109 protein-coding genes, 1 tRNA gene, 2 rRNA genes, 1 pseudogene and 1 riboswitch (2 of these 114 only partly in view) are annotated in these 112,301 nt (G+C 64.4%); of the genes and pseudogenes, 56 read left to right on the plus strand and 57 right to left on the minus strand.

The window, feature by feature from the left end; translation table 11 throughout:
* The 6 genes from IG169_RS03560 to thiE all read left to right on the plus strand — a co-directional run.
* A 23S ribosomal RNA gene (locus IG169_RS03560) occupies window positions 1-110 on the plus strand (it extends 2,717 nt beyond the left edge of the window).
* Between the two features lie 71 nt (window positions 111-181).
* A 5S ribosomal RNA gene (gene rrf / locus IG169_RS03565) occupies window positions 182-296 on the plus strand.
* Between the two features lie 156 nt (window positions 297-452).
* Window positions 453-529: transfer RNA gene (locus IG169_RS03570), tRNA-Met, on the plus strand.
* A 775-nt stretch (window positions 530-1,304) separates the two neighbouring features.
* Window positions 1,305-1,427: riboswitch (TPP riboswitch) on the plus strand.
* Window positions 1,428-1,529: 102 nt separating this feature from the next.
* A complete protein-coding gene (gene thiC, locus IG169_RS03575; protein WP_193174794.1) occupies window positions 1,530-3,332 on the plus strand; it encodes a phosphomethylpyrimidine synthase ThiC in 1,803 nt (600 codons plus the stop codon).
* Window positions 3,329-4,138: a hydroxyethylthiazole kinase gene (gene thiM, locus IG169_RS03580; protein ID WP_193174795.1), complete on the plus strand. Its 810-nt coding sequence runs from the start codon at window positions 3,329-3,331 to the stop codon at window positions 4,136-4,138. The genes thiC and thiM overlap by 4 nt, the downstream gene beginning before the upstream one ends.
* Window positions 4,135-4,800: a thiamine phosphate synthase gene (gene thiE / locus IG169_RS03585; RefSeq protein ID WP_193174796.1), complete on the plus strand. Its 666-nt coding sequence runs from the start codon at window positions 4,135-4,137 to the stop codon at window positions 4,798-4,800. The genes thiM and thiE overlap by 4 nt, the downstream gene beginning before the upstream one ends.
* Here thiE and IG169_RS03590 read toward each other — a convergent pair.
* From IG169_RS03590 to IG169_RS03610, 5 genes are all read right to left on the minus strand, one after another.
* Window positions 4,774-5,226 carry an NUDIX domain-containing protein gene (locus IG169_RS03590; RefSeq protein WP_193174797.1) on the minus strand — a complete coding sequence of 151 codons (453 nt, stop codon included), beginning with the start codon at window positions 5,224-5,226 and terminating at the stop codon, window positions 4,774-4,776. The two genes, thiE and IG169_RS03590, sit on opposite strands and share 27 nt — an antisense overlap.
* A gap of 10 nt (window positions 5,227-5,236) precedes the next feature.
* Entirely contained in the window at window positions 5,237-6,055 is an 819-nt protein-coding gene (gene thiD, locus IG169_RS03595) for a bifunctional hydroxymethylpyrimidine kinase/phosphomethylpyrimidine kinase (protein WP_193174798.1), read from the minus strand.
* Window positions 6,052-6,519 (minus strand): NUDIX hydrolase, encoded by a 468-nt coding sequence (locus IG169_RS03600; protein ID WP_193174799.1) that lies wholly within the window; start codon window positions 6,517-6,519, stop codon window positions 6,052-6,054. Before IG169_RS03600 ends, thiD begins: the two co-directional genes overlap by 4 nt.
* A gap of 239 nt (window positions 6,520-6,758) precedes the next feature.
* Window positions 6,759-7,184, minus strand: coding sequence for a GlcG/HbpS family heme-binding protein (locus IG169_RS03605; RefSeq protein ID WP_193174800.1), 426 nt, complete (start codon window positions 7,182-7,184; stop codon window positions 6,759-6,761).
* Window positions 7,185-7,527: 343 nt separating this feature from the next.
* Window positions 7,528-8,445 carry a LysR substrate-binding domain-containing protein gene (locus IG169_RS03610; protein WP_210325845.1) on the minus strand — a complete coding sequence of 306 codons (918 nt, stop codon included), beginning with the start codon at window positions 8,443-8,445 and terminating at the stop codon, window positions 7,528-7,530.
* A gap of 114 nt (window positions 8,446-8,559) precedes the next feature.
* Here IG169_RS03610 and IG169_RS03615 point away from each other — a divergent pair, with 114 nt between their 5' ends.
* The 7 genes from IG169_RS03615 to IG169_RS03645 all read left to right on the plus strand — a co-directional run bounded on the left by IG169_RS03615 (window position 8,560) and on the right by IG169_RS03645 (window position 14,563).
* Window positions 8,560-9,300, plus strand: coding sequence for an RraA family protein (locus tag IG169_RS03615; protein ID WP_210325846.1), 741 nt, complete (start codon window positions 8,560-8,562; stop codon window positions 9,298-9,300).
* 47 nt (window positions 9,301-9,347) lie between these two features.
* On the plus strand, window positions 9,348-10,319 hold the full coding sequence (locus IG169_RS03620; protein ID WP_193174801.1) for a quinone oxidoreductase family protein: 972 nt from the start codon (window positions 9,348-9,350) through the stop codon (window positions 10,317-10,319).
* Between the two features lie 197 nt (window positions 10,320-10,516).
* Window positions 10,517-11,683 (plus strand): alpha-hydroxy acid oxidase, encoded by a 1,167-nt coding sequence (locus tag IG169_RS03625; RefSeq protein WP_193174802.1) that lies wholly within the window; start codon window positions 10,517-10,519, stop codon window positions 11,681-11,683.
* A gap of 48 nt (window positions 11,684-11,731) precedes the next feature.
* Window positions 11,732-12,295 carry a hypothetical protein gene (locus tag IG169_RS03630; protein WP_193174803.1) on the plus strand — a complete coding sequence of 188 codons (564 nt, stop codon included), beginning with the start codon at window positions 11,732-11,734 and terminating at the stop codon, window positions 12,293-12,295.
* Window positions 12,292-13,119 carry a helix-turn-helix transcriptional regulator gene (locus tag IG169_RS03635; protein WP_193174804.1) on the plus strand — a complete coding sequence of 276 codons (828 nt, stop codon included), beginning with the start codon at window positions 12,292-12,294 and terminating at the stop codon, window positions 13,117-13,119. Before IG169_RS03630 ends, IG169_RS03635 begins: the two co-directional genes overlap by 4 nt.
* A gap of 135 nt (window positions 13,120-13,254) precedes the next feature.
* A complete protein-coding gene (locus IG169_RS03640) occupies window positions 13,255-14,067 on the plus strand; it encodes a fumarylacetoacetate hydrolase family protein (protein ID WP_193174805.1) in 813 nt (270 codons plus the stop codon).
* A gap of 34 nt (window positions 14,068-14,101) precedes the next feature.
* A complete protein-coding gene (locus tag IG169_RS03645; protein ID WP_193174806.1) occupies window positions 14,102-14,563 on the plus strand; it encodes a YbaK/EbsC family protein in 462 nt (153 codons plus the stop codon).
* A 168-nt stretch (window positions 14,564-14,731) separates the two neighbouring features.
* Here IG169_RS03645 and hpaI read toward each other — a convergent pair whose 3' ends face one another.
* Genes hpaI through IG169_RS03685 form a run of 8 tightly spaced genes read right to left on the minus strand, consistent with a single transcriptional unit; the run spans window position 14,732 to window position 22,406 of the window.
* Window positions 14,732-15,499 (minus strand): 4-hydroxy-2-oxoheptanedioate aldolase, encoded by a 768-nt coding sequence (hpaI, locus tag IG169_RS03650; RefSeq protein ID WP_193174807.1) that lies wholly within the window; start codon window positions 15,497-15,499, stop codon window positions 14,732-14,734.
* A 9-nt stretch (window positions 15,500-15,508) separates the two neighbouring features.
* Window positions 15,509-16,315 carry a 2-oxo-hept-4-ene-1,7-dioate hydratase gene (gene hpaH / locus IG169_RS03655; RefSeq protein WP_193174808.1) on the minus strand — a complete coding sequence of 269 codons (807 nt, stop codon included), beginning with the start codon at window positions 16,313-16,315 and terminating at the stop codon, window positions 15,509-15,511.
* Window positions 16,312-17,175, minus strand: coding sequence for a fumarylacetoacetate hydrolase family protein (locus IG169_RS03660; protein WP_193174809.1), 864 nt, complete (start codon window positions 17,173-17,175; stop codon window positions 16,312-16,314). Before IG169_RS03660 ends, hpaH begins: the two co-directional genes overlap by 4 nt.
* Entirely contained in the window at window positions 17,168-18,589 is a 1,422-nt protein-coding gene (locus IG169_RS03665; protein ID WP_193174810.1) for a pyridoxal phosphate-dependent decarboxylase family protein, read from the minus strand. Before IG169_RS03665 ends, IG169_RS03660 begins: the two co-directional genes overlap by 8 nt.
* Window positions 18,590-18,598: 9 nt before the next feature.
* Window positions 18,599-19,579 (minus strand): 3,4-dihydroxyphenylacetate 2,3-dioxygenase, encoded by a 981-nt coding sequence (gene hpaD / locus IG169_RS03670; protein ID WP_193174811.1) that lies wholly within the window; start codon window positions 19,577-19,579, stop codon window positions 18,599-18,601.
* A gap of 24 nt (window positions 19,580-19,603) precedes the next feature.
* Entirely contained in the window at window positions 19,604-20,458 is an 855-nt protein-coding gene (hpaD, locus tag IG169_RS03675; protein ID WP_193174812.1) for a 3,4-dihydroxyphenylacetate 2,3-dioxygenase, read from the minus strand.
* Between the two features lie 45 nt (window positions 20,459-20,503).
* Window positions 20,504-22,015: a 5-carboxymethyl-2-hydroxymuconate semialdehyde dehydrogenase gene (gene hpaE / locus IG169_RS03680; RefSeq protein WP_193174813.1), complete on the minus strand. Its 1,512-nt coding sequence runs from the start codon at window positions 22,013-22,015 to the stop codon at window positions 20,504-20,506.
* 4 nt (window positions 22,016-22,019) lie between these two features.
* Window positions 22,020-22,406 carry a 5-carboxymethyl-2-hydroxymuconate Delta-isomerase gene (locus tag IG169_RS03685; protein ID WP_193174814.1) on the minus strand — a complete coding sequence of 129 codons (387 nt, stop codon included), beginning with the start codon at window positions 22,404-22,406 and terminating at the stop codon, window positions 22,020-22,022.
* A gap of 116 nt (window positions 22,407-22,522) precedes the next feature.
* On the opposite strand from IG169_RS03685, the gene hpaR reads away from it, so the two are divergent.
* Together hpaR and IG169_RS03695 are read left to right on the plus strand one after the other, a co-directional pair.
* Window positions 22,523-22,981 (plus strand): homoprotocatechuate degradation operon regulator HpaR, encoded by a 459-nt coding sequence (hpaR, locus tag IG169_RS03690; protein WP_193174815.1) that lies wholly within the window; start codon window positions 22,523-22,525, stop codon window positions 22,979-22,981.
* A 112-nt stretch (window positions 22,982-23,093) separates the two neighbouring features.
* Window positions 23,094-23,744, plus strand: coding sequence for a GntR family transcriptional regulator (locus tag IG169_RS03695; RefSeq protein ID WP_193174816.1), 651 nt, complete (start codon window positions 23,094-23,096; stop codon window positions 23,742-23,744).
* On the opposite strand, the gene IG169_RS03700 is transcribed toward IG169_RS03695, so the two are convergent.
* Complete coding sequence (locus tag IG169_RS03700; protein ID WP_193174817.1) at window positions 23,716-24,429, minus strand: type 1 glutamine amidotransferase; 714 nt, start codon at window positions 24,427-24,429, stop codon at window positions 23,716-23,718. The genes IG169_RS03695 and IG169_RS03700 overlap by 29 nt on opposite strands.
* A 96-nt stretch (window positions 24,430-24,525) precedes the next feature.
* Here IG169_RS03700 and IG169_RS03705 point away from each other — a divergent pair, with 96 nt between their 5' ends.
* Genes IG169_RS03705 through IG169_RS03715 form a run of 3 tightly spaced genes read left to right on the plus strand, consistent with a single transcriptional unit; the run spans window position 24,526 to window position 27,410 of the window.
* Window positions 24,526-25,785: a cytochrome P450 gene (locus tag IG169_RS03705; RefSeq protein WP_193174818.1), complete on the plus strand. Its 1,260-nt coding sequence runs from the start codon at window positions 24,526-24,528 to the stop codon at window positions 25,783-25,785.
* A gap of 11 nt (window positions 25,786-25,796) precedes the next feature.
* Window positions 25,797-27,086 carry a type I glutamate--ammonia ligase gene (locus IG169_RS03710; RefSeq protein WP_193174819.1) on the plus strand — a complete coding sequence of 430 codons (1,290 nt, stop codon included), beginning with the start codon at window positions 25,797-25,799 and terminating at the stop codon, window positions 27,084-27,086.
* A 6-nt stretch (window positions 27,087-27,092) separates the two neighbouring features.
* Window positions 27,093-27,410 (plus strand): 2Fe-2S iron-sulfur cluster-binding protein, encoded by a 318-nt coding sequence (locus IG169_RS03715; RefSeq protein WP_428982229.1) that lies wholly within the window; start codon window positions 27,093-27,095, stop codon window positions 27,408-27,410.
* A 16-nt stretch (window positions 27,411-27,426) separates the two neighbouring features.
* Here the strand turns inward: IG169_RS03715 and IG169_RS03720 are convergent, their stop codons facing one another.
* From IG169_RS03720 to IG169_RS03730, 3 genes are read right to left on the minus strand one after another with little or no spacing between them, the layout of a single operon-like run.
* The gene (locus IG169_RS03720; RefSeq protein WP_193174821.1) at window positions 27,427-28,779 is read right to left on the minus strand and encodes an aspartate aminotransferase family protein; all 1,353 of its coding nucleotides are present in this window, start codon (window positions 28,777-28,779) and stop codon (window positions 27,427-27,429) included.
* A complete protein-coding gene (locus tag IG169_RS03725) occupies window positions 28,776-29,438 on the minus strand; it encodes an HAD-IA family hydrolase (protein WP_193174822.1) in 663 nt (220 codons plus the stop codon). The genes IG169_RS03720 and IG169_RS03725 overlap by 4 nt, the downstream gene beginning before the upstream one ends.
* Entirely contained in the window at window positions 29,435-30,214 is a 780-nt protein-coding gene (locus IG169_RS03730) for an IclR family transcriptional regulator (RefSeq protein WP_193174823.1), read from the minus strand. The genes IG169_RS03725 and IG169_RS03730 overlap by 4 nt, the downstream gene beginning before the upstream one ends.
* 153 nt (window positions 30,215-30,367) lie before the next feature.
* Here IG169_RS03730 and IG169_RS03735 point away from each other — a divergent pair, with 153 nt between their 5' ends.
* Genes IG169_RS03735 through IG169_RS03755 form a run of 5 tightly spaced genes read left to right on the plus strand, consistent with a single transcriptional unit; the run spans window position 30,368 to window position 36,129 of the window.
* Window positions 30,368-31,312, plus strand: coding sequence for a tripartite tricarboxylate transporter substrate-binding protein (locus IG169_RS03735; RefSeq protein ID WP_210325847.1), 945 nt, complete (start codon window positions 30,368-30,370; stop codon window positions 31,310-31,312).
* Between the two features lie 52 nt (window positions 31,313-31,364).
* Window positions 31,365-31,895 carry a tripartite tricarboxylate transporter TctB family protein gene (locus IG169_RS03740; protein ID WP_193174824.1) on the plus strand — a complete coding sequence of 177 codons (531 nt, stop codon included), beginning with the start codon at window positions 31,365-31,367 and terminating at the stop codon, window positions 31,893-31,895.
* 7 nt (window positions 31,896-31,902) lie between these two features.
* Window positions 31,903-33,522, plus strand: a complete 1,620-nt coding sequence (locus IG169_RS23960) for a tripartite tricarboxylate transporter permease (RefSeq protein ID WP_193174825.1) — start codon at window positions 31,903-31,905, stop codon at window positions 33,520-33,522.
* Window positions 33,423-34,871, plus strand: a complete 1,449-nt coding sequence (locus IG169_RS03750) for an aldehyde dehydrogenase family protein (RefSeq protein ID WP_343225571.1) — start codon at window positions 33,423-33,425, stop codon at window positions 34,869-34,871. The genes IG169_RS23960 and IG169_RS03750 overlap by 100 nt, the downstream gene beginning before the upstream one ends.
* Window positions 34,872-34,881: 10 nt before the next feature.
* Window positions 34,882-36,129: a Tm-1-like ATP-binding domain-containing protein gene (locus tag IG169_RS03755; RefSeq protein ID WP_193174826.1), complete on the plus strand. Its 1,248-nt coding sequence runs from the start codon at window positions 34,882-34,884 to the stop codon at window positions 36,127-36,129.
* A 15-nt stretch (window positions 36,130-36,144) separates the two neighbouring features.
* Here the strand turns inward: IG169_RS03755 and IG169_RS03760 are convergent, their stop codons facing one another.
* The 10 genes from IG169_RS03760 to IG169_RS03805 form a co-directional block, all read right to left on the minus strand.
* The gene (locus IG169_RS03760) at window positions 36,145-36,690 is read right to left on the minus strand and encodes a VOC family protein (RefSeq protein ID WP_193174827.1); all 546 of its coding nucleotides are present in this window, start codon (window positions 36,688-36,690) and stop codon (window positions 36,145-36,147) included.
* 14 nt (window positions 36,691-36,704) lie between these two features.
* Entirely contained in the window at window positions 36,705-36,899 is a 195-nt protein-coding gene (locus tag IG169_RS03765) for a DUF2783 domain-containing protein (protein ID WP_193174828.1), read from the minus strand.
* 2 nt (window positions 36,900-36,901) lie between these two features.
* Entirely contained in the window at window positions 36,902-38,539 is a 1,638-nt protein-coding gene (locus IG169_RS03770; protein ID WP_193174829.1) for an FAD-dependent oxidoreductase, read from the minus strand.
* A gap of 33 nt (window positions 38,540-38,572) precedes the next feature.
* Window positions 38,573-39,532, minus strand: coding sequence for an MBL fold metallo-hydrolase (locus tag IG169_RS03775; protein WP_193174830.1), 960 nt, complete (start codon window positions 39,530-39,532; stop codon window positions 38,573-38,575).
* Window positions 39,532-40,554 carry a fumarylacetoacetate hydrolase family protein gene (locus IG169_RS03780; protein ID WP_193174831.1) on the minus strand — a complete coding sequence of 341 codons (1,023 nt, stop codon included), beginning with the start codon at window positions 40,552-40,554 and terminating at the stop codon, window positions 39,532-39,534. The genes IG169_RS03775 and IG169_RS03780 overlap by 1 nt, the downstream gene beginning before the upstream one ends.
* Before the next feature lie 209 nt (window positions 40,555-40,763).
* Window positions 40,764-41,954: a GGDEF domain-containing protein gene (locus IG169_RS03785; protein WP_193174832.1), complete on the minus strand. Its 1,191-nt coding sequence runs from the start codon at window positions 41,952-41,954 to the stop codon at window positions 40,764-40,766.
* A gap of 278 nt (window positions 41,955-42,232) precedes the next feature.
* On the minus strand, window positions 42,233-43,087 hold the full coding sequence (locus IG169_RS03790; RefSeq protein ID WP_246717107.1) for an urease accessory protein UreD: 855 nt from the start codon (window positions 43,085-43,087) through the stop codon (window positions 42,233-42,235).
* Window positions 43,084-44,004, minus strand: a complete 921-nt coding sequence (gene trhO / locus IG169_RS03795) for an oxygen-dependent tRNA uridine(34) hydroxylase TrhO (RefSeq protein ID WP_193174833.1) — start codon at window positions 44,002-44,004, stop codon at window positions 43,084-43,086. The genes IG169_RS03790 and trhO overlap by 4 nt, the downstream gene beginning before the upstream one ends.
* A gap of 9 nt (window positions 44,005-44,013) precedes the next feature.
* Entirely contained in the window at window positions 44,014-44,541 is a 528-nt protein-coding gene (locus tag IG169_RS03800) for a hypothetical protein (protein ID WP_193174834.1), read from the minus strand.
* A gap of 587 nt (window positions 44,542-45,128) precedes the next feature.
* Complete coding sequence (locus IG169_RS03805; protein ID WP_193174835.1) at window positions 45,129-46,235, minus strand: alpha/beta fold hydrolase; 1,107 nt, start codon at window positions 46,233-46,235, stop codon at window positions 45,129-45,131.
* 146 nt (window positions 46,236-46,381) lie between these two features.
* Between IG169_RS03805 and IG169_RS03810 the strand changes: the two genes are divergently transcribed.
* Complete coding sequence (locus IG169_RS03810; protein ID WP_193174901.1) at window positions 46,382-47,302, plus strand: N-acetylmuramidase domain-containing protein; 921 nt, start codon at window positions 46,382-46,384, stop codon at window positions 47,300-47,302.
* A 43-nt stretch (window positions 47,303-47,345) separates the two neighbouring features.
* Window positions 47,346-47,981, plus strand: coding sequence for a 2-dehydro-3-deoxy-phosphogluconate aldolase (locus IG169_RS03815; RefSeq protein ID WP_193174836.1), 636 nt, complete (start codon window positions 47,346-47,348; stop codon window positions 47,979-47,981).
* An 87-nt stretch (window positions 47,982-48,068) separates the two neighbouring features.
* On the opposite strand, the gene IG169_RS03820 is transcribed toward IG169_RS03815, so the two are convergent.
* Complete coding sequence (locus IG169_RS03820) at window positions 48,069-49,175, minus strand: TRAP transporter substrate-binding protein (protein ID WP_193174837.1); 1,107 nt, start codon at window positions 49,173-49,175, stop codon at window positions 48,069-48,071.
* A gap of 286 nt (window positions 49,176-49,461) precedes the next feature.
* On the opposite strand from IG169_RS03820, the gene IG169_RS03825 reads away from it, so the two are divergent.
* The 4 genes from IG169_RS03825 (at window position 49,462) to IG169_RS03840 (ending at window position 52,058) form a co-directional block, all read left to right on the plus strand.
* On the plus strand, window positions 49,462-50,220 hold the full coding sequence (locus tag IG169_RS03825) for a gamma-glutamyl-gamma-aminobutyrate hydrolase family protein (RefSeq protein ID WP_193174838.1): 759 nt from the start codon (window positions 49,462-49,464) through the stop codon (window positions 50,218-50,220).
* Between the two features lie 117 nt (window positions 50,221-50,337).
* A complete protein-coding gene (locus tag IG169_RS03830; RefSeq protein WP_193174839.1) occupies window positions 50,338-50,709 on the plus strand; it encodes a COG4315 family predicted lipoprotein in 372 nt (123 codons plus the stop codon).
* Window positions 50,710-50,775: 66 nt separating this feature from the next.
* Window positions 50,776-51,279: an RNA polymerase sigma factor gene (locus IG169_RS03835; protein WP_193174840.1), complete on the plus strand. Its 504-nt coding sequence runs from the start codon at window positions 50,776-50,778 to the stop codon at window positions 51,277-51,279.
* A complete protein-coding gene (locus tag IG169_RS03840) occupies window positions 51,276-52,058 on the plus strand; it encodes an anti-sigma factor family protein (protein ID WP_193174841.1) in 783 nt (260 codons plus the stop codon). Before IG169_RS03835 ends, IG169_RS03840 begins: the two co-directional genes overlap by 4 nt.
* Before the next feature lie 6 nt (window positions 52,059-52,064).
* Here IG169_RS03840 and IG169_RS03845 read toward each other — a convergent pair whose 3' ends face one another.
* The 7 genes from IG169_RS03845 to IG169_RS03875 form a co-directional block, all read right to left on the minus strand.
* Complete coding sequence (locus tag IG169_RS03845; protein WP_193174842.1) at window positions 52,065-52,478, minus strand: AprI/Inh family metalloprotease inhibitor; 414 nt, start codon at window positions 52,476-52,478, stop codon at window positions 52,065-52,067.
* A gap of 82 nt (window positions 52,479-52,560) precedes the next feature.
* Complete coding sequence (locus IG169_RS03850; RefSeq protein WP_193174843.1) at window positions 52,561-53,556, minus strand: DMT family transporter; 996 nt, start codon at window positions 53,554-53,556, stop codon at window positions 52,561-52,563.
* Window positions 53,557-53,641: 85 nt separating this feature from the next.
* Window positions 53,642-54,628: a 2-hydroxyacid dehydrogenase gene (locus IG169_RS03855; protein WP_193174844.1), complete on the minus strand. Its 987-nt coding sequence runs from the start codon at window positions 54,626-54,628 to the stop codon at window positions 53,642-53,644.
* Between the two features lie 2 nt (window positions 54,629-54,630).
* The gene (locus tag IG169_RS03860) at window positions 54,631-55,656 is read right to left on the minus strand and encodes a LacI family DNA-binding transcriptional regulator (RefSeq protein WP_193174845.1); all 1,026 of its coding nucleotides are present in this window, start codon (window positions 55,654-55,656) and stop codon (window positions 54,631-54,633) included.
* A gap of 104 nt (window positions 55,657-55,760) precedes the next feature.
* A complete protein-coding gene (locus tag IG169_RS03865; RefSeq protein ID WP_193174846.1) occupies window positions 55,761-56,261 on the minus strand; it encodes a MarR family winged helix-turn-helix transcriptional regulator in 501 nt (166 codons plus the stop codon).
* A gap of 76 nt (window positions 56,262-56,337) precedes the next feature.
* Window positions 56,338-56,967 (minus strand): hypothetical protein, encoded by a 630-nt coding sequence (locus tag IG169_RS03870; RefSeq protein ID WP_193174847.1) that lies wholly within the window; start codon window positions 56,965-56,967, stop codon window positions 56,338-56,340.
* Between the two features lie 101 nt (window positions 56,968-57,068).
* Window positions 57,069-57,932: a class I SAM-dependent methyltransferase gene (locus IG169_RS03875; RefSeq protein WP_210325849.1), complete on the minus strand. Its 864-nt coding sequence runs from the start codon at window positions 57,930-57,932 to the stop codon at window positions 57,069-57,071.
* A gap of 134 nt (window positions 57,933-58,066) precedes the next feature.
* Between IG169_RS03875 and IG169_RS03880 the strand changes: the two genes are divergently transcribed.
* From IG169_RS03880 to IG169_RS03895, 4 genes are all read left to right on the plus strand, one after another.
* Window positions 58,067-59,008 carry a LysR family transcriptional regulator gene (locus IG169_RS03880; RefSeq protein ID WP_193174848.1) on the plus strand — a complete coding sequence of 314 codons (942 nt, stop codon included), beginning with the start codon at window positions 58,067-58,069 and terminating at the stop codon, window positions 59,006-59,008.
* A gap of 73 nt (window positions 59,009-59,081) precedes the next feature.
* Complete coding sequence (locus IG169_RS03885; RefSeq protein WP_193174849.1) at window positions 59,082-60,437, plus strand: 8-oxoguanine deaminase; 1,356 nt, start codon at window positions 59,082-59,084, stop codon at window positions 60,435-60,437.
* A 29-nt stretch (window positions 60,438-60,466) separates the two neighbouring features.
* The gene (locus tag IG169_RS03890) at window positions 60,467-61,243 is read left to right on the plus strand and encodes a creatininase family protein (RefSeq protein ID WP_193174903.1); all 777 of its coding nucleotides are present in this window, start codon (window positions 60,467-60,469) and stop codon (window positions 61,241-61,243) included.
* A 174-nt stretch (window positions 61,244-61,417) separates the two neighbouring features.
* Entirely contained in the window at window positions 61,418-62,941 is a 1,524-nt protein-coding gene (locus IG169_RS03895; RefSeq protein WP_193174850.1) for a bifunctional metallophosphatase/5'-nucleotidase, read from the plus strand.
* A 100-nt stretch (window positions 62,942-63,041) separates the two neighbouring features.
* Here IG169_RS03895 and IG169_RS03900 read toward each other — a convergent pair whose 3' ends face one another.
* From IG169_RS03900 to IG169_RS03910, 3 genes are all read right to left on the minus strand, one after another.
* Window positions 63,042-63,473, minus strand: a complete 432-nt coding sequence (locus IG169_RS03900) for a hypothetical protein (protein ID WP_193174851.1) — start codon at window positions 63,471-63,473, stop codon at window positions 63,042-63,044.
* A complete protein-coding gene (locus IG169_RS03905; protein WP_193174852.1) occupies window positions 63,463-64,104 on the minus strand; it encodes a DUF5671 domain-containing protein in 642 nt (213 codons plus the stop codon). Before IG169_RS03905 ends, IG169_RS03900 begins: the two co-directional genes overlap by 11 nt.
* Window positions 64,105-64,381: 277 nt before the next feature.
* Window positions 64,382-64,753, minus strand: coding sequence for a hypothetical protein (locus IG169_RS03910; RefSeq protein WP_193174853.1), 372 nt, complete (start codon window positions 64,751-64,753; stop codon window positions 64,382-64,384).
* 194 nt (window positions 64,754-64,947) lie between these two features.
* Between IG169_RS03910 and IG169_RS03915 the strand changes: the two genes are divergently transcribed.
* The gene (locus tag IG169_RS03915; RefSeq protein ID WP_193174854.1) at window positions 64,948-66,018 is read left to right on the plus strand and encodes a CobW family GTP-binding protein; all 1,071 of its coding nucleotides are present in this window, start codon (window positions 64,948-64,950) and stop codon (window positions 66,016-66,018) included.
* A 26-nt stretch (window positions 66,019-66,044) separates the two neighbouring features.
* Here IG169_RS03915 and IG169_RS24415 read toward each other — a convergent pair whose 3' ends face one another.
* The gene (locus tag IG169_RS24415; RefSeq protein ID WP_193174855.1) at window positions 66,045-66,413 is read right to left on the minus strand and encodes a YegP family protein; all 369 of its coding nucleotides are present in this window, start codon (window positions 66,411-66,413) and stop codon (window positions 66,045-66,047) included.
* 163 nt (window positions 66,414-66,576) lie between these two features.
* On the opposite strand from IG169_RS24415, the gene IG169_RS03925 reads away from it, so the two are divergent.
* From IG169_RS03925 to IG169_RS03940, 4 genes are all read left to right on the plus strand, one after another.
* Window positions 66,577-67,551 (plus strand): WD40 repeat domain-containing protein, encoded by a 975-nt coding sequence (locus tag IG169_RS03925; RefSeq protein WP_193174856.1) that lies wholly within the window; start codon window positions 66,577-66,579, stop codon window positions 67,549-67,551.
* A gap of 404 nt (window positions 67,552-67,955) precedes the next feature.
* Window positions 67,956-68,558, plus strand: a complete 603-nt coding sequence (locus IG169_RS03930) for a UdgX family uracil-DNA binding protein (protein WP_193174857.1) — start codon at window positions 67,956-67,958, stop codon at window positions 68,556-68,558.
* Between the two features lie 116 nt (window positions 68,559-68,674).
* A complete protein-coding gene (locus tag IG169_RS03935) occupies window positions 68,675-69,235 on the plus strand; it encodes a Spy/CpxP family protein refolding chaperone (RefSeq protein ID WP_246717109.1) in 561 nt (186 codons plus the stop codon).
* Window positions 69,236-69,466: 231 nt separating this feature from the next.
* A complete protein-coding gene (locus IG169_RS03940; protein ID WP_193174858.1) occupies window positions 69,467-70,000 on the plus strand; it encodes a Spy/CpxP family protein refolding chaperone in 534 nt (177 codons plus the stop codon).
* Between the two features lie 143 nt (window positions 70,001-70,143).
* Here IG169_RS03940 and IG169_RS03945 read toward each other — a convergent pair whose 3' ends face one another.
* Window positions 70,144-70,725 (minus strand): GNAT family N-acetyltransferase, encoded by a 582-nt coding sequence (locus IG169_RS03945; RefSeq protein ID WP_193174859.1) that lies wholly within the window; start codon window positions 70,723-70,725, stop codon window positions 70,144-70,146.
* 27 nt (window positions 70,726-70,752) lie between these two features.
* Window positions 70,753-71,886, minus strand: a complete 1,134-nt coding sequence (odc2, locus tag IG169_RS03950) for an ornithine/lysine decarboxylase (protein ID WP_193174860.1) — start codon at window positions 71,884-71,886, stop codon at window positions 70,753-70,755.
* Window positions 71,887-72,368: 482 nt separating this feature from the next.
* On the opposite strand from odc2, the gene IG169_RS03955 reads away from it, so the two are divergent.
* From IG169_RS03955 to IG169_RS03970, 4 genes are read left to right on the plus strand one after another with little or no spacing between them, the layout of a single operon-like run.
* Window positions 72,369-73,559 (plus strand): amidase, encoded by a 1,191-nt coding sequence (locus IG169_RS03955; protein ID WP_193174861.1) that lies wholly within the window; start codon window positions 72,369-72,371, stop codon window positions 73,557-73,559.
* Window positions 73,560-74,465 (plus strand): LysR family transcriptional regulator, encoded by a 906-nt coding sequence (locus tag IG169_RS03960; protein WP_193174862.1) that lies wholly within the window; start codon window positions 73,560-73,562, stop codon window positions 74,463-74,465. It begins immediately after the preceding gene.
* Window positions 74,466-74,520: 55 nt separating this feature from the next.
* The gene (locus tag IG169_RS03965) at window positions 74,521-75,168 is read left to right on the plus strand and encodes a DUF1007 family protein (RefSeq protein WP_193174863.1); all 648 of its coding nucleotides are present in this window, start codon (window positions 74,521-74,523) and stop codon (window positions 75,166-75,168) included.
* Window positions 75,165-76,181 carry a nickel/cobalt transporter gene (locus IG169_RS03970; RefSeq protein ID WP_193174864.1) on the plus strand — a complete coding sequence of 339 codons (1,017 nt, stop codon included), beginning with the start codon at window positions 75,165-75,167 and terminating at the stop codon, window positions 76,179-76,181. The genes IG169_RS03965 and IG169_RS03970 overlap by 4 nt, the downstream gene beginning before the upstream one ends.
* A gap of 7 nt (window positions 76,182-76,188) precedes the next feature.
* Here IG169_RS03970 and denD read toward each other — a convergent pair whose 3' ends face one another.
* The 4 genes and pseudogenes from denD to IG169_RS23980 all read right to left on the minus strand — a co-directional run.
* Window positions 76,189-77,154 (minus strand): D-erythronate dehydrogenase, encoded by a 966-nt coding sequence (gene denD / locus IG169_RS03975; protein ID WP_193174865.1) that lies wholly within the window; start codon window positions 77,152-77,154, stop codon window positions 76,189-76,191.
* A gap of 1 nt (window position 77,155) precedes the next feature.
* The gene (locus tag IG169_RS03980; RefSeq protein ID WP_193174866.1) at window positions 77,156-77,368 is read right to left on the minus strand and encodes a hypothetical protein; all 213 of its coding nucleotides are present in this window, start codon (window positions 77,366-77,368) and stop codon (window positions 77,156-77,158) included.
* Between the two features lie 35 nt (window positions 77,369-77,403).
* Complete coding sequence (locus tag IG169_RS23975) at window positions 77,404-77,892, minus strand: GNAT family N-acetyltransferase (RefSeq protein ID WP_343225572.1); 489 nt, start codon at window positions 77,890-77,892, stop codon at window positions 77,404-77,406.
* Window positions 77,869-78,537, minus strand: a pseudogene (locus IG169_RS23980) (GNAT family N-acetyltransferase); the annotation flags it as partial. The pseudogene IG169_RS23980 and the gene IG169_RS23975, both read right to left, overlap by 24 nt.
* A 98-nt stretch (window positions 78,538-78,635) precedes the next feature.
* On the opposite strand from IG169_RS23980, the gene IG169_RS03990 reads away from it, so the two are divergent.
* The gene (locus IG169_RS03990; RefSeq protein WP_193174868.1) at window positions 78,636-79,805 is read left to right on the plus strand and encodes a pyridoxal phosphate-dependent aminotransferase; all 1,170 of its coding nucleotides are present in this window, start codon (window positions 78,636-78,638) and stop codon (window positions 79,803-79,805) included.
* Window positions 79,806-79,912: 107 nt separating this feature from the next.
* Window positions 79,913-80,539 carry a TetR-like C-terminal domain-containing protein gene (locus IG169_RS03995; protein WP_193174869.1) on the plus strand — a complete coding sequence of 209 codons (627 nt, stop codon included), beginning with the start codon at window positions 79,913-79,915 and terminating at the stop codon, window positions 80,537-80,539.
* Window positions 80,540-80,862: 323 nt separating this feature from the next.
* Here the strand turns inward: IG169_RS03995 and IG169_RS04000 are convergent, their stop codons facing one another.
* The 8 genes from IG169_RS04000 to IG169_RS04035 all read right to left on the minus strand — a co-directional run bounded on the left by IG169_RS04000 (window position 80,863) and on the right by IG169_RS04035 (window position 91,102).
* Complete coding sequence (locus tag IG169_RS04000; protein WP_193174870.1) at window positions 80,863-82,488, minus strand: TRAP transporter large permease; 1,626 nt, start codon at window positions 82,486-82,488, stop codon at window positions 80,863-80,865.
* Window positions 82,489-82,493: 5 nt separating this feature from the next.
* Window positions 82,494-83,189 carry a TRAP transporter small permease gene (locus tag IG169_RS04005; protein ID WP_193174871.1) on the minus strand — a complete coding sequence of 232 codons (696 nt, stop codon included), beginning with the start codon at window positions 83,187-83,189 and terminating at the stop codon, window positions 82,494-82,496.
* Between the two features lie 94 nt (window positions 83,190-83,283).
* Window positions 83,284-84,282: a DctP family TRAP transporter solute-binding subunit gene (locus IG169_RS04010; protein ID WP_193174872.1), complete on the minus strand. Its 999-nt coding sequence runs from the start codon at window positions 84,280-84,282 to the stop codon at window positions 83,284-83,286.
* Between the two features lie 247 nt (window positions 84,283-84,529).
* Window positions 84,530-85,888, minus strand: a complete 1,359-nt coding sequence (locus IG169_RS04015; protein ID WP_193174873.1) for a sigma-54-dependent transcriptional regulator — start codon at window positions 85,886-85,888, stop codon at window positions 84,530-84,532.
* Window positions 85,889-85,901: 13 nt separating this feature from the next.
* Complete coding sequence (locus IG169_RS04020) at window positions 85,902-87,701, minus strand: sensor histidine kinase (protein WP_193174874.1); 1,800 nt, start codon at window positions 87,699-87,701, stop codon at window positions 85,902-85,904.
* A 71-nt stretch (window positions 87,702-87,772) separates the two neighbouring features.
* Entirely contained in the window at window positions 87,773-88,480 is a 708-nt protein-coding gene (locus IG169_RS04025) for a tellurite resistance TerB family protein (RefSeq protein ID WP_193174875.1), read from the minus strand.
* Window positions 88,481-88,637: 157 nt separating this feature from the next.
* Window positions 88,638-90,515, minus strand: a complete 1,878-nt coding sequence (locus IG169_RS04030; RefSeq protein ID WP_193174876.1) for a TRAP transporter large permease — start codon at window positions 90,513-90,515, stop codon at window positions 88,638-88,640.
* The gene (locus IG169_RS04035) at window positions 90,512-91,102 is read right to left on the minus strand and encodes a TRAP transporter small permease subunit (protein ID WP_193174877.1); all 591 of its coding nucleotides are present in this window, start codon (window positions 91,100-91,102) and stop codon (window positions 90,512-90,514) included. Before IG169_RS04035 ends, IG169_RS04030 begins: the two co-directional genes overlap by 4 nt.
* A 334-nt stretch (window positions 91,103-91,436) precedes the next feature.
* Between IG169_RS04035 and IG169_RS04040 the strand changes: the two genes are divergently transcribed.
* The 6 genes from IG169_RS04040 (at window position 91,437) to IG169_RS04065 (ending at window position 101,307) form a co-directional block, all read left to right on the plus strand.
* A complete protein-coding gene (locus IG169_RS04040; RefSeq protein WP_246717110.1) occupies window positions 91,437-93,023 on the plus strand; it encodes an ABC transporter substrate-binding protein in 1,587 nt (528 codons plus the stop codon).
* A 146-nt stretch (window positions 93,024-93,169) separates the two neighbouring features.
* Window positions 93,170-93,913, plus strand: a complete 744-nt coding sequence (locus IG169_RS04045) for an SDR family NAD(P)-dependent oxidoreductase (protein WP_193174878.1) — start codon at window positions 93,170-93,172, stop codon at window positions 93,911-93,913.
* Window positions 93,914-94,079: 166 nt separating this feature from the next.
* Window positions 94,080-97,538 (plus strand): indolepyruvate ferredoxin oxidoreductase family protein, encoded by a 3,459-nt coding sequence (locus IG169_RS04050; protein ID WP_193174879.1) that lies wholly within the window; start codon window positions 94,080-94,082, stop codon window positions 97,536-97,538.
* A gap of 216 nt (window positions 97,539-97,754) precedes the next feature.
* On the plus strand, window positions 97,755-100,061 hold the full coding sequence (locus IG169_RS04055; RefSeq protein ID WP_193174880.1) for a putative bifunctional diguanylate cyclase/phosphodiesterase: 2,307 nt from the start codon (window positions 97,755-97,757) through the stop codon (window positions 100,059-100,061).
* A gap of 187 nt (window positions 100,062-100,248) precedes the next feature.
* On the plus strand, window positions 100,249-100,992 hold the full coding sequence (locus tag IG169_RS04060; protein WP_193174881.1) for an N-acyl amino acid synthase FeeM domain-containing protein: 744 nt from the start codon (window positions 100,249-100,251) through the stop codon (window positions 100,990-100,992).
* 90 nt (window positions 100,993-101,082) lie between these two features.
* Entirely contained in the window at window positions 101,083-101,307 is a 225-nt protein-coding gene (locus IG169_RS04065; RefSeq protein ID WP_193174882.1) for an aa3-type cytochrome c oxidase subunit IV, read from the plus strand.
* A gap of 154 nt (window positions 101,308-101,461) precedes the next feature.
* Here IG169_RS04065 and IG169_RS04070 read toward each other — a convergent pair whose 3' ends face one another.
* Window positions 101,462-102,349: a tetratricopeptide repeat protein gene (locus IG169_RS04070; RefSeq protein ID WP_246717111.1), complete on the minus strand. Its 888-nt coding sequence runs from the start codon at window positions 102,347-102,349 to the stop codon at window positions 101,462-101,464.
* 114 nt (window positions 102,350-102,463) lie between these two features.
* Entirely contained in the window at window positions 102,464-102,691 is a 228-nt protein-coding gene (rpsU, locus tag IG169_RS04075; protein WP_193174907.1) for a 30S ribosomal protein S21, read from the minus strand.
* A gap of 531 nt (window positions 102,692-103,222) precedes the next feature.
* On the opposite strand from rpsU, the gene IG169_RS04080 reads away from it, so the two are divergent.
* From IG169_RS04080 to IG169_RS04095, 4 genes are read left to right on the plus strand one after another with little or no spacing between them, the layout of a single operon-like run.
* Window positions 103,223-104,476 (plus strand): sarcosine oxidase subunit beta, encoded by a 1,254-nt coding sequence (locus IG169_RS04080; protein WP_193174883.1) that lies wholly within the window; start codon window positions 103,223-103,225, stop codon window positions 104,474-104,476.
* 10 nt (window positions 104,477-104,486) lie between these two features.
* Window positions 104,487-104,819 carry a sarcosine oxidase subunit delta gene (locus IG169_RS04085; RefSeq protein WP_193174884.1) on the plus strand — a complete coding sequence of 111 codons (333 nt, stop codon included), beginning with the start codon at window positions 104,487-104,489 and terminating at the stop codon, window positions 104,817-104,819.
* The gene (locus tag IG169_RS04090; protein ID WP_193174885.1) at window positions 104,816-107,818 is read left to right on the plus strand and encodes a sarcosine oxidase subunit alpha; all 3,003 of its coding nucleotides are present in this window, start codon (window positions 104,816-104,818) and stop codon (window positions 107,816-107,818) included. Before IG169_RS04085 ends, IG169_RS04090 begins: the two co-directional genes overlap by 4 nt.
* Complete coding sequence (locus IG169_RS04095) at window positions 107,811-108,353, plus strand: sarcosine oxidase subunit gamma (RefSeq protein WP_193174886.1); 543 nt, start codon at window positions 107,811-107,813, stop codon at window positions 108,351-108,353. Before IG169_RS04090 ends, IG169_RS04095 begins: the two co-directional genes overlap by 8 nt.
* Here the strand turns inward: IG169_RS04095 and IG169_RS04100 are convergent.
* Window positions 108,350-108,820 carry a MaoC family dehydratase gene (locus IG169_RS04100; protein ID WP_193174887.1) on the minus strand — a complete coding sequence of 157 codons (471 nt, stop codon included), beginning with the start codon at window positions 108,818-108,820 and terminating at the stop codon, window positions 108,350-108,352. The genes IG169_RS04095 and IG169_RS04100 overlap by 4 nt on opposite strands.
* Window positions 108,821-108,929: 109 nt before the next feature.
* Window positions 108,930-109,211: a GlsB/YeaQ/YmgE family stress response membrane protein gene (locus tag IG169_RS04105; RefSeq protein ID WP_193174888.1), complete on the minus strand. Its 282-nt coding sequence runs from the start codon at window positions 109,209-109,211 to the stop codon at window positions 108,930-108,932.
* Window positions 109,212-109,463: 252 nt separating this feature from the next.
* Between IG169_RS04105 and IG169_RS04110 the strand changes: the two genes are divergently transcribed.
* Window positions 109,464-111,968, plus strand: coding sequence for a hypothetical protein (locus IG169_RS04110; RefSeq protein ID WP_193174889.1), 2,505 nt, complete (start codon window positions 109,464-109,466; stop codon window positions 111,966-111,968).
* Window positions 111,965-112,301, plus strand: partial view of an EH signature domain-containing protein gene (locus IG169_RS04115; protein ID WP_193174890.1) — the beginning only. The gene runs 566 nt beyond the window's last position; 337 of the gene's 903 nt are visible here — the first part of the coding sequence; the start codon lies at window positions 111,965-111,967; its stop codon lies off the right edge, out of view. Before IG169_RS04110 ends, IG169_RS04115 begins: the two co-directional genes overlap by 4 nt.

Below are 112,301 nucleotides of genomic sequence, written 5' to 3' on the forward strand. Positions count from 1 at the left end.
CGAGTATTCCCTATCAGAGCCGTGGAAGACTACCACGTTGATAGGCCGGGTGTGGAAGCGCAGTAATGTGTGAAGCTTACCGGTACTAATAGCTCGATTGGCTTGATCGTTCTCATTGCTTGTGTTCACGACCATGTCGTGGCACTAAATTCCAGCTTCTTGTTTGTTTGTGCTTCGCCGACCTGGTGGTTATGGCGGGGTGGCTGCACCCGATCCCATTCCGAACTCGGCCGTGAAACACCCCAGCGCCGATGGTACTTCGTCTTAAGACGCGGGAGAGTAGGTCGCTGCCAGGTCTGCCAAGCACAAACCAGCTTCTTCTCTTTACGTGCGCCTCACTCAGCTTTTGCCTGTTGGGCGCCTGCAGTAGCGCTTTCCGGCGTGGCACTTTTCGGCATTTGCTTCGCAATTGCCTGTCAGTGCTGCGTCAAATGCTTCTTCGAAGCTTTTGACGCGGGGTGGAGCAGCCCGGTAGCTCGTCAGGCTCATAACCTGAAGGTCGCAGGTTCAAATCCTGCCCCCGCAACCAAGATCAACCCGTTGTCCGTTTGGGCGGCGGGTTTTTTTGTGCCCGAATTGCCATCATGCGCGTTCGGCCGGCAGTCGCGAATATGAAATCCCCGCCTTCCGGGGCAATTCGTCATCGGCCGGCTTGCCAGAACCTGAACCTCTCTCGGCGTTTGTCTCAAACGCCTGCCGCGGCAACGGGATCGCAGGTTCAAATCCTGCCCCCGCAACCAAGATCAACCCGTTGTCCGTTTGGGCGGCGGGTTTTTTTGTGCCCGAATTGCCATCATGCGCGTTCGGCCGGCAGTCGCGAATATGAAATCCCCGCCCTTCCGGGGCAATTCGTCATCGGCCGGCTTGCCATAACCTGAACCGCTCTCGGCGTTTGTTTCAAACGCCTGCCGCGGCAACGGGATCGCAGGTTCAAATCCTGTGCCCCAGCAACCGTTGAACCGCACCGGGTTTGCCGGAGGCTCCAACTCCTGAGCAGGATGGAGCATCATGAGCAAGACGATGAACAAACTTTCCTTGAAGCCCGAACCAGAGATGGGATGAAGTCCAATCCTCCGCTTTCCTAAACAAAACGGCGGACCACTTCATTGGGGGAGGATCAGATCCCGATGAAACCGATCGGAGCCGCAAAGTCATGACATGCCACTTTAGCGATCAGCGAAAAGTCCTGAGGTCGACAGACTTTAAAAAGCAAATGTTTTTGAACTCTGGCTTTTGAAATCCAGGCAAGTGCGAGATCGCCCGGCGGGGCGATTGACAAACTCCGTGTTGCCGCACAGTCTTCGCGCATTCACCCGGGGGGTCCCGACAAGGGGCTGAGATACTGATCGCGCAGGTTTGCGCAGCGCAGTGACCCGATGAACCTGATCCAGTTCATACTGGCGTAGGGATGGTGCATCGGCTGCGCGGCCTTGGCCGTAACGTTCTCCACGGCGTATTTCACGCGGCCACACTCCATTCGTTACCGCGAACTGGGTCTCCAACGCTTCGAGCTATGGAGGCTCTTACTGATGAAAGACTTTTCCCCAACCGTCACCACGGGTCCGCTGCCCGCCTCGCGCCGCGTCTGGCACGCGGGCGTTCTGCATCCCGAAATCCGTGTGCCCATGCGCGAGATCGACTTGCACCCCACGGCTGGCGAGCCGCCCGTCACTGTCTATGATAGCTCCGGCGCCTATACCGACCCGGCGGAGCAAATCGCCATCGATCAGGGTCTGCCGCGTCTGCGCGAGGACTGGATCCTCGCGCGCGGCGATGTCGAGCGCTACGCCGGCCGCCATGTATCCCCCGCAGATAACGGCTTTGCCGAGGGAACGCGGCTCACACCGGAATTCCCCGTCCGGCATGCGCCGCTGCGCGCCAAGGACGGCCGTTCCGTTACGCAGATGGCTTATGCCCGCGCGGGGATCGTGACGCCTGAAATGGAATTCGTCGCCATCCGCGAGAATCTCGGGCGGCAGGCGGCAAAGCAGGCACTTGAACGGGACGGCGAAGCTTTCGGCGCCGAGATCCCTGATTTCATCACGCCGGAGTTCGTGCGCGACGAGGTCGCGAAAGGCAGGGCGATCATCCCGTCGAACATCAACCATCCCGAGGCCGAGCCGATGGCGATCGGGCGCAACTTCCTCGTGAAGATCAACGCCAATATCGGCAATTCCGCGGTCACCTCCTCGATGGCCGAGGAGGTGGAAAAGATGGTCTGGGCCACCCGCTGGGGCGCCGACACGGTGATGGACCTGTCGACGGGCCGCAACATCCACAACATCCGCGACTGGATCATTCGCAATTCGCCTGTGCCCATCGGCACCGTGCCGCTCTACCAGGCGCTGGAGAAGGTCGGCGGCGTGGCCGAGGATCTGAGCTGGGAGGTCTATCGCGACACGCTGATCGAGCAGGCCGAGCAGGGGGTGGATTATTTCACCATCCATGCCGGGGTGCGGCTGTCCATGATCCCGATGACCGTGGACCGGGTAACGGGCATCGTCTCGCGCGGCGGCTCGATCATGGCCAAGTGGTGCCTGCACCACCACCGCGAGAGCTTTCTCTACGAGCATTTCGACGAAATCTGCGACATCGCGCAGGCCTATGACGTGAGCTTCAGCCTCGGCGACGGGCTGCGTCCCGGTTCCATCGCCGACGCGAACGATCAGGCGCAATTCGCCGAGCTGGAGACGCTGGGCGAACTGACGCAGATCGCCTGGGCGAAGGACTGCCAGGTGATGATCGAGGGCCCCGGTCACGTGCCCATGCACAAGATCAAGGCCAATATGGACAAGCAGCTCGAAGTCTGCGGCGAGGCGCCGTTCTACACGCTCGGGCCGCTCACAACCGACATTGCGCCGGGATACGACCATATCACCTCGGGCATCGGCGCGGCGATGATCGGGTGGTTCGGTACGGCGATGCTCTGTTATGTGACGCCGAAGGAGCACCTGGGTCTGCCCGACCGCGACGATGTGAAGACCGGCGTGATCACCTACAAGATCGCCGCCCATGCCGCCGATCTGGCCAAGGGCCATCCGGCGGCGCGGATCCGCGACGACGCGCTTTCGAGGGCGCGCTTCGAGTTCCGCTGGGAGGACCAGTTCAACCTTGCGCTCGACCCCGAAACGGCGCGGTCGATGCATGACGAGACCCTGCCGAAGGAGGCGCACAAGGTGGCGCATTTCTGCTCCATGTGCGGGCCGAAATTCTGTTCGATGCGCATTTCCCACGACATCCGTGCCGAGGCCCAAAAGGAGGGCATGGCGAAAATGGCTGAAAAATTCCGCGAGGGCGGCGAGCTCTACATGCCGCTGGAGGACGCGAAATGAGCCAGACACCCGGAACCTTGCTGGCGGCGCTCAGGGCCGAGCCCCCGCTGGTGCAATGCATCACCAACTATGTCGCCATGAATATCGCCGCCAATGTCCTGCTGGCGGCGGGAGCCAGTCCCGCCATGGTCTCCGACGCCGAGGAAGCGGGCGAATTCGCAGGTATTGCCGGGGCGCTGACGGTCAATATCGGCACGCTTTCGGCTCCTTTCGTCGATGGCATGCGTGCCGCCATTGCCGGTGCGCAGGCGGCTGGACGTCCCTGGGTGCTCGACCCGGTGGCCTGTCAGGCGACCGGCTATCGCCGCCGCGTCTCGGCCGAGCTCGCCGCGCAGCACCCGACGATCATTCGCGGCAACGCCTCCGAAATCCTGGCGCTCGCCGGCGAGGAAAACCGCGGGCAGGGGGTCGACGGCCGCGATGCTGTCGAGACGGCAGAGGATGGTGCGCGGCGGCTCGCGCTGCAAACAGGCGCCGTGGTCGCGGTGACGGGTGAGGTGGATTTCGTCACAGATGGGAACCGGCACGCCCGTGTCGAAGGCGGATCGTCCTTCATGCCGATCAACACGGCCATGGGCTGCTCGCTCACCTGCCTGTGCGGGGCCTATGCGGCGGTGGCGCAGGATCCGTTCGATGCGGCCATCGCGGCGCTTGCGCATTTCGCCGTGGCTGGCCGTCATGCGCATGAGGGCGCCACGGGACCGGGCAGCTTTGCGCCGCGCTTCCTCGATGCGCTTCACGCACTCACGCCCGAAATGCTCGATGCGCAAGTGCTGGTCCATGGTGTCGGCGAGGCTGTGGCGTGACGCCGTTCGACCTGTCGCTTTATCTCGTGCTCGATCCCGGCCTTTGCGCCGGGATCGGCATGGTCGAGACCGCGCGCGCCACCGTGGCCGGCGGCGTGACCATGGTGCAGCTTCGGGACAAGGCGGGCGGCACGGCGCAGATGATCGCGACGGGACGGGCGTTGAAGGCCGCGTTGGCAGGCACGGGGGCGAAGCTGATCGTCAATGACGATGTGGCGGCGGCCATCGCCATCGGCGCCGATGGTGTCCATATCGGGCAAGGCGACATGAGCGTCGCCGAGACGCGTGCCCGCATCGGCCCCGAGGCAATCCTCGGCCTCACCGTCGAAACGCCTGAACTGGCCGCGGCGGTGGACCCTGTGCTGGTGGACTACATCGGGGCCGGGCCGGTCTTTGCCACGTCGACCAAGCCGGATCACAAGCAGCCGGTGGGATTCGGCGGGCTGGTTGCCCAGATAGCGGCCAGCCCCATCCCCGCTGTCGCCATTGGCGGTCTCAAGGCGCAGCATGTGGTTCAGGCGCTCGCGGCGGGTGCCGCCGGCGTTGCCGTGGTCTCGGCCATTTGCGGTCAGCGCGACCCGGAAGCGGCGGCGCGGACGCTGGCGAATGAAATCGGCGCCTTCCGCTCGCGCGCCTCAGAAGATGGAGGTCATCAGAGGTAACCTGACTGGCGCCGGGAAACCTTCGCGCGACCGGCGCCAGAAATCATCACGCAGGACGGCAGGAAAGACATGGCCAGTCGGCAGGTCCGTCCGACCGAACCATCCGGCTTCAACGATCCGTTCGCCGGACGCGGGATTGGATCGAACGTCGATCTTGCCCGACAGGTAGCGCGCGAGAAACCAGAACTTCACCATCCGGCCATCGCTGTCGATCAACTCGTCGATATAGGCAATGCGCAGGGCCTCGATGCGGATGCCGGTTTCCTCGAAGGTCTCCCGTTCGGCCGTTGTCTCCAGCTCTTCAGCCTCATCCACGCCGCCACCGGGAGGGGCCCAGAAATCGTAGCGTCCGGGGCTATGGTGGCGGGCCAGAAGAAGCCGGTTCTCGTTCAGAACCAGTGCTCCGGCGGAAATGCGATGTAGCATGGCCTGCCTCTCAACGTTCGGGTTCGGCGGCGGGCCATAGACGGTGGAAATGATGCACCGGGCCGTGACCGCGCCCGACACTGAGCGCGTCGCTTGCCGCAAGCGCGCCGTGCAGGAACGCCTTGGCTCGCCGCACACTCTCCTCTACACCATGGGATGGCAGAAGCGCGGCGATGGCGGAGGACAGCGTGCAACCCGTGCCGTGATCGTTGCGGGTCACGATGCGCGGGGCGGGAAGAGCTGTCGTGCCGTTCGGCCCGATCAGCAGATCCGTACTCTCGGCACTATCCGGGAGATGCCCGCCCTTCAGGAGCACCCAATCGGACCCCAATGCCCGCAGATCAGGCAGCACCGCCCGCATATCGTCGGCCGTCCAGTCGACCCTCCGATCCAGCAGGACGGCGGCTTCGGAAAGGTTGGGCGTGATAATCGTCGACAGCGGCACTAGAAGATCGCGCACTGTGGCAACGGCATCCGCATCGAGTAGCGCGTGCCCGCTCGTGGCCACCATGACCGGATCCAAAACAATGTTGGGCGCCGCATGATGGCGCAGGCGCCCGGCGATCGCTTCGGCAATCCGCGCATTGGCGACCATGCCGATCTTGACCGCGTCGATGTGCACATCTTCAAGGACCGCATCGATCTGATCGGCGACGAACGAGGGCTCCAGCGCGACATAGGCACGAACGCCCTGGGTATTCTGCGCGACCACGGCGGTGATCGCCGAAGTGGCATAGGTTCCGAGGGCCGAGAACGTTTTGATGTCGGCCTGTATCCCGGCCCCGCCGGACGGGTCGGTGCCGGCTATGGTGAGGATATTTGCGATCATGACCGGACCTCGCCCATCAGGTCTGCCGCCTGCCGCGCCACGTCCGCGACGTCGAGGCTCAGTGCCAGGTCGGACCTGTCGAGATCGCCGAGCCGGACCCATCGCGCTTCCAACGCATCGTCGCCGGCGATCGCTTCGCCGGAAGTCCATCGGCACAGCACGGCGATCAATATGAAGTGCCGGCGCAGCCCTCGACTTTCGTCCCGGTCGAAAGCATCCACGGCGGTGAAGACGCGCAGCGCCTCGGCCGCCACGCCGGTCTCCTCCAGCAATTCACGCAACGCGGCAGCGGGAATCGTCTCACCCGGTTCGATCTTGCCGCCCGGAAAGCCCCACCGTCCGGCATCCGGCGGATTGGCCCTGCGGACCAGCAGCACCTGGCCGTTGCGTATCACGGCGGCGATTGTCGCTGCGATGGGTCGTGCAGGTGTGCCGGGAAAAGGGTCTGCGGTGGTTGTCGACATGGCGGCCTCATTTCTTAAGACCGGCAAAGACATGAGGCGGTCAAACCTGCCCTTCGCCGGCCTGATCCGGATCAGGTTCACAGGTCCACTGCGTTCGCCTGATGGTGCCAGTAACCTGTTTTTCCTTATCGGGCGCCGCCGATATAATTCCTACATTGCGGCGACACGCGCTTGCAACTCGGCACGACACGAATTGCAAGGCAAAGCGTCACGAAAGACGCAGACTGCTGAGGCTGACCTTAGGGGCCGACTTTAAAGCCGGCGGCCTTGACGGCGTGAATCGCGCACGCTTCGTCGTTGTCGGAAGTGTCTCCGGTGACACCCACGGCGCCTAAAAGCGTTCCGCCCGATGAAATCAAGATACCCCCCGGCAAGGGCACTATGCGGCCACCCGAGACGCCGGAGAGCCCGGCGAGCAGGTTGGGACGTTCGATAGCCATACTGGCGACCTGTCTCGAATCAATGCCAAGCGCAAGTGCCGCATAGGCCTTTCCCGTGGCAATCGCGGGCCGAAGCATCGACGCACCGTCGGCGCGCTGTAGCGAAAGCGTGTGTCCGCCCGGATCGAGAACGGCGATGCAAAGAGGGCTTAAATTCTGGTCCTTTGCATAGGCCAGAGCGGCTTCAACGATTACGTTTGCGTCTTTCAGGGGCAGGCTATTCATTGAGATTGCCATTCCTTGCTCTGTTGATCGCACGAAGGTTGGGATGGGCCCGCTTCGACTTCCAACGCATATTTCAAAACCGTGACTTCGCGTTCTCTTATGCTTTGCGCGGTTCGAGGCCGCAGGAACGCCGGGTGAGACTCCGGCCATCAATGACGGCCGCTCTCGCATCATGAAATCGCAATTGGATCGACGTATATGACACCCCGGATTGTGGCGATCATGCCCGACCTGTTGGCCAAATGACGGCGGGCAGGAACCGGGCGGCACGAAACGAGGCTCCCCGCCCATTGCAGGATGCGCGCTGCATTGTCATGACCAAAAACCCGCCGCGCGCAGCTTATCAGTGCGCGCCAGTTGCTTCGCCGGTTGCGCCGTCGGCAACCGACAGGGCGGCCAGATGCGCGCATGCCACGGTGCGAAGCGTGTCTGCCAAGGTCTGGCTTGCTGATGAGGAGCTCGTGTTCGTGAGCAGCCGCACCTCGATAGATGGCAGTGTGGGCAGTCCCAAATTGCTCGGAGCCACGCGCACCCCTTCGGGAAGCCCGTGCAGCGTCCGGAGCGATATTCCCTGACCGGCCCGCACCGCGGCCCAGATTCCTGGAAGGCTTGGCGTCGTCAGCGCAACGCGCCAATTGAAATCGCTCTTCTCAAGCGCCGCCAGGGCCGCCGACCGGAAGAGGCAGGGGTGATCGAAGAGGACGAGGGGCAGGCGGTCGCCGTCGAAACAGGAGCCGGGATCATCGCTGCATATCCAGTGCAATGGCAGTGTCGCAATCAAATCTCCATGCCCGCTGGATCCATCAGGAAAGAACGCGATGGCCGCATCCACGCGCCCGGCCTGGACGTCATCGGCCAGCATGTAATTACGCCCGGCGCGGACATCGACATGGACGCTTTCGTAGTGAGCCTCGAAGGCATTGATGGTGTCGGGCAGGATGATGTCGAAGAAATCCTGGGGCAGGCCAAGCTTGACGCTCGCTTCGGAACCGATGATTCCCAGCGCCACAGCCGCCTCGTCATTCAGGGCGACGATCTTGCGCGCGAAAGCGAGCAGAATCTCGCCGGCTTCGGTCGGAACAAGCCCGCGTCCCTTGCGCGCGAACAGTTGCACGCCCGAACGATCTTCCAGCTTCTTCAACTGCATGCTGATGGCTGATTGGGACCGGCCCAGTTTCGAAGCCGCAATGGTGAAACTACCAAGTTCGATGCCTTCGACCATTGTCCGCAGGGCATCAATATCGAAATTCCGGATCGACACTTCAATTCCTCTGATCTGTCGTATTGGATTTATTCGTTATTCGAATTGTTTTGCCCCGTCTATAGCCCCGTTATCGATCATCCGCACGTATTCGCCGTTTTCCGGATGCGATGGGTGGCGCTGTTCGACCAAGCAAGGGGAGAGATAGTCTTGGACACGACTCTGATCGCCGAATTGGCGAACCTGACGACTCCACACCTCGCCGACGGATGCCTCGTCACCGGAAATCCAATCCGGATCGCACCCGCAGGTCTTCGGCCGCTGGTCGACGGGATGACCTGTTATGGCAGAGCGGCGCCGGTGCAGCATCTTGGAAGCATAGACATCTTCTTCGAAGCTATCGAGCAGCTCCGCGAAGGTGAGGTCATTGTCATCGACAATGGCGGCCGCCTCGACGAGGCTTGTATTGGCGATATTGTCCTGCTCGAAGCGCAGGATGCCGGCGCGGCCGGATTTGTCGTATGGGGCTGCCATCGCGACAGCAAGGAACTTGCCGAGATCGGTTTTCCCGTCTTCAGCTTCGGCGCGTTGCCCACCGGTCCGCAACGGTCTTCGATCCGTCCCGACGATGTGTTGTCGCGGGCTTCCTTCGGGCGCAACAATGTGACCCGTAGCGACTTCGTGGTCGCAGACGCGAACGGCGTCCTGTTTATCGCCGATGACAAGATCGAAGAGGTCATTCATGCGGCGATCAAATACCGTGACACGGAAGCATCGCAGCTCAGCGCGATGCGCAGCGGCGTAAGCTATCGCACGCAAACGAAATTCGCCGATTATCTCGAAAAGCGAAAATCGACGCCATCATACGGGTTTCGCCAGCACCTGAAGGCGATCGCCGCTGCGGGGGAGGTTTAACCGACCTCTCGACACCCAAATCCAAACCAAGTTCAGAAAGAGAAAAAATGACCAAAGCTATCCGTATCAAAGAAACCGGTGCCGCCGATGTGTTGAGCTGGGAAGAAGTCGACCCGGGACAACCCGGTGAAAACGAGGTGCTCGTGCGGCAGACCGCCATCGGTGTCAATTTCATCGATATCTATCACCGTATCGGTCTCTATCCCATCGCGATGCCGGGCGGAATCGGTTCGGAAGCGGCCGGTGTAGTCGAAGCGGTAGGTCCAGGGGTTACCGGATTTGCCGCCGGCGACAAGGTCGCCTATGCCGGGCCGGTCGGCGCCTATGCCGAGGTGCGCGTTGTTCCCGCCAAGGTTCTGCTGAAGCTTCCCGAAGGGGTGTCTGATCAGGTTGCCGCTGCGGTTCTCCTCAAGGGCATGACGGCGGAGTTCCTGCTGCATCGTTGTTACGCGGTTAAGCCTGGCGACACTGTGCTCGTACACGCGGCGGCGGGGGGCGTGGGCCTCCTGATGTGCCAGTGGTTGCGCCATATCGGTGCAGTGACGATCGGAACCGTCAGTTCCGCTGAAAAGGCCGACCTCGCGAAGCAGAATGGTTGCACCCACACGATCAACTACAAGACCGAGGATGTCGTCAAGCGCGTACGCGAGCTTACGAATGGCGCCGGAGTCGCTGTGGTCTACGACTCGGTGGGCAAGGACACCTGGGACATTTCGCTGGACTGCCTGAAGCCGCGCGGGATGATGGTCAGCTTCGGCAATACGACGGGAGCGGTGCCGCCATTCTCCGTTGGAACGCTAGCCGCCAAGGGCTCGCTCTTCGTAACGCGGCCGGTGCTTGGGGCATATACCGCGACGCGCGCGGAACTGGAGGAAGTTTCCTCGCACCTGTTCCAGGCGATCGCCGATGGCATCCTTACTCCGAAAATCCAGCAGGTTTTTCCGCTAAAGGATGCAGCAGAGGCTCATCGGCAACTGGAGAGCGGCAAGACAGTCGGCTCGACGATTCTTGTCCCCTGACATTTCTTGCTGCCGCGGGGCTTCCGGCTCCGCGGCATTTTCAATTCCATGGGGCGTCTCCCAACGATGAGAGAAAACTTATTCAGTAATTTTGTGGATGGCGAATGGATTGACGGTGTTACTGCGCCTGCGAGCGAACAAACCATCCCGGCGCCGAGCGCCCGGTGAATGGTCGGCTTATTCTGGAGGAGCCTGCCATGCCCGTCATCACCTGCATTGACGACTTGAAACGTTTGCATCGCCGGCGCACGCCGAAGATGTTCTACGACTACTGCGAGAGCGGGTCATGGACCGGGCAAACTTTTCGCGACAATACCGAGGATTTTCGTCGCATTCGGCTTCGCCAGCGTGTGGCCGTAAATATCGAGAAACGGTCACTGACAACCGCAATGATCGGCCAGCCTGTCGCGATGCCAGTTGCGCTTGCGCCTGTTGGACTGACGGGAATGCAATGCGCTGATGGAGAGATAAAGGCTGCGCGGGCGGCGGAAACGTTCGGGGTGCCGTTCACCTTGTCGACCATGTCCGTATGTTCGATCGAGGACGTGGCGGAACATACGACAAAGCCGTTCTGGTTCCAGCTTTATGCGATGCGAGACGAAGACTTCATGTTCGACCTGATCCAGCGGGCCGAGGATGCCGGATGTTCGGCGCTTGTGATCACGCTCGATCTTCAGGTCATGGGCCAACGGCACAAGGATCTGAAGAACGGTCTTTCGACCCCGCCGCGACTAACGCCTGCGGTCATCGCCGATCTCATGACGAAATGGCGCTGGGGCATCGGCATGCTGCGGACATCGCGTCGCCAGTTCGGCAATATTGTCGGACATGCGAAGGACGTCGACGATGCAACCAGCCTTGGCCGATGGACGGCCGAGCAATTCGATCCGACTCTGGACTGGGAGAAAATCGAACGAATCCGGGATCGCTGGGGCGGGCCGTTGATCCTGAAGGGCATTCTGGACCCGGCGGACGCAAAGATGGCAACAAAGGTAGGCGCCGACGCCATCGTCGTGTCCAATCACGGCGGGCGGCAGCAGGACGGCGCGTTGTCTTCCATCCGGGCGTTCGAAGGGATCCGCCAGGCCGTGGGGGACGATATCGAACTGCATCTGGATGGCGGGATCCGCTCCGGGCAGGACGTGTTGAAGGCCATCGCCATGGGCGCGACCGGCACCTATGTCGGGCGGGCGTTCGTGCATGGCCTGGGCGCCATGGGGGAGACGGGCGTGCGTATGGCGCTGGAGGTGATCCGGAACGAGATGGATATAGCTATGGCTTTCGCAGGCAAGCGGGACGTCAGGGATGTGGACCGCTCCTGCATTCTGGTGCCGAAAGACTTTTCGGGCGATTGGCCCGCCTGAGGGGGAGGGCCGTATGGATCCTTCACTTGCTTAGGGGCGTCGCTGGCAATGATCGGCGGACCATGGTCACAGCAAGTAGAGGTTTCTCTGGCGGTGACCTCGCCGAAGAAACCCTTCGTTACCAGTCCGATCGTCACCGATAATTCTGTTCAGCTTTTCTGCGCCGCGTGGCTTGCTGCCGCCAGCCGCGCGCACGGGCAGGTCATGCAAATGACGGATGCGCGCGATCTCGCGTTGATCCTTGCTCATGAACACCTCCTTCGCCCCGGAATGGGGAACTTTTTGGAGATGTCCCGCGAGTACCGACATATCTACATTCCGAGCATACGACACAGGACAGAGAGCCGACCCCGTTCAAATGGGCGCGGCGGTCCACGTCTGTCGGCCTGCGTCGATCGCGCGGGCGAACTCGACGCTTCAAACCGGATGACGTTGCCCCATTTTTTCCCACAACCTTTGAACGGCGTTCTCTGGAGCGGGAGCGCGGGCATTGCGGAAATTGACAGCCGCTCCCTTCTCGGCACCATTGACGATTGCCGTTTGCTGTGGCGGTTTGATAGCTTGATGTATTCACTGGAGATGTTTGGAAATACCGGAACCGCGATGAAATGAGCGCAGAAATCGACAAGCATTCCGGCGACAGGGTTCACGCGCTCGATGACGGCAAGGCTGGCATCCGGCGGATGGAGGCGTTCTTCCATGGCGCGCCCTATTCGTTGCATCGCCATGACAGCTACGCGATCGGCGTGACGCTTGCCGGGCTTCAGTGCTTTTCCTATCAGGGCCGCCGGCATCGGGCCAGGCCGGGGCAAGTTCATGTTCTTTTCCCCGACGAGTTGCACGACGGAGCGGCAGGAACCGAAACGGGTTTTGGCTATCGCATCGCCTATATCGATCCCGGTTTCCTGCAGCAGGCTCTGGGTGGCCGCGCACTGCCTTTCGTACGCAACCCGGTGCTGACGGCGAACGCCGCCTGGACCTCACTGTTCGACAAGCTCTGGGATCCGGAATTTTGCAGTGACGAGGTCATACGGACCGAGTTTGCGGTCGAGGCGGTGGACTGCCTTGAAACTGCCGCCGGAAGCCGGTCGCCAGACCGCCCCGGCGCCATTGCCTTGAACCGTCTGTCCGAGGTTCGCGAAGCCATCGCGCAGGATCCGGTCCGGCGTCTCGACATGACCGAACTCGAACGCCTTGCCGATATGGACCGTTGGAGCCTGGCGCGCGGTTTTCGCGCGGCATTCGGGACCAGTCCGAGCCGGTTCCGCATGATGCGGCAACTAGAGCATGCGCGCGATCGTCTCGAGGCCGGCATGCCACTGGCCGAGGCCGCGCTGGATGCCGGCTTTGCCGATCAAAGCCACATGACCAGGCGGTTCCGCGACGCCTTCGGGATGTCGCCGCGTCAGTGGAAGCTGGCCAATCTGAACGCCTGATCCGGGCCGACCGCGCAAGCCGTCCCGAAACCTTTCGACGCACAATCGTTCAAGAACGCCCGCCACGCCTTTCCTAGCTTTCATGATCATCGCCGGATCGTCCGGCACGATCGATGTCAAAGGAAAGCTGAAGATATGGCGTCACAGACAGAAATCCAGAAATATGTCCGGTTCGAAACGAACGGGCGCACCGCCTATGGCCGTTGGAAGGATGGCGTGATCGAGGAGCTCGAAGGCTCGATCTACGAGGGAGCCACGCCTACGGGCGCGACTTTCCGCTCCGAGGATGTGCAACTGCTGGTTCCCTGCGAACCTTCCAAGGTCATCGCGGTCGGTCTCAATTACGCCAGCCATCAACAATTCGTCGCGTCGGCGGAGGGCGGCTTCACTGCCCCGGGCGGCAAGCCGCTCGACATGACCAAGCCGGTGATCTTCGCGAAGTTTCCCACCAGCCTGATCCCCGACGGCGCGGATATCGTCTTTCCGGAAGGCGCGACCAATGTCCATTTCGAAGGTGAAATGGCTCTTGTGATTGGAAAGAAGGCGAGCCGCGCCAGCGAGACCGAGGCCAGGGACTACGTCTTTGGTGTTTCCGTCTGCAATGATCTCGTCGACCGTGAATGGTTGTTGAACGACCTGCAGTGGTTTCGCGCCAAGGGTTCCGACAATTTCGGTCCGATGGGGCCGGCCATTGTCACGGGGCTCGACTATTCCGATCTGCGTCTGCGCACCTGGGTCAACGGCGATCTGCGCCAGGATTCGTCCACCAGCGAACTGGTCTATTCGCCCGACAAGCTGCTCAGCTATGTCTCGCAATTCGTGACGCTGATGCCCGGTGACGTGATCTTCACCGGAACGCCGGGCAAGACGCAGGCGGTAACCCAAGGCGATACCATCGAAATCGAGATCGACGGCATAGGCCGCCTCTGCAATTCGGTTGCCGCATGATCGCAGGAAATCCGAAAATGAAAGGAGAGCAGCCGTGACGCTCGATGCAATGCGAAAATACCTGGCCGAGCGCGCGCCGGAACTCGTGCTTGTCGAACTGCCCGAGGCCCATACGACCGACTACATTTCGCGCGAGTGGAAGGTTCTGCCTGCCCAGGTCGCCAAGACACTGACGCTGCGGGTCGGCAACGATGCGATGATCGTCGTTACCTGCGGCGATTCACGGCTCGACAACCGCAAAGTCAAGGAAGCGCTCGGCGGCAAGGGCCGGATGATGCCGGGCCCGGAGGCCTCGGAGATCACCGGCCATCCGGTGGGCGGCATCACGCCGCTCCGCCTTGCCGCGCCGTTGCCGGTGTTCTTCGACGTTCAGTTGAAACGCTTCGACGAGGTGGTGACGGCGGCGGGCTCGACCCATGCGGCCATCCGTATACCGCCCGGACGTTTTGCCGAGCTTGTCGACGCCGCTTGGGTGGATGTCTGCAAGGACGAATGAAACCTTGCGGGGCCTGCGTGCAGGCAACGCAGCGGAGCAAGAAGCCCGGCGATCCATTGCGGACCGCCGGGCTTCTCCATTGAACGGCGAATTATTCGAGACCATAGGTTGCCGGGTCGATGTCAGCGCAGATTTCCTGCTGCAACAGCTTCGTCAACACATCCTCCCTCAGCCCTTGTATTGCGTCGCCAGCTTTCTCGCGGCGCCCGCGAGCAGCGTCACATCCAGGCCGACGGCGAGGAAGGTGACGCCGAGGCCGGCATATTTTGCGGCGGTTTCCGGATCCGTCGCCAGGATGCCCGCGGCCTTGCCCGCCTCCTTGATCCGCGCGACCGCGTCGGCGATCGCGTCATGGACTTCCTGTGTTGACGGCTTGCCGATATGGCCCATGTCGGCGGCGAGATCGGACGGGCCGATGAAGACGCCGTCGATGCCGTCGAGTGCAAGGATACCGTCGAGCGCGGCGAGGCCGGCGCGGTTTTCGACCTGCACCAGAAGGCAGATTTCGTCATTGGCGGTCGTCAGGTAGTCGGGGATGCCGGAGAATTTCGAAGCGCGAGCGAGTGCGGCCCCGACACCGCGCACGCCTTTCGGCGGATAGCGCACGGCCCTGACCAGCTGCGCGGCCTGTTCCGCACTCTCGACCATCGGTACGAGCAGGTTCTGCGCGCCGATGTCGAGCACCTGCTTGATCATCCAGGTCTCGCCGACCGGCAGCCGGACAACCGAATGCGAGGGCGATGCCTCGAGTACCTGCAACTGCGCCATGATGGAGCGCAGGTCGTTCGGCGCATGTTCGCCGTCGATCAGAAGCCAGTCGAAACCGGCCGTTCCCATCAGTTCCGCGGTATAGGGATTGGCAAGCCCCAGCCAGCATCCGATCTGGCGTTCACCAACTGCGAGCGCGGCCTTGAAGTCATTCCTGGGTGCGGGCATCTGGGTTCCTCAGGCAAAATCGCAGGATACGGTTCCGAACGGGCCGAAATCGGCATGAATCTTCGCGCCGGGCGGGCATTCGACCGGGCGGATGAAGGAGCCGGACAGGATGACCTGGCCGGCTTCGATGCGCTGGCCGTATTCCGCCATGCGACGCGCCAGCCAGACGATGCCGGTGACCGGGTCGTTCAAGACGCCGGCGCCAAGGCCGGTTTCCTCGACCTCGCCGTTGCGCGAAACGATTGCGCCGGCCCAGCGCAGGTCGAAATCGTCGACGCGGTGCTTTTCGTTTCCGAGAACGATGCCGGCATTGGCGGCGTTGTCGGAAATGGTATCGCAGATCTTGCGCGCCTGGCCGGTTGCCGGGTCGGCACGCAGGATGCGGGTGTCGAGAATCTCCAGTGATGGCGCGACGTAGTCGGTTGCGGCGATCACGTCGTCGCGTGTCACGCCTTCGCCGGCCAGCGGCGCCTTCATGACGAAGGCGATTTCCGCCTCGATGCGGGGCTGGATGAAGCGGCCGGCAGGAATGGCCGCGCCGTTGTCGAACGCCATGTCGTCGAGCAGGACGCCCGAGTCGGGAATATCGATATCGAGGGCATATTGCATGGCCCTGGAGGTCAGGCCGATCTTCCAGCCGATCACCTTGCGGCCGGCTTCCAGCTTGCGGCGGACAAGCGCGGCCTGCACCGCATAGGCGTCGGTCATCTGCATTTTCGGGTGGCGGATGGTCAGCAGGCCGATCTGGCGGCCGGTCGCGTCGGCGCGAAAAAGATCCTCGGCCGCCCGTTCGATTTCGTCTTTCGAAAGCGTCATGTCTCGTCCGCCACGCCGTTCTTCAGGATGCCGATTCCCTCCGCCTCGATCTCGATCTCGTCGCCGGGTTTGAGAAAAACCGGCGGATCGAAACGCGCGCCGGCGCCGGTCGGCGTGCCGGTGACAATGATGTCGCCGGGCACCAGCGTGGTGAAGGTCGAGATATAGGCGATTTGTCTGGCGACGGGGAAGATCATGCGGCCCGTGCGGTCGTCCTGGCGGGTCTCGCCGTTGACGCGGGTGGTCAGGCGGACATCGAGGATCTGCGCCGGATCGCGGAACGGCACCAGCCATGGACCCATCGCGCCGGAGCTATCGAAATTCTTGCCCTGGGTGACGTTGAACTTGGCGTGGCGGACCCAGTCGCGCAGCGTGCCTTCGTTGCACAGCGTCAACGCGGCGATGTGGCCGAGTGCGTCGTGTTCGGGAATGTGCCGTCCGCCCTTGCCGATCACCACGGCGATCTCGCCCTCGTAGTCGAGCTGATCGGAGGCTTCCGGGCGGGTCAGCGGCCGGTCGTGGCCGGTGAAGGAACGCGGAAAGCGCACGAAGAGCGACATGTTCTTCGGTGCATCCTGACCGTCCTTGTATTCGGCATTGCGGTCCGGGAAGTTGACGCCGACGCAGATGATCTTTTCGGGCGCGGGAACCGGGATTTCATATTGGAACGTCCCGCCGGGATGGGTCACCGGCTTGCCTCGCGCGGCCTCGACCAGCTTTTCCAGTGCGCCGGCCTCGACGACTTCGCGTAGCGTCGGCCATTGCGGGAAGTCCGGCGACAGGGCGATCATGCCGTCCTCGGCGACAACGCCGTAGAAGGATTCGCCGCCGGCGGAAAAACTTGCGATCCGGTCAGGCATTCGGCGTCTCCATGGCGCGCGCGACTTCGAGGATGACATCGCCGGCCAATTTCACGTCGTCCTCGGTTGCGTCGAACTGGCCGGCCTGGAAACGGATGACGAGGTCACCGTCGACGCGGGTCTGGGTCAGGTAGATGCGGCCGTCATTGTTGATGGCGGTCACCAGCGCGAGATTGAGCGCGTCCGGGTCGGCGCCGTCGCGCCGATAGCGGAACGAGAACAGCGACAGGACCGGTTCGGTGACGATCTCGAAATCCGGTTCGGCGCGCAGGCGTTCGGCAAGCGCCTGCGACCAAGCGACATGGTTGCGGATCATCCGGCGCAGGCCGTCGAGGCCATAGGCGCGGATCAGGAACCAGATCTTCAGGGCGCGGAAGCGGCGGCCGAGCGGCACCGACCATTCCGAATAGTTGATGATGCCTTCGGCGCCATGGGTCTTGAGATATTCCGGCTGGATGGCGAGCGTGCGCACCAGATCGTCCGGCGAGCGGATGAAATGGGCCGAGCAGTCGAACTGCGCGCCGAGCCATTTGTGCGGATTGAAGACGACGGAATCGGCCTCCTCGACGCCGGCCCAGTAATGCCGGAATTCGGGGCAGATCATCGCCGCGCCAGCCCAGGCCGCATCGACATGGACGTAAAGACCGTGCGCCTTGGCGACCGGCATGACCGCGGTCAGATCATCCATGGCGCCGACGCCGGTGCCGCCGATGCAGGCGATGATCCCGGCCGGCCTGAAACCGGCGGCGACATCCTCGCGGATCGCCGCATCGAGCGCGGCGGCGTCCATGCCGCGGTTTTCGCCGGTGACCGGTATGCGGCGCAAATTGGCCTCGCCGATGCCGGACACCCAGATCGCGCGGTCGATCGATGTGTGTACCTCGCGCGAGCAATAGATACGCAGCGGCGTCTGGCCGGCGAGGCCGGATGTGTTGCCGTCCCAGCCGAGCGCCTTTTCGCGCATGGTCAGGACGGCGGCAAGTGTTGCCGACGACGCACTGTCCTGAATGACGCCGGCGAAGCCTTCCGGCAGGCCGACCGACTGGCGCAGCCAGTCGAGCATCACCGTCTCCATCTCGGTCGCGGCGGGCGATGTCTGCCAGAGCATGCATTGCGGCGCGATGGTCGAGACGAGGTATTCCGCCAGCACGGAGGCGGGCGCGGCATTGGCCGGGAAATAGGCAAAGAAGCGCGGATGCTGCCAATGGGTGATGCCGGGCATCACGATGGATTCGAAATCGGCGAAGATCTGCTGCATCGGCTCCGCGGTGTCCGGCGGTGCGGCCGGCAAGGCGTCTGCGATCGCGCCCGGCGCGGTCTGCGCGCGCACCGGCCGGTCGCGCAATCCTTCATGATATTTTACCGCCCAGTCGGAGACCTTGCGGCCCCATTCGGCGAATTCGTTCCAGCGCATGGGTCTTCCTTACGGTGCGACGATCGGTTGGGCTTTCAGGCTCGGCTCGACGATATCGGTGCCCTCGAAGAGGCTGCCTTCCTCGAACCAGGACCGCGGCGCGGGCGCGCCCCACAGCGTCTGGCGCTGCGGGTCCTTCAGGTCCCATTTGATCGGTTCGAGATCGGGATCGACCGTCTGGTAATCGGAGCAATAGATCTCGATGCGGTGGCCGTCGGGATCGCGGATATAAAGGAAGAAGGCGTTGGAAATGCCGTGCCGGCCCGGTCCGCGCTCGATGTTGGAAACCCAGCCGGTCGTCGCCATCAGGTCGAGCAGGTCGATGATGTTGAGCGGGGTCGGCACCCAGAAAGCGGTGTGGTGCAGGCGCGGGCCGCGGCCGTTGGTAAAGGCGATGTCGTGGACGCCGCCCTTGCGGTGGGTCCAGGCCGCCCAGAGTCTCCCGGTTTCCTCGTCGGCGGTGTATTCCGTCACCCGGAAACCGATCTCGTTGTAGAAGGCGACCGACTCGTCGACATTCGGCGTGAAGCAGTTGAAATGGTCGATCCTGAGCGGTTTCACGCCGTGATAGAGCCTGTATTGCTGATGGATCGGCGGCAGTCGGTCCATGCGGCTGTAGAATTCCAGCGGGATGCCGTGCGGATCGCGGGTACGGAAGGTGCGTGACTGATAGGGCCGCTCGACCCATTCGACCGGCAGGCCCTTGCCCTTGAAGAAATGCTCTGCCTTGTCGAGGTTGTCCTCGTCGAAGACCTTGAAACCGAGGTCGCGGGCGACCGCCGTCTCCTCCTTGCGCAGCACGATGCAATGATGGCCGCGCTCTTCCATGGCGCGCAGATAGATCACGTCGGCGGTCTCGTCTGTGACCTGAAGGCCCAGCGTGTCGACATAGAAGGCGCGGCTTCGGGCGAGGTCCGTCACCGTCAATTCGACATGCGACAGGCGCACGATGTTGAACGGCGGATAGAGGACGGGAGCGGGAATGGACATCGTTGTTCTCTGTTTCTGATCGCGTCAGGTGACGGGGAAGATCACGTTTGTCTGGCCGGTGCCGGAGCTCGGGAAATATTCCGTCACGACCTCGCATTTGCCGGTATAGGCATCCCAGCCGAGAGCGCCATAAAGCATCGCCGTGTCGTGCATCGAGCCTTCGCCCGAGCAGTGATCGGAGTAATCGCCCAGCATCTTCAGGAAGGTCGCGTGGTCGCCGCGCTTCCACATCTCCAGCACATGCAAATCGACCTGGCGGTTGAACTCGGACGAGATGGTGAAGGTGCCGTTATTCGGCGCATAGTCCTTGTTCGACCAGATCTTGTGGGAGAGCGAGCCGGAGGCGAGCAGCAGCACCTTGCTGTCCGAGGCCTCGACAGCAGCGCGGATCGCCTCGCCAACAGTGCGGCTTTCGTCGTGATCGTGGACGGTGCAGAAGGCCGCGACCGAGACAACCTTCATGTCGTGTTCGCGGCTCATGAAATGCATCGGGACCAGCGTCCCGTATTCGAGGTCCAGCGAGTCGAGGTGATGGGAGAGCGTGTAGACACCGAGTTCGGTCGCTTTCTCGGCGATGGCGTCGCCCAGTTCGGGATTGCCCCGGTGGTCATAGGGCATGTCGCGGATGAACTGCGGAAACTCGCTGGACGTCAGCAGCCCCTTGAAGCGGTGATTGGCATTGATGTGGAAGCCCGCATTCACAAGCCAGTGGGTGTCGCAGATCACCGCCGTGTCGGCGCCGAGCTCTCTTGCGCGGCGCGCGATCTCCAGATGGCCGTCAATGGCCGGTTGGCGTTTTCCCTTGAGCGGTCCTTCCTGCTCGGACATCTGGAGTGTCGGCACATGCGTGACCTTGGCGGCCAGTACAATTTCACCCATCTTGTTTCCTCCCCGTGAGCGGCACCGGCGGTTGTCCCGTCGTTCTTACTTGCCGAGTTGCGGAATGTGATGCCGGCCGGTGGCAAGGCCGATATGTTTCTGTTCCATGTAGAACTCGAACGACCAGTCGCCGCCGTCGCGGCCGATGCCGCTGGCCTTGACGCCACCGAAGGGTGTCGGCAGGTGGCGGACATTTTCCGAATTCACCCAGATCATGCCGGCCTCGAGCTTGTCGGTAAAGCGCAGCGCCCGGGTCAGGTCGTTGGTCCAGACATAGCCGGTCAGGCCGTATTCGACGCTGTTGGCGATGTCGAGCGCCTCGTCCTCGGTCTTGAAGGTGATCGCGGTCAGCACCGGGCCGAAGATTTCCTCCTGAGCGATGCGCATGTCGGCGCGGGCTCCGGTGAACAGCGTCGGCTTGACGAAGTAGCCTTCACCGCCAACGGCCTCGCCGCCGGCGGCGATGGTCGCGCCGTCCTTCCGGGCGACGTCGAAATAGGATGTGACCTTGTCGAAATGCGTCTTGTGGATCAGCGGGCCGATTTCGGTCGCCGGGTCGAGCGGATGGCCGACCTTGATCCGGTTGACGCGCTCGACCAGCTTCTTCTGGAACTCGTCTGCAATTGTTTCCTGCACCAGCAGGCGCGACGACGAGGTGCAGCGCTCGCCGTTGAGCGAGTAGATCATGAAGATTGCGGCATCGAGCGCGCGATCGAGATCGGCGTCGTCGAAAACGATGACCGGGTTCTTGCCGCCGAGCTCGAAATGCACGCGTTTCAGCGTGTCGGCGCCCTGCTTCATGATCATCGAGCCGGTCTTCGACTCGCCGACAAAGGCGATGGCCCTGATCGCCGGGTGCTCGGTCAGCGCCTTGCCGGCGTCCTCGCCGAAGCCGTTGACGAGGTTCCAGACGCCGGCGGGCAAGCCTGCCTCCTCGGCGATTTCCATCAGGATACGCGCGGTGAGCGGCGAGAATTCGGCCGGCTTGTGGACGACCGTGCAGCCGGCGGCGAGCGCCGGAGCGATCTTCCAGGTCGACAGCATGAAGGGCGTGTTCCACGGCGTGATGATCCCGACCGGGCCGATCGGAACGCGCGTCGTGATATTCATCAATGTCGGCGACGGCAGTGCCTGGCCGTCGCGGGCGGACGGTGCGCGATCGCCAAAGAAGCGGAAATTCTCGGCGCCGCGGAGCGCGGCCTTGGACATGAAGCGAAATGCCTGGCCGGTATCCCAGCATTCGGCCATGGCGATCTCGTCGGCGCGCGCGACAATGCGGTCAGCGATACGGTGCAGGATCTTCTTGCGGTTTTCCGCGCCGAAATCGCGCCAGGCCGGGAAGGCGGCCCTGGCGGCTTGTGCCGCCGCGTCGATATCGGCGGCACCGCTTCTGGCGACGGTGCAGATGAAGCTTTCGTCGACCGGGGAATGATTGTCGAAAGTGGCGCCGGACATCGCCGGACGGTCTTCGCCGCCGATCCGGTTCGGGATGCCCTGTTCCCTGAAACGGGCGAGATAGCCGGAGAGCTTTTCCAGGTTCTGTTCGAGGGTCGTCAAAGGATCAGCCTTCCTTCAGGTGGTCGCGTATCGTGTTCAGTTTCGGGCTCAGTTCCGGGTCGATGTCGCGCATCTCCATGGACAGCGCCATTGATTTCGCGGCGATCACCGGCTCGAGATAGGTTTTCGCCGCGGCAAAGAGCTTCTCGGTCGCGGCTTTCTTCGCCTCGAATGTCCGTCCGCCGCGCAGCCGAATGGATATGTCGATATAGCCGTGGCGCGGATCACCGTCGGCAATCGCCACGTGATCCGCCCTGAAAGCGCGGACGCGGATTCCCGCCATCGGGAAAACGCCGGTCTCGATACCGGTCTTGCGCAGCAACTCGCACAGCGCGGCCATGTCGACAGCGTCTTCCATGTTGGCGGAATAGTCGATCATGATGTGCGGCATTGCGGCTCCTCCGGTATCGCAATAGTTAACATGTTAACTTTATTGAGCGGTGGAGTCAAGCGTCTCCAGCGCGGCTGCATATTGCCCTAACGGCAAATGAAAGGCAGAAGAATCAGATGGAAAAAACCGAAATCCCGGTCAAGCCGGCCGCGGCGCTGGCAACGGCCCGTTCCCTGCCGATCGCGTTGCTGCGCGCGCGCGAAAAGGTCATGGGCCCGATCCGTGCGATGCTCGCCAATGCCGGTGTCACCGAACAGCAATGGCGGGTGCTGCGGGTGCTCGACGAAAACGGCGGCATGGACCCGACGGAAATCGCCGAACGCTCCTGCCTGCTATTGCCGAGCCTGACCCGGATCCTGCACACGCTGGTCGACAAGGGCTATGTAAACCGGACGCCGCATCCGACCGACGGGCGCAGGCTGCAGATCACCATCACCGCGTCGGGCCGCGACCTCATCGCCTCCAATATGGCAGAGAGCGAGCGGATCATGGCGCGGCTCGAACAGCATCTCGGCAAGGAACAACTCGAAGACCTGCTCGACCTGCTCAACAAGCTCGACGCGCTGAAACTGTAGCGCGTCCGGCAACACCCGGCTTGGTAACGCCCGACCTGGTAACGCCCGACTTGGGATCGCGGCCAAAGCGTTATATATACAGAGCGGGCATTAAAATATTCAGGGAGCGCATATGGCCGGCCAAACCGACACGGTGATCGAGGCAATCCTGCTTGCGATCGACGAGGGGAAACTCGGCCCCGGCGACGTGATCGACGAACAGGCGCTGATCGCCCGGCACGGGATTTCGAGGACGCCGGTGCGCGAAGCACTGATCCGGCTGGAGACGGCGGGCCTTGTCCAGCGCAATGCGCGCAAGGGCGCGGTGTTGTTCAAGCCGAGCCTGGAAGAGTTTCTCGGGATCATCGAGGTTCATGCGCGGCTCGAAGCGCAGGCGGCGGGCCTGGCGGCGCGGCGGCTGACGCCCGCCCTGGCGCAGGAACTGGAAGACATCGTGCGGGCCTGCGAGGAGCATGCGGCCGAATTCGGCAGCAGCTGTCCGGCGGATTATTATCAACTGAATCTGCGCTTCCACGAGGTGATCGCGCGGGCTGCCGGCAATCCTTTCCTGATCGATCTGATCAAGACGAATGCGCGCAAGCTGATGGGCTACTACCGCGCGCGCTACCGCTATCCGGGCTCCGTGGAAGCGTCAGCGCGCGACCACCGCGAAATCGCCACGCTGATAACCGGCCACAAGCGCGAAGAGGCCGAAGCGGCGATGGAAGCGCATTTCAACTACGACCGGGGCACGGTCATGGATTTGCTGGCCGCGGTCGGCTGACCGCCTGCTCGAAGAAGCGGGCGATGCTCTCGGCGAACGCGGTGTAATCGGCGCTTTCGGCAAGCGATGCGCGCGCCTTTTCGATGACGTCGCCGTCCATTTTCGACGCATATTCATCGACGAGGGCGGCGATGAAATCCGGCGTCATTTCCGGATGGTTCTGCGTGGTGTAGACGCGGTCGCCAATCGCGAAGCCGCCTGCCGGGCAGGCCGCGGAGCCGATCAGCACCCGCGCGTTTTGCGGCAATTCCGTCACCTGCTCGATATGCGCCCCGTATTGGGCGAGGCTCTGCCCGAGCGGCTCCATCCAGGGCGTGCGGTCGACGACGTGCGCCTTCGTCAGGCCGAACACCCAGCCGCCGGGGTTTTTCTCCACCTTGCCGCCCAGCGCCATGGCGATGGCCTGGTGCCCGAAACAGGCGCCGAAGAGCGGGATTTCGCGTTTCACGATCTCGCGGATCGTTTCGAACAGCCGGTCGATCCACGGTTCGCCGTCATGCACCGAGGCGGGGCTGCCGGTGATCAGGAAACCGTCGAAGGCCGAGAGGTCGTCCGGGAAGACGCCGTTCTTGACCGGGAAGACGTCGAGCGTCCAGTCCGGGCGCACGTTTCTGACCAGCGCAGAGAACTTCTCGCCGTCTCCCGGATGGCGATGCGCGAAGGCGCTCTCATCCGTGTTCGTCATCAGTATGGCAAGGTGCACGAGGATCCCGCAGAAATGTGTTTACATATTTATGAGTGCGCATAATATACACAAAACGGGAGTTGGAAAGGAAGCATTTTGACAGTCTGGGTTCCGACCGATGACGGCCATGCCGATCTTTCCAGCCACGACGCCTTCGTGGACGGCCCGCCGCACAACACCTTCGCGCGCCTGCGCAGGGAAGATCCGCTGCACTGGTGCGACTGGGATGGCGGCAAGGGGTTCTGGGCGGTCACGCGCCATGCCGACATCACCGCGATGAACGGCAACGCGGCGGTGTTTTCGTCGGCGCAGGGCATCCGCATGGAAGACCAGTCCTACGAGGAGTATCTGGCTCGGCGCACATTCCAGGAAACCGACGCGCCGGAACACATGAAGACACGGATCAAGGTCGCCAAGGCGTTCTCCAAAACTGTAATCGCGCAATTCGAGAACGATATCCGTGAGCTCTGCGACGAGATCCTCGACAAGGCGCTGCCGCTGGGCACGTTCGATGCGACCAAGGAAATCGCCCGCCAGTTGCCGATGCGCATGCTCGGCCGGATCATCGGCACGCCCGACGAGGACCTGCCCTGGCTGGTCGAGAAGGGCGACGCGCTGATCGCCAACACCGATCCGGATTTCACCGACCATGTCCTCGACAAGATGGACACCGACGAATTCCGGATGATGCCGTTCAATTCGCCGGCGGGCGCGGAGCTCTACGAATATGCAAAAGAGCTGATGGCGAAGAAGGCAGCCGCAGGCGATACCGAGGGCGTGCTGCACCTGATCCTGCAGCCGGGGCGCGACGGCGAGTTGATCTCGGAAACGGAATTCCGCAATTTCTTCTGCCTGCTGGTCGCCGCCGGCAACGACACGACGCGCTATTCCATCGCCGCGGGCATCCAGGCCATGTGCCACCAGCGCGAATTGCTCGGCCAGATGCAGACGGACGAGGCGGTCTGGGAGACGGCGCCGGACGAGATTATCCGCTGGGCAACGCCGGCGCTCTATTTCCGCCGCACCGCGACGCGGGATTTCGAGATGCACAGCAAGACGATCCGCGAGGGCGACAAGGTGTTGTTGTGGTTCGCATCCGGCAACCGCGACGACTCGATGTTCGAGGATCCGTTCCGCGTGGACCTTTATCGCAACCCCAACCGGCACATGTCGTTCGGGCAGGGTGGGCCGCATGTCTGTCTCGGCATGTGGCTGGCACGGCTGGAGGTGCGCGTCCTGTTCCAGGAACTCGCGCGGCGGATCAAGGCGATCGAGCCGGCCGGTCCGCATAAATTCCTCCGATCCAATTTCGTCGGTGGTATCAAGAGCCTGCCCGTCTCCGTGGAAATGGCCTGAGGAACAGCTTCATGAAGACCAGATTGCGCGCCGTCTTTTGCGACCACCTGAGCATCGTGCGCGGCAAGTATCTGCCGGGATCGAAGATCGGCGACGCCTCGACGCGTTTCTGCCGCTCGACCTTCGGTGTGCATTACGACCGCGACCTGTTGAACGCGCCCGGCGCGATGATGATGCAGGGCCTGCCCGACATGGAACTCGTCTGGCGGCACGACGATATCCGCGACAGCTGGGACGACGCGACCAAGATCGTGATCGGCGATCTTTACGACGATGCCGGCGAGCCGCTCGAGCTGTGCCCGCGCGGCGCGTTGAAGCGCGCCGTGGCGGACTGGCAGAAGAAGGGGCTGACACCGAAGGTCGGTATCGAGCTGGAAGCCTATGCGATGGTCGCCGACGAGAACGGGCGGCTGATGCCCTATGACAGTCCGGGCGGTGTCGTCTACGGAACCGGGCCGTTCGCGGATCCGCTGCGGTTCAACGACCGGATCTGGGAAATGGCCGACGAACTCGGCTTTTCGCTCGACATGGTGACGGCCGAGTTCGATTCGCCGCAATTCGAATACACGCTGACCTTCGACGACGCGGTCAAGGCGGTGGACGACATCGTGCTGTTTCGCCTGATGGCGCGGGAAATCGCGCTGGAATACGGCGTGATCCTGACCTTCATGCCCAAGCCGATCGCCGAATGCGGCGGATCCGGCATGCATATCAACTTCTCCTTCGTCGACGGCACGGGCGGCAATGCGCTGTCGACCGGCGAGCGGGGCGGGCCCGATCACATGAACGACCTGGCGCGCGGATGCCTTGCCGGACTGCTGCAGCATCACAAGGGGCTCGCGGGCCTCGTCGCGCCGACCGCGAACTCGTACCAGCGCCTGCAGCCGGGATCGCTGTCCGGCTACTGGCAGAACTGGGGCGGCGACCACCGCAATGTCACGACGCGTATTTCGTCGGAAGGCGGCCCGAAGGCGCGGCTCGAACACCGCATGGCCGATGCGACGGCCAATCCCTACACCGCCGTCGCCGCGATCCTGCAGGCGGCCCGGCTCGGGGTGGAAAACGGCTACACATTGCCGCCGATCGAGACGGGTGACGGCTTCGACAACACGGATGCGAAAGAGGGCACGGCGATCGACCTGAAGGGTGCGGCGGCCGATCTTGCGGCGGACACGGCGCTGGCCGAGGCGGTGGGTGCCGGGCTCGTCGCCAACCACGTGTTCATGAAGGAAAAAGAGGTCAAGAAGACGCGCGATCTCGAAGGCGACGCGTTGCGCGATTTCTACGTCTATTTTGTGTGAGGCCGAATAATGAAAGTCACCTGGAAACTCGCCGACGGCAGCGAAATCGCCGCCGACGTGGCAAACGGTTTGAACATGATGGAAGCCGCGGTGGCCAACAACGTGCCGCATGTGGTCGGAGAGTGCGGCGGCAATCTCTCCTGTGCCACATGCCATGTCTATGTCGACGAGGCGTGGCGGGAAGCGACCGGCGAGGCCGGCGAATACGAGGATGCGATGCTGGATGTCGCGGAAGCCGAGCGCTTGCCGTCGAGCCGGCTGTCCTGCCAGATCACCGCTTCGGATGCGCTTGACGGCCTCGTCCTGATCGTTCCCGAACCCTGATCGGCAACGTCCTTTATCAGGCGGCCGCAAATCCGTCGTCGAGCGCCGACACGATCTTCGCGACATCGTCCGCCGTGAGAACCAGCGGCGGCGACATGATGATGTTGGGGCCGGAGACCCGCACCATCACGCCGGCCCGGTAGGTCGCCTCGTAGATCTTGCCGATGGTCGCCTTGTCGATCGGCGTCTTGGCGGCGCGGTCGGAAACGAGTTCCAGCGCGCACATCAGGCCATGGCCGCCGCGCACATCGCCGATCAGGTCATGTTTTTCGGCGAGGCCGTTCAGGCCGGCGAAGAGTTCCGCGCCGCGCGCCGCGGCATTCTCGTTGACCTTCAGCCTTTCGGTTTCCTTAAGGCAGGCGATCGCGGCCGCGGCGCCGACCGGGTGGCCCGAATAGGTGTAGCCATGACCGATGGCGGCGCGTCCCGTCGTGTCGGATTCGAAGACCTCGACCACCTTGTCGGAGAGCAAGACGGCGCCGAACGGAAAGTAGCCGTTGGTGATCGCCTTGGCCGTCGACATCATGTCGGGCTTGACGCCCCAGAGGCGCGAGCCGGTCCAACCGCCGGTGCGGCCAAAGGCGGTGATGACCTCGTCGGCGATGAGCAGGATGCCGTTCCTGTCACAGATCTCGCGTACCATCGGCATGAAGCTTTCGTGCGGCGGGATGACGCCGCCGGCGCCGAGAATGGGCTCCATGATGAAGGCGGCTATGGTGCCCGCACCCTGGAAGGCGATCTCGTCCTCCAGCGCGGAGGCGCAGAGCCGGGCCAGTTTCGCAGGATCGGTCTCGTTGAACGGATTGTGATAGGTATAGGGTGCCGGGATGTGGAAGCAGCCCGGCAGCAGCGGTTCGTACTGGGTCCGGAAATTGGCGTTGCCGTTGACGCTGGCGCCGCCGAAATGGGTGCCGTGATAACCCTTCTTCAGGCTCAGAAACTTCACCCGTCCGGCCTCGCCGCGCACCTTGTGGTACTGGCGGGCAAGGCGGAGCGCGGTCTCGACGCTGTCGGATCCGCCCGACGTGAAGAAGGCGCGGGTCAGGCCGTCCGGCGCGAAGAAATCGCGCAGCATCCAGCTCAGCTCGATGACGGCATCGTTCGAGGTGCCGCGGAAGGTCGAATAATAGGGAAGGCTGTCGAGCTGTGCGGCGATCGCCTCCTTGATCGGCTGGCAGGAGAAGCCGAGATTGACGTTCCAGAGACCGCCGACCGCGTCGAGCGCTTCGTGACCGTCGACATCGCGGATGCGCACGCCTTCGGCGCCGGTGATGATCTTCGGCGGATTGGCGAGGCTGTCGGCGGGGTGCGCCATCGGGTGCCACATGTGGCGGGCGTTGTTTTCCTTCAGAAAATTGGAATCTTTCATGTCATTCTCCCATCGGCGAGTTCCAGCAGTGACAGCGCTTCGGCATAGCTTTCGCGCGGCTGGCGAACGTTGAAGTGAACGGTTTGGAGCCCGACGGCGCGCGCACCCTCGATGTTGCGCATCTGGTCGTCGACGAAGACGCAGTCGCCCGCCGGCAGGCCGAGTTGGTCGAGGCAGGCCTGGTAGGCGCGCGGATCGGGCTTCAGGATCCCGGTGTAGGTCGCGTCGACGACGACGTCGAAGCCGTCGAGAAACGGCAGCTTGTCGCGGAAATCCTCGCCGTAGAACAGGTCGAGTTCGTTCGAGAGTATGGCGAGTTTCACGCCCGCCTTCCTTGCCGTGTCCAGCGCAGCGCGAAATTCGGGCCGGATGACCGCATCGGGATCGCCGCCTCTGGCGGCGCGAACGAACTCCGACATTTGCGTCCAGTTCTTGCCGAGCAATGCGCCGGTCTCTCTCGTGCGCTGCAGCCAGTAATCGCGTTCGGAGATGCGGTCCGCCTGCATGTCGCGCCAGAGCGGGTCGTTGTCCGGGTCGAACGGACCGCGCCATTGCAGCGTGCCGGCGGGCAGGCCAAGCGCGGCCTCGGTCATGTCATGCGTCTCGAACAGGGTGCGCGTGACGACGCCGCCGAAATCGAGGATCAAGGCCTTCGTCATGCGGCGGCCGCCTGCGGGAAGCATTCGGGAACGAAGCCGCCAATCGCCCGTGTCAATTCGATCGCGCCGGACAGGACGGCGCGGCGAATGATCTCGATACGATCCGGGGTCACGCGCGACACCGGCGCGGCGACGGCGATGGCGCCGATCGGCGCGCCGTCGGAATTGAATACCGGCGCGGCGTGGGAGTGCACTTCGGCCTCGAACCCACCCACCGATTCGGCAATGCCGGCTTCGCGGATCGGCGCGAGCAAGGCGCGGATCGCGTCGGGATCGGTCACCGTGTCCGGCGTATGCCTGGTCAGCGGCCGCGCCAGAACGGCGTCGATGAAATCGTCCGGCGAGAAGGCGAGCACCGCCAGTCCGGACCCCGTGGCGTGAAGCGACAGCGTTTCGGCGTCCTCCATCATCACGCGCGTCGCATGTTTCGGCGAATAGACATGCGCAAGGGCATTCAACTGCATGCCGCGGACAATGCTGACATGCGCGGTTTCGTGCGTCTCGCCGGCAAGGCGTTCGAGAATGCCGCGCGACGCGGTAGTCAGCGGAACGGCGGCTTCGCGGAGCCTGGCAAGGCGGAGAACTTCGGCGCCGAGGCGGTAGGATCGGTCGGTTCCGGCCTGTTCGATGAAGCCGCTCTCCTGCAATTCGCTCAGCAGGCGGTAGGCTGTCGCCTTGTTGATCCCGGCCAGCCGCGCCATCTCGCTCAGCCCGATCTCCGTTCGCGACTGATTGAAATTCGACAACAAAGACAATGCTTTAGACACGGTTCCCATTCGGGATTTCCCCTGGTCCTGGACAGTGTTCTTGACCGCAGGAAAGGAATCTGCAGGCGCTTTTCCAAACTCCTTGACAGAGGAAGAAGTTGAATGTCAATCTATTTTAGAACCAATGGTTCACTATATGAACCAACTATAGGGAGATAGCTTGTGTTCAAATCCAACATCCTGAAGGGTGCCCTGGCGGGCGTCATGATGCTGCTCGGTACTGCCGCGCATGCCGAGTATCCCGAAAAACCCGTGAACTTCATCGTGCCGTGGCCTCCGGGCGATCTCGAGGATGTTCTGACGCGCATGATCGCCGAAGATTTCCAGGCCAAGTACGGCGTTGCGGCAGCGGTCGTGAACAAGCCCGGCGGCGGCGGCGGTCCGTTCCCGGGGGCGATCGACGTCGCCACGGCTCCGCCGGACGGCTACACGATCGGCTCCTTCGTGATCGGTGTGCCGGTCGTTGGCCACACGATCGGCATTCCGGAACTGACGCCGGAAAAATTCGATCCGCTCGGCATTTTCCTGACCTATCCTTTCGTCATCGCGACCAGCGCCGACGCGCCCTATTCCTCGATGGAGGAACTGGCGGCTTACGCGAAGGATCACGATGTCGCGCTCGGCCATTTCGGCGATGTGCTGACGCCGACGCAGGTGACCAAGGCCTATGCGAAGAACGCCGGCTTCGAGTGGGGCTCCGATGCCGCCTTCGACGCGCTCGACTGCAACACGCTCGCCTCGGGCGATGCGGACGTCATCAACACGACGCTGCAGCTGATCCTGCCCTGCCTCGACAAGGTCAAGGTGCTGACCTCGATCACCGATACGCGCATTCCGCTCATCCCGGATACGCCGACGATCGGCGAACTCGATCCGTCCCTCAATATCGCATTGTGGAACGGCCTGTTCGTCACCAAGGAGACGCCGCAGGACGTTCGCGACAAGATCATCGCCGTCGCATCCAAGACGGTGATGAGCGACCGCGCGCAGGCCGTCGGCAAGGAGACGGGCGCGCTGATCTATTGGCAAAACGCCGAGGAAAGCGCGGCTCGTATCAAGAAGGATATCGAGACCGTCGACCGCATCGGCAAATTGCTGCAGCAATGATGGTTATCGGGCCCGGCATATCCGGGCCCGTTCTTTTCCAGAGCAAGCCAAAGTGACGACCGAGCGCGAGCGCCGATTTCCGGGACCGAGACGGGGGCAACTGATCTTTGCCGTCGTCTTCGTTCTGTTTTCCGCCTTCCTGTTGTCGCAGGTGCCGAGCGAAACCCGCTGGGTCGCGAAGACGGGGTTCTTCGCCCAGCCGCGTTTCTGGCCGGCAACCGGGATCGGCGCAATGTTCGTGCTCGGCGCCCTCTACCTGATCAAGCTGCCATGGCACCGCTTCCAGGCGGCCGACTGGATCGAGGCGCGCAAATGGGCGTCGGCGCTCGAATACGCCGCCTGGTTCATGGGTTACGTCTTCGTCGTCCCGATTGTCGGCTACCTGCCGACGACCATGGTCTTCGTGCCGGCGCTTGCCTGGCGGCTCGGATACCGGAGCCGCAAGATGATCCTGATAAGCATCGCCTTCGCGATCGTGACCGTGATCATCTTCAAGAGCTTTCTCTCGGTCAAAATCCCCGGCGGCATGCTCTACGAATACCTTCCCGGCGCGATCCGCAGCTTCTTCATCCTGAACCTCTGAAGGCACCATGGACCTGTTTCTTTCGAGTGTCGAAATTCTGGCCCGCTGGGACGTCGTGCTGGCGCTGCTGGTCGGGTCCGTCGGCGGTGTGCTGATCGGCGCCATTCCGGGCGTCGGTCCGGCCGTCGCGATCGCGATCCTTCTGCCGGCAACCTTTTCGATGCAGCCGATCGTCGGCCTGACGGTGCTTCTCGGGATCTACGGCTCGTCGATGTATGGCGGGTCGATCCCGGCGGTGCTGATCAATACGCCGGGCACCGCGGTCAATGCGCTGACCACCTATGACGGGTATCCGATGACGGTGCGCGGCGAGCCGCGGCGAGCGCTCTCGCTCGCCTATTCGGCGTCGTTCTTCGGCGGCATCTTCTCGGTGATCTGCCTGATCCTTTTCGCGCCGGTGCTCGCCAAGGTCGCGCCGCTGTTCGGCAGCCGGGAAATCTTTCTCGCCGCACTTCTCGGCATCATTCTTGTCATCGTCGCGCATCGCGGCCAGAGCCTGATCGCCGGATCGCTGGCGGCGTTCGGCATCTTCATCCAGACCATCGGGCTGGAGCCGGTCAAATATTCCAAGCGCTTCACCTTCGACCAGGCATTTCTGTCCGGCGGCATCGACCTGATCGTGGTCGTGCTCGGCCTGTTCGCGCTCAGCCAGGCCTTCGTGCTGCTGACGAGCGACGACGAGAAAATCCGCATCACGCGCCTGCGCGGCGGGCTGTTCCAGGGATTGCGGGAATTGTCGCGGCATCCCCGTGTGGCGACGGTTTCGGCCACCTTCGGGGTGCTGATGGGCATGATCCCCGGCGTCGGGGAATTCACGGCGCAGTTTCTCTCATACACCTATGCGCAGAAGACCTCGAAGCGGCCGCAGGATTTCGGCCACGGCTCCTCTGAAGGCCTGATCGCGTCCGAGACCGCCAACAACGCGGTTCCCGCCGCCGCGATGGTGCCGCTTCTGGCGCTCGGCATTCCCGGCGAGGCGCTGACGGCGATGATGCTGTCGGTGTTCTACGTGCACAATGTCGTGCCCGGCCCGGCGCTGTTCCAGAAACACATGGACTTCATCATCGCGCTTTACCTGGCGCTCCTGATCCTGAACGTGCTGGTGCTGCTGTTCCTGCTGGTCGCGACGCGGCCGCTGATCAGCGTGGTGAAGATCCCGAACAAGTTCCTCGGCATCACCGTCCTGACGCTGTCCTTCGTGGGCGTCTATTCGCTGCGCAACTCGGTGACCGACTGCATCATCGCCGCGATATTCGGGATAGTGGGCTACATACTCAAACGCCTGTCGCTGCCCATAGTGCCGATCATTCTCGGCATGGTGCTCGGCAACATCATGGAAGTGAAATTGCGCGCGGGCATGGCCCGGGTGAACGAGCCGTTCGACTTCATCGACCGGCCGGTGGCGATGATCCTTTTCCTGGTGATCGTCGGCGTGCTGGTCATTCACGTGAGGCAAGTCTGGCTCGACCGCAAAGCGCTGAAGGAGGCCGAATGGCAGACCAAGTTCAGATCGACGCGCTTCGGCGCATTCCTGTCCCGCCGCAGAAACTCCTTGTTGAGGGCGCGTGGCAGGAAGGTGAAGGCGCGCCACTCGACGTCATATCGCCGATCGACGGATCGCAGCTGACGACCATCGCGGACGCCACGTCCGCCGAGGTCGATCATGCGGTCGCGTCCGCGCGGGCGGCGTTCGAGGACAGGCGCTGGTGCGGCCAGCCGCCGGCGGCGCGCAAAAAAGTCATGCTCAAATGGGCGGAGCTGATCGAGCGCGAGGCGCTCGCGCTGACGGTTCTCGGCGTGCGCGACAACGGCACCGAATTTTCCATGGCGTTCAAGGCCGAGGCCGGATCGGCGGCGGCGACGATCCGCTACTACGGCGAGGCCATCGACAAGCTCTATGGCGAGATCGCGCCGACGGCGGACACGCATCTGGGTCTCATCCATCGCGAGCCGGTCGGCGTCGTCGGCGCCATCGTGCCGTGGAATTTCCCGCTGATGATCGGCGCCTGGAAGCTCGGACCGGCGATCGCGGCGGGCAATTCGGTGGTTCTGAAACCGGCCGAAACCGCGTCGCTTTCGCTGCTGCGGCTGGCGGAACTCGCGCTCGAAGCCGGGCTACCGAAAGGCGTGCTGAATGTCGTCACGGGCCGGGGGCAGGTCGCCGGCGAAGCGCTGGCGCTGTCGATGGATGTCGACGTGCTGGTGTTCACCGGGTCGGGCGGGGTCGGGCGGCGGCTGCTCGAATATTCGGCGCGGTCCAACCTGAAACGCGTCTATCTGGAGCTTGGCGGCAAGTCGCCGTCGATCGTCTTCGACGACGCCAAGGACATCGCCCAGGCCGCCAAGGTCACGGTCAACGGCATGTTTCGCAATTCCGGTCAGGTCTGCGTCGCGTGCACGCGGCTGCTGGTGCAGCGCGGCGTGCATGACGAGTTTGTCGCCGAACTGGCGAAGCAGGCCGCGGCATTGAAGGTCGGCGATCCGCTCGACCAGACGTCGCAGATCGGCGCGATCAACAGCCTGCGGCAACTCGAACAGAGCCTCGGCTTCGTCGAGACGGCACAGAAGGAAGGCGCGTCGCTCTACCGGGGCGGCAACCGCATCCTGGAGGAGACCGGCGGCTACTACATGGAGCCGACGATCTTCACCGGCGTCGGCGCGACCGATACGCTGGCGCAGAAGGAAGTGTTCGGGCCGGTGCTCGCCGTCACCCCGTTCGAGGACGAGGCGGAAGCGGTCGCCATCGCGAACGGAACGGAATACGGCCTGTCGTCCGGCGTCTGGACCAGCGACCTGTCGCGCGCCCACCGGATGATCCGCGCCGTGCGCGCAGGGGTCGTGCATGTCAACACCTATGGCGGGTCGGACCTGACGGTGCCGCTCGGCGGCGTCAGGCAGTCGGGCAACGGGCACGACAAGTCGCTGCACGCCTTCGACAAATATCTCGACCTGAAGACCGCTTGGATCCAGTTGTGAGGAAGACGCAATGAGCGACAAGACGATCCTCGTCATCGGGACCTACGACACCAAGAACGATGAACTCTCCTACATGGCGGAGTGTATCGCGAGGCAGGACGGCCGCGTGGTGACGATGGATGTCAGCGTGCTCGGCGACCCGGCCGTGCCGACCGACTATTCCAAGCACGACGTCGCGGCCGAAGGCGGCAGCTCGATCCGGGCTGCGATCGACTCGGGCGACGAGAACCACGCGATGCAGATCATGGCGAACGGCGCGGCGGCGCTGACCGCGCGGCTCCACCGCGAGGGCGTCTTCGACGGAATGATCGTGCTCGGTGGCACGATGGGCACGGATCTGGCGCTCGACGTCGCGGCGGCGCTGCCGCTGGGCGTGCCGAAATATGTCGTCTCGACCGTCTCCTTCTCGCCGCTGCTCCCGGCGGAACGGCTTGCGCCGGACATCCAGATGATCCTGTGGGCCGGCGGCCTCTACGGTCTCAATTCGGTGTGCAAGTCGTCGCTCAGCCAGGCGGCGGGCGCGGTGCTTGGCGCGGCGCGGGCGGTGGAGCCGCCGGTGCGCGACCGTCCGCTGATCGGCATGACGTCGTTCGGCAAGACCGTGCTGCGTTACATGGTGACACTCAAACCGGAACTGGAAAAACGCGGTTTCGAGGTCGCGGTGTTCCACGCCACCGGCATGGGCGGGCGGGCCTTCGAGGCGCTGGCCGCCGAAGGGGCGTTCGCCTGCGTGTTCGATTTCGCCACGCAGGAGGTCGGCAATCACATGATGGGCGGGCTGTCGGCGGGCGCCGACCGGCTGACCAACGCCGGAAAGGCCGGCATCCCGCAGCTCGTCGCGCCGGGCTGCATAGACCTGATCGATTTCGTCGGCTGGCAGCCGTTGCCGGAGCGCTTCAGGAACACGCCCTCGCATGCGCATAACCGGTTACTGACATCGATTGTCCTGGAGCCGGACCAGCGCCGTGAGGTGGCGCGCGAATTGTGCAAGCAAATGGGAAGCGCGACCGCGCCGGTCGAGTTCCTGCTGCCGAAAGGCGGGTGCCACGAATGGGACCGGCCGGGCGCCGACCTGCATGATCCGGAGGGCCTGGCGGCGTTCTGCGACGAGATGGAAAAAGCGCGCCCGGCGAATGTTTCGCTGCGGGCACTGGATTGCCACATCAACGATGCGGAATTCTGCGAGACGGCGCTGGCGATCTTCGACGACTGGGTCGCGCGCGGAATCGTGAAGAAGCCGGGCCAGGCGCAGGCCTGACCCGGTGGATAAAACCTAGAGAACCTTGTCGAGTTCCTTGGCGTGCAGCCAGTCGGCGTGTTGCGGTGCGCGCTTGGTCTTCGACCATTCCTCCAGCATGTCCCACTTGACTGCGGTCAGGCGCTCCAGCAGTGCATCTTCTTCCGGGTCCGGACAGGCGAGTTCGACACGGTGGCCGTTCGGGTCGAAGAAATAGATCGAGTGGAAGATCGAGTGGTCGGTCACGCCGAGGACTTCGACGCCCTTTTTCTCCAGATGCTCCTTGAACGCGAGCAGTTCGTCGCGATCCTTGACCTTGAAGGCGATGTGCTGAACCCAGACCGGGGTGTTCGGATCGCGGCCCATTTCCGGCTTGGTCGGCAGCTCGAAGAAGGCGAGCACGTTGCCGTCGCCTGCATCGAGGAAGACGTGCATGTAGGGATCGGGCTCATGCGTCGAGGGAACATGGTTCTCGGCGATCGCCAGGACGAAATCCATGTTCAGCATTTCGCCGTACCAGTTGACGGTTTCCTTCGCGTCCTTGCAGCGATAGGCGACGTGATGAATCTTCTCGATCTTCATTGTCGTGTCTCCTCTCATTTCTTCGGCTTGGCGGCGTCGAGCGCTTCGGCAAGCGTCTCGCGGTCGCCGATATGGTTCGCCAGGATCAGGATGAGCCTCGCGTTGAGTGCATCGCTTTCGGCCTTCGCCAGTCCCTCGTGGACCGCGAGCAGGTCGGCGTAGAAATCATCCGGCGCAGCGATGTTCGGTTTGGTGATGAGTCTCGTCATCGTCATGCCCTCCCGGTTGCCTGGCGGATCGCGGCCTTGACCGCGGCTTCATCGAAGGACGGCCAGCGGGCAGCGACATGCTGGTCCGGCCGTATAAGGTAGACGGCCGACCTGGCGTCTCCGAGATAGCGCGCGGCGAGATCGCCGCTCGGATCGTCGGCCGCGGACACGCGAATGGCATTCGCCGCGATGCCGCCATCCTCGACGCTGTCCGGCACCTCGGCATCGATGGCGAGCAACTGGAATTCGCCGCCGAGCCGGTCGAGCAGGAAGTCCGTTCCAAGCCGCGCGTCGGGGCAGGTGGCGCCGGGGCGCGTGCGCGCCGGGCCGCCTTCGAGCGCGTCGGGGCCGTTGAGCGGCGAACCGTCATAGACGCAGGGCACGGAGAGCCGGCCGGAATTGACCAGCGGCCGGGCGAATTCGAAGCGTTCGGAAAGATCGAGCGCCGCGTCGCGGAAGGCGCGGCTGACGTCCGATTTGGGCGTGATGAAATCGGTCGAGCGCGAGGAATTGAGAATATTCTCGTCGGCGCCATGAATCCGCTCGACATCATAGGACTCGAGCAGGCTTTCGGGCGCGAGGCCGTCCATCACCAGCTTGAGCTTCCAGCACAGATTGTCGGTGTCCTGCAGGCCGGAATTGGCGCCGCGCGCGCCGAAGGGCGAGACCTGGTGCGCGGCGTCGCCGGCGAAAATTACGTGGCCGTGGCGGAACTTCTCCATGCGGCGGCACTGGAACGTATAGATCGAGACCCATTCGAGCTCGAACTTGACGTCGTCGCCGAGCATCGCCTTGAGGCGCGGGATGACGTTTTCGGGTTTCTTTTCCTCGTCCTTGTCGATGTTCCAGCCGAGCTGCAGATCGATGCGCCAGACATTGTCCGGCTGCTTGTGCAGCAGCGCCGACTGGCCACGGTTGAAGGGCGGGTCAAACCAGAACCAGCGCTCGGTCGGGAAGTCGGCGTCCATCACCACGTCGGCAATCAGGAAATTGTCCTCGAAGACGCGGCCGACGAAGTCGAGGCCCATCATCGCGCGGATCGGCGAGCCGGCGCCGTCGCAGGCGATCAGCCAGTCGCTGTCCATGGTGTAGGGCCCGTCGGGCGTATCGACGGAGAGCGCGACGCCCTTGTCCTTCGGCGTGACGGAAACGACCTTGTTGCCGCCGCGCAGCTCGATCGGCTTGCCCTCGGCCTGCAATTCGCGGACGCGTTCGACCAGATATTGCTCGAAATAATATTGCTGCAGGTTGATGAAAGCCGGGCGCTTGTGGCCCTTCTCCGGCAGCAGGTCGAACTGGTAGACCTGCCGGTCGTCGAAGAAGACCTTGCCGATGTTCCAGACAACGCCCTTGTCGACCATCGGATCGCCGCAGCCGAGCCGGTCGAGGATTTCGAGCGGCCGCTTGGCGAAGCAGATGGCGCGCGAGCCCCAGGAGACCTTGTCATTGTCGTCGAGAACGACGACCGGCACATCCATCTGGGCGAGGTCGATGGCGGCGGCGAGCCCGATCGGGCCCGCACCGGCCACGACGACGGGGTGATGTGCCCTGGCTCCCGGCTCCTGATCGGCGGAGCGCCGATAGGGATAAAGCGGCGTTTCGAATATCTTCTTGCCGGTCGTTTCGACAGTCTGGTTCAAGATCGGTCCTCCCAACAGTTTCCGTCCGTTGTCTCAGCCTTGCAGAGCGTCCCACATTTTCGCGTCGCGCTCGGCGGTCCAGATGCGCGGCGTATCGATGCCGAGCGCCTCGTCATAGGCGCGGGCGACGTTGAACGGCAGGCAGTGCTCATAGATGGCATAGTTGGCGAACTTCGGATCGCATTCGGCGCGGCAGGCGTCCCAGGCTTCCTTCAGCGAGCCGCCGCCCTGGGCGATACGGGCGACCGGGCGGTAGGTCGACGAGACGAAGTCGGCGGTGTTGGTCAGCGCCTTGTTCACCATCTCCTTGCCGACGAGCGCGTCGCCGCGGCCCGGAGCGATGGCTTCCACGTCATAGGCGCGGATCGCTTCCAGCGTCGCCGGCCATTCGTTGAAATGGCCGTCGCCGCAATAGCAGGCCGAGTGGTACTCGACGATGTCGCCGGTGAACATGACGTTTGCGTCGGGGACGTGAATGACGATGTCGCCGGCGGTGTGGGCGCGGCCGAGAAATCGCAGATCGACGCGGCGCTTGCCGAGATAGACGGTCATCCGGTCGTTGAAGGTCGTGGTCGGCCAGGTCAGCGGCGGGATGTCGTCGACATTTTCATAGCCCATGAACAGGCGCGGGAAGCGCATGAATTCGGATTCGCGGTCTTCCGCGCCGCGTTCCACGACCATGGAGCGGGCCTTCTGGCTCATGATGACGGTGGGCGCCTTGTAGGCGGCGGCACCGAGCACGCGCACGGCGTGGTAGTGGGTCAGCACCAGATGGCTGATCGGCTTGTCGGTGACGGAGCGCACCTTCTCGATCACCTTGTTGGCGAGTTCGGGTGTCGCCTGCGCCTCGACGATCATGACGGAATCATCGCCGATGATGACGCCGGTATTGGGATCGCCCTCGGCGGTGAAGGCCCAGAGGTCCTTGCCGATTTCGGTGAAGCTGATCTTCTTTTCGGTCAAATCACCGGCACTTGCGAATTGCTTTGCCATCAGGCGGCTCCTTCGTATTTTTCCACTGTCTGTTCGATCGCCCCGAAAATCGATTTGCCGGTTTCGTCCGGCATCTCGATGCGGACGGTGTCTCCGAACCGCATGAACGGCGTCTTCGGGGCGCCGTCGTAAATTGTCTCGATCATTCGGACTTCGGCAAGGCAGGAATAGCCGAGCCCGCCATCGGCGACCGGCTTTCCGGGGCTGCCGTCGGAATCCTTGTTCGACACGGTGCCGGAGCCGATGATCGCGCCCGCGCCGAGCGGGCGGGTCTTGGCGGCGTGGGCGACAATGGTCGGGAAATCGAAGGTCATGTCGACGCCGGCATTGGCGCGGCCGAGCGGCGCGCCGTTCAGATCGACATGGAGCGGCAGATGGACCTTGCCGCCGTCCCAGGCGTCGCCCAGTTCGTCCGGCGTGACGGCGACCGGCGAGAAGGCCGATGACGGCTTCGACTGAAAGAAGCCGAAGCCCTTGGCGAGCTCGGCCGGGATCAGGCCGCGCAGCGAGACGTCGTTGACCAGCATGACGAGGCGGATCGCGGCCTTCGCCTGTTCGATCGTGGCGCCCATCGGCACGTCGTCGACGACGACGGCGACCTCGGCCTCCATGTCGATCCCCCAGGCCTCGTCGGCCATGCGGATCGGCGCGCGGGGGGCGAGGAAATTGTCGGAGCCGCCCTGATACATCAGCGGGTCTGTCCAGAACGTCGCCGGCATCTCGGCGTTGCGCGCCTTTCGCACCAGTTCGACGTGATTCACATAGGCCGAACCGTCGGCCCACTGGTAGGCGCGCGGCAAGGGCGATAGAGCCCGGTTCTGGTCGAACGCCTCGGTCGGCGCCTCGCTGCTTTCGATGGCGCGGGCCAGGTCCGCGAGCGCGGGGGCCTTTGCGGCCCAGTCATCGAGCGCGGCCTGCAGCGTTGGGGCGATTTTCTCGGCGGCGGCATAGCGGGCAAGATCGCGGGAGACCACGACAAGCCTGCCGTCGCGAGTTCCGTTGTCGAGCGTCGCCAGTTTCATCCATTCGTCCTCGTGTTTCAGCCGATGCCGTCATGTCCGGGCGCGGGAGTTCGGAAATCCCGGTCGTGCGCCGTCGATGCCGCTGCTCCTCCGCGGACGGTCGCATCGCAGTCCGTATGCACAGGTAATGGTTACGTTTGTAACTAACAACCGGTTTTTTCGCCGGCGGGCGAATCGACGGGTTCGCGGAGGGGAGGCTGTCCGGCGGATCAGGCTATGCGGATGACATTGGCCCCGGCGGTCGCCGAAGCCGTGGAAGCGCGTTCGACGCGATTGCGCCCGGAATCCTTTGCAGCATACATCGCCATGTCGGCGGCCTCGATGACAGCCTCAAGGGTCATTTCCGGCGATGCGACGGCGACACCGGCGCTGACCGTGGCGCGGACCGGCTGCCCGTCGACGAACTCGTTGGTGTCCGCGAAGACTTGGCGGATACGTTCGGCGATCGCGCAGGCGGTCTCGATCGATGCGCCGGGCAGAACGACGGCGAATTCCTCGCCGCCATAACGGCCGAAGAGATCGTTCGGACGCAGCGACAGGCGCACCGTATCGGCGAAATCGCGCAGGATGCGGTCACCGACCTGATGGCCGTGATTGTCGTTGATCGACTTGAAGCGGTCGAGGTCGAACATGACCAGCGACAAGGGTGATTGCTCCTGCCGGCAGCGGTCGAGCAGACGATGGGCGGTTTCGAAAAAGGCGGTGCGGTTGGCCGCGCCGGTGAGCGGATCGGTACGCGCGGCCTCGATATATCCGGCCTCCATGCGTTCCTTGCAGACAAGCACCATGAACAGGGCGGTCCCCATGGCATAGAGAATCGTCTCGAAATGGACGATTCCGAACCAACTGTCGAGCGGGGGCGGCTGGTTCAGCGGGAATTGACCGGCGAACGCGTCATAGCCGGCGCCGAGATAAATAATGGAATGAGCAGCCATGAACCCCATCAGGGGCCAGCGAGCGGCCAGTTTTTCGGCGCGTGTGCGCCAGAGAATCCAGACGGCGGCCGAAACGTAAGAGAACCACGCGGCGAATGCGGCGACAGCCGCCCATTTTTGATTGTCCTGGCCGAACGGCAGCAATGCGACCGCGAGCCAGATCGCGGGGCCTGCAGCGATTACGGGAATGCGCGCGGGCAAATCGTTGAAGCTCCTGGCGCCACCCCAGACCATGGCCGGGGACATGATGTTGATGCCGCTGCCAAGAGCGATCAGGCCGGGGGCATGCCAGGCGAAGCCGGCGGTCAGGACGGCAAGGCCGGCCGCGTTGAAACCATTCGCCGCGCTCCACCATATCAGAGCAGGTACCCGGTGATTGAACCACCACGCGCCAATCAGAAGAATGCCGGCGAAAGCGGTCGCAAGGACCGCGGGAACCATCAGCGTGAGGGGGTCGAGTTGCATACCGGCGAGCGTCGCTCCCTTCCGTATGGGCAATTGACCAGTTGTAGTCGGGACGTGGTTGCGAAGTGGTTAAGTGCAGACCTGCTGCGGGCAGACCTGCGGCCGCTTTTACCGGTCAGTTTTACACGGCTTCAAGCGCGGTGGACAAACGGATCGGCGCGGCGCCGTCACGCCCTCCTAGAGACGATCATCGTTTCACGGAATCAATGATCGTCTCCAACTCCTTGTTTCACGCAATTCCGGACGGAAAACCGGTTCCCACTTTTCCTGGAATTGCCTTAGAGGCTCCACACTTTCGGCAAGGCCCTTTCGCCGAGAAACAGGGCGATGACCGGAAGGAGTTGCTCGCGCAGGATGTAGCTCGACGGCGCGGCGAGGCGGATAACGACCTTGCCGCCCTTCTTGTCGCCGATCTGGCTGGCGCCGCCGGTTGCATCCTTCAGCAGGGCGCGGGCGCCGGCGACCATCAGGCCGCGGCTCTCGCCGTCATCCGGGGTGGCGAAGACGAGCGTCGCGACAACGCGGTTGCCGCCGAGGACGGCCGGATCGGCCGTTTCGCCGGCTCCCCGCAGGTCGAAGCGCACGTCGTCGGCATGGACAAGATCACCGTCGGCTCCGCGAATGCGCCAGCGGTCGTGAAAGAAGGCAGAGGCGACGGTCTCGCCCATCGCCTCGCGCCCGAAAACCAGGGTTTCGAGGCCGAGGAAGCGGGCGTCCTCCCCGAGCGACACGTCGAGGCCGCGCTGCAGCCGTCCGCCGTCGAACAGGATCGTTTCCTGCGGCAGCCAGAACAGGCTGGCGCCGGCGCCGACGCGGATCGCGCTTTCCTGCCGGCCGGTGTCGCCGCTGCTCTTGTAGATCCGCTCACAGGCCTGGGTGGTGACGACGGTCTCGGTGGCGGGGGCGGCGGAAATCGTCCAGGCGAGCGTGTCGCCGCCGGTGATGCCGCCCGAGGTGTTGATCAGCACGGCTTCGAGCGCCTTGCCGTAGGTCTTCGGCACGCGGATCCTGGCGTTTCCCGACTGGTGCAGCCGTGCGATGCGAGTCGCGCCGCCGGATCGTTTCACTTCCAGCGTGCCTGCGCCGTGCGAGCGCTGCATCACCGGAAGGAGATCGGCGGGGGCGACCGTCATTCGCCGCCGATATGCTTTTCGCCGCGCTTCTTCGCCAGGGCGATCTGGCGCTGACGCTCGGCGAAGCGGGCGCGGTCCTCCTCGCTGCGCTTGTCGTGGCAATGCGGGCAGGAAATGCCCTCGACATATTTCTCCGAGCGGGTTTCCTCCTGCGTGAGCGGGTGCCGGCAGGCGCGGCACAGCGTATAGTCGCCGGGCTTCAGCCCGTGGCCGACAGCGACGCGCTCGTCGAAAACGAAGCAGTCGCCATGCCAGAGGCTTTCGTCCTCCGGCACGTCCTCGAGATATTTCAGGATGCCGCCCTTGAGATGATAGACCTCGTCGAAACCGAGCGTCTTGACGAAAGCCGTCGCCTTTTCGCAGCGGATGCCGCCGGTGCAGAACATCGCGACCTTCTTGCCCTTCAGATCGTTGTCGTGGCGGCGCACCCAGTCGGGGAATTCGCGGAAGCTCGTCGTCTCCGGATTGACCGCCTTCTCGAAGGTGCCGATCGCGTATTCATAGTCGTTGCGGGTGTCGACGACGACGGTGCCGGGATCGGCGATGAGGTCGTTCCAGTCGGCCGGATCGACATAGGTGCCGACGATCTGCGTCGGATCGGTGCCGGGCACGCCCATGGTGACGATCTCCTTTTTCAGGCGCACCTTCATGCGCAGGAAGGGTTCCTTCCCGGCGTAGCTTTCCTTGTATTCCAGACCGGCAAATTCCGGCTGGGCGCGCAGGAAGGCGATCAGCCGGTCTATGCCCTCGCGGGAGCCGGCGACCGTTCCGTTGATGCCCTCGCTGGCGAGCAGCAGCGTGCCCTTCAGCCCTGCTTCCTCGCAAACCGCCTCCAGCTCGGGCTTGAATTCGGCGAAACGGCCGAACTTCGCGAAGTGATAGAGCGCTGCGACGGTGTAGGGCGGGTTGTTTTCCATGGCTTTCGGTTACTGCCGATCGGAAAGCGAGGCAAGGGGTGAAGGCGGGGCCTCCGGGCTTCCTGCCGGTCTCCGGGCGGAAGATGGCGGTCGAGCGGGATTGCATCCGCCGTCCTCCGCGGGTCGGCTCCGGGGCCGTTCTCCATCGTCGCCCGCCATTTCCTCCTCCGTCGGCCAGGGTTCCGGGACCGGCAGATCGGCGCCGAGTTTGCGGGCGATGTCCCAGGCGCGGTGTCGCTCCCGGATATTGATGGCGTGGACGGTGAGATAAACCGCAAGCAGCTGCGTCCGGGCGTCCCAGCGCGGGCTGACGCAGGCGCCCTTGCCGGAAATCGTGCCATCGGCGAGGCAGGCGCGGGCCTTGCGGCAGGACTTTTTCGCGCAGGCCTCGTGGCAATGGACGAAATTGGCGGCGTCGCGCCCGGCATGGGCGTCCATCGCCGCCCCGTCATAGACGGGATCGATCATGCCGTCGGGCATGCGCAGGAAATCGAGACAATGCGGGTCGTTGATCGTTGGCTTGATGGTGGGCGGCATGGTTGTTCCCCGGTTTGTGTTGCGGGGAAAGTATGCGGGAGGCGGAGGCGCGGTGGACAAGTCGCACGATGACGGTGCGTGATTTGGTCAGGAGGCCGAATGGCGGCATCGCGCCAAGCGCCGTCGCCGCCACGCCCCGTTTCCGGTCTGGCCTTTGGACAATCGGAAGACGGGCGGTCGAAGGATCGCTCTGTCTGATGTTGTGCGCGATCCTGCGACCGCCCGTTCGGTGGTCTTGCGGCGTCAATCTTCGCGACGCTGCCCCGCAAGAGCAGGTGTTCCCCGCCGGCTGGACCTTCGGGCACCGCTTGCGGCGAGCCTCCTGGCCGGGCGGGTGCGCGGATTTGCCTTCGCAAGCGGCAAGCCGCCGTCCGGAATCCGCTCGCCGCGAATCATCATGCCGCCCTGGCTTGTGGCTCATCACCAGACCGCGTTACTCCCGCGCGGCCAGCCAGGCACCGTCCCCCTCCCCGATTGCCGGTGCGCATCCGGGCTTCCGACGAGAGGGCACGAAAAGTGTAATGGAGGCGGGAGAGCGGTGGACAAGTTTTCGGAGGGAACCCGGTTTCCGATCTGCCGGAAACCCGCTAGCGGTCGAGGAATTCGACGGTTGTCGCATTGACCAGCAGCGCTTTTTCCGCGCCGATCATGTGGCCGCTCTCGGCGACGACGGTCTCGACGTCGGGAATGTTCTGGGCGAGCGTGCGGGCGGCCTCGACATCGCCGACGATATCGTCCCCGGTGCCGAAGAAGACGAGCGTCGGGGCCTCAACGGCTTGCAGTTCCCCGGGCGTGAAGGAATGCGGCGGGACCGGATTGGGAATCGATCCGGCCAGGACCAGCCGGAACCATTCGCCGAAGCTCTCGCGCGTCACCGGGTCGTCGCCGAGCGCCCAGCGGAAGGCGAGATCGCGGATGGCGGGAAACGGGAAGGACTGCGCCAGCACCATGATCGCCACGGTCCTGCCGGTCGGGCCATAGCCCATGGGGCAGAGCAGGACGAGCCGGCGGACGCGATCCGGCGCCTGGATGGCCATGGTGGTGGCGATGTAGCCGCCGATCGATGCGCCGACCATGTCGGCGCGCGCGATGCCGAAATGGTCCATGATCGAACCGTAATAGGCGGCTATCGCGGGGCCGTCCTTCGGCACGGCGTCCCTGTTCTTCATCTCGTTGAGGCCGACCTCGCCGATATTGTCGATGGCATAGACGCGGTGGTTCCTCGCAAGGGCAGCTATATTGTGGATCCACGACCAGCCGGCGAGCGACGAGGCGTTGAAGAGCAGGACGGGCGGGCCGTCCTCGGGTCCGCTGACGATGACATGGATGCGGCCGTAATCCGTGCCGACGAACACGGCCTCATGCGGGACCGGCCAGTCCGCGAGCTTCTCGTCGTAGAGGCTATGGAATTCCGCCTCGATTTCGGGCGACTTGTAGATCGATGTCGCGGGATTGAGCGCCGTCACCGTGAAGACACCGGCGAGCAGGAGAACGACGCCGACCGCGCGCAGCCACGGGGAAAGCCGGAAGCCTGTCGCCGATTGCACAAGCGTCCACACCGGCGGGAACGCGATCAGCGCCGCCAGCAGCATCAGGCCGGCCTGGATCGATCCGCCCATCGCGGTCAAGGCGATGGCGGCGAGCGCGAGAAAGAGCGCTGCAATCCAGCCGACCGCGGCAACGAGCAGGCGCATGCGTCATCCTCCCGTATCGCGGACACAAGACCACTCGCGGCGGGTTGCATCAATGACCCCCGTCAAATCGCCGGTGGATTGAACTTGTCCACCGCAATCGGGCAGCGGCGACAATCGTCCGGACGAAACGGAAAACGTGATTGGCGATGTTCTCGACGGAAACGACGGAAGCGATTACAGGCGCGGCGCGCGAGGCGGGACTGGAGGCGGCGGCGCTGCTGGCGATCGCCGAGGTCGAAAGCGGCGGGCGTGCTTTCGCGGTGGTGGAGGGCAAGCCCGAACCCCTGATCCGGTTCGAGGGGCATTATTTCGACCGGCTGCTCGACGACGCGAACCGTGCGAAAGCGCGGGCAAGGGGGCTGGCGTCGCCCGCCATGGGCGCGGTGAAGAACCCGGCCAGCCAGGCGGCGCGGTGGAAATTGCTGGAAGACGCCATGGCGATCGACCGCGACGCGGCGCTGCAATCGGTCTCCTGGGGCATCGGCCAGGTGATGGGGTCGCACTGGAAAGCGCTCGGTTACGGATCGGTCGAGGATCTCGTCGCCGAGGCGCGCTCCGGGGTGGACGGCCAGATCCGGCTGATGCTGCGGTTTCTCGAGCATGAAGGGTTGATCGAGACCATCCGGGCGCGCGACTGGGCCGCCTTCGCGCGGGCGTATAACGGGCCGCGCTACAAGGTTCATCGCTACGACAGCCGGATCGCGGCCGCCCATGCGCGTTACCGGCGCGGGGCAGGTGACGGAAGGGGCAGGCAAACGGGGCTGCTGCGGCGCGGCGACCGGGGCGACGCGGTGACCGAGTTGCAGCGGATGCTGACGGCGGCGGGCTATCCGCTGGCGCCGGACGGGCGTTTCGGTCCGGAGACCGCGCGGGCGGTCGAACTTTTCCAGGCCGATTGCGGTCTTGCGTCAGACGGCATTGCCGGGCCGGCGACGAAGGCGGAACTGTCGCGCGTGCTCGGCGCGAGGCCGGCGCCGCGCCGTCTGCTGTGGCTGATCGGTCTCTTGCGCCGTATGATGCCGTTTGCCGCCCGCATTGTCCGGCGACAGGCTGGACGCCGGGGCTAAACCGATTTAAACGCCAAGGCATCACTTCATCGAGGACCGTCACATGCCCCAGAACACGGATGCGCTTCTTCCCATCATGACCGGCCAGGCGGTGATCCCGGTCATCGTACTCGACGACGCGAAAGACGCGGTGCCGCTGGCGAGGGCGCTGGTCGCCGGCGGTCTGCCGGCGATCGAGATCACGTTGCGCACCGATGCCGCGCTGGAGTCGATCCGCAGGGTGGCGGCGGAGGTGCCGGATGCGGTGGTCGGCGCGGGGACGATCCTCAATGCCAGGCAGTTCGACCAGGCCGTCGAGGCGGGATCGAAATTCATCGTCAGCCCGGGCCTTTCGCCGGAACTGATCGACGCGGCCGAGGGCGGCCCGGTGCCGCTCTTACCCGGCGCGGTGACCGCGTCGGAGATCATGGCGGCGCTGGAAGAGGGCTATTGCCTGCTGAAATTCTTCCCGGCCGAGCAGGCCGGCGGCGCGGCCTATCTGAAGTCGCTGTCGTCGCCCTTCGGGGCTGTGAAATTCTGCCCGACGGGCGGCGTCTCGGCGGCCAATGCGACAGACTACCTGTCGCTGCCGAACGTGCTGTGCGTCGGCGGCTCCTGGGTGGCGCCGAAGGACGCGGTCATGGCCGGCGACTGGGCGCGGATCACGGCGCTGTCGAAAGAGGCCGCTGCGCTGAAATAGGCCCGGCGCGATCCCGCAATCTAGCCCTAAAAGAAAAACCCGGGACGGCGGACCGTCCCGGGTTTCTTTTTGCCAGTTCTTGCGGGCTTACAGCTTGCCTGCGCGCTGCTGCAGCATCAGGAAGGTGTCGAAATTGTACTCCGACAGCTGGAACCACAGATAGGCGTCGCGGCGGTAACCCATGTAGCTGTCGTGGATTTCCTTGAAATCGGCGTTTTCGGCCGAGATTTCCGCGTAGGTTTCCTGGGCCGCGTTGAAGCAGGCCTCGAGGATCGGCTGGCTGTACGGACGCAACTGCGTACCGGAACCGGCAAGCTGCTTCAGGGCAACCGGGTTCAGCGTGTCGTAACGCGCCATCATGACCGAGTTCGCCAGAGCGGACGCGTTCTTGATTACGCCCTTGTAGCTGGACGGAAGCTCGTTCCACTTGTCGAGGTTGATCATGTTGAGCAGCGCGACGCCGCCTTCCCACCAGCCCGGGTAGTAGTAGTACTTGGCGACCTTGTTGAAGCCGAGCTTCTGATCGTCATAGGGGCCGACGAATTCGGCCGCGTCGATGGTGCCCTTTTCGAGCGCCGGGTAGATGTCGCCGCCGGGCAGGCCCTGCGGAACGACGCCGACCTTCTCGATGATCTTGCCGCCGAAGCCGCCGATGCGGAACTTCAGGCCCTGCATGTCCTCGACGGTGTTGATTTCCTTGCGGAACCAACCGCCCATCTGGGCGCCGGTGTTGCCGGCCGGGAAGGAGATCATGTTGGACTTGGCGTAGAATTTGTTGAGCAGGTCGAGGCCGCCGCCCTCATACATCCAGCCATTGGTCATGCGCTGGTTGAGGCCGAAGGGAACGCCGGTGCCGAAGGCGAAGGTCGGATCCTTGCCCCAGAAATAATAGGACGCGGTGTGCGCCATTTCGATGGTGCCGTTCTGCACGGCGTCAGCGCCCTCCAGCGCGCCGACGATCTCGCCAGCGGCGAAGACCTGGATATTGAAGTTGCCGTCGGTGGCTTCCTTGACCGCGTCGGAGAAGACTTCCGCCGCGCCGTAGATGGTGTCGAGCGCCTTCGGGAAGCCCGAGGAGCAGCGCCAGGTGATTTTCGGCATCGACTGCGCGATGGCCGGTGCGGCGAGCGCGGTCGCGGCAGCAGCACCAGCGCCGACTGCGCCGGTTTTCTTGATAAACGAACGACGATCCATATGATCCTCCCAGATAACAACGTTACGAGGCCACCCCATCAAACCCGGTCACGGGACTGTTTCACGGCGGAACTCGGCGTGTACCTTACAGCTTTGCCTTTGCCTGTCCAGCAGGCAGGGCGGGGCAATTTGCCCCAAATGGTAAATTTTCTTGTCCACTTGCCATCAGCGCGCGCGGCCGGAACAATACATGCGACACCGTGCCCAAAATGCAGGCAAAACAAGGCCATTGCGCGCGCGCAGACACCGATACATAAAGCGCGTGATTCCGACGGAGTGAAACAATATGCAACCGATCGTCGCCGTGGTGGCCGATGTCCGCGATTTCGACAATTACCGCTGGCACGCCGCGCCGCAGACCTATCTTGAGGCCGCGGTGGCGGTCGCGGGCGTGCTTCCGCTGATCGTTCCGGCCTTCGGCGAGGATGTCGACTACGAGGCGCTGCTGACGCGCGTCGATGGCGTGCTGCTGACGGGCTCGAAGTCGAATGTGCACCCGTCGCTCTACGGCGAGGCGACGACGCCCGACCACGAACCCTATGACGAGGCGCGCGACGCGACGTCGATGCCGCTGATCCGCGCCGCGATCGATGCCGGCGTGCCGCTGTTCGCGATCTGCCGCGGCATGCAGGAGCTCAACGTCGCGCTCGGCGGATCGATCGCGCACGAGATCCAGACGCGCGAGGGAATCGCCGATCACCGCGCGCCGGTCAGCGACGACCAGGATGTCCGCTTCCAGCTGACCCACGGCGTCGACGTGAAGAAGGGCGGATGCCTGGAGAGCATCTTTAACGCCGACCGGGTCGAGGTGAACTCGCTGCACCGCCAGGCGCTGGAGAAACTGGCGCCGGGACTGACGGTCGAGGCGAGCGCCGAGGACGGCACGATCGAGGCGGTTACCGTCGAGGGCGCGAAAGGGTTCGTCGTCGGCGTGCAGTGGCATCCCGAATACTGGGCGAAGTCCGACCATCCCTCCGGAGCGCTTTTCCGCGCCTTCGGGGACGCGGCGCGGGCGCGCGCGGCGAAGCGGGCGCTCGTTGCCTGAAAGGTTTCGCGGAAAAAATTTCGCGAACAGGGGAATAGAACAGCTCCCGGCGGTGTCTTACGCCTTGAAGACGGACGGTTCCGTTTTCGCAGGACACACGATCAAGGGAGTTATCCGATGAGAACCGCCATAGTCGCAACCGCCGCCTTTTTCCTGATCGCGGGGGCCGCCGCCGCCGCGCCCGTGACCACCGTCTCCACCGCCAAGGGCGACGTGCTCGCCGGGGAGAACGGCATGACGCTCTATACCTTCAAGAACGACAAGAAGGGCGTTTCGAACTGCAACGGCGGCTGCGCCAAGAACTGGCCGCCGCTGGCCGCCGCCGACGGCGACAAGGCGGACGGTCCGTATTCGGTTATCGAGCGCAAGGACGGCTCCTACCAGTGGGCCAAGAACGGCATGCCGCTGTATTTCTGGATCAAGGATGCAAAGAAAGGCGACACCACCGGCGACGGTGTCAACGGCGTGTGGGACATTGCCCGTCCCTGACCCTCTGACACGCGATTGCCCGTTCCGGGCGGGGGCGCGCTCGCGCGCCCCCAAGGGCGTGAGCGCATGAACCGGTTCGAGACGCAAGTGCTGGAAATCCTGCCGCGCCTGCGGCGCTACGCGCGCAGCCTGTCGCGCTCGAACGACGACGCCGAAGACCTGGTGCAGGACTGCGTCGAGAAGGCGCTGGCGCGCCGCGCGACCTGGCGGGGCGACAATCTGCAGGGCTGGCTGATGACGATCCTGACCAATCTCAACCGCAACCGGGCGCGCCGGCTGGGCGCCATGCCGGCTTTCGTCGAAATCGACGAGGCGAACGAACCGGCAAGCGACGCGCCGGAGCGCGATCCCTTGCAAAGCGACCGGCTGGCGGCGGCGCTCAACCGGCTCGACCCGGACCAGAGGGCGGTGCTGATGCTGGTCGTTGTCGAGGGCTACCGCTACGCGGAAGTGGCCGCCATGCTGGAGATCCCGATCGGAACCGTGATGTCGCGCCTGTCGCGGGCGCGGCGCAACCTGGCCTCGGCGCTTGCGGCCGGCAATGTAGTGGAATTGCGGAGAAGCAGATGACCGACCGCCCGACAAGCGACATCGGCGAAGACGACCTTCATGCCTATGTGGACAGCGCACTCGACCCGCAGCGCCGCGCGGCGGTGGAGGCGTGGCTCGCCGGCAATCCGCAGGCGGCAGCCGACGTCGCCACATGGCAGGCGCAGAACGAGGCGATCCGCAGCGCGTTCGGGCGCGAACCGGCCCTCGCCAGTACTGCGGACAGGGCGCTGATCGCCGGCGCCTCGGCGCGCCGGCCGAGGCGATTCGCCTGGGCGATGGCGGCGGGTTTCGCGCTGTTCTTCCTCGCCGGCGGCGGCACTGGCGCGCTGATGACCGCCACCTTCACCGATCGCGGCGGCGAGCAGGTCGCGCTGATGCTGCCGGAGGCGTCGAAGACCAATTATCTCGTCTATGCGAGCGAGGTGCGCCATCCGGTCGAGGTCGGCGCGGACCAGGAACAGCATCTCGTCAACTGGCTCGGCGCGCGCATCGGCCGCAAGCTCAGTGCGCCCGACCTGACCGCAAAAGGCTTCCTGCTCGTCGGCGGCCGGCTGGTGCCGTTCGCCGAGAAGCCGGGTGCGATGCTGATGTACGAGGACGCGGGCGGCGACAGGGTGACGGTGCTGATCGGCACCAACCCGGCGCATGAGGGCACGGATTTCCGCTTCGAGGAAAGCGAGGGCGTCTCGACGTTCTACTGGACGGACGGAGGTTTCGGCTACGCCCTGTCGGGCGCGGTCGACCGCGAGACGCTGCTCGGCCTCGCGCATCTGTGCTACGCGCAATACGAAACGTGACGCGGCTCAGAACGCCTCGAAGGAAAGCGCGAGGTTCTTCGGTTCGACGACGTCCCAGCCATATTTGTCGCTGACGGAAAGCCGCATCAGCACATTGCCCTGGCGGTCGGTGATGCGCACCTTGCCGGTCTCTGTGTCCTGCCAGGTGCGCGCATCCGCGAGGTCGGCGGGCATGCCGTCGCAATGGCCCGGTTCGAGGCGGTGGATGTCGTAGCCGGGGGCGCGGTGCAGGGCGACGATGCAGGTGTGGTTGTGGGCGTGATCGACAACCATGAAACGGTCGGCGTTTTCGGCGGAGACGACCGAGGCGGTGGTCATCGGGTCGATGCCGGGACCAGCATTGCCGTAGCTCATCGCGACCATTCCCGTGACGCCGAGAACGACGGCGCCGTTGATCCAGTATGCGTATGATCTCATCATTCACCCGCCGCGCTTGTACAAACAGGCGCCGACTATCGGCGAATTATGGTTAAGGGCTTGCTAACGGATGGCGGACGCGCCGTCAGTAGCGCCGGTGGACGCGCTGGGCGCTGACCAGCCGCCGGTTCCTGATGTGCTCGCGCAGGAAGACGAAGAGGCCGCTGCCCATGATCAGGACGATGCCCGCGGTCACGACGGCGCCCGGAACCTCGCCCCAGATCAGCCAGCCCCACATCACGGCAAGCGGCAGGCCGACATATTCGAACGGCGCGATCGTGGCGGCATCGGCGAGACGGTAAGCCTGCGACAGCGAATAGGCGACAATCGCCGAGTTCAGGCCGAGGCCGAGGAAAAGCCAGATGTCGGCGCCTTGCGGCCAGACCCAGGCGCGCAGCAGGAAGCGGACGCTTTCGTTGCCGGATCCATCCGCGAAGCGGCCGTCGCCGGCGACCAGGAAGAAGCCCAGCGAGACAAGGATGAAAATGGCCTGGATATAGACGGCCATCGCCGACGCCTTGGTCGACGCGCCGAGCTTGCGCGTCAGGATCTGGTAGAGCGCATAGGTGAAGGCGGCGAGAACCGGCAGCAGCAGGGTCAGGAGCCCGGCGCCGATTTCTCCTCCCCTGTCCCAGGGGCGCAGCATGACGACGACGCCGACGAAACCGAAGCCGACCGCGCCGAGCCGGTAGGCGCCGATCCTTTCGCCGAGCAGCGGAACCGCCAAGAGCGTGATCATCAGCGGCGCGACGAAGAACAGGGCGGTGGCCTCGGCGAGCGGCACCACGGCAAGCGCGGTGAAGAATGTGAGGTTTGAAATCACGATCACGAGGCCGCGAAAGAGATGCAGCAGGGGCCTGCGGGTGCGCAGGATCGCCACCCCGCCCTCCATCTGCACGAGAAGAAGCGAGAACGCGATGCCGATCAGCGAGCGCGTGAACACCATCTGGTGCAGCGGGTAGCCGGCGGACAACTGCTTGATCAGCATGTCGTTGACCGAGATCGCCGACACGCCGACCAGGATGAAGGCGATGCCGACGGCCGACTGCCGGGCGGGGGCTGTTGCGGCTTGCGTGCTCATGATCCCCGCCTATCACGGGGCGATGCGCGGCGACATGACGATTGCGACACCGCGGAGCGGTTCGCCGGTGCCGTGTCGCGTCTTGCTATTGCGCCGTGCGTTTCGCCAGATGGCGGGCTTCGGGGACGGCGGTGACGGTCTCGCCGTTCGAGAACCACGAGACGAGGTTGTCGGCGACGAGGTCGCCCATCATGGCGCGGGTGTGGCGCGAGGCCGAGCCGACATGCGGCATCAGGCAGACATTCTTCATGGCGATCAGCTCGGCGGGGACATGCGGCTCGTCCTCGAAGACGTCGAGGCCGGCGGCGGCGATGACGCCGTCCTTGAGAGCGGCGATCAGCGCCTGTTCGTCGACGACGGTGCCGCGGCCAATATTGACCAGCACGCCGTTCGGCCCGAGCGCCTTCAGGATCTTGGCGTCGACGGTGTGGCGGGTCTCCGGCGTGCCGGGCACGACGCAGATCAGCGTGTCGACGGCGCTTGCAAGGTCTTCCAGCGTCGCGTGATACGGATAGGCGACATCGGCGGCCTTGCTGCGGTTGTAGTAATGCACCGGCAGGCCGAATGCCTCGACGCGGCGCGCGATCGCCTTGCCGATGCGGCCGAGGCCGTAGATGCCGACGGTGCGTTCGCGCAATGTCAGCGGAGTGAGCGGGTAGTTTCCCTCGCTTTCCCACTTGCCCTGGCGCAGCCATTGCTCGGCGGGCCAGAATTCGCGGGTGGCGTTGAGCAGCAGGGCGAGCGCGGTGTCGGCGACCTCCTCGTCGAGGACGTTCGGGGTGTGGGTGACCGGAATGCCCTTGGCGACCGCGTGCAGGGTCGAGGCGGGGTCGTAGCCGACGCCGAAATTGGCGATGATCTCCAGTTTCGGCAGGGCGTCGATCAACGGGATATAGTCGGGGCTAAGCCAGGCGGCCAGCGCGCGGATCTCGCCGCGCCGTTCGGCGGGGATCAGCGCCGGATCGGGCTTGTCGAAGGGCACGGCGGCGAATTCGGCTTCGATGCGCTCGCTGGCGCGCCAGTTGAAGCGCGCCGGCAGCGCGACGCTGACGGCTTTCAGGTTCTGCGGCATGGTTAGCTGCGCTCCTTCACGGGAGAGGTCGACTGGCGGATATGCAGTTCCGGCCGGATCAGTTCGAGCGTGCCCGAGTGATCCGTGACGCCGTCGATGCGGTCGAGCAGGGCGCGCGCGGCGCGGCGGCCGACTTCCGGCTGGCCGTTCCAGACCGTCGTCAGCGCCGGGGTGGCGATGGCCGCCTCCTCGAGATCGTCGTAGCCGGTCACCGAAATGTCGATGCCGGGAACGAGACCGGCGCGGCGGATGCCGTTCATCAGGCCGATGGCGACGAGATCGTTCCAGCAGACGGCGGCGGTCGGCTTGTCGGGCAGGGCGAGGAACTCGCTTGCCGCCTCGAAACCGGCCTGCTTGGTGCGCGGGCCGGGGATGCGCCATTCCGGCTTGACCGGCAGTTCGGCCTTTTGCATCGCGATGAGATAGCCTTGGTAGCGGTCGCGGCCGGTCGAGGTGTCGTCGGTGCCGCCGATCATGGCGACGCGCTTGTGGCCGAGCGAGATCAAATGCCGGGTCGCGAGGCCGATGCCGAAGGAATCGTCGCCGCGAAAGACGGGAAGGCTGGCGCGCGGGATCGAGCGGGCGATGAGGACGACGGGCAGGCCGTTGCGCAGGACGAGATCGATGTCGTCGAGGGGTGTGCCGATCGCCGGTGACATGATGACGCCGTCAGCGCCAAGCTGCATCAGCGTATCGAGGAAATCGCGCTGCTTTTCGACATTGTCGTAGTGGTTCGACAGCAGGAAAGTGTGGCGCGACCGGTCGAGCTCCATCTCGATGGCCTTGAGGATCTCGCCGTAGAACGGGTTCATGATGTCGTGGACGACGACGCCGATAATGCCGGATTTGGAGGTTCGAAGGCTGGCGGCGCGGCGGTTGTAAATATAGCCCATCTGGCGCGCATGGGCCTTGATCTTTTCCTTCGTGGCTTCGGCCACGAGGGGACTGTCACGCAGGGCGAGCGACACCGTTGCGGTCGACACGCCAAGTGCCTCCCCAATGGTGGACAGCTTGATTTTCTGCGCCAAGGATCCCCCCTTTAAACGGTTTTAAATATCTTTAAATATCGGGCGCGGCAATAGCAAGCAAAGGCAATGCGTCCGGCCTGCGGTCAGGCGTCGCGGGCGGCCGCCTATTTCTTCTTTTTTCCTCCGGAGGATTTCTTTTTTTCCCTCGGCTGGTCCGGGCCGGTCAGGTTGGCGTCGATCTTGGCGAGGATTTTCGCAAGCTGCTTGCGTTCCTTCTTCTTGACGCCGTCGAGCGCGCGCGCCTCGGCGGTGCGGATGGCGCGTTGCATCTGCTCCAGAAGCGCGCGGCCCTGCTCGGTGAGCCAGACATGGGTCTGGCGGGCATCGGTCTCGGAGGGTTTGCGCGCGACGAAATTCTGTTCCTGTAGCCGACTTACCGTCTTGGTGATGGTCGGCGGCTTGACGCCGAGCGCGGCGGCGAGCTGGCCGAGCGTCTTGCCGTCACCGGCGGCCAGCAGTTCCATGACGCTTTCCTGGCCGGCGTAAAGCCCGGTGGACTGCAGTTCGCGGGCCATGTGGGTACGGCTGACGCGTGCGGTATTCTGGAGGCTGGCCAGAAGCTTGGTGACCTCCTCGACGTCCTTCTCGATGTAGTAGCGGTTCATGCATGTTGATTAGCCGACGAAAGAATTGACGTCAAGTTTGTGCCCGTTTGGCTGCGGCAGCGCGGGCGGAGAATGGCTACGAAGTCGGAAAGAACACGACGCCGAAGACATAGACGGCGAGCGGCACCGGCGACACGGCGACGGCGATCGCGGCGAGGAAGCCGGCGATCGAAAACAGCTTGGCCGATCCCGCGATCAGGGCGATGCCGCCGCCGCCGCCGATGACCGAATTGCCGGGCAGGTTGAGCGCCAGGGCGAGGGCGAGATAGCGGTGGCGCAGCAGGAACGGAACGGCGCGGTTCGGCGCATTCGCGATCAGGTGGGACAGGCGTTCGGGCAGTTCCATGTCCTCTATCTCGACTAGCAGCGCGGCGGTGCGCTCGAAACGCAGGAAACGGCACAATCTCGCGATGATCTCCAGCGGAACGAGCCGGCCGGCCAGGAAACTGATCGAAAGGCCCATGACGGTGCAGAGATAGACCAGCAGGACAACCGTGCGGCCATGCATGGCCAGCAACACCATGCCGATCTCCGCGGCGGGCACGAAGGGAATGGCGAGCAGGCCGGTATAGGAAATCGCGAAGGCGACCATGCCCCAGCGGGCGAGGGCGGCGCTCTGCTCGATCCGGAGATTGAGGGTGGACGCCACGTAGCTCCCCGCGAGATTGGCGGCTACCACCAGCAGGACGACAATCGCAATGCGCATGCCGGTTTTCCGGGTAATCATCGACAGCATATCCCAGCCGGGCGGTTCATGGTGCGGCGGTGAACAGGAAGCCGTCGCCGGACCGGCAACCGGCATTCTGCCTAGGGCCGCGTTGCACAGGTTAGCAGAAGTTCGTTCGGACCGGTCCATCCATTCTCGCCGCCGAACCTGTCCAGGGCTTCATCCATCTCGGCCCAGGCCGCCGCCTGCCGGTTCCCGTCCAGGCCGGCCAGGATTTGCAGGACAGGACTGGCGGAGGTCCGGATGAAACCGAGATAGTCGGCCGTCGAGACAACGCTGAAAGGCGCGGAAATGACGGTGGTCGCGACATCCGCGAATCCGGCCTTGCGGAACAGGTCGTCGATCAGGCCCGGCTTGCCCAGGCTGAAGAGGCTTCCCGGCCGGAACGGATCGGCCGGCGGTAAACCGGCGTGTTTCAGGGCGACGGACATGAGGGTCGCGACGCATGGATTGGCCTGGGGCGTGGAGAAAACGAGCGTGGCCGCCCGCCCGCCGGATTTCAGGGCTTCAAGCATGCCGGACAATGCGGCGCCCGGATCGGGGCAGAGCATCACGCCGAGCCGCGATATGGCGGCGTCATAGGACCGGCTTTCGACATCGAGTTCTTCCGCGTCCATGACGCGGGTGGCGAAATTCGCCAGTCCGGCGCGGGCGAGGTTGCGGGCGGCGAGGTCCAGAATGGCCGGCGACAGGTCGGTTGCGAGGACCCTGCCCGAAGGGCCGATCCGTGTGGCGATTTCAAGTGTCTGGTCGCCCGAACCCGCCGCGACATCGAGGACATGGGAACCTTCGCGAATGGCGGCCATGTCGAGCATGGCGCCGGTCGCCACGGCCAGCCATTGACGGATCATGGTGGTGTGGCCGTCCCAGCCGGCAGCCGATTTGTCCCATTGCATGCGGGTGCCGGCCTTGAAGGCGGCGGCGTCGAATGGTGCGTCCATCATGGTATTCTCCGGTTGGTGCATCGGGACCGGACGAACCGAATTGTTTGATGTAAGGTTGGCGCGGCCGGTCCGGCGACCATCCCATGCGGTTCGCCGCCCCGGCAGCCGCAATTGCGGGTAACGCAAACGCAGAAATGCATAACCGCCACATGTATGACTGGAACGATCTGAAATTCTTCCTGGCCGTCGCGCGAAACGGCAGCACGATTGCCGCGGCGCGGGCCTTGAAAACCAGCCAGTCTACCGTGCAGCGGCGACTGGTCGAACTGGAACGGAACCTGGGGCAGCGGCTGGTGGTCCGCCATCCCCGCGGGTACCGGCTGACGGCGCTCGGCGAGACGTTGCTGCCGCTGGCCGAGGAGGCTGAACGCGCGGCTTTCGCCGTGGAGCGCCATGTCGCGGCATCGGCGGCGGAACCGGCCGGCATCATCCGCCTGACATGCCCCGAGGCGCTGGTCAGCCGCTTCGCGGCATCGGGATTGCTGGACTCGTTTCACCAGCGCCATCCGGCGCTGGCCGTCGAACTGGTGATGGGCGACCGTTTCATGGATCTCGCCGGCGGCGAGGCGGATATCGCGATCCGGGCCGGTGAACTCGCCGGAGACGATCTCGTCGCGCGAAAACTGGCGACTTCGCCCTGGGCGGTTTACGCCAGCAGGTCCTATGTCGCGCAGCACGGACAGCCTGCGACGCCGGCCGAACTCGACGGCCATGTCGTGGTGGAATTCGACGGGCCGATCGCCGGGCACCGGGCGGCGCAATGGCTCAGAACAGTTGCTCCGAATGCTCGCAGCGTCGCGCGCAACACCAGTATCCCCGGCCTTTTGCAGGCGGTTTCGGCCGGGCTCGGCGCGGCGCCGCTGCCGGTGGCACTCGGACAGGAATGCGGTCTCGTGCAATTGTTTGATCCCGTGCCGGAATTGACGACGACCTGGTATCTGCTCACTCATCGTGATCTGCGGCAAACGCCGCGCATCGCGGCGTTTTGCGACTTCATCGCCGACAACATGATCCTTGTCCGCCGGGTTCTCGTCGGTCACACCCTCCAGGACAGCGCGCCACCGCAAGCCGCCTGAACCCGCCCGCACCCTTGGCAGAGACCGTCGCTATCCTCTAGGAATGGTCGAAGAGAAATGCGGGCCGGCAGAGATGAACCCCTCCACTCCCCTGTGGATCAAGACACCCCTTGCAATCCTTGCGGCCGACGGCGCGGACGCGTCGGGCGGCGTTGTCGTCAGCGGCGGCCGGATCGCGGAACTGGTGCCCGCCGGTGGCAAGCCGGCGCTGGAATGCCAGACGTTCGACGCGTCGCGGCACGTGGTGCTGCCGGGGCTGATCAACACCCACCACCATTTCTACCAGACGCTGACGCGGGCGCATCCGGCCGCCATCAACAAGGAGCTGTTCGACTGGCTGACGGCGCTCTATCCGATCTGGGCGAAGCTCGGGCCGGAGGCACTGCGGCTGGCGACGCGGCTGGCGCTGACCGAACTGATGATGTCCGGCGTCACATGCTCGTCGGACCATCATTACGTGTTTCCGGACGGGCTCGAGGACGCGCTCGACATCCAGGCGGAAGAGGCGACGGCGCTCGGCATGCGGATGGTGCTGAATCGCGGCTCGATGAACCTGTCGCAGAAGGATGGCGGGCTGCCGCCGGATTCGGTCGTGCAGGACGCCGACACGATCCTCGCCGATTGCGAGCGGGTCATCGGCGCCTATCACGACGCCTCGGAAGGTTCGATGCTGCAGGTGGCGCTGGCGCCGTGCTCGCCGTTCTCGGTGACGCGCGAACTGATGCGCGACACGGCGACGCTCGCCAAGAAATGCGGCTGCGCGCTGCATACCCATCTCGGCGAAACGCATGACGAGGACGAATTCTGCGTTTCGATGTTCGGCTGCCGTCCGGTCGACTATCTGGAAGATTGCGGCTGGCTGGGGACCAAGACCTGGCTGGCGCACGGGATCCATTTCGACGACGGCGAGATCGCAAGGCTGGGCGGCGCGGGCGTCGGCGTCAGCCATTGCCCGACGTCGAACACGGTGCTCGCCTCGGGATTGTGCCGGACACGCGATCTCGAAGCCGCCGGCGTCAAGGTCGGGCTCGGCGTCGACGGCTCGGCCTCGAACGACTCGTCCAACCTGATGGAGGGCGTGCGCCATGCGCTGATGCTGAACCGCATCCGCTACGACGCGACCGTCAGCCATCTCGACGCGCTGCGCTGGGCGACGGCGGGGTCGGCGGCGTGTCTCGGGCGCGACGATATCGGTTCCATCGCAGTCGGGAAGCAGGCGGACTTGGCGCTGTTCACGCTCGACGAATTGCGGTTTTCCGGAGCGCACGATCCGCTGGCGGCGCTGGTGCTGTGCGGCGCGCACCGCGCCGACCGGGTGATGATCAAGGGCCGGTGGACCGTCAAGGACGGCATGCCGGCCGGCGTCGACATCGAAAAGCTGCGCCACGACCACGGCGCGATCGCCAAACTGTTCGCGGAGGCGGCATGACGGACGGGAGCGCGGCCAAACGGAAACGGATGCGGCGGCGCGTCGAGACGCTGCCGGAGAAAGAACAGGCGCCGGCGGACGCGGCCAAGTGGATCGCGGTGCTGCCGCTCGGCGCGACCGAGCAGCACGGCCCGCATCTGCCGTTCGAGACCGACAGCCTGATCGCCGAGGCGCTTGTCGAGCGGCTGATCGACCGCTTGCCGGATTCGGCGCCGGTCGTGTTCCTGCCGGTCGAGGAGATCGGCTATTCGCCGGAACACATGCATGTGCCGGGCACGAAGACGCTCGACTGGGACCAGGCGGTACGGCGCTGGGTGCGCGCCGGCGAGCAGGCGCATCGCTCGGGCATCCGCAAATTCGTGATGCTCAACGCGCATGGCGGCAACTCGCCGCTGATGACGATCGTCGCGACCGAACTCAGGATCCGGTTCAACATGCTCGCCGTGGCGACGAGCTGGACGCGGTTCGGCCTGCCGGACGGGGTGATGAGCGCGGAGGAAAAGCATCTCGACATCCATGGCGGGCTGATCGAGACGTCGGTGATGCTGGCGATCCACCCGGACAAGGTGACGATGGAAAACGCGGCGAATTTCAAATCGCGCCAGTCGGAGTTCATCCGCGACTACCGGCATTTGCGCGCCTACGGGCCGCATGCCTTCGGCTGGCTGATGTCGGACCTGTCGAATGCCGGGGTGGCCGGCAACGCATCGGCCGCGTCGGCGGAACTCGGGGAAAGGATCCTCGACCACGCCGTTTCGGGCCTGATCGAGCTGCTGGAGGATGTCGAGGCGCATCCGGGGTTCTAGCCCGACGCCGGTCCGTTCCCGCATAATAGCCATAAATTCGTCTTGAATTCGTCTTGAATTCGTCTTGCGATGCCGGCGTGCGCTTGCCCGCCCGACTGATCGTGGTGCAAGTTGCCGAGGGGGAAGTCCGGCCATAGGGAGTTCCCGTCTCAGCCAAGTACAGGGAGAACCAGGATGAGCATCCACGCACGCCGATTTACCGCAATGCTCATGGGGGCCGGAAGCCTTCTCGCGACAACGTTATCGCCGGCCTTCGCGGAGACCGTCAAGCTGACGATCCTCGGTGTCGGAGATGTCTACAACTTCCAGGAATCGCACGGACGCGGCGGTTTCGCGCGGCTGAACGCGGTCGCCAAGGCCGAGCGCGCGGCCAATCCGAACACGCTCTATGTCTTCGACGGCGACATGCTCTCGCCGTCGATCCTTTCGGGCTTCGACCATGGCCAGAACACCATCGACCTGACCAACCTTGCGCCCTTCGATATCGCGGTGCCGGGCAACCACGAATTCGATTTCGGACCAGAAAATTTCATCGAGAAGGTCAAGGCGTCGAAATATCCGTGGGCGGCGATCAACATCACCAATGCCGACGGCTCGCCGGTCGAAGGGCTCGGCGGCGTGATGGTCAAGGAGATCGCCGGCCTGAAGATCGCGCTGATACCGGTCGCGCAGGACACATCTCCGGAAGTGTCAAGCACGGGCGACCTGAAATTCCTGCCGACGGTCGATACCGCCATCGACGCGGCGAAAGCGGCCCGTTCAGACGGCGCGGACCTTGTCATCGGCGTCGTGCAGACCGACATGTCAAACGACCGCAAGCTGATCGCAAGCCACGCCTTCGACGTGATCATGTCGGGTGACGATCACTCCTATGCCACCGCCTTCGACGGCGTTACCGCCTATGTCGAGACCTCGATCGACGGCGAGTTTCTTTCGCCCGTCGACCTGACCGTCTCGATCGAGGAGAAGGATGGCAAGCGCAAGGTGAGCTGGACGCCCGCTTTCCGGTTCATCGACACCGCCGACGTGACGCCCGACGCGGAATCCCAGCAACTGGTCGATCAGCTTGCCGCCAAGCTCGACGACAGCCTCAATGTCGAGATCGGTTCGACCGAGGGACCGCTCGATTCGCGCCGCAACGTGGTGCGCGCGGAGGAATCGGCGATGGGCGATCTCATCGCCGACGCGATGCGGGCGGCCTCCGGCGCTGATATAGCAATCACCAATGGCGGCGGCATCCGGGCCGACCGGACCTATGACGCGGGCGCCAAGCTGACGCGCCGCGACATCCTGACCGAGCTGCCGTTCGGCAACGTCACGGTGGTCACCGAAATTCCGGGTTCGCAGGTGCTGGCGGCGCTGGAGAATGGCGTCAGCCAGGTCGAGAAAGGCGCTGGACGGTTCCCGCAGGTCTCCGGCATCAGCTTCGCCTTCGACGCTTCCGCGCCGGCGGGAAGCCGCGTGTCCGAGGTCATGGTCGGCGATGCGCCGCTCGATCTCGACAAGCTCTACAAGGTCGCGACCAATGACTACATGCTCGCCGGCGGCGACGGCTACGGTGCGCTCGGCGGCGGCCGGGTGCTCGTCAACAAGGGTAACGGCAACCTGATGGCCAATGACGTGATGGACTACATAGCCAAGAAGGGCACGGTCGCCGCGAAGGTGGAAGGCCGGATCCGCAAGCTCGGCGCGCAGTAACGACGCGCGAACAGAAACCGCCCCGCAGCATCGGCCGCGGGGCGGTTTCTGTTTGTTTGTCCGGTGCCGGTATTGGCGCCTCCGGCCCCGAAGACCGGCGTCAGTAAGCCCTTCCGGTCATACAGCCGCTGGCCGGATTGAACGCGTAGGTGTGAATGCTCCAGAAGGGGCGCGACCGCATCGCCTTGCGGGCATCGTAGAATTTGGCGCAGACCGCGAAATCGCGGTCGTTGAGGCGCCTGTAGCGGTAGGGCTTGCCGGTTTCGTTGTCCACGAACATGTCGGCGGTGGCCGTCGTGCCACCGCAATATTCGCGAAAGCTGTCCTCCGACAGTTCTTTCGGCAGGACCGGCCTGGTGTCGCTTTTCTTCTCGCAGTGCAGGATCCGGGCGATCGCGGTCAACTCGCGGTAGCGCAGCTGGTCGAACTTTTCCTTTCTTGCCTGCGACGGACGCCCGGTCATCGCGATGCCGGTAACGATGGCGGCGAGCACGACCAGAACCGTCGCGGTGAGAAACACCCTAGTGGCCATCGCGGTCGGCCTCCACGTCGCGCAGGTAAAAGAAGAATATCGATGCCGACACGGCGCCGACGGTGAGCGCTTTCAGAAGGAACCGCAACGTGAACTCGCCTTCCAGAAAGCGCTCGAGCACATAGGTGATATCGCCGAAGAACGTCAGCGCCGACGCGAACAGCGCAAGGTAGGTCAGCCACCTGCGCACCAGCGACCGCTTCTCGCCGACCTGCTTCGCATTCTGGCGGCCGGTGAAGATTGTCATCCAGACATAGAGCGGCGTCGAGACGATCAGGGTGGCGATGGCCCAGCGTATGCGGTAGATCGCGCGCGCCTCCGCGTTGGACCTGTCAGCCGGATCGGGCAGGGCGAGATCGAGGATTCCGTGGACCAGATTGATGAGGTAGACGGCGGTGAATGTCAGCGCGGTGAAAAGCAGCGCGTAGACGAAAACGTCGCGGGCCGTGAGTTGCGGGCGCGGGCGCGGGACGGGCGGCGTGAAATCGACATCGGCGAAAGCGGAAAGCGCCTTGTCCACGTCGCTCTTCGCCCAGCCGGCCTCGCTCAGCGCGTTCTGGATTTCCGTTCGCGACCGGCCCGCGGCCAGTGCGTCATGTACGAACCGTGTCACGGGATCTGAAGAAGCCATGTTTCCCTTCGGATTGTCCGAATTCGGTGGAAGTCAGGCTCTGTTCTTACACGAAGAGGCGCGGCGGAAATACATCGTTTTTCAATTGGCGCCGATCATGGTTGCCAATTTATACTGGTGAAGGATTTTTCGGGGCATGGCACGGGCCGAAATTAGCCTTGGCGGCCAAGGAAAGCCTGCTCCGGAACGGAATCGGGAGCCGGCAATACCGGCCCCGCGGCACCGTGGGCCGGACGAGCCGCAAATGGTCGTCCCGGCCGGATCTTCCCGCTTGCGGTCAGCGCTGCGGCGTGGCGGACACGACGGTGAAGGTGTGCATTTTTCCGTCATGGGCCGAAATCGAGACGTATTCGCCGACGTTGAAGCTGTGTTCGCCGAGCCGGAAACCGGCCTCGTCGTCATCGTCGGCGTCGAGATCATAATCGAAGACCCACTGGCCCTTCGGGTGTTTCTCGAGATAGCCGAGGGCCGCGAATTCGCCGTCCCAGAAACGCTCGACCGTGCAAGCTTCCGGATGTTTCTTCCATTCGGCCGCGTCGATCTTCATGGCGGCGTCGAGCGGCAGCACCAGTTCGTAACCGCGTTTCTTGTTGCCGGCCGGAAATTCCGGTTCGCGGGCCAGTTCGAGGCGGATCTTGTAAAGCGGCATTCAGTTTCTCCCGGTCTTTTCTTCTTCTCGGGTAAATCGGACCCGCCCGCTTTGACACCGATCAAGGCGCCGATCAACCGGTTTTTCCCGATGCGCGGGCGCACGGGCGCTTGCGCGAAAGCACCGGTGGCGGAGCGGGCCGCGATCTCCTATATGCGAGCAAGAGACGTCACACCGCCCAGCGCGAGGCAATCATGAGCGAACAGGCACAATCCATTCCCGTCACCGTCCTGACCGGCTATCTCGGTTCCGGCAAGACAACGCTTCTCAACCGGATTCTCTCTGAAGACCACGGCAAGCGTTATGCCGTGATCGTCAACGAATTCGGCGAGATCGGCATCGACAACGACCTGATCGTCGAGTCGGACGAGGAAATCTACGAGATGAACAATGGCTGCGTCTGCTGCACGGTGCGCGGCGACCTGGTGCGCGTGGTCGAGGGCCTGATGCGCCGGCCGGGCCGTTTCGACGCCATCGTCGTGGAAACGACCGGCCTCGCCGATCCGGCGCCCGTCGCGCAGACCTTCTTCATGGACGACGACGTGCGCGACAAGACGCGGCTCGACGCCGTGGTCGCGCTGGTCGACGCCAAGCACCTGCCGTTGCGGCTGAAGGACAGCCGCGAGGCCGAGGACCAGATCGCTTTCGCCGACGTGGTGCTGCTCAACAAGACAGACCTTGTTTCCGAAGACGAACTGCACGACCTGGAGCACACGATCCGGGCGATCAATCCGCATGCGCGCATCCACCGGACCGAACGGTCGAAGATCGATCTGACCGAAATCCTCGACCGCGGCGCCTTCGACCTGCAGCGGGCGCTCGAAAGCGATCCGCATTTCCTCGATCACGATGATCCCGACCACGCCTGCGGGCCGGATTGCGACCACGATCATGACCATCATCATCACGGCCATGATCACGATCACGGGCATCATCACCACCATGATCACGACCATGGCGGCATTCACGGCACGACGATCCAGTCGGTGTCGCTGCGCGGCGGCGAGGTCGATCCGCAGAAATTCATGCCGTGGATCCAGAAGATCACCCAGCTCGACGGGCCGAACATCCTGCGCATGAAGGGAATCATCGCGTTCCCGGACGACGAGCAGCGCTACGTCGTCCAGGGCGTGCACATGATCATCGAGGGCGACCACGAACGCGACTGGAAGGAAGGCGAGAAGCGCGAAAGCCGTCTCGTCTTCATCGGCCGCGAACTGGACCGCGAGAAGCTGGAGCGCACGTTCAAGGCGTGCGCCGCCTGATTTTCAGATGAAGGGACGAGGCCGGATCAGGCCTCGTCGACGACCTCGGCGCCGGGGCCGTTCTTCTTGAGCGACTCGATGGCGTTCTTGGAGCTCGACTTGGAGCTGTAGGTCTCCGTGCGGACCATGGTTTCGCCGTTGGAGGCGACGAAGCGCACATAGGTCTCGCCGTTCTTCGCCTTGTCGATCTCGAAATGATAGCCCTTGGCGTCCTCGTCATTCGTCAGGTCGGCGGTCGGCGCATCGGGCGCGTTCTTTTTCAGCGAGTCGATGCAGTTCTGGGCGCTGGCCTTGCCGGCGTAATTCTCCGACCAGAAGATGATCTCGGAATTGTAGACGAACTGTGTGGCGTATTCGCCGTTGTTCCGGCGGACGATCTTGAATATGTGCGGCAAGGATCTCTCCCCAAATCAGGTTGTCGATGGCGTTACCTTAGGCAAGTCGCCGCGAATTGGAAGTGCTTCTGTCAGCTTGCCGCGGCACATCACAACTTGACGCGCGCGACCATTCCGGGGAAGTGCTGCGCACGGAAAACACAAAACCGGATCCCGACACACCATGCCCACAGTCGCGCCTCTCGATCTCGACGGTTACTGCCTTTTCGCGTCCTTCATCGGCGAGGTGCCGGTCTATGCGCTCGCCGACGGGACGGTGCACCGGCTCGACAACGGCCATATCGCCGTGCAGATGCATGACGGGCTGACCTGCGCGGCGCTTTCGCTCGACCGCAAGGCGCTGATCACCGGCGGCGAGGACGGGCTGGTGCGGGCGCTGAACAAGGGAGGCACCGCGGGCGAGGTCGGCTCGGCCGGCAAGAAATGGATCACAGCGCTCGCTACCGGGCCGCAGGGCGCCGTCGCCTTTTCCGCGGGCAAGACGGCCTGGGTCAGGCTGAGTGACGGTACGGAAAAGGAAATCACCGAGGAGCGCTCGATCGAGGGGCTGGCCTTCGCGCCGAAGGGCTTGCGGCTCGCTACCGCGCGCTACAATGGCGGCACGCTCCACTGGGTCGCGACGGCGGGCAAGCCGATCGACCTGGAATGGAAGGGCGCGCATACCGGGGTCACGTTTTCGCCGGACGGCAAATATGTCGTCACGACCATGCAGGAAAACGCGCTGCATGGCTGGCGGCTCGACGACATGAAGCACATGCGCATGACCGGCTATCCGGCCAAGGTGAAGAGCTGGTCGTGGTCGGCCAGGGGCAAGTGGCTGGCGACCTCGGGCGCGCCGGCGGCGGTGGTTTGGCCGTTTTCCGGCAAGGACGGCCCGATGGGCAAGGCGCCGATGGAACTGGGCACGCGCGGCGACGCGATGGTGACGGCCGTCGCCTGCCATCCCGCGGAAGACGTCGTCGCGATCGGCTACAATGACGGCATGGTGATGGCGGTGCGTTTCGCCGACAGCAAGGAGATCCTGCTGCGCCGGGGCGGCAAGGGACCGGTTTCCTCGATGGCCTGGGACGGGGAAGGCTACCGCATCGCGTTTGGCTCGGAGACGGGCGACTGCGGCGTGATCGATATCAGAGGATAGCGCGCATCCATGCTGGATTTCGCCGCCGCGATGCGGTGAAATCGGGCCATGGCGCTCACCGTTCATCTGAGGGACGAGCATGATTTCGCCGGCTGGCGCGACGCCGCGCGGGTGCTGGCGCTGAACGGGGTGGATCCCGAGTCAGTCAATTGGCTAACTCATGACGGTACAAATGAATTGCCGGAGCCGCCGGAGGGCAAGGCCTTGTCGGTGCCGCGCGCCTTCGTGGCGATGGCCGAACACGCGATCTTCGATGCCGCGTCGGACCGGTTTTCCTTTCTCTATGCGCTGCTGAAACGGCTCGCCGACGGCGAATTGAAGATCGGCCGGAAGACCGATCCCGACATCGCGCGGCTGGTCGCGATGGTGGCGGAAGCGGAGGTTCCGGCGGGGCGAATTTCACCATGCCGGACCCGCTGGAAGGCCCGCGCGACGCGGCGATGCTGTGCACGCGTTGCCATTTGCACGGGCCGGCGAGCCGGACGGTGTTCGGCGAGGGGCGCGCGGACGCGAAACTGGTTTTCGTCGGCGAGCAGCCGGGGGACCAGGAGGATCTGCAGGGCCGGCCCTTCGTCGGTCCGGCGGGGCAGCTGTTCGACACGATCCTCGGCGAGGTCGGCATCGACCGGTCGGAGACTTACGTCACCAACTCGGTCAAGCATTTCAAGTTCGAACCGCGCGGGCCGAGGCGCATCCACCAGAAGCCGGATGCCGGCGAGGTGCAGCTTTGCCGCTGGTGGGTGGACAAGGAGATCGCGCTGATCCGCCCGAAACTGCTGGTGGCGCTGGGCGCGACGGCCGCTTTCTCGCTGCTCGACCGCACGGTCGGGATCATGCGCGAGCGCGGCAGCATTCACAAAAGAGGCAAGGACGGCATGCCGGTGCTGCTGACCTACCACCCGTCCTTCCTGCTGCGCATCCGGGACGAGGCGGACAAGGCGCGCCAGCGGGCGAATTTCGCCTCCGACCTCGCGCAGGCGCGCGACTGGCTGGCGGCAAATGCCTGACGGGCCCTTTCCGCGCCGTTGTCCTTGATCGCTGTCAACGCGTGATCAGCGTTTAGCAATAGGGTGGGCGCATGAGGAGGCCAAGCATTGCTTTTCTCAAAAAGGAGTTCAATCCGATGCGCAGACATTCCGCAATTACAAGACTTCTCGCCGCCGGCATGATGGCCGGCGTTCTTGCCGCTCCGGCACTCGCGCAAGGGCAGGGAGCCAGAGGGCAAGGGTGGGGGATGGGCCAGATGATGCCCGGCGGCGGCTGGGGCAACGGCCCGATGATGAGCTTCGGCCCGGATACGATGCTCGACAGGATCGACGGCCGACTCGCATTCCTCAAGACCGAACTGAAGATCACGGAGGCGCAATCAGCGGCATGGGACGCATTCGCCGAGGCCGTCCGCACCACGTCCGATGCGCACAATACCCTCATGCAGGCCATGATGGAGCAGATGCGCGACGGCGACTATTTCAAGATGCCGCTTCCCGACAGGCTCGAATTCCAGCAGACCCAGATGGAAGCCCGCCTGGAACAGATCAAGGATCTGAAGGGGGCGACGGACGCGCTCTATGCCGTTCTCGACGACGGCCAGAAAAAGGCCGCCGACGAGATCGTTCTTCCGATGATGGGCATGGGAATGAATCGCGGCGGAGCCGGCATGGGGCCGGGAATGATGTTCCGCTGATCTGCCCGACCCTGCGGATGGCGCCGGGTGCGGCGGCGGCGTTCCCGCCGCCTGACCCGGTGCCGGGAACCGACGCGCATGGTCCGGCGCAGGCGCGTGACCGGCTGGCGGGCAACACGAAATGTCCCATTTGTCGCCCGATCCTCGTCAAAATCTGATCGCCGTCCCGACGTAGAATCGCGGCACGCAGACGCCGTGCGTTGCGCTTTTCTCGAGAAGGAGGCCAGTCCGATGCGTATCCAACATCCAATCACCAAACTCATTGCCGCAGGCATGCTCGCCACGGTTCTCGCCGCACCCTCCATCGCCCAGGACCAGCCCGGAAGAGGCCCCGGTTGGGGCTGGGGCAACGGCCAGATGCCGGTCTACAGCGAAGACGGAATGCTCGACCGGATCGACGGCCGGCTGGCGTTCCTCAGAACCGAGTTGAAGATCACCGACGCACAGTCCGGCGTATGGGACGAGGTGGAGAAGACGGTCCGAAGCGTTGCGGAAACGCATAATGCCGACATGCTCGCGCTCAGGCAGCAGGCGCAAGACGGCGACTTTCTCAAGATGAGCCTGCCGGACAGGATCGCGTTCCAGGCCAGCCACATGGAAACCCGGCTGCAAGAGATCAAGGCGATCCAGGGCGCTGTCGACAAGCTCTACGCGGTGCTCGATCCCGAGCAGAAAAAGGTTGCCGACGAGATCGTTCTTCCCGCCATGGGAATGGGGATGAGGGGCGGCGAATACGGCATGGGGCCGGGAATGATGTTCCGCTGATTGCCTGGATGGATCGAAAAGGCGGCGCGGGAGTTTCCTCCCGCACGTCAACCGCGCCGCCTACGGCCCCCGCCGTTCTGATCTTCAATGACGTATTTCGCAATTCCCGACGGAAAACCGCGTCACGCTTTTTTCCGGATCGCTCAGGCGACAAGCTTGAGCTTGCGCGCCTTTTCCTTTGCTTTCCTGCGGCCGGTCGGCACGATCATGCCGGCCGCGCCGCCGAGCCAGCCATCCTTGAGCTCCAGCGCCAGGAAGCGGTCGCGCTCGACCGGGCCGGGCAGGGCCAGCGCGCCGGTCTTTTCGGCCGAAAAGCCGAAGCGGGCGTAATAGGGCGCGTCGCCGACCAGCAGTACCGCGCCGTGACCGAGGCGGGCGGCTTCCGACAGCGCATGGCGCATCAGCAGCGAGCCTGTGCCCGCTCCCTTCGCCTCCGGGTCGACGGCGAGCGGACCGAGCATCAGCGCCGGGACCGGGCGGCCGAAAGCGTCGATACCGGCCTGGATGTTCCAGAGCCGCACCGTGCCGATGATCCGGCCCTGGTTGTCGCGGGCGACGAAGGCGAGACCTTCGGCGGGAAGCCGGCCGGAGCGCAGCTTCTGCGAAGTCTTCTTCTTCCAGTTGGCCGACATCGCGCGCGCCAGAACGGCGTCGCGGGACGCGACGTCGGCGGCGGATTCGAGCTGAACCGTGACGGCGTCGCCGTCGTGAACGAGCGGGTCCATATCCGTAAGTCCGTTAAGAGCGCGCGGTCAGATGACGTAGGAGCGAAGCGGCTCGAAGCCGTTGAACGCGACGGCCGAGTAGGTCGTCGTGTAGGCGCCGGTGCCCTCGATCAGGACCTCGTCGCCGATCGTCAGCGTGAGCGGCAGCGGGTAGGGAGCCTTTTCGTAGAGCACGTCGGCGGAATCGCAGGTCGGGCCGGCCAGCACGCAGGGCTCGGCCTCGTCGCCGTCGCGGGCGGTGACGATGTTGTAGCGGATCGCCTCGTCCATGGTCTCGGCGAGACCACCGAACTTGCCGATGTCAAGATATACCCAGCGGACATTGTCGTTGTCGGACTTCTTCGAGACCAGCACGACTTCCGACTTGATGACGCCGGCATTGCCGACCATGCCGCGGCCCGGCTCGATGATGGTTTCCGGGATGCGGTTGCCGAAATGCTTGCGCAGGGCGTCGAAGATTGCACGGCCATAGGCCTGGGCCGACGGCACGTCCTTGAGGTAACGGGTCGGGAAGCCGCCGCCCATGTTGACCATCTTCAGCACGATGCCCTTCTCGGCCATCGCCTCGAAGACCATGCGGGCGTCGGCCAGCGCCGCGTCCCATGCGCCGGTATCGGTCATCTGCGAGCCGACATGGAAGGAGACGCCATAGGCGTCGAGGCCGAGGCGGGCGGCCTGCGCCAGCACGTCGACGGCCATGGAAGGGGCACAGCCGAACTTGCGCGACAGCGGCCATTCGGCGCCTTCGCCGGAGGTCAGGACACGGCAGAAGACACGGGCGCCGGGGGCGGCGCGGGCGATCTTTTCGACTTCCTCGACGCAGTCGACGGCGAAGAGCGAAATGCCGAGCTCATGGGCGCGGGCGATGTCGCGCTCCTTCTTGATGGTGTTGCCATAGGAGATGCGGTCCGGCGTCGCGCCGGCGTCCAGCGCCATCTCGATCTCGGCGACCGAAGCGGTGTCGAAGGATGAGCCGAGGCCTTCGAGCAGGCGCAGGATTTCAGGCGCCGGGTTGGCCTTGACGGCGTAGAAGATGCGGCTGTCCGGCAGCGCCTTGGTGAAGGCGCAGTAATTGTCGCGGACGACGTCGAGGTCGACGACGAGGCAGGGGGAAGCGGGACGTCGGGTGGCGAGGAATTCGTGGATGCGGGCGGTCGTCATGGCGGTATCCCTTCGGCATTTCCGGGCAGCCTCGGCTGCGTCAAAAACCTGCGGTTCCGGACAAGGCAGGCGCGCAGACGCCGGCCCATGAGGAACCACGTGAAAATCTCAGACCGGCTAACCGGTCTTGATTGCCATTGATTGGCGGGAAATGCCCGACCGCACGTTTGGCAAGGATGGCTGTGTCTCTCAACTACCCCGGCGTTTGGACCGCCAGACGAGTGATCGATAGACCCGACCGTCGTTGCTTCAAGATGTCCTCGCTTGTCCGGTTGGCCGGGAAGCGACCGGAGGGGTTAGCTCCGGGTACCTTACCGATCCCCTCACCAATACGAGAGGACGGCGGACACCCACAGGCACGTGCGACTTTGGGTGCGGCGCATATACGACCGGAATCATTGCGAATCAATGAAAAATCGGGGCTTGCCGAATCTTTTTTCGATGCGCATCGTGAACGCGATTTGCAAAACGGTTCGATAGATATGAACGATCCCAAGGACAGAGTGAACGCCTTCATGCCGCACGGCTTCGAGGCGGCTGTCGCGCGGGCCGAAACCGGCCCGCTGGCGGGGCTTTCCTTCGCGGTGAAGGACATGTTCGACGTGACCGGATTGCGCACCGGTTTCGGCAATCCGGCAATCCTGGAACGGGCCGAACCGGCCGTGGATTCGAACGCGACGATCGCCAAACTGCTCGATGCGGGCGCGCGGTTCGCGGGCAAGACGCAATGCGACGAGCTGACCTTCTCGCTGATGGGCCAGAACGCACATTATCGGCGGCCGATCAATCCGGCGGCGCCGGACCGGGTGACGGGCGGATCGTCGAGCGGATCGGCGGCGGCGGTGGCGGCCGGGCTCTGCGATTTCGCCATCGGCTCCGACACCGGCGGCTCGATCCGCGCGCCGGCGAGTTTCTGCGGACTGTTCGGACTCAGGCCGACGCATGGCGCCGTCGCGCTCGATCACGCCTATGGCCTCGCGCCGAGTTTCGATACGTTCGGCTGGTTTGCGCGCGATGCGGAGACCTACGGCAAGGTGGCCGATATCGTGTTGCCGGCCGACAGCGCCAATCTTGGCCGCGCGTTGATCGAACCGGATTTCGCTGCACCGCTTCTGCTCGATGAGAGCCGGGCGCAGTGGCAGACAATCCGCGCGGCGCTGGGGCTCAGGCGGGAGGCAATGCCGGCGCTCGATGACGTCGACGGCAATTACACGCTGTTCCGGCGGCTGCAGGCCTATGGGGCCTGGGCGCTGCGCGGCGAATTCGTCTCCGACCCGGAAAACCGCGTCTCGCCGGATATCGCAGAGCGCTTCCGCTACGGGGAAAATCTGTCCTGCGGCGATGCGACGGCGGACACCAGGGCGCGCCACGCGCTGCGGGCGGCGCTGGCCGGCTATCTCGCCGACGGCAGGGTGCTGGTGATACCGACCGTGCCGGGTCCCGCGCCGCTGACCGATGGCGGCGCGGACGCGCTGCAGGCCTATCGCGAACGGGCACTGTGTCTCCTCTGTATTTCCGGCCTGACCGGCTTTCCGCAGATGACCGTCCCGGCCGGAACGGTCGATGGCGCGCCGTTCGGCCTGTCGGTGATCGGGCCGGCGGGAAGCGACCGCGCGTTGATCGGCCTCGCATCCTCCCTACATGCGAGGCTTCTGGAAGCCGGAGTCGCCTGAATGGACACACTGACGCGCATGCGCGCCTTCATCGCCGTCGTCGAGAACGAGGGATTTTCATCGGCGGCGCGCAAGATCGGCCGCTCCAAGGCGCTTTTATCGAAATATGTGCGCGAACTGGAGGACGAACTCGGCGCGCTGCTGCTCAATCGCACGACGCGGCAATTCTCGCTGACCGAACTCGGGCACACCTATTACAAGCGCGCCGTCGAGATCGTGCGCGAGATCGACACGCTGCAGGACATGGTGCGCGACAGCCGCGAGGGGGTGCGCGGGCGGATCAAGGTGTCGGCGCCGCGGTCCTTCGCCGATGCCTCGCTGGATAGGGCACTGATCGATTTTGCCGCCGCCAATCCGGAGATCGGGCTCGACATCCATCTCGACGACCGTTTCGTGGACCTCGTGGAAGAGGGGTTCGACCTCGCGATCCGAGTGACGACGCTGGAAGATTCCGGGCTGATCGCGCGGCGTCTGGCGCCGTTCCGGGTGCAGATCGTGGCGACGCCGGAAACCATCGCCCTTCACGGCATGCCGGAGATCCCCGAGGATCTCGTCGGCCGGCCCTGCATCGTCGACACCAATGCGCGGCGGCGCAACAACTGGCCGCTGAAAGGCCCCGACGGCGCAATGACCGTCGTCTCGGTCTCCGGACCGATCGAGGTCAACAGCCCGTTGTCGGCGCGGCATGCGGTGCTTGCGCATCTGGGATTTAGCCTTTCCCCGGACTTCATCGTGCGCAAGGACATAGAAAGCGGCGCGCTGGTGGAGGTGTTGCCCGGGTCAATGGCGTCCGAGGCGGGAATCTACGCGGTCTATCCGCACCGGCGCTATCTGCCTGCCAAGGTGCGCGCTTTGGTCGACTTCCTCGCCGAGTGGTTCAAATCCTATGATGGCGGCAGGTCATAAAGATGCCCGGTTTATCCGGTCATGGCTTTGGAAACGCACGAATCTCCCGGTCCAGATGAAACGAATCTCCGTTACCGCAATTTGCGCCGTCACCCTTGCGGGAACCGGCGGGCAGGCGCTCGCCCATCCGCATGTCTTCGCGGATGCGCGGCTGGAGGTGGCGGCCGGACCGGACGGCAATGTCGAGACGATGCGCCATGTCTGGCGCTTCGACGAGGTGTTCTCGTCGACGGTGCTGCTCGAGTTCGACGCCAATACTGACAACAAGCTGGAAGATTCCGAACTCGAGGACGTGGCTTCGACGGTCACGGATTCGCTTGCGGAGTTCAATTATTTCCAGACCATTCTCGTCGGCGGCAAGAGCGTCGACGTCAAACCGGTGACCGACATGAAGGCGCTGTTCGACGACGGCCAGCTGATCATCTTCTTCACCACGCAGCCGGCGAAACCGGTGAACCTCAAGTCGTCGCCGTCCTTCGGGGTGTACGATCCGACCTTCTATACGGCGATCGACTTCACCGACGACAGCGAGATGGTGCTTGAAGGCGCGCCGGCGAACTGCACGCACAAGATGGTGGTGCCCGATCCGGACGAGGCGCTGGCGCAGAACCAGGCGACGCTGACCGACGCCTTCTTCAACGATCCGATGGGCACCCAGTGGTCGAAACTGCTGGCGACGCGCATGGAGGTCACCTGCAAATGACGACGGGACGCAAGACACTGGTCCTGGCCGCTGGCGCATTCGCACTGATGGCGCTCGCCGCAGGCGCGGCCTCGGCCCAATCCTCACTTGGCATCGGCGCCAACGAAGTGGCATCGGCGCCGGGCGGCGGTATCTTCGCCGGCTTCTTTCTGTGGATCGCCGAGATGCAGCGTTCCTTCTACCGGGAGATGACCGGCGCCCTCAAAGCCATGCGCCAGGACGGTTCGGCGGTGTGGCTGCTGGTCGGGCTTTCCTTCGTCTACGGGATTTTCCACGCGGCCGGGCCGGGCCACGGCAAGGCGGTGATCTCCTCCTACATGCTGGCCAACGAAACGTTGCTCAGGCGCGGCGTGGTCCTGTCCTTCATCTCGGCGATGTTGCAGGCGGTCTCGGCGGTCGTGCTCGTCAGCGTCGCCTTTCTGGTGCTGCGCGGCACGGCGATCAAGATGACCGATGCCACCTGGTTCATGGAGGCGGCGAGCTACGCGCTGATCGCGGTGTTCGGTTTCTGGCTGCTGGTGACGAAGCTCCGGCCACGGCGCGCGGCGGCGTCGCTGTCGGCGGCGCAGGCGCATGACCATCATCACGATCACGGCCATCACCATGACCACGGGCATCATCACCATGGCGAGGGCGAAGTCTGCGAGACCTGCGGCCATTCGCATGCGCCGGACCCGAAAATGCTGGCCGGGCCGATGAACTGGCGCTCGGCCTGGGCGGCCGTCGCTGCCGTCGGCCTTCGCCCCTGTTCGGGTGCGCTGATCGTTTTGACCTTCGCGATGCTGAACGGGCTCGTTGCCGGCGGGATCGTCTCGGTCTTCGCCATGGCGCTCGGCACGGCGATCACGGTCTCGACCCTGGCGACGCTCGCCGTGACCGCGAAGAACGCGGCGCTGCGATTCTCCGGCTCCGGCGCGATGTCGGCGGGGTTGCATCGCGCGATCGAAATCGGCGGCGCGGCGCTGGTGATGCTGCTCGGGATCATCCTATTCGGCGCGTCTTTGGCCGCCTAGGACGAAGTCAGCCGCCCAACTCATCCTCGATGTGGACGCGGATGATGTCGTCGAAGGAGGTTTCGGCGACAAAGCCGAGATCGCGCGCGCGTTTCGCGTCGAAACGCTGCGGCCAGTTTTCGACGATGGCCGCAACCGCCGGGTCCGGTTCCTCGCGGATCAGCGCGACGGCGGTCCCTCCGGCGACGCGGCGCAGCGCCTCGATCTGCTCGCCGACCGAGACGGCGACGCCCGGCAGGGAAAGATTGCGGCGCGGCCCGATCGCGGCCGAGGGCAATGCCGCTGCATGCAGCAGGAAGCCGACCGCGGAGCGCGGGCTCGCATGGGTGTGGACGACATCGTGCGAGACGGGCAGGACGGCCTCGCGGCCAACCAGGGGCTCACGGATGATCGACGAGAAGAAACCCGAGGCGGCGAGGTTCGGCTTGCCGGGCCGTACGCAGATCGTCGGCAGGCGCAGGCCGATCCCGTCCATGAAGCCGCGGCGCGTGTAGTCGGTCAGCAAAAGCTCGCCGATCAGTTTCTGCGTGCCGTAGGAGGTCAGCGGAACCTGCTGGAATTCGTCCGGGATCGCCGGCGGGAAGGGTGCGCCGAAGACGGCGATGGAGGAGGAATAGACGACGCGCGGCACGCAGTCCGCCCGCAGGCGGATGGCGTCGAACAATGCCCGGGTGCCGTCGAGATTGGCGCGGTAGCCCTTGTCGAAATCTGCCTCCGCCTCTCCCGAGACGACTCCGGCGAGATGGAAAACGACGTCCGGTTCGGCTTCGGCCAGGGTTTCGGCGATGCCGGACTCCGCGAGATCGCTGGCCCCCGACGTGACCGGAAAACCGGCCTGCGGCGGTTCGAACGGGACGATGTCCTGCAAGTGAAGGCTTGCGATCCGGCGGTCCGCCAGCATGCCGTCGGCGATCAGGCGCGCGGTCAGCTTGCGGCCGATCATGCCGGCGGCGCCGGTGATCAGGATCTTCACGTCAGCGGTCCTTGCGGCGCCAGCGCCCGCGCAGCCACAGGCCGACGAAGGGCAGGACCAGCACGGCGGCGACCACCGCGCCGGCAAGCCAGCGATTTTCGCCGCCGACCGCGATCATGATGTTGGGCAGGAAATAGAGGATCAGCGCGAAGCCGATGAAGATCGCCGCGGCGGTGACAAGCGTCTTGCGGTCATACTCGTTGTTGTCGGCCATCGGGGCTTGCGTTCCTTGTCTTCTCTGTCCGGCGTTCATGAAACCGCAGCGACCATGTGCACGACGGTACGGTCGCCAAGATCCTGCTCGCGCTCTATCACGAAGCCGAGGCGTTTGTACCATGCCAGCGCCGGATTGAGCGCATTCGTCACCAGTCGGATTTCAGGCAGTCCCAGCGAGCGTGCCCGCTGGAAGGCGGCTGACATCATGGCCGTGCCGTGGCCGTTGCCGGCCGCGGAGGGCAGGGTGGCGATCGATTCAAGATAGAGGTCGCCGGAACGCCGCCGCAGGATGAGCAGGCCTTTCGGCTCGCCGCCGGACGCGGCGATCCAGGTCTCACACGTATCGAGGATTTCGCCGTAATCCCAGTCGAGCGGCATGGGCTGGGTGCCGAGCGTCTCGCGAGTGCGGGCATAGGCTTCCGCCTGGAACCTCTCGACCGTGGCGCGGTGTTCCGGGCCGAGGCGGGCGAGGCGAAGGCTGCCGGTTTCCAGATGGCGAGCCGTCAACGTCGACAGGGCCACGCGCTGTGTGCCGTCCGCATCGAAATTTTCCGGAGCCAGCCATTCCTCGAAGGCGGCCCTGGCGGCGGGCCATTCGCGGTCGAGCATGGAATACCAGGCGGTGTCGCGGTTCTCGCCCTTGACGACGTAGTGCTGACGGAAAACGCCCTCGAATGTCATGCCGTAGCGTTCGGCGGCGCGTTTCGACGGTTCGTTGCGGTCGTTGCATTTCCACTCGAAGCGGCGGTAGCCGAGATCGTCGAAGATGTGGCGGGCGAAGAGGTAGAAGGCCTCGGTCGTTGCCGGCGTGCGCGCGATCAGCGACGACCAGAAGATGTGGCCGATCTCGATGACGCCGTTGGCGGTGTCGATGCGCAGGAAGGTCTGGCGGCCGGCGATCTCGCCCGACGCCTTGTCGATGACGGCGTAATAGAGCGGATCAGTGCTCGCCTCGGCGTTGTCCAGCCATGGCTGGAAGGCGGCGCGGCTTTGCGGCGGATATTCAGGCAGCCAGCGGAACCGGGCGTCGGCGTCGGGCATGGTCGAGCAGGCGTAGAGGCCGTCGCCGTGGCGCGCGGCGGACAGCCGCTCAAGCCGGACGAAACGCCCTTCGAACGCCGGGATGTCCGGCGCGGCACAGCCTAGCCATTGTGTCAGATCGCGCATCGTTTTCCTCGCATGCCGAAACTCCGTCTGCATTGCAAAATTCGCGGCCGAATGCCAGACAGCGGACACCGTTTGCGCGATTTTTCAGGGGGGAGTCCATGCTGCACACCGTCGCCGCCTATGACCGAATGGGCGAGGAAAACGCCTTCGCCGTGCTCGCCCGGGCCACACAACTGGCGGCCGGGGGCCGCGACATCATCAATCTCGGCATCGGCCAGCCGGACTTCAAGACGCCGGAGCATATCGTCGAGGCCGCAGTGAAGGCGCTGCGCGACGGCCATCACGGCTATACGCCGGCGAACGGGATCCTTGCGACGCGCGAGGCGGTGGTGCGCCGGACGCTGACGACGACCGGCGTGGAGGTGTCGCCGGACGCCGTGATGATCATGCCCGGCGGCAAGCCGACCATGTATGCGGCGATCACGATGTTCGGCGAACCGGGCGCCGAGATCCTGTATCCGGACCCGGGGTTTCCGATCTACCGGTCGATGATCGAGTTCACCGGCGCGACGCCGGTGCCGGTGCCGATCCGCGAGGAAAACGGCTTCGCCTTCTCGGCGGAGGAGACGCTGTCGCTGATCACGCCGAAAACGCGGCTGATCATCCTTAACTCGCCGGCCAACCCGACCGGCGGGGTTACGCCGAGAGCGGAGTTCGACGCGCTGGCGATGGGGCTTTCGGAATTTCCCGACGTGGCGATCCTGTCGGACGAGATCTACGACGTCATGACCTATGACGGCGAGACGCATACGTCGCTTTTGACCTACCCGGCGCTGCGCGACCGGCTGATCGTGCTCAATGGCTGGTCGAAGACCTGGGCGATGACCGGATGGCGGCTCGGCTGGTCGATCTGGCCGGACACGCTGATCGACAAGGTGCGCAAGCTGGCGGTCAATTGCTGGTCCTGCGTCAACGCGCCGGCGCAATATGCCGGCATCGCGGCGATCGACGGGCCGCAGGACGCGGTCGACGCGATGATGGCGGCCTTCGACGCGCGGCGTAAAACTGTCGTCGACAGGATGAATGCGCTGCCGGGCGTCAGCTGCGCCACGCCGAAGGGCGCGTTCTACGCGTTTCCCAATGTCAGCGGGACCGGCTGGAAGGCGAAACCGCTTGCCTCGGCGCTGCTGGAGGAGGCCGGCGTGGCGCTGATCGGCGGTCCGGATTTCGGAATCCTGGGCGAGGGCTATATCCGGCTGTCATTCGCCAATTCGGCGGATAACATCGAGCGGGCGATCGAGCGGATCGGGGATTTCCTGCGGAAGTGAGCGCTGCGACCGCCGTAATCTTGACGCTGTAAAAATTGTCGCGATTTGGAGTTTTTTCGCTGTCAAGATATTCTGTCTGCCTGATTCGCAATGGCGGGGAAGCGGACATGGCGACGGCACGCAAGGCGGACAAGCCGTATCACCACGGCGATCTGCGCGCGGCATTGATCGCGGCGGCGGAAGCTGAACTGATCGGGAAGGGCATCGACGCCTTCTCGCTGCGCGGCGCGGCCAGGCGGGCCGGCGTCAGCCACGCGGCGCCGGCGCATCACTTCAAGGACGCGATGGCGCTTCTCGATGCGCTGGCGGCGGCGGGCTTCGCCCGCCTGACGGCGACGATGAAAGAGGAGCAGGCGGCAGCCGGGGCCGACCGGAAGGCGCAGCTGGTCGCGGCCGGCGTCGGCTATGTGCGCTTCGCGCTGGACAATCCGGAACTGCTGCAGCTGATGTTCGGCACGTCGCGCAGGAAGAGCGACGACCCGGAGCTCGGCCGCAACGCCGATGCCGCCTTTTCCGTGCTCGTCAACGGCGTCGGCATGATCCGCGGGCGCGACGCGTTTACGGGCGAGGCCGGCTGGCGTGACGTCGCGGCGTGCTGGTCGATGGTGCACGGCTATGCGCAGCTCGCGATCGCGGGGAAAATGGAATTCGTCACCGGGCTCGAATTTACGCGGCAACGGGATCTGATCGAGGATCTGGTGCGCAGGGCCCTGCCGGAAAAAGCGCCCCTTTGACGCAAAGCGGGCGACCTTTTCTAGAAAGATCGCCCGGCTTCTTCAGACCGCAGAGGGAGGAGCTGGCGGTCTTAAATGTCACCACTGTTTCATGTTGGCACGAATCAGTTACCTAAGCGTAAACAGCTTCATGAATACAGGCAATTCAGCTTGGGGGTTGTGCGATCTATATTTGGCGTTGGTGTGTCTTTTTTAACACAGTAGCGCAAAGTTCAGGCAAAATTCGTCTCTACTTTCAAGGGCTTCCGGTTAGACTGGCGTTTCGGAGACTGCCCTTGCGGAAGGTTCCCGGCGCGTCGCCGTTGCGCCGGGCAAAAACAGGCTCAGCGGGTGACGATTTCCGGACCCATGAGCGCATAGGGCAGCGCGGTCGACAGCATCGGCACATAGGTGACCAGCACCAGGAAGACGAGCAGGACGGCGACGAATGGCGCGGCGGCGCGCACGACCTGGATCAGGCTCATGCCGGTGATGCCGGAGGTGACGAAGAGGTTGAGCCCGATCGGCGGGGTGATCATGCCGATCTCCATGTTGACCACCATGATGATGCCGAGATGGATCGGATCGACGCCGAGTTCCATGGCGATCGGGAAGACGACCGGCGCGACGATCAGCAGCAGGCCGGACGGTTCCATGAACTGGCCGCCGAGCAGCAGGAGCAGGTTGACCGCGATCAGGAAGGTGAACCAGGTGAAGCCGGCATCGACCATCAGCGCGGTGATCGCCTGGGGAATGCGCTCGGCGGTCAGCACATGGGCGAACAGCAGCGCGTTCACGATGATGAACATCAACATGATGATGGTCCTGGAGGAATCGACCATCACCTTGCGCGTGTCGGCGTGGAAAAAGGCGCCGACGAAATGGCGGCCGATCAGTGCGATGTTGCGGCCCCAGACCGGCAGGCCGGCGGCGACGAAGCGGGGAATGTTCGCCGGATTGGAGGCCGGGTCGCGCCAGACCGCATAGGCGACGAGGACGGCCAGCGACAGGGCAAGTCCGGTCCAGGCGCGGCCGGCGGCGGTGACGTTTTCCCAGTCGGCGGTGACGAAGAAGGACAGCACCATCCAGACGAAGAAGAAGGCGAGCGCGTAGACGGTCGCGGAGAAACCGACATGGGCGGGCGTGCCGCGCGTCTCGGTTTCGGAAAGCCAGCGGCGGCCCTTCATCGGGCCCATGTCGCGATAGACGAAGATGGCGATGACGAAGGCATAGACGGCGGCGACGGCGGCGGCCTCGGTCGGCGTGAAGACGCCGCCATAGATGCCGCCGATGATGATGACGATCAGGAACAGGCCCCAGCCGGCCTCCTTGCCGCCGTTCATCAGTTCGCCGAAGCCCTTCCAGTCCTCGGCCGGCAGGTCGCGGCGGCGCGCGATCGCGTAGATCGCGATCATCAGCATCAGGCCGGCGACGATGCCGGGGACGACACCGGCGAGGAACATCCGGCCGACGGAGACATTGGTCGCCGCGGCATAGACGACCATGACGATGGAGGGCGGGATCAGGATGCCGAGCGTGCCGGCGTTGGCGATGACGCCGGCAGCGAAATCCTTGGAATAGCCGACCTGGCGCATGCCGGCGATGGCGATGGTGCCGATGGCGACGACGGTGGCCGGCGAGGAGCCGGAGAGCGCGGCGAACATCATGCAGGCCAGCACCGAGGCCATGGCGAGGCCGCCGCGGAAATGGCCGACGGTGGCGATCGAGAAGCGGATGATGCGCTTCGCCACACCGCCGGTCGACATGAAGGAGGAGGCCAGCACGAAGAAGGGGATGGCGAGCAAGGTGTAGTTCTGCGAGGCGGTGAACAGTTGCTGGGCGACCGACGACATGGAGTCGTTGGAGAAAAAGGCGATGACGACGATCGACGACAGGCCGAGCGACACGCCGACCGGCACGCCGAGAAACAGCAGGCCGATGACGAGAGCGAAAAGGATACCGGTTTCCATGGCGGTCAGTCCTTCAATATGTCGCGGTTTTCGGCGACGAGATCCTCGGCCTCGTGGCCGGCAATGATCAGTTCACGGTCGCCGCGCCAGATGTCGACGAGGGCCTGCAGGCTGCGGAAGCCGAGAAGGCCGAGCCCGATCGGCAGCATCAGATAGGCGACCCAGCGCTGGACGCGTTCCTGAACGCCGAAGGTCTCCTGCATCCAGACGGGATAGCGCAGGTCGTCGAGGCCGATGCCGGTGTTGTACATCAGCGTCCAATAGCCGAGCGCGCCGGACTGGCGGTAATTGGTGACTTCCTTGCCGCCGAAGAAGGACAGCCAGCCGGCATGCAGCAGCATCGCCGCATAGAGCAGGCAGCACAGCGCGCCGAAGATCGCGGCGGCGCGGAAAAGCGGTTTCGGGAAGGTGCGGATGAGGGCGTCGACGCCAAGATGCATGCCGTGTTTGACGCCGTAGGAGATGCCGAACAGGATCAGCCAGGCAAACAGGACGCGGGTCAGTTCAAGCGCGCCGCCCCAGCCGGTGTTGAAGCCGTAGCGGGCGACCACCTGGGAAAACGAGATGATGGTGATCGCCGCAAGCAGGATCGCGATGATGCCTTCCTCGATCGCGTTGACCGCCTCGCGGTTCCAGCGCTCGGCGAGAAACAGGATGACGACAAGAACGACGAGCAGGACGAACGGCCAGAAAACCGCCATGACGTAACTCCCCCAAACCGATATGCGCCGACGGGCGGCGCGATCCCAAAAGGCGCCGGCGACCGCGGAGGCCGCCGGCGGTTTCATCAGGCTATCAAGACCCGTTGGCCGCGACGGCCGCGTCGATCAGGTCCTTGCCGATGTCGCCTTCGAACTGGTCCCAGACGGGCTTCATCGTGGAGACCCACTCGGCGCGCTGCTCGGGCGTCAGCTCGCGGACGGTCGCGCCGGCGTCGATGATGTTCTGCTTGTTGGCGGCTTCCTTCTCGGCGACCTGGGCGTTGGCCTTCATGGTCACGTCCTCGACGATCGACAGGAACTGGTCGCGCACGGCCGGGTCGAGGCCGTTGAGCCAGTCGGTCGAGGTGACGAGAAGATAAGCGAGGAGCTGGTGGTTGGTCTCGGTGATGCCGTCCTGCACCTCGAAGAACTTCTGGGTGTAGATGTTGGACCAGGTGTTCTCCTGCCCGTCGACGACGCCGGTCTGCAGCGCGCCGTAGACTTCCTTGAAGGCGAGTTTCTGCGCGGATGCACCCATTGCCTCGATCATGGCGACGGCCACGTCGGAGGTCTGGACGCGGAACTTCAGGCCGTCGGCGTCGGAGGGCACGAGCAGCGGCTTGTTGGCCGAGAACTGCTTCAGGCCGGACGACCAGTAGCCGAGACCGGTGTAGCCGGAGGGTTCCGTCACCTTCAGCAGGCCCTTGCCCGCGTCGGAGGTGGTGAACCTGGAGACCGCGTCGAGCGAGGAGAACAGGAACGGCAGGTCGAAGAGGCGATATTTCTTGGTGTAGGCCTCGAATTTCGACAGCGACGGGGCGGCAAGCTGCACGTCGCCGAGGAGCAGGGCTTCCATGACCTTGTCGTCGTCATAGAGGGTCGAGTTCGGGAAGACCTCCATGCAGGCAATACCGTTCATCTCGTCGTTGACGCGTTCGGCGAGCATGGTCGCGGCGTCGCCCTTGGGGTGGCCGGTCGCGGCGACGACGTGGCTGAACTTGATGACCATTTCGCCGTCGTCGCACTGGGCCATGGCTTGCGTCGCGGTCAGCGAAATGGCGAGCGCCGATACGGCGCCGAGAAGCTTTTTCATGAGATTAACCTCCACTGCGGGGACCATTCCCCGGTTCTCACGTCACAGGGAGTTGTCCGAAATCCGCCGTCGCGGTCGCGCGGCCGGAATTCCTCTCCTCCCTCAAAAGGCGTTAAAACCTTTCGTAGCGTTAACTAGCACGCGGCGTGCCAGTTTCGCGATTGGCGGATTTGCGGGGTTTCAAGGCGGAGCGGGCCGGGAAAACGGGTAGATTCCTACCCATGCGCCCGCGGGCATGTTTCGAATCCTACCCGTCGGGGTCGTCCGACGAGATGCCGTGTTTCTGCATCTTGTCGTAGAGGCCCTTACGCGAGATGCCGAGCGCCGTGTAGACGTCCTTCAGCCGTCCGCCCGCCTTGCGGATCTCGGCTTCGATGACCGCGCGCTCGAAGGCCGCCATGCGGTCGGGCAGCGGGCCGGCGAAGTCTCCGCCGGCATCCGTGGCGGCGGTCTTGAAACCGTTCCAGAGACCCAGCACCCAGCGGTCGGCGATGTTGCGCAATTCGCGGACATTGCCCGGCCATGCGTGTTCGAGAAGCTGGCGTTCGAGCGCAGGCGTGAAATCGGGGATCTCGCGGCGGTAACGGGCGCGGGCCTGGCGGGCGAGATGCTCGAACAGCAACGGAATGTCCTCGCGGCGATCGCGCAGCGGCGGGATCGATACCGAGACGACATTCAGGCGGTAGAACAGGTCGGCGCGGAAGCGCCCGGCCTCGGCTTCCCGGCCGAGATCGGACTTGGTGGCGGCGACGAAGCGCACATCGAGCGGGATGCGCTTGTTGGACCCGAGCCGTTCGATGGCGCGTTCCTCGATGGCGCGCAGGAGCTTCGCCTGCAGGTCGAGGGGCATGGATTCGATCTCGTCGAGAAAGACCGTGCCGCCATTGGCGTGTTCGAGCTTGCCGATGCGCTGCTTCGACGCGCCGGTGAAGGCGCCGGCCTCGTGGCCGAACAGTTCCGATTCGAAGATGTCCGGGGGCAGGGCGGCGCAGTTGAGCGCGACGAAAGCGGCCGGCGCGCGGGCCGAGAAATCATGCAGGGCGCGGGCGACGACCTCCTTGCCGGACCCGGTCTCGCCGAGGACGACGACATCTGCGTCGGCGTCGGCGATCAGCACGATCTCGTCGCGCAAGGCGGCGATTACGGGGGAGCGGCCGACGATTCGCTCGGCGATGCCGCTGCCGGCATCGAGTTCGGAGCGTAGGATCCGGTTCTCGAGCACGAGACGGCGTTTTTCGAGCGCGCGGCGGGTCACGGCGCCGAGGTCCTGTACGCGGAAGGGCTTGGGGATGAAATCGTAGGCGCCCTCGCGCATCGCGTCGACGGCGAGCTGGATATCGCCATGGCCGGTGACGAGGATGACGGGAATCGCGGGGTCGATCTCCAACACCTTGGCCATGAACTGCATGCCGTCCATGCCCGGCATGCGGATGTCGCTGACGACCGTGCCGGCGAAATCGCGGCCGATGGCGGACAGCGCGTCGGCGGGCGACTTGAAATCGGCGACCGTCAGATCGTCGAGTTCGAGGCCCTGGCGCAGCGCGTGGCGCAAATCGTCGTCGTCGTCGACGAGCAGGACTTCGGGCTTGGCGGCGTTTGCGGTCATGGGTGCCTGGTCCTCATTCGGCGGCCCTCACCTGCCGTCCGGCGGCCGGGAGGTCGATCACGAAGCAGGCGCCGCCGTCACGGTTTTCGACGCGGACGGAGCCCTGCAGATCGCGCACGACGCTGTCGACGATGGAGAGGCCGAGCCCGAGGCCGGAGCCGACGGGCTTGGTGGTGAAGAACGGTTCGAAGATCTTCTCGCGCACGGCCGGATCGATGCCCGGGCCATTGTCTGAAATCTCGATGCGGACGCGGCCGCCGTCGCCGCGCGCGACGATGGCGATGCGCGCGCCGGCGGGCGCGCGGTCCTCGCCGCCGCACAGCGCGTCGACGGCGTTGCCGACCAGATTGACGATGATCTGCGACAGGCGGATGCGTCCGGTATGGGCGGCGAGGTCCGGCTCGATGTCGGTCGTGACGGCGACGCCCGCCTTCTTCGCTTTCTGGCCGACGAGCAGAAGCGCCTCGCCGACCACGGGTTCGACCGGAACGGGCACGAGGGCCGTTCCGGGCTTGCGCGAAAAGGCAAGCAGCGTCCTCGACAGCGCGCTCATGCGGTCGACCATCTGGCCGATGCGGGCGAGTGCGTCGGGAAGCGCCGCGGTCTTGCCGCGCTCGACCATTCTGGCGGCGTTGTCGGCATAGGTTTTGATCGCGGCGAGCGGCTGGTTGTATTCGTGGCTCAGCGTCGCCGACATCTGGCCGATGACGGCGAGCTTGGCGGCGTGAACCAGTTCGTCCTGGGTCTCGCGCAACTGTTCTTCCGTCAGGCGGCGGACCTCGATCTCGTTGCGCAGCGCGACGTTGACCTCGGACAGTTCGGCGGTGCGGTCGCGCACCAGACGCTCCAGCCGCATGCTCTGGGCCTTCTCGCGGCGGATGCGGGCATGGTTCATTTCCCGGCGGACGACGACGAGGAAGGCGATCATGCCGGCGAGGATGACGGCCAGCCCGGCCAGCAGGGCGGCATTGCGCCGCGCTGTTTCCACGGGGGCAGAATCGGCGAGCACATGCATCGTCCAGCCGAGGATCGGAATGGTGCGCGACGCTTCGACGTAACGGGCATTCGCGGCTTGGGGTACGCGCATGAATTCGCCGGCGGAATAGGACAGCGGCGCGACCCCGGGGGCGGCTTCCGAGGCCTTCCACGGCTTGCCGACCCATTCTGGGCGGTTCGACAGGAAGACGAATTCGTGCGCATCGGTGACGATGATCGGGTAACTCGACAGCGACCAGTTCGCCTCGATGGCGCCGAAGGGGACCATGACCACGATCATGCCAACATTGCCGTGCCCGTTCGGGCCGGCGATGTGCGACGCGAAGGCGTAGGCGCGCGAGCCGTCGGCGAGGCGCAGCGCGGCGCGGCCGAGACGGCGTTGCGAGACGGCGACGGCAAGTCCCGAGCGGGCGATCGTCTGCGTGCCGGCGAGGCCGCGCGCCGACGCCAGCACATTGCCGTCGATGTCGGCGATGGCGACATCGCGGGCGCCGGAGGCGCCGGCAACCCGCATCAGAAGCGTGCGCATGGATTCCGCCCGCTCGCGGCCGGGCGATGCAAAGAGGTCGCGGATATCGGCGCGGCGACTGAGCAGCGGCGGGATCAGGCGGTACTTCTCCATGACGCCGGTCAGCGCCTCGATCTGGAGGGCGAGGCTTTCCTCGGCGCTGCCGCGCAGCTGGTCGAAGGCGCGGGCGCCCGCCCAGTCGCGGGCGAGCCAGACGGACAGGACGAGGCACACGAGCGTGCCGCCGACCACCGCGCGGGTGGCCAGCCGGTAACGTCTCCTTAATTGCGCGCCGTTCGGTGTCGCCATCCGACGGGTTTTACCGGTCAGGCAGGCCGCTGCACAAGCGGCAGGTCAAAGGAGACCGTTTTTGCGGCGGATCAGGCGGTCGCGCCCTCGATGGTCGCCTCGATGTGATCGATCAGCGCGTCGGGCAGGCCGAGACGGCCGGCGAGCATGTCGAGATAGCCGCGTTCGGCGCGGCTGTCGGGCCGGATCGTCAGGCGCGAGGCAGTGTAGAGCTCGACCTTCTGGGCGTCGGTCCTGGCGGTTGCGACAATGACATCGAGATCGAGCGGGGCGTTCAGCTCGCGCTTGATGAATTCGGCGGCGTCCTGGTCGATCCCCGACATGGCGAGTTTGCCGGCGATCTGTTCGCGTTCCTTGTCATCGACATGGCCGTCGGCGCGGGCGGCAGCGATCATGGCGCGGATGAGCGCGAGCGCAAACTCGTCCTCGCCCTGCGGCGCGGCGGCCGGATCGAAGGCGGTGTCGGAGGGCGGCGGCAGCAATTGCCGGTCGCCGGCGGCCTCCTGCCGGCTCTGTTCGGGTTCGTTGCCGGACTGGTAGTTCTGGTAGGCCTTCCAGGCGAGGCCGGCGACGGCGGCGAGACCGCCGAGCTTCAGGGCCGAGCCGGTGACCGAGCGCCCGGCTCCGGTGCCGAGCAGGATCGCCGCGATGGCGCCGGTGGCGATCGGATTGTCCCTGGCGAGCTGGCCGACCTGTCCGGCCTTGTCGCGAACCGTTCCCTCGGTGCCGGGAACCTGCGTGTCGAGCAGGTCGGTCAGAAGCTTCTTGGGATCAAACATCGGGTCCTCCAGGGTTCAGGGATCGCATGCGGACGGCGCGCCGCGAGACGCCCATCAGGTGGTGTCCATGGCAGCCGAATGCAACACGGCGATGATTGCGGCGCGGCACGAAAAAACCCCCGCTTGCGGGCGGGGGCTGTCGCGAAGCGATTGCCGCCTACTGGATTTTCGGAGGCTGACTCAGATCCGCCGGCTGTTCGGCCGGGGCGGGTTCGACCGCGGGCGGCGTGCCGTTGAGATTGAGCCCGCCGGGCAGGCCGGGAAGACCCGTTGCCGGGGGATTGCCGCCCGACTGGTCGCCGAGGCCGGACGGTGCCGTGCCATTCAGATTGAGCCCGCCGGGCAGGCCGAAGCCGCCATTGCCGCCGCCGTCCTGTCCCGGGAGGCCGGGAAGGCCGCTTGGCGCTTGCGGCGCGCCCATCCCGGGCAGCTGGATCTGCACGTCGTCAAGGTTAAACGTCGGTTCGCTGTCCTTGTAGTGGGTGACGAGGCGCGGAAAGGCGATGACGATCATGATCGCGACGAACTGGATCGCGATATAGGGCAGCGCGCCCTTGTAGATTTCGACGGTGCGGATGCCCTCGATGCGCTTGCCGGTCACCTCGTCGTTCCAGGCCTTCAGCGGCGAGATCGAGCGGAGGTAGAACAGGCCGAAGCCGAAAGGCGGCGTCAGGAACGAGGTCTGCAGGTTGATGCCGAGAATGATGCCGAGCCAGATCAGGTCGATGCCCAGCGTCTCGGCCGGCTTGACCAGAAGCGGCACGACGATGAAGGCGATCTCGAAGAAATCGAGGAAGCACCCGAGGATAAAGACGATGATGGTGACGACGATCAGGAAGCCGTGTTCGCCGCCGGGCAGCGCCAGCAGCAGGTCCTCGATCCAGAGATGGCCGTTGATGCCGTAGAAGGTCAGGCCGAAAAAGCGGGCGCCGATCAGGATGAACATCACGAAGGCGGTCAGCTTGGTCGTCGAATCGAGCGCCTCCTTGAGCGTCGACAGGCCGAGGCGGCCCTTGATCAGGGCGAGGGCCAGCGCGCCCGTCGCGCCCATCGCGCCGCCCTCGGTCGGCGTCGCGATGCCGAGGAAGATGGTGCCGAGCACGAGGAAGATCAGCGCCAGCGGCGGGATCAGCACGATGATCACCTGCTCCGCAAGGCGCGAGATGATGCCCAGCTTCATGTAGCGGTTGATCAGGCTGAAGGTGAGCGCGGATGCCGTGGCGATGGTCGCCGACCAGACGAAGCGGGTTTCGTAGCGCAAGCTCTCGAAGACGTGGTTGTAGAGCACGTAATGCAGGCCGACCGTCAGCACGATCATGACGAGCAGCGACAACACGCCGCCGCCCAAAGTGCGGAACTCGTCGGGAAGCGCCGGCGCGGCCTTGGGGCGGATCAGCGTCACGAAGAAGATGTAGGCGCAGTACATGGCGATGATCATCACCGCGGGCAGCACCGCGCCGACATACATGTCGCCGACCGAGCGGCCGAGCTGGTCGGACATGACGATCAGGACGAGCGACGGCGGGACGATCTGCGCCAGCGTGCCGGACGCGGCGATCGTGCCGGTGGCGAGCGAGCGGTCGTAGCCGTAGCGCATCATGATCGGCAGCGAGATCAGGCCCATGGCGATGACCGACGCGGCAACCACGCCGGTGGTCGCGCCGAGCAGCGCGCCGACGATGATGACGGCATAGGCGAGGCCGCCGCGAACCGGCCCGAACAACTGCCCGATCGTGTCGAGCAGATCCTCGGCCATGCGCGATCGCTCCAGTATCAGCCCCATGAAGGTGAAGAACGGGATCGCCAGCAACGTGTCGTTGCGCATGACGTCGAAGGTTCGGTTGGCATTGGCCTGGATCAGGCTCGGGAAAAGCCGGATCTGGTCCGGCGCGAAGGCCGAGAGCTCGACGCCGATGAAGAAGAAGGCAAGGCCGCCGGCGGCGAGCGTGAAGGCGACCGGATAGCCGATGAGAAGCATCGCCATCACGGTGGTGAACATGATGGGCGCCAGATTATGCGCGATGAGTTCGATCATCTCTTGATCCTCTCATCGATATCGGCCGCGGATTCGAGCTCCTCGATGATCGGCGGCATGTCATGCTTGGCGGTCGGATCGTCGATCAGGCCCATGATCACCGCGATGCGCTTGATGATTTCCGAAAAGGCCTGCGCCGTCAGTAGCGCGAATCCGCAGAAAATCATCATCTTGGCGGGCCACAGGACGAGGCCGCCCGCATTCACCGAAACCTCGCCGGACTGCATGGAATGCAGCATGAAGGGCCAGCCGAGATAGATCATCACGCCGCAGAAGGGCAGCAGGAAGAAGATGTGGCCGAGAAGGTCGATCCAGTCGCGGATACGCTTGGACAGATGCGCGGTGGCGATATCGATCCGCACATGCTCGTTACGCTGGAGCGTATAGGCCGCGGCCAGCAGGAAGACCGTGCCGTAGAGATACCACTGCAGTTCCAGCCAGGCGTTCGACGAGGTGTCGAAGATTTTTCGAATGGTTGCGTTGCCGGCGCTGACGAGCACGGCAACCAGAATGAGCCATGACACGGACCGGCCGATAAAGGCGGTCACGGCGTCGATGGCGCGCGACAATTTCAGCAATGGAGCCATCTCTCTCCCCAGATGCGGGCCCGGTATGACCGTGCCGGGCTGGCCGCCGGCAGCCTGCCCTTTCCTGCGCTGTTGCGCCTGACATTGCAAGCGCACGCGAATACCCGCCGATTATGGCGACTGGCCTTGCTTGCTAGCACCGGCGATCCGAATTCACAATCGAGTGGTTAGTTTTCCGGACCACTTTTTGGTCGCACCGTTGTCACAAACGGCGCCAAGTATCCCTCATGCCCATTTTCCAGCGTCCGGGGCCAGTAATTTGGCGCTAATCGCTTGCTCTTGGGGCATAAATCTTCTTTGATTGATCCGTCAAACAACAAAAGGGAGAGTTGCGATGACAGAGTCCCATAAAATGAGATTGTTGCGGAGCGGGGCGACGACCCGACGCAGTTTTCTCCAGGCAAGCGCCGCCACCGGTATCGCGGCGGCGGGTTTTTCCACCGGCCTTTTCCCGCGCGCAGCTTATGCCGCGCCGAAAAAGGGCGGCACGCTGCGCGTCGCCAAGGGCCACGGCCAGACGACCGACACGCTCAATCCCGGCACGTTTGAAAACGGCTTCACCACGGCGCTGTCATACGGGATGCATGGCTTTCTGACCGGCTTCGCGCCGGACGGCTCGGTCGCTCCGTCTCTCGCCGAGAGCTGGGAGGCAACGCCCGATGCCAAGACCTGGCGCTTCACGCTGCGCAAGGGCGTCACGTTCCATTCCGGAAAACCGCTGACGACCGAAGATGTCATCGTCTCGATCAATTTCCATCGCGGCAAGGATTCGACGTCCGCCGCGGCGCCGCTCGTCACGGCAATCCAGGATGTCAGCGCGGATGGCGACGACACCGTGGTGTTCGTGCTGGATGCGGGAAATGCCGACTTCCCGGCCACCTTCACCGACTATCACCTCGGCATCCTGCCGGCCAAGGACGGCAAGCCCGACTGGCAGGCCAAGGATGGCTGCGGCCCGTACAAGCTGGTCGAGTTCCAACCCGGCGTCGTTGCCCGTTTCGAGCGGTTCAAGGATGACTGGACGGACGAGCGCGGCCATTTCGACGTCATCGAGATGCTGTCCATCGTCGATCTCAATGCCCGCACCACCGCGCTTGTTTCCGGCGACGTCGACGCGATCGACAGGCTGGACCTCAAGACCGTCGGCCTGCTCGCCCGCAAGCCGGGCGTCGACATCAACTCGGTGGCCGGCAATCAGCACTACACATTCGCGATGTCGTGCAACAAGGATCCCTTTACCGACGTGAATGTGCGGCTGGCGCTCAAATACGCCGTCAACCGCGAGGAACTCGTCGAGAAGATCCTGTTCGGTTACGGCACGGTCGGCAACGACCACCCGATCGGGCGCGGCCAGCGCTATTTCAACTCGGAACTCGAGCAGCGCAAATACGATCCGGACAAGTCGAAATTCTACCTCAAGAAAGCCGGCCTCGACAGCCTCAAGGTGGGCCTGTCGGCGTCCGATGCGGCGTTCGGCGGTGCCGTCGACGCGGCGGTCCTGTTCCAGAATTCGGCGAAGGATGCGGGCATCGACCTGCAGGTGAACCGCAAGCCCAATGACGGCTACTGGTCGGATGTCTGGATGAAGGATCCCTTCACCGCCGTCTACTGGAGCGGCCGTGCCGTCGAGGATGCGATGTTCTCGACCGCCTACAAGTCGGGCGCGGCCTGGAACGACACGTTCTGGTCCAACGCACGGTTCGACGAACTGCTGATCAAGGCCCGCGCCGAACTCGACGAGGACAAGCGCCGGGCGATGTATTACGAGATGCAGGAAATTCTCAACATGGACGGCGGCGCCATCATCCCGATGTTCGCCAACTACGTCTTCGCCACCAATGACAAGGTGGCGCATGGGGATTTCGCGACCAACTGGGACATGGACGGCGAGCGCTGGATGGAGCGCTGGTGGTTCGCGTAAACCTCCCTTTCAAGACGCCGCACGGGCCGCAACAGGTCCGTGCGGGCAATCCCCGCGAAATGCGCCGGTGCGGCATTGCCGCGCCGGCGAGTTGACGTAGCTGCAGGCATCGTTATTTGCTCGCTGCGGGGATCCCGGGGAAGTGCATGGCGAGCGACATATTTTCCGTCGATGGGCGGATCTGCATGGTGACCGGCGCCTCGTCCGGTCTCGGCGCGCATTTCGCGCGGGTCCTGGCGGAGCGCGGCGCGCGTGTCGCCGGTGCCAGCAATTCCGGTGCGGACGAGACCGATGACGCGCCGATCCTGCATCTTCATTGCGATATCCGGAACGCAACGGATGTAGCGGCGGCCTTCGACGCGGTCGAGCGCGAATACGGCGCGGTCGACGTGCTGGTGAACGCCGCAGGCATCGCGCAATTCGAGCGGGCCGAGGCGCTCGGAGACAGCGCCTTCGCCGAAATCATGGACATCAATGTCAACGGCACGATGCGCGTCACCGGCGAGGCGATGAAACGAATGAGCGCGGCAAGGCGCGGCGGATCGATCATCCACGTGACCAGCGTGCTCGCCAGGAAGACCGTGAGCGGGCTATCGGCCTATGGCGGCTCGAAGGCCGCGCTCGAGCAGATGACGCGCTCGCAGGCGGCCGAATGGGCGCGCCACGGCATTCGCGTCAATGCACTGGCACCGGGGTGGTTTCCGACCGCAATGACGCAGCAGCATTTCGACAAGGGACTCGACCGGCTTCTGAAGACGCGTATCCCGATGCGACGGCTCGGAGCGCCCGGCGACCTCGACGGTGCGTTGCTGCTGCTCGCCTCCGAAGCATCGCGCTACATGACCGGAACCGTCCTCACCGTCGATGGCGGCTTTTCCGCGGGCGATTGAGTTCGTTTCGCCGCGCGCACCCGAAAAGACCGAATCTTGCGCCGGAAGAGACTGATTTTGCTTAATCTTTCTCTATTGCGCCGCACAATGGAAAAGATTTGACGTGTCCTTGCCGAGACCCAACACTGGCGGGTGTTACGGTGCGGCAACGGGCGCGGAGAAACGCATGAATCTCAAACCGGTCACCCTTGGAGACAAGTACGATCTGTCCTGCGAACAGGTGTTCGTTTCGGGCTCCCAGGCGGTGGTTCGCATGCTGATGATGCAGCATGAACGCGACCGGCGCGCAGGTCTCAACACGGCCGGTTTCGTCTCCGGATACCGCGGCTCGCCGATCGGCGGGCTCGACCAGCAATTGTGGTCGGCGGGCGACGCGCTGGCCGATCACGGCATCAAGTTCCAGCCGGGCCTGAACGAGGAACTCGCCGCGACCGCGTGCTGGGGCACGCAACAGGCCGAACTCGGCGGACATGGCCGCCACGACGGCGTCTTCGCGCTCTGGTACGGCAAGGGGCCGGGCGTCGACCGCACCGGCGACGTGTTCCGCCATGGCAATCTCGCCGGCTCGTCGAAACATGGCGGCGTTCTGGCGCTGATGGGCGACGACCACACGGCGGAATCCTCGACCAATGCGCATCAGTCGGAATTCGCCTTCGTCGACACGCTGATCCCGATCTTCAATCCGGCCGGCGTGCAGGAAATCATCGATTACGGGCTGCATGCCTATGCCGTCAGCCGCTTTGCCGGCACCTGGACGGCGATGAAATGCGTGAAGGACAACATCGAGTCGACCGGCTCGGTCCATGCCGATCTCGACCGCGTCAATCCGGTGATCCCGGAATTCGAGATGCCGCCGGGTGGGCTCAACATCCGGCGCATGGATCTCGATTTCATCGGCCAGGAGGAGCGCCTGCACCGCTACAAGCGCGAGGCGGCGGTCGCCTACAACCGGGCCAACAAGATCGACCATGTCGTCTGGCGCGGCGGGCGCAAGCCGAAGCTCGGGCTTGTCGCCGCCGGCAAGAACTATCTCGACCTGCGCGAGGCGCTGCACGATCTCGGCATCGACGAGGTGGCGGCCGCCAAGCTCGGGATCCGGCTCTACAAGGTCGGCATGCCGTGGCCGCTCGATCCCGACGACCTGATCCGTTTCTCCGAGGGGCTGCACACGATCATGGTCGTGGAGGAAAAGCGCGGCCTGATCGAGGTGCAGATCAAGGAAGAGCTCTACGGCCTGACCAAACGGCCGATGGTGATCGGCAAACGCGACGAAAAGAACAACACGCTGTTCCCGATCATGGGCGCACTCGATCCCAGCGACATCGCCGTCGCTGTCGGCGAACGGGTGCTTTCGATCTGCGGCGACAACGAGGAGATCGCGGCCCGCGTCGCCCATATCCGCAAGCTGCAGAAAGCCTTCGCCGGAACGCAGGACGTCGCCGCGCGGATGCCGACCTTCTGCCCGGGCTGTCCGCACAACACCTCGACGCGGGTGCCCGAAGGCGCGCGGGCTTCGGCCGGGATCGGCTGCCATTTCATGGCGATCTGGATGGAGCGCGATACGGAAGGGTTCACCCAGATGGGCGGCGAGGGCGCCAACTGGGTCGGCGAGGCGCCGTTCTCGGACCGAGGCCACATCTTCCAGAATCTTGGCGACGGCACCTACAACCACTCCGGCTCGCTGGCGATCCGCTTCGCGCTGTCTGCGGGCACCAACATCACCTACAAGATCCTCTTCAACGACGCCGTGGCGATGACCGGCGGCCAGCATGTCGAGGGCGACCTGACCGTCGACGAGATCGCTCGGCAGGTCCGGGCCGAAGGCGTCGAGCGCATCGCCGTCGTTTCCGACGAGCCGGAGAAATATGCCGGCCACGCGACCTTCCCGGGCGGGACGACGATCCATCACCGCGACGATCTCGATGCCGTGCAGCGCGAGTTGCAGACGGTTAAGGGCGTCTCGGTGCTGCTCTACGACCAGACCTGCGCGGCCGAAAAGCGCCGCCGGCGCAAGCGCGGCACCTTCCCCGATCCGGACAAGCGGGTGCTCATCAACGAACTCGTCTGCGAGGGCTGCGGCGATTGCGGCGTGCAGTCGAACTGCGTGGCGATCCAGCCGGTCGACACCGAATTCGGTCGCAAGCGGCGTATCGACCAGTCGAGCTGCAACAAGGACTTTTCCTGCCTGAAGGGCTTCTGCCCGTCCTTCGTGACGGTGCATGGCGCGAAAATGCGCCGGGCGGAGCCGCTGAAGCACAATGCCAACCCGCTGGAGGGGGTGCCGGACGCGCCGGTGTTCGCGCTCGACGACAGCCGCCGGGAGTGGGCGGCCGTCATCGACGGGATCGGCGGAACCGGCGTGGTGACCATCGGCGCGATCCTCGGCATGGCTGCGCATCTGGAAGGCAAGGGCGTCGGCATCATCGACATGGCCGGGCTGGCGCAGAAGGGCGGCGCGGTCTTCACGCATATGCGCATCGCCACGACGCCGGAAGCGGTCTCCTCGATTCGCGTTTCGCCCGGCAAGGCCGATCTCGTGCTCGGCTGCGACATCGTGGTTTCCGGCAACCGCAAGGTGCTGGGTTCGGTGCGCAAGGACGACACGCTCGTCGTCGTCAGCCGGGCCGAAGTGATGCCCGGCGACTTCGCCCGTCATCCCGACTACCGCTTGCCGACGGACAAGCTGGTCGCGGCGATCCGCAAGGTGGCGGGCAGCAAGACACTGCATTTCGTCGATGCGGCGCGCGCCGCACAGGCGATTTTCGCCAACACGATCGCGGCGAACATGTTCATGCTGGGCTTCGCCGCCCAGAAGGGCGGACTGCCCGTCTCCGCCGAGGCGGTGGAGCAGGCGATCAGGCTGAACGGACAGGCCGTGGACATGAATGTCGGCGCGTTTCGCTGGGGACGCCGCGCCGCGCACGATCCGGCGGCGATCGAGACGCTGCTGGCGGAGAAGGGCGCAAGGGCGGGCGGCGCTCTCGCGCGCACACCCGACGAGATCATCGCGAAACGCGCCGAGTTCCTCGCCGGCTATCACAACGCCGCCTATGCGGACCGCTACCGGGCGCGCATTGCCGCGGTCGCCGCGCGCGAGAGCGAAATCGCCGGCAAGCCGGGCGTGCTGACCGAGACGGCGGCGCGGCAATTGTTCAAGCTGATGGCGATCAAGGACGAATTCGAGGTGGCGCGGCTCTACACGCTGCCGGATTTCCGCCGTCAGATCGAGGGCGAGTTCGCCAGTTGGAAAAAGCTCGAATTCCACCTGGCGCCGCCGATCCTCGGCAAGAAGGACGCCAGGGGCAATCCGAAGAAAACCGTGTTCGGACCGTGGATGATGAGGGTTTTCGGCGTGCTTTCGCGGCTGAAAGGGCTGCGCTTTTCGCCGTTGAACGTGTTCGCGCGCAATCCGGAGCGGCGGCTCGAACTCGAAACGCTGGCGCTCTATGAGGGCGATCTCGACCGCATTGCGGCGATGGCGGACGACACAAGCCTTGCCGAGGCGACGCGGCTGGCCGCCTGGCCGGAAAATATCGCCGGTTACGGGCATATTCGCACGAAAAACATCGGCGAGGCGATGACGCGCCGCGCCGAGAGCAATCAGCCGTTTCAGGCGAAAATCTGAACCCTGCGTGCCGTTTTGAGAATTTCCGTTACGTTAACTTTGTGGCGCAGGCCCCGGAAAATCAGTAAAAATCCCTGATTTTTCGGGGATTTTTCGCGTCGCGGCAGATGTAATTTCGCTTCGGCACTAAACGCTTCATTAAGCGCATTCGGCTAGGGTCTGCCCTCGTGCGGGGTGTCGAGGGATCCGTTGAAACAGACCACGTCAAAAGCGATCATGGCTGAGGTGTACACGTCTTTCGTGGATACCTTCTTTGCGGATTCGCGTTCTCTCGTCGTCGGCGTGGGAATGCAGGTCATCGTCGTTGGCGCCGCCTGGCTCGATACCGGACACCCGGTCTATCTCGTTCTCGTGATGGCCATTCTGGTCACGGCCTTCGCCCGGCTGCTGCAGATGCGCGCCTATCGCGAGGACAAGCTCAAAGCCGCGAACCTGGATGACGAGGCCAAGGTCCGCTGGGCGACCCTGTGGGAAACCCGTTACCTCTGGCTCGGCTGCGCGGCGACGTCGCTGATCGGCATCTACGCCTTCGTGGCGATGCATGTCGCCTATAGCGAATACACCGTCATTTCCGCATTCACGCTGGTTTTCGCCACGCTGCCGACGGTGGTCGGCCGACTTTACGGTTCGCCGAAGCTCGTCTCGGTCATCGTGGTGTCGCTTCTGGTTCCGACCTCGCTGGGCGCGGCGCTTTACGGCGATCTGGCGCACCTGTCGGCCGCTATCCTGTGCATCCCCTATATCCTGCTGATCCAGACGCTGGTGCGCAATATCCGCTCCTCGGTGCTCGACGCGATTCACGGACGGTGGAAAAACCAGGAAATCGCCGAACGTTTCGACGTCGCGCTCAACAACATGTCGCACGGCCTGATCATGTTCGATGGCGATCTGCGCGTGCTGGTGGCAAACCGCACGGCGAAGGTGCTTTTCGACGTGCCGTCGCACATCAATCTGGAAGGCCGGAACTTCGAGGCAATCCTGCGGTACGGAAAGATACGCGGGGTTCTGTCCGCGCGTCAGGTGGAAAAGCTCCGACGCCAGCTGATCCCGATGATCCTGGAGGGCGGCAGCAAGAAACGTTTTGTGCTCAATGACGGCCGCCACGTCGAGTTCAAGTCCAACCCGCGCGCCTTCTCCGGCGCGGTTCTCACGTTTGAGGACATCACCGAACGCATCAACGCCGAAAAGCAGATGGTCAACATGGCGCGCTATGACGCGCTGACCGGCCTGCCCAATCGCGGCTATTTCGCCACGCTGATCGGCGAGCGACTGAAGCAGAAGATCGATATCGGCGACTGCGCGCTGATCATGCTCGATATCGACGACTTCAAGCATGTCAACGACACGCTCGGCCATTCGCAGGGCGACGCGCTGCTCAGGGCGGTTGCGAACCGGCTCAAGGATTTCCGTTCGCGCGACGTCATGATCTCGCGCCAGGGCGGCGACGAATTCATGGTTTTCGTCCCGGACATGACGCCCGGCGCGGAGCCGGGACGGCTCGCCGAGACGCTGCGTTCGACACTGACCGGGGTCTATGAACTGAGCGGCGAGCAGGTTCATGTCACGGTGAGCATCGGCCTGGCGGCATCGACCCGTGACGAATTCGACCTGACCAAGATGATGATGAAGGCGGATCTCGCGCTCTACCGGTCCAAGGCGTTGGGCAAGGGCGTGTGGTCGGTGTTCGAGGAGTCGATGGACGCCGAATACAAGCGGCGCCAGCGGGTCAAGAACGAACTAGCCAAGGCGCTCGACAAGGACAAGCTCACCGTGCGCTACCAGCCGATCGTGGACGCCAAGACCGGAAAGATCGTCGCCTGCGAGGCGCTGTCGCGCTGGAACCATCCCGAACTCGGCGACATTTCACCGGCCGAATACATCCCGCTCGCCGAGGAAATGGGCATGATCGGCAAGGTCAGCCGCTCGGTGCTGAACCGGGCGTTGCGCGATTGCGCGACATGGCCGGAGACCGTCAACATCTCCGTCAATCTCTCCGCCATCGACTTCCGCCGCTCGCGCCTGCTCGAGGAAATCGACGATGCGCTCGCGACGTCCGGCGTCGTGCCCGAGCGCCTCGAGATCGAGGTGACCGAGACGGCGGTGATTTCCAACGAGCAGGACATGATCGGGGTGCTGGAGGATATCCGCAGCCGCGGCATCAAGATTTCGCTCGACGATTTCGGAACCGGCTATTCGTCGCTCAGCTACCTGCACAAGCTGCCGCTCGACAAGGTGAAGATCGACCGCTCGTTTGTCGAGGGCATCGAAAGCGGACAGACGCCGATCGCGCTGCTGCGCGGCGTCACCAGCCTGTGCAAGACGCTCGGTCTGCAGGTGACGATTGAGGGCGTGTCGTCAGACGACCAGTTGAATCTCGTGCTGGCGACCGAAGGCGTCAGCCGGATTCAGGGTTTCGTTCTCGGGCCGGCATTGCCGCCGTCCTCCGTGCTCGAACTCGCCCGGCACACGCTTCTGCCGGTTTCGCCCGTGCGCCTGGTCGAACCCGCCGTCGCCGCGAGCTGAGCGACGGCGCCTCACACTTAGCCCAGTTTCTTAAACCTACGTGACGGCATGTCGCTTCAAGTGCGTGCCAATAGGTAAATTTTAACCATAATTTTAAATATTTAAGATTCCCGCGCCGCAAATAGGTCAATTGCTATTTACAACGTTAAGGTCCTGTTTACTGTAATTTTTCGATGGGGACCAGATGATGAATATAGCTTTGGAACACACCGGAAAACTGCAGATCGAGAACAATTTGAACGATCCCATTTTCGAGGTGATGGAACACATCGAATATCGACAGATCGTCACGCCTGAAGATTTCGAGAGTATCAGTCAGCTGCGCAGCCGGGCTTTCGACTCGCACACCATTTATAGCAGGAAACTCAATGGCGACGCCGTCGACGACAGCGACCGCTGGCCGGGCGTGCGGGTTTTCGGCATGTATTACGACGGCGAGCTCGTCTCCACTTTACGCATCGCTCACGTGACGCCGGAGAATCCGGACTGTCAGGCCGTGAGGATTTTTCCGGAGGTCCTGAAACCCCTGCTCGAACAGGGGCAGGCCTTCATCGATCCGAGCCGGTTCGCCGTCGACGAGGAATTGTCGCGCGAGGTTCCCGGGCTTGCCTTGCTGACGCTCAGGATCGCCTTCATGGCGACCGCGCATTTCAAGGTGAATGCGTGTCTCGGGCTGGTCACTGTCGATCATGTCCCCTTCTACCGCCGGGTCTTCCGATCCACGGTCATTGCCGGGCCGAAGCAGTGCAAGGGTTTCGCGGTGCCGCTGGTACTTTTCGCAAGCCCGCTCAGGGAAGGTGAAATCTGCCAGCGCTATCCGCTGTTCTATTCCACGGAGAGGGAAAGAAAGATGCTGTTCGATACGCCGGCCATGCAAATGCCGCCGTTGACGGTGCTGCCTACAGCCAAGATCGCGATGCTGGCGGCATAATCACGCAGTTTTATCGAAGGCATTGAAGTCGGGCCGCGTTTTCGCTAATCGCTGCTGTTGAAAGACATTCTCTTAGCGGAGCAAATTGCCATGGCCGATAATCATCCGACGGGTCCTGCCGAAACGGGCGCCGATATGGACTACGCCGAACACGAGCGGACATTCTCGATGTTCCTGTCGATGAGCAAGTGGATCGTGATCCTGTCCGTGGCCTTGCTCATCTCGATGGCATTCGGCTTTTTCGCCGGCGGCGGCCTGTTCGGCGGCATCATCCTGTTCATCGTCCTGACGATCATCGGCTATTTCCTGGCCTGACGGTTGCCGGACGGCATCCGATCGCCAGATACGCGCCGGTGACATGCGCGTGCGCCGGGCATGTGTCCGGCGGCTCATGGCGTAAAAACGGGATCTTCAAAAATACGCGGAGACCGTCGCGGCATGGGTATTGACCCGCGCGACGGGCGGTGCCTCAGCCCTTGCCGCCGACGCGCGCCAATCCGGTGCGGGCAGGCTCGTATTTGCCGTCAAGCTGCAGGGCGCGCAGGTAGGATTTCCGCGCCTTGGCGGTTTCGCCGCGCTTTTCGTAGACCAGCCCCTGGTTGGCCCAGCTTTCGGCGATCCCGTCGTCGAGGCGGATCGCATAGTTGAAGTCGTCAAAGGCATTGTCGAGCTGGCCGGTGGCGACATAGGAGAGGCCGCGGCCGTTATAGGGCTCGGGCGCATTCGGTTGCAGCGAGATCGCGGTCGAGAAATCGTCGATGGCGAAATCGTGCTGGCCGCGGCTCTGATAGACGAGGCCGCGCCGGAAAAAGGCGCGCGGGTCGGTCGTATCGAGCTCGATGGCCTTCTGGAAATCGTTGAACGCCTCGGTCGTGCGGCCGGCGCGGCGATAGAGTTCGCCGCGGCCGATATAGGCCGTGTCGTAGCGCGGATTGATCTTGATGGCGCGGTTGTAATCTTCGGCAGCCCGGCCGGGATCGCCCATCGAGCGGTAGATCAGGGCGCGGTTGGCATAGGCTTCGAAGAAGCGCGGATTGAGCTCGATCGCGCGATCGAAATCGCGCAGGGCGTCCTGATAGCGGCCCGCCCGGCCGAACGCGGAGCCGCGGACATTGTAGCCGCTCGGATCGTTGGGATTGGCGCGGATCACCTCGGTGAGCGAGGCTATGTTCTGGGAACTGCCCTGATCGGCATCGATGGTCGTCGCGAGCGAGCTGTCGACGCCGGCGGTCTGGCAGCCGGCCAGGCCGACCGCCGCGACAAGCGCGGCGCCGGCCAGTCCCGCGCGCAAACTGCGTGACTGCCGAGCCGTGCGTGAGACGATTCCGGCTCCAGTCGTACCGCCAGTCATTTCCATGGAGATCAATCCCTCATCCGCGCGCCGTCCGAATGCAAAAAAGGCAGCGCGCTTTCATTCAAAGCAAACGCCACCTTTTCAGATCAAAAAGAGACGAAATCGCGACGGCGCGAATTATCGTGCGCGAGGAGCGCCGCCGAGCAGACCTTCGCGCTGGGCGCGCTTGCGCGCCAGCTTGCGGGTGCGGCGAACGGCTTCCGCCTTTTCGCGCGCGCGCTTTTCGGAGGGTTTTTCGTAATGGCCGCGCATCTTCATTTCACGGAAGATGCCTTCGCGCTGCATCTTCTTTTTCAGCGCGCGGAGGGCCTGGTCAACATTGTTGTCGCGTACGAGAACTTGCACGTGGGTTCCATCTTTCCATTGGTGTTGATTGACCGGACAGGATAACAAGCATCCTGCCCCGCGATGAGCACATCGCAGAATCTCGGCTGCGCATATCAGAAACGCCCTGCCGTGTCCACTGCGTACAAGGCCGATATCCTCGTTTTTCAGCCATAAGATCGTTTCACGGTTTTGTGAAAACGCGGGGGTGCAATTTTTTTCCCATGCGATCAAAATCGAGATATGACGTAACGTAACAGAATGTTCCGGAGGGGCGGGGGCATCCGCCCGATGGTGGCGTACGGATCATGGTCTGTTTCGTCCTCAAATTCGGTTCGGTGGCCTCATTCCTCCGGATCAGGCTGCCGGGAAGGCACGGGAAACGCCCCATCCCCGTGCCTTCCTCTTTTTGTGGCCCTGCCTTGCCGTGCGCGCCATGGCGAGTCGCAAAAAGGGCAGGGTGTCGTAAGACCCGGCGATAATGCTACTGTCCGGCGTCGCGGAAAGCATGCTTTCGCGACCTGTTCACGACGACCTGACGGGGTGACCTCGATGCGGAAATATTCCGGATTTGCATTGGCGCGCGAAGCCATGCGCGGCCACAAGGGTTGGGGCCAGCAATGGGGCTCGCCGGAACCGCGCGGCGAATATGACGTGATCATCATCGGCGCCGGCGGACACGGGCTGGCGACGGCCTATTATCTCGCCAAGGAACACGGCGTCACCAATGTCGCGGTGCTGGAAAAGGGCTGGCTCGGCGGCGGCAATACCGGCCGCAACACGACGATCATCCGCTCCAACTATCTCTATGACGAGTCGGCGGGGCTCTACGACCATGCCGTGAAGCTGTGGGAAAACCTCTCCCAGGACCTCAACTACAACGTCATGTACAGCCCGCGCGGCGTGATGATGCTGGCGCACAACGTGCACGACGTGCAGGTGTTCAAGCGGCACATCCACGCCAATCGGCTGAACGGCGTCGACAACGAGTGGCTGACGCCGGAGCAGGCGAAGGAATACTGCCCGCCGCTCAACATCTCGCAGACAGCGCGCTACCCGGTGATGGGCGCGGCGCTGCAGCGCCGCGGCGGCACGGCGCGCCACGACGCGGTCGCCTGGGGCTATGCCCGTGCGGCTTCGGACCGCGGCGTGCATATCATCCAGAATTGCGAAGTGACGGGGATAAGACGCGGCGGCAACGGCCAGGTGACCGGCGTCGAGACCTCGCGCGGCTTCATCGGCGCCAAGAAGATCGGCGTGGTCGCCGCCGGAAATACCTCCGTCGTGATGCAGATGGCGGACGTGCGCATGCCGCTGGAAAGCTTCCCGCTGCAGGCGCTGGTCTCCGAGCCGGTCAAGCCGTGCTTTCCCTGCGTCGTCATGTCGAACACGGTGCACGCCTATATCTCGCAGTCCGACAAGGGCGAACTGGTGATCGGCGCGGGCACGGACCAGTACACCTCCTATTCGCAGACCGGCGGGCTGCACATCATCCAGCATACGCTCGACGCGATCTGCGAGATGTTCCCGATGTTCACCCGGATGCGGATGCTGCGTTCGTGGGGCGGCATCGTCGACGTGACGCCGGACCGTTCGCCGATCATCGCCAGGACTCCGGTCTCCGGGCTGTACGTCAATTGCGGCTGGGGCACCGGCGGGTTCAAGGCGACGCCGGGCTCGGGGCACGTGTTCGCGCACACCATCGCCAACGACAATCCGCACAAGATCAATGCCGGCTACACGATCGAGCGGTTCAATTCCGGCCGGCTGATCGACGAGGCGGCGGCTGCCGCCGTCGCGCACTGAGGGACAGGCCATGCTTCTCATCCATTGCCCCTATTGCGAGGAAGAGCGTCCGGAGCTCGAGTTCCGCCATGCCGGCGAGGCGCATATCGCGCGCCCGGCCGATATCGCGTCCATCTCCGACGAGGACTTCGCGCAGTATTTCTTCTATCGCGACAACCCGAAGGGCCTAACCTTCGAGCGCTGGCGCCACATCCATGGCTGCGCGCGGTTCTTCAACGCGGTGCGCGACACGGTCTCCGACAAGTTCGTGACGACCTACAAGACCGGCGAGCCGAAGCCCGACCTGGCCGAAGCCGCCAACGAGAACAAGCCTCAGGCCAAGAAGGGACGGGGCAGTAAATGACGACGGCCGGGACCAACCGCATTGCCGGCAAGGGCCGGCTGACGCCCGCCAACACGGTGCGTTTCACCTTTGACGGCAAGAGCTACACCGGCCTGGAGGGCGACACGCTCGCCGCGGCACTGATCGCCAACGACGTGCATCTCGTCGGCCGGTCGTTCAAGTATCACCGGCCGCGCGGAATCCTGTCGGCGGGACCGGAGGAACCCTCCGCGCTGGTCGGCGTGCGCCGCGATGCGGCGCGCCAGACACCAAACATCCGCGCCACGGTGCAGGAAATCCATGACGGGCTCGACGCCGTCAGCCAGAACCGCTGGCCGTCGCTCGCCTTCGACATCGGCGCGGTCAACGATATCGGCTCGCCGCTGTTTTCGGCCGGTTTCTACTACAAGACCTTCATGTGGCCGAAGGTGGCGTGGAAACATGTCTATGAGCCGGTCATCCGCAACGCGGCCGGTCTCGGCACCGCGCCGGAGGAGCCCGACCCGGATCATTACGCGGGACGCTACGCCCATTGCGACGTGCTGGTGATCGGCGGCGGCGCGGCCGGCTTGAGCGCCGCGCTGGCAGCGGCCGAATCGGGCGCGCAGGTTATCCTCTGCGACGAGAAACCGAGCTTCGGCGGCGCGTTGTGGTTCGAGGAAGAAGCCCGGCTCGACGGCATGGACGGCTATGAATGGGCGCAGCAGACGACCGATCGCCTCGCCGTCATGGACAATGTGCGCGTGCTGTCGCGCACGACCGCGTTCGGCTATTACGCGCAGAATTTCGTCGGCCTCGTCGAGCGGGTGACCGACCATCTCGCCGCGCCGGAGGCCGACATGCCGCGCGAAAGGCTGTGGCAGGTGCGGGCGAAACGCGTGATCATCGCCGCCGGCGCCATCGAGCGGCACATGGTGTTCGCCAACAACGACCGCCCGGGCATCATGCTGGCAGCGGCGGCGCGGACCTATCTCAATCATCACGGCGTCGCGGTTGGCCGCAAGGTCGGCGTCTACACGGCGAACGACAGCGCCTATGCCGCCGCGATCGACCTGAAGAAAGCTGGTTCGGACATCCCGGCCATCGTCGACATTCGCGACAATCCGGACAGTGTCGTGGTCGAGGAAGCGAAGGCCCTCGGCATTCGCGTCCTGACCGGTCATGCGGTGACTGGCGCGGGCGGCAAGCTGCGCGTCGCGTCGATGTCGGTCGAGCCGAAGAACGGCGGTTCGGCGGAAGTCATTCCAGTCGACGCGCTCCTGATGAGCGCGGGCTGGACGCCGTCGGTGCACATGTTCTCACAGTCGCGCGGCAAAGTCGCCTGGGACGAGGAAAGCCAGCGCTTCCTGCCGGGCACCTATGCGCAGGACTGCGTCTCGGTCGGCGCCTGCAACGGCACGGACGGGCTCGCCGAAACCGTCGCCGAGGCGCTCGACGCGGGCGAACGCGCGGCGAAGGAAGCGCGGGCGAAAGCCAAGAAGTCCGGCGTGAAGATCAAGACCGAGGGCGGCGGCAAATGGGCCGGCGGCATGATCGGCGCGGGCCCGGGCGCCGGCGCCGGCAAGGTCGTCAAGGCCTTCGTCGACTACCAGAACGACGTGACGGCGAAGGACATCCGTCTCGCCGTGCAGGAAGGCATGCACTCCATCGAGCACGTCAAGCGGTTCACCACCAACGGCATGGCGACCGACCAGGGCAAGTTGTCGAACCTGCACGGGCTCGCCATCGCGGCGGAAGCGCTGGACCGGCCGATCCCGAAAGTCGGTCTGACGACATTCCGCCCGCCCTATACGCCGACGACCTTTGGCGCGATCGTCAACCATGCCCGCGGCAAGCTGTTCGACCCGATGCGGTGCACCCCAATGCATGCGTCGGAAGAGGCGGCGGGCGCGGTGTTCGAGGATGTCGGCCAGTGGAAGCGCGCCTGGTATTATCCGCGCCCCGGCGAGGACATGCATGCCGCCGTCAACCGCGAATGCCGGACGGTGCGCGAGGTGGCGGGTATGTTCGACGCCACGACGCTCGGCAAGATCGAGGTGATCGGGCCGGATGCGGCGAAGTTCCTCGACCTGCTCTACACCAACCCGTTCATGAAGCTCGGCGTCGGCAAGCTGCGCTACGGCATCATGTGCCGCGAGGACGGCTTCATCTATGATGACGGCGTCGTCGGGCGGATCGCCGAGGACCGGTTCCACGTCACGACGACGACGGGCGGCGCGCCGCGCGTGATGAACCATATGGAGGACTATCTCCAGACCGAGTTTCCGGACCTGAAGGTCTGGCTGACCTCGACCTCGGAGCAATGGGCGGTGATCGCCGTGCAGGGCCCGAAATCGCGCGAGATCATCGCGCCCTTCGTCGAGGGGATCGATCTCTCCAGCGAGGCGTTCCCGCATATGAGCATGGCCGAGGGGAAAGTCTGTGGCGTGCCGGCGCGCGTCTTCCGGATGTCGTTTACCGGCGAGGCGGGTTTCGAGATCAACGTGCCCGCCGATTACGGCCGGATGGTCTGGGATACGCTGCACGAACACGGCAAGCCGATGGGCATGTGCCTCTACGGCACCGAAACCATGCATGTGCTGCGCGCCGAGAAGGGCTACATCATCGTCGGCCAGGACACGGACGGAACGGTGACGCCGCACGACGCCGGACTGTCCTGGGCGGTCGGCAAGAAAAAGACCGATTTCGTCGGCATTCGCGGGCTCATGCGTCCGGACATCGTCGCCAAGGGCCGCCGCCAGCTGGTCGGCCTGAAGGTCAAGGACGGCAGGACCGTGCTGGAGGAAGGCGCGCAGATCGTCGCCGATCCGAAACAGGCCGTGCCGATGACGATGATCGGCTGGGTGTCGTCGTCCTACTGGTCGGAGAACTGCGGCCGGCCGATCGCGATGGCGCTGGTCGAGGACGGTTTCGAGCGCATGGGCGACACGCTCTACGTGCCGATGCCGGACCGGGTGATCGAGGTCGAGGTCACCAACACGGTGTTTTTCGATGAAGAGGGAGGCCGCCTCCATGGCTGATGTGCAGATCGCGCGCGCCCTGCCGCTGGCGGGCATGGTTCACGGCGGCGCCGAGGTGACGGTATCGGCGGCGCCCGCGGCATACCGAATCAGCCTGCGCGCCGGCGGACCCGCCGTCGCGGCGCTGTCGAAGGCGCTCGGCGTGACGTTGCCGAAAAAGCCCGGAACCTCGGCATCAGCCGGCAGCCGGCACGCGCTGTGGCTCGGCCCGGACGAGTGGTTCGTCTTCGACGAAACCGCCGACCCCGCCGCCGATTGCGCAAAATCGAAGGCGGCGCACAGCGCGGTTGACATTTCCCACCGCAACACGGCGATCCTGGTATCGGGGCCGGCGGCGGCCGACGTGATCAACGCGGGCTGTCCGCGCGAATTGTCGCTGGAAGCCTTTCCCGTCGGGGCCTGTTCGCGCACGGTCATGGGCAAGATCGAGATCGTGCTCTACCGCACCGGCGCGGAAGATTTCCGGGTGGAATGCTGGCGCTCGTTCTCGGACTACGCCTTCGCGTTTCTGGCGGATGCGGCGCGCGGGCTTTAGTCCTCGCGCTCCAGCACGGCCATGGTCAGCCACGTGGCGGTCAGGGCCGGCTTGAGGCTGTTTTCGATTTCCAGCGTCACGTCATAGGTGTTGAGCACGCGGCCCGACGGGCGGATGTCGGCATCGGCGAGCGTGAAGACCGCGCGCACCTTCGCGCCGGCACGGACCGGCGCCATGAAGCGGATCTTGTCGAAGCCGTAATTGATACCCATCGTCGCCCCTTCGAGCGCCGGCAGCGCCTCGTATGCCAGCGTCGACAACAGCGACAGCGTCAGGAAACCGTGCGCGATGGTGGTGCCGAAGGGCGTTTCCTTCGCGGCGCGTTCCTGGTCGAGATGGATCCACTGGTGATCATCGGTCGCGTCGGCGAAGAGATTGATCATCTCCTGGGTGACCGTGCGCCATTCGGAGCGCCCGATCTCGGTGCCGATCGCGGCGGGGATGTCGTCAACGGTGATCGTGGTCATGTCGCTTTCCGCGCCGGTTGGTTCAGACAATGCCGCCTGACTTACGCAGCGCGCCAAAGGCAATCAACCCCAACATCCGTCAATCGCAAGAGAACCGGCGAGCCCGCCGTCAGGCGCGTTTCAGTATCTTGATCGCGACCAGAAGGATCACGGCGCCCAGTGTCGCCGCGACGATGTTGCCGATGATGCCGCCGCCCAGACCGATGCCGATTCGCGGCAGGAGGAAACTCGCGATCACGGCGCCGAGGATGCCGACGACGATATTGCCGACGAGGCCGAATCCGCCGCCCTTGACGATCAGCCCGGCGAGCCAGCCGGCGATGCCGCCAACGATGACGATGATGACGAGGGCGGTCAAAAGGCCCGTTCCGGTTCCGAAGGCGTGTTCCATGGCTGTCTCCCGTATCCCGCGGGCAATCCCCGCGTTGCCCCTGTTTATCGTCTTTGCTGCGGGATTGGAATCCGTTTGAAGCGGAATACGTGGCGCGCGACACCGGCTCGCGGCGCCGAAAGGTTGCGGATGACGGACCTTACGGAATGTATTTTCGCGCAAATTCCTGAAATAAATGCAGGTTAGAGGTGTGACGGCACGACAGGGCGTGCCGCTGTCATGGCTGCAGGGCGTGGCGGCCGGGAGTGGAAGATGACCATGGGTGACGTCGATCAGGGCAATATTCTCGCAGAATGGCTGTCTTTCCTGACGCATCCCGTCTTCGACCTGTATTTCGTGGTTTTCGCGGCGGCGGCGGGTCTGGTTCTGGCCGGGGCGATCATCTTTCTTCGTCTGAAGACACGCGGGCAGATGGCCGGCGCGCTGGAGATCGTCAGCGTTCCGGGCGCTTCGGGCCAGTCGCCGCGCGCGGCCTTCGCGGAAAAATTCCAGGACATAGACAGTGTGCTGGAAGACCATGCTCCGGTGGGTTCGCCATGGCGGCGGTTTCGCTACACCGTCGCGCCGAGTTCGCTGGATGACGGTCTGGAGACCGACCGGATGGTGATCTCCAGCGCGCCGACGCCGTCGGAATATTTCAACGCGGCAAGCCTCGGTCTCGAGCGCCGGATGGTCGCCGGCATGCCGGGCGCATTCCTTTCCGTCGGCGTTCTGATCGCCGGACTCGGCCTGGCGGTGGCGCTGGCGAAGGCCACGGGGGCGACCGGACAGGCCGGTGCGAATCCGGCCGTAGCGGCAGCGGCCACGAAGGCGGCCATCGGCGCGGCGTCGGGCAAGATATTGCTGATGTTCGTCGTCGGCGCGATCGCGCTGGTGCTGCGGTTCCTCGTCTCGTGGATGCGCGCGGGCGCCGCGCGGGACGTCGCGCGGTTCAACGGCGCGCTGGTCGAGCACATCCATTTCGCCAATGCGGAATCGGTCGGCGTGCGGCAGCAGGACGCGCTGCATTTCCAGGCCAAGAGCCTGCAGAGGCTGGGCGAGGAACTCGCGACCAGCATGGGCCAGTCGACGCGCAGCGCGATCATGGAAGGCTATGCCGACATCGCGTCTCGGCTGGAAGCGCTGGCGGCATGCTATGCGGACCTCGTCGATGCGGCGCAGGAGGGCGCGCGGGAGGCGGTGACGCAGGGTTTCGAGAAATCCGTCGACGCCAATGCGGGCGAAGTCCTCAGGCGCATGGAAACGGTGGCCGAGGCGATGGCGGCGATGCCGGCCCGCCTGGAAGAAGGCTTCAGGAGTTCGGTCGACGCTGGCACGAAGGATGTCGTGGCGCGCATGCAAGAGGTGTCGGACGCCATGGCTGCGTTGCCGGAGCGCGTGGACCAGGTCGCGCTTGCGCTCGAAAACGCGGGAGCGGATCTCGCCGGACGGCAGGCCGGCTTCGTTTTGAAATTGCAGGACGAGGCGGCGCAATCGGCGGTGACGACCGCCAGGACGATCGCCGACAACGTGCAGACCGCGACCCAGAACGCGTTGACGGAGATGCAGGACATCGCCGGCCGGATCACCGAAGGGCTGGTGCGGCTGCCGGACCGGATCGAGATGGCGGCGAAGACGTTCGACGCGGCGAGCGGGCGGATGGCCGAGGTCCAGGAAACGGTCGCAGAACGATCCCAGGCACAGGCGCTGGATGCCGTCGCCTCGGTCACGGCGATGATTTCGCAGGCCGTCGACGGGCTGGCGAAGGACGTCGAGGAGACGATTTCGGTTTCGCTGCGCCAGACGACGGATACGATCCGGACGGTCGCACAGGGCATGAGCGTCCTGCCGGGCCGCATCGAGGGCGCCGCGGCGACGCTGGAACAGGCGAGCGAAAAGATCGCCTCCGCCCAGTCGCGCGTTCTCGGCGAGATGCGCGAAAGCGCCCGCGAGACGGCCGTTTCGACGGCGCGGACGATTGCCGACGCGGTCGACGAGAACACGGCGACCTTCCTGTCCCGACTCGGGGATTCCAACGAGGTGTTCAAGGAGCGCGCCGAGGCGCTGTCCGGCCTGTTCGCCACGCTGCAGAAGGCGAGCGACAGGATCGCCGACACGCATGTGCGCTTCCTGGCAGAAATGCAGGACGGCACGCGCGAGATGATTTCGTCGATGGCCAAGACGGTCGCCGACGAGATCAAGCTCAAGACCGCGGAGCTCGTCGCGCAGCTCAGGCAATCCGACAAGGACTTCAACACGCGCATCGCGGCGCTGACCGCGATCGCGGAACAGGCCGGCAGGACGAGCCATGCGTTGAGCGAGACCATCGAGCGCATGGCGGCGGAAAACGACCGGGTCGAAAAACAGGTCGCGACGATATCGGGATCGCTGGCGGGCACGACGGAGAGCATGCAGAAATCCGCGCAAAGCCTCGCCGGCAATCTGGCGCAGATCGACGATTCGCTGGGCGCGTTTCAGAGCCTTTCGAAGGAGACGATCGAGACGGTCGGCAGCTCCCAGAAAAACATCAAGGAGACGCTCGGCGCGCTGCACAAATTGTGGCAGGGCCATGTCGAGCGTTTCGACGATGTCGACGCCAAGCTTGGCGGCGTGTTCGGGGAGATTTCCGGGCAGATCGACATGCAGACACGGCTGATGCGCGACCAGATCGGCCAGATGGACAGCGCGCTTGCCGCGGCCGTGTCGCATCTCGGCGAACTCGTCGAGCAACTGAGCGAGGCGAGGGGGAGCTATCGCGGATCGGAAGCGCTCGAATGAGCGCGGAAACGGGACTCGTCAGGCAGATCGATGCGCGCAGGGCCCAGTCCGGCGAACCGCAACCGGCGGCGCCGGAACCGAGCCGGTTGAAGCGGGCGGTCGATATCTGCCTGCGTCACAAGGCGCCCGAACCCGAGGAGGAAGCGCGCGACCGCCGCATCAAGGAGGTCGCCGACAAGCTGCAGGCCGGCGCGGCATCCGACATCGCGCTTTGCGATTTGCGGCTGGCGTTGATCGGCCTGCGCGACCATCCGGCTTTCCGGTCCAGCATGGTCGCGCGCCAGCGCCTGTTGAGCGAGGCGATCACACGGCGCGGCCGCACGCCGGTCAACG

It is taken from the genome of Oricola nitratireducens, assembly GCF_014904745.1.
GTDB lineage: Bacteria > Pseudomonadota > Alphaproteobacteria > Rhizobiales > Rhizobiaceae > Oricola > Oricola nitratireducens.

Bases quoted from the DNA above. Each gene is read 5' to 3' on its own strand.
- thiC (WP_193174794.1), top strand. From the start codon at position 1,530: ATGAAAGACTTTTCCCCAACCGTCACCACGGGTCCGCTGCCCGCCTCG.
- thiM (WP_193174795.1), top strand. From the start codon at position 3,329: ATGAGCCAGACACCCGGAACCTTGCTGGCGGCGCTCAGGGCCGAGCCC.
- IG169_RS03590 (WP_193174797.1), bottom strand. From the start codon at position 5,226: ATGCTACATCGCATTTCCGCCGGAGCACTGGTTCTGAACGAGAACCGG.
- thiD (WP_193174798.1), bottom strand. From the start codon at position 6,055: ATGATCGCAAATATCCTCACCATAGCCGGCACCGACCCGTCCGGCGGG.
- IG169_RS03600 (WP_193174799.1), bottom strand. From the start codon at position 6,519: ATGTCGACAACCACCGCAGACCCTTTTCCCGGCACACCTGCACGACCC.
- IG169_RS03605 (WP_193174800.1), bottom strand. From the start codon at position 7,184: ATGAATAGCCTGCCCCTGAAAGACGCAAACGTAATCGTTGAAGCCGCT.
- IG169_RS03620 (WP_193174801.1), top strand. From the start codon at position 9,348: ATGACCAAAGCTATCCGTATCAAAGAAACCGGTGCCGCCGATGTGTTG.
- IG169_RS03625 (WP_193174802.1), top strand. From the start codon at position 10,517: ATGCCCGTCATCACCTGCATTGACGACTTGAAACGTTTGCATCGCCGG.
- IG169_RS03630 (WP_193174803.1), top strand. From the start codon at position 11,732: ATGATCGGCGGACCATGGTCACAGCAAGTAGAGGTTTCTCTGGCGGTG.
- IG169_RS03635 (WP_193174804.1), top strand. From the start codon at position 12,292: ATGAGCGCAGAAATCGACAAGCATTCCGGCGACAGGGTTCACGCGCTC.
- IG169_RS03640 (WP_193174805.1), top strand. From the start codon at position 13,255: ATGGCGTCACAGACAGAAATCCAGAAATATGTCCGGTTCGAAACGAAC.
- hpaI (WP_193174807.1), bottom strand. From the start codon at position 15,499: ATGCCCGCACCCAGGAATGACTTCAAGGCCGCGCTCGCAGTTGGTGAA.
- hpaH (WP_193174808.1), bottom strand. From the start codon at position 16,315: ATGACGCTTTCGAAAGACGAAATCGAACGGGCGGCCGAGGATCTTTTT.
- IG169_RS03660 (WP_193174809.1), bottom strand. From the start codon at position 17,175: ATGCCTGACCGGATCGCAAGTTTTTCCGCCGGCGGCGAATCCTTCTAC.
- IG169_RS03665 (WP_193174810.1), bottom strand. From the start codon at position 18,589: ATGCGCTGGAACGAATTCGCCGAATGGGGCCGCAAGGTCTCCGACTGG.
- hpaD (WP_193174811.1), bottom strand. From the start codon at position 19,579: ATGTCCATTCCCGCTCCCGTCCTCTATCCGCCGTTCAACATCGTGCGC.
- hpaD (WP_193174812.1), bottom strand. From the start codon at position 20,458: ATGGGTGAAATTGTACTGGCCGCCAAGGTCACGCATGTGCCGACACTC.
- IG169_RS03685 (WP_193174814.1), bottom strand. From the start codon at position 22,406: ATGCCGCACATCATGATCGACTATTCCGCCAACATGGAAGACGCTGTC.
- hpaR (WP_193174815.1), top strand. From the start codon at position 22,523: ATGGAAAAAACCGAAATCCCGGTCAAGCCGGCCGCGGCGCTGGCAACG.
- IG169_RS03695 (WP_193174816.1), top strand. From the start codon at position 23,094: ATGGCCGGCCAAACCGACACGGTGATCGAGGCAATCCTGCTTGCGATC.
- IG169_RS03700 (WP_193174817.1), bottom strand. From the start codon at position 24,429: ATGACGAACACGGATGAGAGCGCCTTCGCGCATCGCCATCCGGGAGAC.
- IG169_RS03710 (WP_193174819.1), top strand. From the start codon at position 25,797: ATGAAGACCAGATTGCGCGCCGTCTTTTGCGACCACCTGAGCATCGTG.
- IG169_RS03720 (WP_193174821.1), bottom strand. From the start codon at position 28,779: ATGAAAGATTCCAATTTTCTGAAGGAAAACAACGCCCGCCACATGTGG.
- IG169_RS03725 (WP_193174822.1), bottom strand. From the start codon at position 29,438: ATGACGAAGGCCTTGATCCTCGATTTCGGCGGCGTCGTCACGCGCACC.
- IG169_RS03730 (WP_193174823.1), bottom strand. From the start codon at position 30,214: ATGGGAACCGTGTCTAAAGCATTGTCTTTGTTGTCGAATTTCAATCAG.
- IG169_RS23960 (WP_193174825.1), top strand. From the start codon at position 31,903: ATGGACCTGTTTCTTTCGAGTGTCGAAATTCTGGCCCGCTGGGACGTC.
- IG169_RS03755 (WP_193174826.1), top strand. From the start codon at position 34,882: ATGAGCGACAAGACGATCCTCGTCATCGGGACCTACGACACCAAGAAC.
- IG169_RS03760 (WP_193174827.1), bottom strand. From the start codon at position 36,690: ATGAAGATCGAGAAGATTCATCACGTCGCCTATCGCTGCAAGGACGCG.
- IG169_RS03765 (WP_193174828.1), bottom strand. From the start codon at position 36,899: ATGACGAGACTCATCACCAAACCGAACATCGCTGCGCCGGATGATTTC.
- IG169_RS03775 (WP_193174830.1), bottom strand. From the start codon at position 39,532: ATGGCAAAGCAATTCGCAAGTGCCGGTGATTTGACCGAAAAGAAGATC.
- IG169_RS03780 (WP_193174831.1), bottom strand. From the start codon at position 40,554: ATGAAACTGGCGACGCTCGACAACGGAACTCGCGACGGCAGGCTTGTC.
- IG169_RS03785 (WP_193174832.1), bottom strand. From the start codon at position 41,954: ATGCAACTCGACCCCCTCACGCTGATGGTTCCCGCGGTCCTTGCGACC.
- IG169_RS03790 (WP_246717107.1), bottom strand. From the start codon at position 43,087: ATGACGGTCGCCCCCGCCGATCTCCTTCCGGTGATGCAGCGCTCGCAC.
- trhO (WP_193174833.1), bottom strand. From the start codon at position 44,004: ATGGAAAACAACCCGCCCTACACCGTCGCAGCGCTCTATCACTTCGCG.
- IG169_RS03800 (WP_193174834.1), bottom strand. From the start codon at position 44,541: ATGCCGCCCACCATCAAGCCAACGATCAACGACCCGCATTGTCTCGAT.
- IG169_RS03805 (WP_193174835.1), bottom strand. From the start codon at position 46,235: ATGCGCCTGCTCGTTGCCGCGGTCGGCTGGATTGCAGCGCTCTTTCTC.
- IG169_RS03810 (WP_193174901.1), top strand. From the start codon at position 46,382: ATGTTCTCGACGGAAACGACGGAAGCGATTACAGGCGCGGCGCGCGAG.
- IG169_RS03815 (WP_193174836.1), top strand. From the start codon at position 47,346: ATGCCCCAGAACACGGATGCGCTTCTTCCCATCATGACCGGCCAGGCG.
- IG169_RS03820 (WP_193174837.1), bottom strand. From the start codon at position 49,175: ATGGATCGTCGTTCGTTTATCAAGAAAACCGGCGCAGTCGGCGCTGGT.
- IG169_RS03825 (WP_193174838.1), top strand. From the start codon at position 49,462: ATGCAACCGATCGTCGCCGTGGTGGCCGATGTCCGCGATTTCGACAAT.
- IG169_RS03830 (WP_193174839.1), top strand. From the start codon at position 50,338: ATGAGAACCGCCATAGTCGCAACCGCCGCCTTTTTCCTGATCGCGGGG.
- IG169_RS03835 (WP_193174840.1), top strand. From the start codon at position 50,776: ATGAACCGGTTCGAGACGCAAGTGCTGGAAATCCTGCCGCGCCTGCGG.
- IG169_RS03840 (WP_193174841.1), top strand. From the start codon at position 51,276: ATGACCGACCGCCCGACAAGCGACATCGGCGAAGACGACCTTCATGCC.
- IG169_RS03845 (WP_193174842.1), bottom strand. From the start codon at position 52,478: ATGATGAGATCATACGCATACTGGATCAACGGCGCCGTCGTTCTCGGC.
- IG169_RS03850 (WP_193174843.1), bottom strand. From the start codon at position 53,556: ATGAGCACGCAAGCCGCAACAGCCCCCGCCCGGCAGTCGGCCGTCGGC.
- IG169_RS03855 (WP_193174844.1), bottom strand. From the start codon at position 54,628: ATGCCGCAGAACCTGAAAGCCGTCAGCGTCGCGCTGCCGGCGCGCTTC.
- IG169_RS03865 (WP_193174846.1), bottom strand. From the start codon at position 56,261: ATGAACCGCTACTACATCGAGAAGGACGTCGAGGAGGTCACCAAGCTT.
- IG169_RS03870 (WP_193174847.1), bottom strand. From the start codon at position 56,967: ATGCGCATTGCGATTGTCGTCCTGCTGGTGGTAGCCGCCAATCTCGCG.
- IG169_RS03875 (WP_210325849.1), bottom strand. From the start codon at position 57,932: ATGATGGACGCACCATTCGACGCCGCCGCCTTCAAGGCCGGCACCCGC.
- IG169_RS03880 (WP_193174848.1), top strand. From the start codon at position 58,067: ATGCATAACCGCCACATGTATGACTGGAACGATCTGAAATTCTTCCTG.
- IG169_RS03885 (WP_193174849.1), top strand. From the start codon at position 59,082: ATGAACCCCTCCACTCCCCTGTGGATCAAGACACCCCTTGCAATCCTT.
- IG169_RS03890 (WP_193174903.1), top strand. From the start codon at position 60,467: ATGCGGCGGCGCGTCGAGACGCTGCCGGAGAAAGAACAGGCGCCGGCG.
- IG169_RS03895 (WP_193174850.1), top strand. From the start codon at position 61,418: ATGAGCATCCACGCACGCCGATTTACCGCAATGCTCATGGGGGCCGGA.
- IG169_RS03900 (WP_193174851.1), bottom strand. From the start codon at position 63,473: ATGGCCACTAGGGTGTTTCTCACCGCGACGGTTCTGGTCGTGCTCGCC.
- IG169_RS03905 (WP_193174852.1), bottom strand. From the start codon at position 64,104: ATGGCTTCTTCAGATCCCGTGACACGGTTCGTACATGACGCACTGGCC.
- IG169_RS03910 (WP_193174853.1), bottom strand. From the start codon at position 64,753: ATGCCGCTTTACAAGATCCGCCTCGAACTGGCCCGCGAACCGGAATTT.
- IG169_RS03915 (WP_193174854.1), top strand. From the start codon at position 64,948: ATGAGCGAACAGGCACAATCCATTCCCGTCACCGTCCTGACCGGCTAT.
- IG169_RS03925 (WP_193174856.1), top strand. From the start codon at position 66,577: ATGCCCACAGTCGCGCCTCTCGATCTCGACGGTTACTGCCTTTTCGCG.
- IG169_RS03930 (WP_193174857.1), top strand. From the start codon at position 67,956: ATGCCGGACCCGCTGGAAGGCCCGCGCGACGCGGCGATGCTGTGCACG.
- IG169_RS03935 (WP_246717109.1), top strand. From the start codon at position 68,675: ATGCGCAGACATTCCGCAATTACAAGACTTCTCGCCGCCGGCATGATG.
- IG169_RS03940 (WP_193174858.1), top strand. From the start codon at position 69,467: ATGCGTATCCAACATCCAATCACCAAACTCATTGCCGCAGGCATGCTC.
- IG169_RS03945 (WP_193174859.1), bottom strand. From the start codon at position 70,725: ATGGACCCGCTCGTTCACGACGGCGACGCCGTCACGGTTCAGCTCGAA.
- odc2 (WP_193174860.1), bottom strand. From the start codon at position 71,886: ATGACGACCGCCCGCATCCACGAATTCCTCGCCACCCGACGTCCCGCT.
- IG169_RS03955 (WP_193174861.1), top strand. From the start codon at position 72,369: ATGAACGATCCCAAGGACAGAGTGAACGCCTTCATGCCGCACGGCTTC.
- IG169_RS03960 (WP_193174862.1), top strand. From the start codon at position 73,560: ATGGACACACTGACGCGCATGCGCGCCTTCATCGCCGTCGTCGAGAAC.
- IG169_RS03965 (WP_193174863.1), top strand. From the start codon at position 74,521: ATGAAACGAATCTCCGTTACCGCAATTTGCGCCGTCACCCTTGCGGGA.
- IG169_RS03970 (WP_193174864.1), top strand. From the start codon at position 75,165: ATGACGACGGGACGCAAGACACTGGTCCTGGCCGCTGGCGCATTCGCA.
- IG169_RS03980 (WP_193174866.1), bottom strand. From the start codon at position 77,368: ATGGCCGACAACAACGAGTATGACCGCAAGACGCTTGTCACCGCCGCG.
- IG169_RS03990 (WP_193174868.1), top strand. From the start codon at position 78,636: ATGCTGCACACCGTCGCCGCCTATGACCGAATGGGCGAGGAAAACGCC.
- IG169_RS03995 (WP_193174869.1), top strand. From the start codon at position 79,913: ATGGCGACGGCACGCAAGGCGGACAAGCCGTATCACCACGGCGATCTG.
- IG169_RS04000 (WP_193174870.1), bottom strand. From the start codon at position 82,488: ATGGAAACCGGTATCCTTTTCGCTCTCGTCATCGGCCTGCTGTTTCTC.
- IG169_RS04005 (WP_193174871.1), bottom strand. From the start codon at position 83,189: ATGGCGGTTTTCTGGCCGTTCGTCCTGCTCGTCGTTCTTGTCGTCATC.
- IG169_RS04010 (WP_193174872.1), bottom strand. From the start codon at position 84,282: ATGAAAAAGCTTCTCGGCGCCGTATCGGCGCTCGCCATTTCGCTGACC.
- IG169_RS04015 (WP_193174873.1), bottom strand. From the start codon at position 85,888: ATGACCGCAAACGCCGCCAAGCCCGAAGTCCTGCTCGTCGACGACGAC.
- IG169_RS04020 (WP_193174874.1), bottom strand. From the start codon at position 87,701: ATGGCGACACCGAACGGCGCGCAATTAAGGAGACGTTACCGGCTGGCC.
- IG169_RS04025 (WP_193174875.1), bottom strand. From the start codon at position 88,480: ATGTTTGATCCCAAGAAGCTTCTGACCGACCTGCTCGACACGCAGGTT.
- IG169_RS04030 (WP_193174876.1), bottom strand. From the start codon at position 90,515: ATGATCGAACTCATCGCGCATAATCTGGCGCCCATCATGTTCACCACC.
- IG169_RS04035 (WP_193174877.1), bottom strand. From the start codon at position 91,102: ATGGCTCCATTGCTGAAATTGTCGCGCGCCATCGACGCCGTGACCGCC.
- IG169_RS04040 (WP_246717110.1), top strand. From the start codon at position 91,437: ATGACAGAGTCCCATAAAATGAGATTGTTGCGGAGCGGGGCGACGACC.
- IG169_RS04045 (WP_193174878.1), top strand. From the start codon at position 93,170: ATGGCGAGCGACATATTTTCCGTCGATGGGCGGATCTGCATGGTGACC.
- IG169_RS04050 (WP_193174879.1), top strand. From the start codon at position 94,080: ATGAATCTCAAACCGGTCACCCTTGGAGACAAGTACGATCTGTCCTGC.
- IG169_RS04055 (WP_193174880.1), top strand. From the start codon at position 97,755: ATGGCTGAGGTGTACACGTCTTTCGTGGATACCTTCTTTGCGGATTCG.
- IG169_RS04060 (WP_193174881.1), top strand. From the start codon at position 100,249: ATGAATATAGCTTTGGAACACACCGGAAAACTGCAGATCGAGAACAAT.
- IG169_RS04065 (WP_193174882.1), top strand. From the start codon at position 101,083: ATGGCCGATAATCATCCGACGGGTCCTGCCGAAACGGGCGCCGATATG.
- IG169_RS04070 (WP_246717111.1), bottom strand. From the start codon at position 102,349: ATGGAAATGACTGGCGGTACGACTGGAGCCGGAATCGTCTCACGCACG.
- IG169_RS04080 (WP_193174883.1), top strand. From the start codon at position 103,223: ATGCGGAAATATTCCGGATTTGCATTGGCGCGCGAAGCCATGCGCGGC.
- IG169_RS04085 (WP_193174884.1), top strand. From the start codon at position 104,487: ATGCTTCTCATCCATTGCCCCTATTGCGAGGAAGAGCGTCCGGAGCTC.
- IG169_RS04090 (WP_193174885.1), top strand. From the start codon at position 104,816: ATGACGACGGCCGGGACCAACCGCATTGCCGGCAAGGGCCGGCTGACG.
- IG169_RS04095 (WP_193174886.1), top strand. From the start codon at position 107,811: ATGGCTGATGTGCAGATCGCGCGCGCCCTGCCGCTGGCGGGCATGGTT.
- IG169_RS04100 (WP_193174887.1), bottom strand. From the start codon at position 108,820: ATGACCACGATCACCGTTGACGACATCCCCGCCGCGATCGGCACCGAG.
- IG169_RS04105 (WP_193174888.1), bottom strand. From the start codon at position 109,211: ATGGAACACGCCTTCGGAACCGGAACGGGCCTTTTGACCGCCCTCGTC.
- IG169_RS04110 (WP_193174889.1), top strand. From the start codon at position 109,464: ATGACCATGGGTGACGTCGATCAGGGCAATATTCTCGCAGAATGGCTG.